The sequence below is a fragment of the Atlantibacter sp. genome (assembly GCF_032062175.1).
GTDB lineage: Bacteria > Pseudomonadota > Gammaproteobacteria > Enterobacterales > Enterobacteriaceae > Atlantibacter.
This window is the reverse complement of sequence record NZ_DAMBQK010000016.1, coordinates 1-108,766: the sequence shown is the minus strand read 5'-3', so window position 1 is coordinate 108,766 and position 108,766 is coordinate 1. Positions and strand designations below refer to the sequence as shown.

Genomic DNA, 108,766 nt, shown 5'->3' with positions numbered 1-108,766 from the left:
AGGATGTAGCATCACGACCGACCTGAAGCGAGGAGATGGAGCCGAGGGCAGCGGCAAAGCCGCCGATTTTGTTGGCCGGGAGCCCGGGGTGTCGGGGACGCGGCGGCGAGCGTCCCCGACTCGTTCGCGTACACCGGTGTCGCATGAATGAACATAGTTTGAGCGAACGAAACATTCCACCCTATAAATAAACCCTTAGAGCGAACGAAACATTCCACCCCAGAGCTAGCCCACTACTGAGGCCACAACCACGCCGCCCCGCGTACCCCACTCGAATCCCCGTGCTTCGCCTTCAATATCGGCGTCTCGCATTCCCCACCAAACACCCACGGCTTAATCAACTGCGGCACCGTCTGATACAGCCGATCCACATTGCTCATCCCGCCGCCAAGCACAATCACATCAGGATCGAGAATATTCACCACGTGGGCCAACGATTTGGCGAGCCGCATCTCGTAACGGCTGAGCGCCAGTTCAGCCACCGGATCCTGCTGTTCAACCAGCCGGATAATCTCGCTGCCTTTATGGGGATGCCCGCTTAACCGACGGTAATCGGTGGCGAAACCGGTGCCGGAAATAAACGTCTCGATACACCCTTGCTTACCGCAATAACACGGCACTTCTTCGCGATAGCGCAACTCGTCCGCGTCCATCCACGGCAGCGGATTATGGCCCCACTCGCCCGCCGTGCCGTTGCCGCCAATATGGCTGCGGCCGCCTAACGCAATCCCGGACCCGCAGCCGGTGCCGATAATCACCGCAAACACCGTTTGTGCTCCTGCCGCCGCGCCGTCCACCGCTTCGGACACCGCCAGGCAGTTAGCGTCATTCGCCAGGCGCACTTCACGCCCCAGTCGGGCGCTGAGATCGCTATCGAACGGCTTACCGTTAAGCCAGGTTGAGTTGGCATTCTTGACCACACCGGTATAGGGCGAAATCGAGCCGGGGATACCCATCCCCACAGTGCCGCGCTCGCCGGTGGCCTCTTCCGCCAGGCGCACCAGTTCAGCTATAGTTTCGATAGTTTGCGCGTAATCGTCACGCGGCGTGGGCAGCCGATGACGGTACAATTGCTGGCCGTCGTCAGACAGCGCGATCACTTCAGTTTTCGTACCACCTAAATCAATCCCAATACGCACAAGAAGCCCCTTATTTATGCAGATCAGCGTGACGGTTGCAGGCCTTTCTCTCAAAGGCCATGAAACTGAGCGGCGGTTTGGTTATCATGCCCGCTGCGTTTAACTACCAGACCGTGGAAAATATCATGCTGTGGTTCAAAAATTTAATGGTTTATCGCGTTAGCCGCGACATCTCGCTGCGAGCCGAAGAAATGGAAAAACAGCTGGCGGCTTTTTCCTTTACTCCCTGTGGCAGCCAGGATATGGCGAAAACCGGTTGGGTGCCACCGATGGGCTCACAGAGTGATGCGCTGACGCATACTGCGAACGGTCAAATTGTTATCTGCGCCCGCAAAGAGGAAAAAATCCTGCCTGCGCCGGTGATCAAACAGGCGCTGGAAGCGAAAATCGCCAAACTGGAAGCAGACCAGGGACGCAAGCTGAAAAAGACCGAAAAAGATTCGCTGAAAGATGAAGTATTGCACTCCTTACTGCCGCGCGCCTTCAGCCGTTTTAACCAGACCATGATGTGGATCGATACCGTTAACGGATTGATTATGGTCGACTGCGCCAGCGCCAAAAAAGCCGAAGATACCCTGGCGCTGCTGCGTAAAAGCCTGGGTTCGCTGCCGGTGGTGCCGCTAACCCTGGAAACGCCGCCGGAACTGACCCTGACCGAATGGGTGCGCAGCGGCAGCGCCGCGCAGGGTTTCCAGTTGATGGACGAAGCCGAGCTGAAAGCCATGCTGGAAGACGGCGGCGTAATCCGCTGTAAGCAGCAGGAGTTGGTAAGCGACGAAATCGCCGTGCATATCGAGGCGGGCAAAGTGGTGACCAAACTGGCGCTCGACTGGCAGCAGCGCATCCAGTTTATGATGTGCGAAGACGGTTCGATCAAGCGCCTGAAGTTTGCCGACGAACTGCGCGATCAGAATGAAGATATCGACCGTGAAGACGTGGCTCAGCGTTTCGATGCCGATTTTATTCTGATGACCGGCGAACTGGCGGCCCTGATTAAGAGCCTGGTGGAAGGGTTGGGCGGCGAAGCCCAACGCTAACAGCATTCACCCTCGCGAGGAGGGTGAATAAATTACAGATAGCGGCATAAATAAGAGGTGGGTTCCGCCACTTGCAGGTGGAACTCGCTGTGGCCAGGCACATGAAAGACGTCGCCCGGTCCGTAAGTTTTCCACTCAACGTCCCCTGGCAGCAGCACGCGTAGTGCGCCACTGACGACCGTCATTTCTTCAGGCTGGGCGGTGCCGAAAGTATATTCCCCTTCCGCCATCACCCCGACACTGGCGCGGCCAGTGCTGCTACTGGTAAAACCGATGGATTTCACTTTACCGGAGAAGTATTCATTACTTTGAAGCATGGACTGGCCCTTATAGAAATGGTCGAAAAACCAATATACCCGAATTCAGGTAACTTGCAGCGTTAACAATGACGGGTATCTCAGGCAAGCCCAGTTCAGCTCACAAAATTGTGTTAAACCAGCAGTTCAGAGGCCAGATGGGCCACCAGCACGTTGGAGAGTAGCACGGGCACATCCAGCTCCTGCTGCAACAGATCGCGGTGAATCTGGTAATAGCCAAGGCAATCCAGCATCAGCACATCCGCGCCCTGCTCGATGAGCGTCCGTCCGGCATCCAGCAGCTCCTGCTCGGTGCCGAATACCGGGCTCGCCAGCGCATAAAGCGGCGGGTTTTCCAGCATCGCCCATTTTTCAGCCTGTAATGGCAGCAGTTCCGGGATTGGCACAATCACGCCGACCTGGTGACCATCGACAATGGAAGCAACCAGCGGCGGAATAATGCGCTGCGGCTCCAGTAAGATCGCGTTACGGGCATGAAGTTTGGTGAAGCGGTAAGTGCTCATGAGCAGAATGACGTCACACCCCTGGTTCTCCAGCACTTCAATAGCGCTTTGCAACGCCAGCTCGGTTTTTTGACGCGACACTTCCACGACTTCTTTATTGCTGAGTAATGTCAGCATGCCCTCATGGCCGGGCTCGACGCCATAGTCTTGCAGCGCCTCCTCTTTGCTGAGCGATCCCATTAAACTCATATGCTTAATTTGTTCTTCCGGGACCTGCTCCGCCAGTAACGGCATAATGGCACTGACGGGTACAACGCCAATCGTGAGTATCGCTAACGTAGGGTTCATGTTCATTCCGCCTGTCTAATCTCTTGCTTTTATACTGCACTGCTTACCGCGCCATGCATTTATTGGAGATAAATTAACCATAAACCCTGGCAGCTTCTGGTAATCTTGCCGCGCATTTTCTCCTCGTCGCGACGGGTCTTAAAGTAAGGTTTTAATAGTAACGGGAATTTAACCGTTCCGGCGATTGAAAATTCAGAATTTGGCGAAGTGAAAGGATGAAGGAAGGGAGAGCCAGCCGCTCCCCCTTGTGAAGGGCATCACGTTTTATCAGGATCTTCATAGCGCCGCTTCGCATCCAGCGCTTCGGCTTCCGTGTCATGCTCGCTAATCAATGCGTCAGGTTTCGGATGATCCGCCCGCAGCTGATACCAGGTCACCGTCTGCCCTGGGGTGCCTTTCTCTATCGTGACAATGCGTGCTTCTCGGGGATACGGGGGTCTGGATGCCATAACACTTCCTTATCAATGGATTCGAAGTATTAAGTATAGACAACCGCTAGCTCGCGCGAGCTAAACGCAACACTTCAAGAATACGCGCAATAATAAGGTCAACCGGCAGACTGGCGTCGATAACATGATGCGCCGCCGCCTGGTACAGCGCTTCTCGTTGAGCCAGCACATCTTCGATTTCTTCGACCATCGGTTTGCCGGTCAGCGTGGGCCGCTGCTCTTCTTCCGGCGATGCCAGCAGGCGCTGTGCCAGGGTGTCAGCCGGAACCTGCAAATAGATCACCGCGCCGTGATTGCGCATAAACAGACGGTTCACCTCCGCCAACACCATGCCGCCACCGGTGGCAACCACCGTGGCGGGCTGCGTCACCGCCTGCAACGCCTGGCTTTCCCTGGCGCGAAACCCCGGCCATCCTTCTTGTTCCACAATTTCCGCCACCGTCGCGCCGCTTTGTTCTAACAGCCAGCGGTCGGTATCGACAAAATGAAACCCCAGCGATGTCGCTAAACGCTGACCCACCGTTGTTTTGCCACATCCGCGCGGCCCGACCAGAAAAAGGGGTTGAGTCATGAAAGGATTGTCCTCAGCATCTCAGCCGTTGAGATGACGTCATTAACGTTTAGAATTGTCATCATACCAGCAAGCTAGTACACAGGAAAGGTGTAAAAATTTAGTTACGAAAATGAAATGTAGCGATTTTTACCGCTGCCAAGCCATGTGGAATAAGGCTGTTGCATGTAAAGAATTTCTACCACTGAAAGGTGCGCACACCTTACTTGAAACTGACTATCAATTACAACCCCTGATGCGCAATCTGGATTCCACTTTTATGAACCAGGCCTGTTTTGCAGATTTATCCCGTAACGCGATCGGAGAGATAAATCAGGATTATAGTTATTACAGATGCATAATGACGGAGAAATGAATCATGCAATCCGAAGAACAACGCCTGATCGATGGGCTGTTTAGCCGTCTGCAACAGGCTGAAAGCCAGAGCGCCCCACGCGACGCTGAAGCCGAGGCGCGTATCGTCAACCATCTCCAGCAACAGCCGCAGGCACCCTATTATATGGCGCAAACCATCCTGATTCAGGAGGCCGCCATCAAACAGTTGAACCAGCGGCTACAGGCGCTGGAAGGCCAGTTGGCGCAGCGCGAGCATGAAGCGGAGCAAAAACAGAGCAGCGGTGGTTTTCTTGCCGGGCTGTTCGGCGGCGGTAATCATACCCCTGCCCGCCCGGTAGACAAGCCCATCCCGGGTGCCGACCAATACGCCCGCGCCGCGCCGGGCCAGTACAACGCGCCGCCAGCCAGTGCGCAGGGCTATGGCGCGCCGAGAGGCCAGGGTTTTATGGGCGGCGCGCTGCAAACGGCTGTGGGCGTGGCCGGCGGCGTGATGATGGCGAATATGCTAACCAGCATGTTCAGCCACAGCCAGCCGGAAGAGATCGTGAATATCATTGACGATCCGACCCAGCCGACGGATACCGGCGCAATCAACGCCGTTGAAGATTATAACGAAGCGGATGACAGCCAGTTTCTCAACCAGGACGCCGGGCTACCCCAGGACAACGTCAACGACTATGCCACTAATGACGATGCGGACTTCGGTAATGATGATGATTTCGGCAACGATTTCGGCGGTGACGACGACAGCTGGACTTAAACGCGACGGGCGCGGGCCAGTAACCACTTATCCAGCTCGGCGGCGAACTGTTGCCTGTCGCGCGGGCTAAGGGTTGACGGCCCGCCAGTCTGGATGCCGCTGGCTCGCAGCGTATCCATAAAATCGCGCATGGTTAAGCGCTCGCGAATGGTGGCCTCGGTGTAGCGTTCGCCACGCGGATTTAACGCATGCGCGCCTTTGGCAATCACTTCCGCCGCCAGCGGGATATCGGCGGTGATCACCAAATCTCCTGGCTGGCAGTGGCGTACAATTTCGTTATCCGCCACGTCAAACCCGGCCTCTACCCGCCAGGCGCGGACAAATTTCGACGGCGGCACACGCAGATTCTGGTTCGCCACCATTGTCACCATCACCTGGCAGCGATCCGCCGCGCGCCACAGCACTTCTTTAATCACGTTCGGACACGCATCGGCATCTACCCATATCGACATTTTGACTCCAGATCCGCCTGCGGCGTGACAATTAAAACGCGGATTCTACCCGCTTTGGGTAAAAGTATGGTGACTTTTAACGACCGGATAAAGCCGCCGCCATAGCGAAAACGGTAAAAGGCGCGTTAAGCTAGAGGCCATGCACAACGTAAAATAACCATGATGGAGGGATAAAATGGATAAGAAGATCGGTTTTATTGGCTGTGGAAATATGGGGAAAGCCATTCTCGGCGGCCTGATCGCCAGCGGCGATGTACCCGCCAGCAATATCTGGGTCTATACCCCTTCAGCCGATAATGTCGCCGCGTTGCAGAGCGAATATGGCATCAACGGCGCGCAAAGCGCACAGGAAGTCGCCCAGGCGGCGGATATCGTATTTGGCGCGGTGAAGCCCAACATCATGTTGAAAGTGATGGGCGATATTGCGTCCAGTCTCAATAAAGACTCGCTGGTGGTGTCTATCGCCGCCGGGATCACGCTCGATCAGCTCGCCGTGGCGCTGGGCCATGACCGCAAAATTATTCGCGCCATGCCTAACACGCCATCGCTGGTGAATGCCGGGATGACGTCGATTACCGCCAACGCGCTGGTGTCACCGGAAGAAACCGACGCGGTGCTGGCCATGTTCCGCAGTTTCGGCCAGGCGGAAAACGTGCCGGAATACATGATCCACTCGGTCGTGGGCGTGAGCGGTTCCGCACCCGCCTATGTCTTTATGTTTATCGAAGCGATGGCGGACGCCGCCGTACTGGGCGGGATGCCGCGCGCCCAGGCCTATAAATTTGCCGCCCAGGCGGTGATGGGTTCGGCCAAAATGGTGCTGGAAACCGGGAAACATCCCGGCGAACTTAAGGATATGGTGTGCTCGCCGGGCGGTACCACGATTGAAGCGGTAAAAGTGCTGGAAGAGAAAGGCCTGCGCGCGGCGGTGATGGAAGCCATGACAACATGCATGGCGAAATCCGAGGCGCTGAGTAAGGGTTAACTTGCCGTGTCACATGAGCGCGGATGCGCGCTCATGTGACCGTATAGACTTCGGTTCGGTTACGTCCCGCCTTCTTGGCCTGATAAAGCGCGGTGTCTGCGGCTTTCAGCCACGCCTGGTAATCTTTCATATGAGTATTGAACGGTGCGATGCCGACACTTATTTGCACCTTCAGCGACGCGGCATTATCAATTCTCAGGTTTTGCAAACGCTCGTGGATGCGATCCATCGCGGCGACGGCGCTTTCCGGGGTCGTCCCGCTCATGATCACCGCGAACTCATCGCCGCCAAACCGCCCAATGACATCGCTAACCCGCAGCGTTAACTGTAAATACTGCGTCACGGCAATGATCGCTTTATCGCCGGCATCGTGCCCGTAAGTATCATTAATTTGCTTAAAATGGTCGATGTCGATCAGCAGCAGCGTTGAGGCGCGGCGATAGCGCAGCGCATTTTCATATTCAATGCTCAACAATTGCTCCCAGTGGCGGCGGTTATACACCCCCGTCATTCCGTCGCGGGTGCTGATCAGTTGTAGCCGCCGCTTATGCTCCGCCAGATTGACCGCCGTGCGATAGCAAACAAAGGCAAACAGCGCCGGATAGATAATCAGCGTCGGTAAACTGAGGAAAAATTGCAGTGGCGTGGTGGTGACGTTAAAAGGCGCGTCGATAAACTGCATAGCCATCAGCGCCGTCATCATTTGCAGCACAAGCCCTGCGGCAAAAAAACGCACGCCGAATGCGCCGATATTGTTCATGTTGACCATCATCGTAAGCAGCAGGCAGGGAAGCGCATTGCCGCCCATGATGGCAATCCCGATGCCCGCCATCAGGGTATCGATAATCAGGTTGCGCCGCTCCGCCGACATCGGGTCCGACGCGCGTTCAGCAATTTGCAATGCCAGGTGCGGCCACACAAAGGCGTACATCACCAGCGCCAGCCACCACCATCCTGGCAGCGCCTGGTCTACCAGCACCCCGGCAAACATGATGAAACTGCAAAAATGGCCTACCGTGCGTGGCAACCAGATACGACGGGCAAAGCGTAAACCGCTGCGGTGTTTATCGTCGTTAAGAGGCTTTTCGCGCGCCGAAATATCCCAGAGACGCCATTTGCTGAAGGTCTGTTCATCATTCATTGGTATAGGAGATTTACTGGATAAATTTCCCAGAGTATAGAAACGGGTCAACGGCGCGGAGTATGAAATTTAGGGTGAGCCCTAAATGAAACTCACCCTAATGGATGATTAACGGGCCTTTTTCAGACACTCACTCATAAAGGTTTTACGCGCATCGCCGCTAAGGGATTTATTTCCCGCTTCGGTATTACAGCTTTTCATTTTTTGCTGCTGAGGCGTCAAACTTTTATCGCCCGGCGCAGACTGGCTGTTCTTCAGGCAATTGCTCATATAGGATTTTCGCGCGTCGCCTTTGAGATCCTGCGATGTCGCCTGCTGGTTGCAGGTGGTCATTCGCTGCTGTTGCGGGGTTAACGCTCTTTCGGCGGCATGGACTGGCGTACTGCTTAACATTCCTGCCAGGATTGTGAAAAGTAATGTTGATTTCATAGCACCATCCCAATTGAAATAAGGCGTTTTAAGCCTGGCCTGGCGCAGGAGAAAAACCACTGGCGCGTTTCAGTATTGCCACCGGGATAACACTAATTTGTGTGTCTTTTTTTACACATTACCAAAAATAAGCAAAGCGAAATAAGCCCGATCGTTCGCTTATTATCCAGGGGCGCAATTTTCAGACCACGCAAAATGCCTTTCAATTACCGAAACAGTAATATCGTTAATTATATTTAAAATAAAAAAATAAGCGCACCATGATGTAGCCGGAAAATAAAAAGGCTTTTTATTTCCCGGCTACATCATGGCATTACGATAACAGAGAGAGGGGTGCAGTGAATAATTTCGCTTAAGGCTCAAAAATAACAGGCATTTGAACATACACCTCAGGATCGTGGATGCTTAAGGAGCTTTTTCAGGTACTGCTGTAGGAGCTCCGAATCCTCTACAGAGACCTCAGACTTTACACGCGCACCATCCATTGCACCGTCGATGCTGTTGATAAGCGCCTCTTGCTCGCTGGGCTCCATGCGACGCAACAGCGCTGTCACCACAATCTCCAACGCTTCAACCTGAGCCACTAACGCTTTTGACTCCTGCTCTTTATCAGCCAGTGTCACTAATAGTTCAGCAATTAAGTTTTTCATGAAGATTATCCCTTTAAAAAGTCAAATAACGTTAACATCCCCTCCCCATTTTTGATAGGGGGGAAAAGTAGTATTTTGCCGATTTTATCGTATTTATGTGAAACCACGAATAATATATTCAGCGAAACGTTTCACTGAATATATAGGATTGCAGAGGACGATTAAACCCTTCGCCAACCATTATTAATCTCTGGCCCTTGCTCTGTTTGCATATGATATATCATCACCTTATCCACGTCTTTTCCCGGCGGTGCGATTAAGTGCAACCGCAAGCTGGACGATATTTATCAGTACAACCACTGCTGTGGCGATAAATACCCACCGAAAGCCCGCAGCGGCGCTGACGCCTGCGCCCATCAACGGCCCGACAACGTTGCCAAGATACATAAACGACTGGTTGTACCCGAAAATACGCCCGGTGATCTGGTCACTGGAATATTTCAGGAGCAGCGTTTGTACCGCTGGCAGCATGGCACCATCCGCAAAACCCAGCAGAAAACGCAGAATGCCGAGTTGCACCGGGTTGGTAACAAACGACATGGCGAAAAACAGCACCACGGCGACAATCAGCGTGGCCATTAAGATGCGCGCGGTGCCGATACGATCGCCCAGTTTGCCAAGACGCGGCGCGCTCATTAGCGCCGAAACACCGGGCACGGCGGCAATCAGGCCGCTTAAAAACGCGATGTTATTGCTGTCCGGGGCTAACGACTGGATAAACAGCGCCAGAATCGGGCCGACTGAGCCGTTACATAATTGGATCACCAGGGTAGTGACAAACAGACTGACGATAAGACCCGGATAAGGTAACGAGGCAAACACCGCTTTGCCGCTCAGGCGCTGATCTTTGGTTACAACCGTCCGTACGCCCTCTTTAATAAAGAACAGCGTGACGACAAAACTGACCATCAATAACCCGGCGGTGATTAAAAATACCCAATGCAAACCGACCCAGTCTGCCAGAAAACCGCCCATTAGCGGCCCGGCGATCACGCCGCTGATTTGGGCGGTGGAAAGCGTACTCAGCGCCCAACCGCTGCGTTCGCGTGGCACCTGGGACGCCACCAGCGCCATCGCGTTAGGAATGTAGCCGGATGTCAGGCCCATCAGGGCGCGTAAAAAGAACAACTGCCAGACGTTGGTGGCAAACGCCTGCAACAGGATCGCCACCGCCATGCCCAGCGACGCGCGCAGCAGCATCAATTTGCGGCCTTTGCGGTCCGCCAGGCTGCCCCACATCGGCGAGACGATAGCGGAAACCAGAAACGTGACGCTAAAGGTCAGCCCTGACCACATCGACAGCGCTTCATGAGAGCTCACGCCAAGCTGCGCCACGTACAGCGGCAAAAAAGGTAAAATCTGGCTGATGGCCAACCCGGTAAAAAAGCAGCCGAACCAGACAGAGATAAGATTAACTTTCCAGGATTCCATAAGGCGCGTTTTCAATAAGATGTGAAGATCTTATGGCAGGGTAGCAAGAGTCGGTCTGCGACTTCTTGCGATCCATGCGGTGCGGTGAAATTTAGTGATTTATCACACAAAAGCCAACAAACGTGACACGCATCACGAAATAACCGTCTGCATGCCGGGGATTATTCTTTAACGACAAATCCCGAATCCGCGCATGCCTAAATGGAAATGATCGGCATGGGCGGCGTTATAGTTTGGCCCGAGGGAATTTCCGTAATACGCGCAGCTGTGGCTGAACAGCTCACGCACCACTTCGCCGTGCGGCCCGCTTTCATTCCATCCTTTGCGTACCGTGATTTGCTGGCCGTTGGCAAAGCGAAACCCGCTGATGTCCAGCGCGTCCGCCGTCGCATGCTCACTGCGCCGCGCCTGTTCGCGATTGTAGATATTGCGGCAGGCAAAGCTGCCAAGATGATCGATGCGCCGCAGCGGGCTGCCCATGATCTGCTGCGCCAATGGCACCGCGCGCTGCTGAACGTACATCGCCGAACTCAGCGCCAGCGGGCAACTGGCGAGAAAGCCGCTGCTAAGCTGCACCTCGCCAAAACGGGTGACGCGTACCGGGGAATCCAGCGGGCAGTTACCGGTCGTGCTGGATTGTTCCCGAAACTGGATCATCCCCTGCTCGCTGGCTTGCCTGAGCACTGCCATACAGGCCGCCGGATCGTTGGCTAACTGACGCAGCTTATAACGGGTTACCACAGTGGGCGGGTCGCTGGGGGAAAGCGGTGCGAAGGGGTTGTACTGTGGCGGCAAATACTCATAAAGGCTCCACCCCGCCAGCGCAGTGAGTAAAAGCCCAGTCACCATTCCGCCCGTCGTCGCCATCCACGCCCTCCATTCCAGTGAATTACCAGTATAGCGGCTGCTGCCCACATCCCTCCTACGATTGAGCATGAATAGCCGGATTGAGCGTGCTATGTTGTGTGTTTTCGTTTTTATGAGATGGACAAAGAAATGGCAAAACTGCGGGTAGGGATTGTGTTCGGCGGCAAATCCTCTGAACACGAGGTATCACTTCAATCAGCGAAAAATATCGTCGACGCCATTGATAAAGAAAAGTTTGATGTGGTGCTGATAGGCATTGATAAGCAGGGCGAATGGCATCTGAATGACGCCAGCGGATACCTGCTCAACGCCGACGATCCCGCGCATATTGCACTTAACCGCTCTGAGAAAACCCTGGCGCTGATCCCCGGCCAGACCGCGCAGCAGCTTATCGAAACCCATAGCCATGAAATGCTGCCGCAGGTGGATGTGATTTTCCCTATCGTTCACGGTCCCCTCGGCGAAGACGGCTGCCTGCAAGGATTATTGCGCGTCGCTAATTTGCCCTTTGTCGGCTCCGGCGTGCTGGGCTCCGCCGTCAGCATGGATAAAGATGTTGCCAAGCGTTTACTGCGCGATGCCGGCCTGTCCGTTGCGCCTTTTATCACCCTGACTCGCGCCAATCGCTCGCAGTATGACTTTGAGTATGTTGTAACTAATCTGGGCGTACCGATGTTTATTAAGCCCGCAAACCAGGGTTCATCGGTCGGTGTGAGCAAAGTGACCAACGAGGCGGAATACCGGGCGGCGGTGGATCTGGCGTTTGAATTCGATCATAAAGTGGTGGTTGAAACCGGGATCGTGGGCCGGGAGATCGAGTGCGCCGTGCTGGGTAACGATCGTCCCGAGGCCAGCACCTGCGGTGAGATCGTCGTCAACAGCGCGTTCTACTCGTACGACACCAAATACATTGACGGCAACGCTGCGCGGGTGCACGTGCCTGCGGCGATCCCTGCCGATATCAACGATAAAATTCGCGCCATTGCGGTCCAGGCGTACCAGACGCTAGAGTGCAGCGGCATGGCGCGGGTAGACGTGTTCCTGACGCCGGATAACCAGGTGATTATTAATGAGATCAACACCCTGCCCGGCTTTACCAATATCAGCATGTACCCGAAGCTGTGGCAGGCCAGCGGTATTAGTTATCAGCAGTTGATTACTCAACTGATTGAGCTGGCGCTGGAGCGCCACGCCCAGGATAGCGCCCTGAAGAGCACCATTACGCTGTAATCGTTACTCTTTCGCCGCGTCCGGCTCTTCCGGGCGACGGCGAATCACCAACCCCGCCAGCCAGAAGCTGATTACCCAGGTCACCAGTCCCACCGCATAGGTTTGCCAGCCTTTGGCTTCAAAGCCCAGCAGGCCGACGACGCCATTCATGATAAAAATCAGGCCAATAGCCACGGCATAGTAGTGCCAGTCGCGGCGAATTTTTGTGGGCAGATTCATGGTCGCTCCAGAGAAGAAAAACGGCATCATCGCATATCGCTTTCAGGCTGTCTGCGGCGTGGCGCGCGCCTTTACACGCCGTGACAAATACGCCAAAAGCATGATGTTAATCGCGATTCACAAAAGTTACAAAAATGTGACTACAGACATACTTCTGACATCCAGGAGTAATCTGGACACGAATTTACCAGAAATCCGATATTGACATTTGCAATCAACTGTCAGACTCGCCTATGAGTCATCAGGCGAAATGCCTGGGTTTTATGCGTTTCCGGGAGGTCATTATGGCAGAGTTTACTTTGTCGAAGTCCACCATCATCGCAGGGAAAAAGCGCGAGCCGTCGACCACGCTCGGCAACATCGCGTACGCGGTTTTTGTCCTGTTCTGCTTCTGGGTCGGATCGCAGATTCTGAACATGTTGGTGAATGCACCCGGTGTGTTTGAGCACTTGATGCAACTTGATGTGAAGGAGAGCGGCCGACCGCACATCGAGATAGGAATGCTGGTCGGCACGATCTTTGGACTGGTGCCCTTTTTAGTGGGCTGCCTGATCGCGGCGGCGATTAGCCTGTGGCTACGCTTTCAACAACGACGCTATTAACCTTACGATTTGTTCATACAGCGAGCCCGACGATCGTCAACCCGCTTTGCAAACCACGCCGTGGTGAGATTGCGGGTGATTTTCGGGCTCTCAAGCTGGATACCCGGCAGCATTTCACGCGCCAGCGGTTTACCGGTTTTCTTCTCCGCCAACTCATACACTTTCTTGTACAACGCCGTCTGCTCGAAATCTAACCCATCGCCTTTCTTCAGTGCGCGATGAATGTCGCTGTCGCTAAGACCGGTTTTCAGTTTGCGCACCGCCAGCTCGGTGTTGCCGGCCTCGTCGCTGTCGTAACGAATTAAGTCGCCGTCCAGCGCCAGCTTCACGCCGCTGGCTTTACTGACTGCATACTGAAATGCCGCGTTCCGGCTGGCGTACCAGCCCGCGTTAAAGTCGGCGTAGCGGTACAGCGGTTGGGTGTAATTGGCCGGATAGTTCAGCAGATGGTAAATCCCAAACCACAAACCGCCGCGTCGGCTAAACACTTCCTGGCGCACCGTGCCGTCCATCTTCCACGGATAACCCCGAGTGTGGGCTTCGGCGAAGGCAATGCTGACCTGCATCGGGCCGCCGGTATGCACCGGGTTTAAATTGCCGAACAGCGTCTGGCCCATGGGAACCATGCCGATAAAGTCATCGAAAATGGCGCTAAGCTGTTTCTCGGTGGTCACTTTATCGAGCCGCTCGCTGTAGCTCTTGCCGTTGGGCGATGTGATCATCAGCGCAGTGCGCACCAGGAACATCGGCACGTGCACCCGGTCGGCGCGGCGTTCAATCTCTTTCCAGGCAATTTTACTTAAGCCTGGCACCATCGGGTCGGCCTGATAGTTGGCCTCCTGCTCGGCCACTGCCAGCACCGAACAGACGTTCTCTTCGGTAGGTGCGATTTTCTGGCTGTCGAATGCCGTGGCGATTTCCTTCGCCCAGCCGTCGCGATCTTTTACGCTGGCAGGCATTTTACGCTTCACCGTTTGCGCCACGTCCACCGTGGGGCCGGAGGGTTTCTCCGGCGTGGGTTCGCTGGCGCAGCCTGCCAGCACCAACAGCGCCAGCAGGCTTAGGTGTTTTCCGTTTTGCAGTCGCATTCGCGCTCCGTGTAGGGGGTTAATTCGCTTCGGCCATCTCCTGCGCTGGCGTATCCAGCTCACGCTCGAAACTGCGCAGACGCTTATAGATAGACATCAATTCTACCAGCGTGGTCCAGGAGCTAATCAAGTACTGGAACGCCCCGCGTACCTGGCCGAATACGTTGGTGATTTGGGTCATCAGGCCGAGGGTAATAGTACCCGCGACAATCGACGGAAACAGCAGGAACAACCCGAATACGTTATCGACCTGCAAATACAAAATGCGGGCGATGTTGAAATACATATAGTGGAAGTACAGACGGAAATAGTTGCGACGCACCGCACCAAACAGTTCCCACACCGTCGGCGGTGTGGCGCGGTTGGCGTCATCTTCGCCGTAAACCAGTTCTTTACGGTACGCGGCTTCTACACGCTGGTTTTTAAATTCCAGCCCCGGCAGTTTGATCCCCACCACCGCCAGCAAACCGGTGCCCATCAGCGACCAGATAATCGCGGCAACCACCAGTCCATAGGGCACATAACCGATAATCGGCAGCTCTTTCACGTGCGGGGACAGGGCCACCAGCACCGGCAGAAAGGCGATTAACGTCATAATGGCGTTAATAAAGCTGACGCCCATGCTTTCAAGCGTAGAGGCAAAGCGCATGGTGTCTTCCTGCACACGCTGCGCGGCCCCTTCGATATGGCGCAGGCGCTGCCAGTGCGTCATATAGTATTCGTTCATCGCGGTACGCCAGCGGAACACGTAGTGGCTGATGAAAAAGTTATTCAGCACGCTCACCACCACCGCGATCAGGGCGATACCTAAAAATACGCCCACTTCGTTGTAGAACTGATTGATAGACACTTTATGCGGCGAGCTGAGCGCGGTCTGGATCAGATCGTAGAACGGCGCATACCAGGCGTTGACCGCCACGCCCACTTCCACCAGAAACCAGGTGACGAAAATAATCAGTGCAGAACCGAGAATCGACCAGTACTGCCAGCGATGCGGGCTGCGGATAAACCAGAACAGGGCGAACAGGCCCACGCAGAGGGCGTAGTAAGCGTAAAAAGTTAGATAGCTGAGCGACCAGAAACGCGCGGCGCTAATCGGCACCTCTTTACTTGCACCCACCAGCCTGCCGGCCCATTCGGCTCCGCCCGCCTGCCAGAAAATCACGGCGATCATCGCCCAAATAAACGCCGACAGAAAAAAGGCGGTCGGCCTGGGAAAGAACGATTTAAACATCACTTCACTCCTGCTCATTCTTGTTGTTATCGCGATTGCTGCGCGTAACGTTTTTACATCCAGTTCAGGGTTGAATCACAACCCAAAAATTTGCCTCAGGGGCAGCGACAATCAGACACAACGCGGCCTGGTTAGTTCCGGGCCTATTGGGTAACAATCTGTTCCGTTGCGTACGCAACGGTAAAAACGTAGCGTATTCCCTGCTTTTTAACAGCTTGCACTGTGAGCCGTGGCAAAAATTGCGCCACTGTAACCCGTGGTTACGTTTTTTCTCGCTACACTTCGTTAATCCGCCCATTGCCGGAGCGGCAACCGTAGTATAAATAGCTTTTACCGCCACTGACTGAATGGATTGCTTCGTTGAAACGTTGTCTGCTTACTTTCGCCGCACTGAGTGCCGTGCTGTTGCCTGCCGCAAGCCAGGCGCAAACTTCCCCCGATCCGGTCTTCGCTTCCGAAATTACTGACCGTTACGCTGAGCATATTTATTATGGCAGCGGTGCGACGGGCATGGCGTTGGTGGTGATTGACGGCAACCAGCGGGTATTTCGCAGCTTTGGCGAAACCCGTCCGGGTAATAATGTGCGCCCGCAGCTTGACTCTGTGGTGCGCGTGGCCTCGCTCACCAAGCTGATGACCAGCGAAATGCTGGTAAAGCTGCTCGATCAGGGCACCGTAAAGCTCGACGATCCGTTGAGTAAATACGCCCCTCCCGGCGCGCGGGTGCCGACGTACCAGGGTAAACCCATTACTCTGGTGAATCTGGCGACTCACACCAGCGCCCTGCCCCGCGAACAACCGGGCGGCGCGGCGCATCGTCCGGTGTTTGTCTGGCCGACCCGTGAGCAGCGCTGGAACTGGCTTGCCACCGCGAATTTAAAAGCCGCGCCCGGCACCGTGGTCGCCTACTCCAATATCGCATTTGATCTGCTGGCGGACGCGCTGTCCCGTGCGGCGGGCAAGCCCTATCCGCAACTGTTTGACGAATACATCGCCCGTCCGCTTGGCATGAAAGACACCACTTTTACGCCATCGCCGGATCAGTGCCGTCGCTTAATGGTGGCGGAAAAAGGCGCCAGCCCGTGTAACAACACCCTGGCGGCCATTGGCAGCGGCGGCATCTATTCCACGCCGGACGATATGATGCGCTGGATGCAGCAATTCCTGGCGTCCGATTTCCATACCCGCACCAGCCAGGCGGACCGGATGCAAACGCTGATTTACCAGCGTAGCCAGTTCACCAAAGTCATTGGTATGGACGTGCCGGGCCGTGCCGACGCGCTGGGCCTGGGTTGGGTATATATGCAGCCGAAAAATGGCCGTCCAGGCATTCTTCAGAAAACTGGCGGCGGCGGCGGGTTCATCACCTATATGGCGATGGTGCCCCAGAGCAATATCGGCGTTTTCGTGGTGGTCACCCGCTCACCGCTCACCCGCTTTGTGAACATGAGCGACGGGGTGAATAACCTGGTCACCGAGCTGACTGGCAATAAGCCAGTGGTTGTCACCGCCTCGGCGCAGGTCCCGGTGAGTGACGAATAAAACGGGCACCTGAAACAGCAAACCCGGCGCTATGCCGGGTTTTGTATATTTAAAGGCTGGGGTTCACACAGACTCAGGTTGATTTGCTTCACCGTCTCTTTCACCAGGGTTTCCCAGTCATCCGGTGGATGCCCTGACGCCAACATTGCGCCGAAAACCTTATACGCATCTCGCTTATGGCCATAAGCTTCCCTGGTTTGCGAATCATTGACCCACGCGAGAATGATGATGCGTTCTCTCAGGCTATAGCGAAAGAACAAACGATACTGACCGAGAAATTTTGCCCGAAACCAGTGCTTATAGCCCGCGCCCAGGGTATCACCCAGGCGGAATTTTTCCTGGGTAGGGTCGGTGGAGATTGCTTTGCGGGTTTTGTTGATCGCCGCTAACAGCTTCGTCGCTGATTTGTTTTGGTAGTCACCGGGACAGTGATTTTTGAGCGCGGCCACTTCATCCCGAAGCGCCTTAACCTGCGCAACAAAGCACGGATGTTCATAGACACGCCATGAGGTCTCTACCCGCATTCCATTCATTACCGTTTCTCGTCATTAAGCGGCGCATCGAGATCGACATCCACACCCTCCGTTAATGCATCCACGTCAGCCCAAAAAGCGGTATCGAGCGCATGAATTTGCGACGGGTTACGCTGAATATCGTTAGCGAGGAAACTCAGGAAACTTTCCATTACCGGATCGTCTTCCGCATTCGCTTCCTTACGCGTCATCAGCACCTGTCCATCAGCGAGCACGGCGTACTCAATCTCTTCGCCAGGTTTTAAATTCATAGCATCTCTAACAGAAGCTGGAATGGTTGTCTGGCTGCGAGCGGTTAATTTCGAGGAAGCTCGCAGTGTTACGCCTGCCATCACTATGTTGTTCATAAATTTCCCCGTGTCACGGTTTACACACGCAATGTAATGCAAATGCATTGCCAATGCAATTGCATTGCTTCTTTTTACGCCGAGATTCGTGAAACAAATTTGTATCACATAAGGTAAAATAACGGCCTCTTTGACTCACATAAGATAGCTACCATGTCTGATTTCTCCCTGATTTCTCGCCCGCGCCGTCTGCGTCAATCGCCCGCGCTGCGCGCTATGTTCGAAGAGACAACCCTGACCTTAAACGATCTGGTGTTGCCCATCTTTGTTGAAGAAGAGATCGATGATTACAAAGCCATTACCGCTATGCCTGGCGTAATGCGTATTCCGGAAAAATATCTGGCGCGCGAGATCGAGCGCTTTGCCAATGCCGGAATTCGCTCGGTGATGACGTTTGGTATTTCCCACCACACCGACGCCACCGGTAGCGATGCCTGGAATGAAAACGGCCTGGTGGCGCGCATGTCGCGCATCTGCAAAGACGCGGTCCCGGAAATGATCGTCATGTCCGACACCTGTTTCTGCGAATACACCTCCCACGGCCACTGTGGTGTGCTGTGCGATCACGGCGTGGATAACGACGCGACCCTGGCGAACCTCGGCAAACAGGCGGTGGTCGCCGCCGCGGCAGGCGCAGATTTTATCGCCCCGTCTGCTGCGATGGACGGCCAGGTGAAAGCCATCCGCCAGGCGCTGGACGCTGCGGGCTTCACCGATACCGCTATCTTTTCGTACTCCACTAAATTCGCCTCGTCATTCTACGGCCCATTCCGCGAAGCCGCGGGCACGGCGCTGAAAGGCGACCGTAAAACCTATCAGATGAACCCGCTGAACCGCCGCGAAGCGATCCGTGAATCGCTGATTGACGAAGCGGAAGGCGCGGACGCGTTGATGGTGAAACCGGCCGGGGCATACCTGGACGTGCTGCGCGATATCCGCGAGCGCACCACTCTGCCGCTGGGCGCATACCAGGTGAGCGGTGAATACGCGATGATCAAATTTGCTGCCCAGGCGGGCGCAATTGATGAAGAGAAAGTGACCCTCGAAAGTCTGGGCGCGATTAAACGCGCAGGCGCGGATCTGATCTTCAGCTATTTCGCTCTCGATCTGGCCGAGAAGAAGATCCTGAAATGATCGGCAAGGGAGCTAAGGCTCCCTTTTTACTGCCATCCTCACGTCACTGCGTTGAAATGCCACGGTCATAAATCTGGTCTACCGTCAGGTCAAAACGACTGGAGAGACGACCATGTTCAGCATCGATAGCGTTCTCGATGATTTATGGCCCACCGCCCCCGCATCACCTTTGCTAAAACGCAGCATCAAACGATTATTGTGCCAACAGGAATTTCAGGAATTCGCCAGCCAGTACCGTCACCTTCGGGGTCTGGATATGGTGGAGCAAGTGCTTGAACACCTTCAAATTGACTGTAATATCCCCGCCCGCGACCTCGAACAAATCCCTGAAACCGGCCCGTTGGTGATTGTCGCCAACCACCCCACCGGCACCCTCGACGGGCTGGCGTTGCTGAATGCCGTTTCCCGGGTACGCCGGGACATTAAAGTGGTGACCAATCCCCTGCCTGGCCATTTGCAGCCGCTCGCATCGCTGTTTATCCGGGTAGATAATCTCAGCAATCGCACCCGCAAGTCGTCGGTGAAAGAGATGGATGAGCATCTGGCTATGGCGGCGTAACGGCGTGGAAGACGCGCCAGTGCTGCGCGAGCTGGGCCGATTGCGGGAAGTGGCGTTTCGCGCCGTGGGGGAAGGCTCCGGCAAACGCCGGGATATCGACCGTTATGACGACGATTACTGGCACCTGATCCTGTGGGATGACGACGCGCTGGAAATCGTTGGTGCCTATCGCTTTATCCCAACCCGCGAGGCTATTCACGCCCGTGGTCATGACGCGCTCTACAGCCACAGCCTGTTCCACTATGACCAGCAGATGAACGGCGTGCTGGACCAGGGCATTGAACTGGGCCGCAGCTTTATTCAGCCGCAGTACTGGGGACGACGCGGGCTGGATTATTTATGGTCCGGGATCGGCGCCTATCTGGCCCGCTATCCGCAGTATCGCTATCTGTTCGGGCCGGTCTCCATTTCTGGTGGTTTACCCCCTGCCGCCAGCGATTTGCTGATTGCCTTTTACCGGCTATGGTTCCCGCCCACTCATCCGCTGGCGGCGTCGCGTCGCCCCTGCCCCGCTTCGCTGCCCGATGTACTGCGGGAATTCACCGGCGAGAATTATCACGACGATCTCACCCGGTTGAAATCGCTGCTCGGCAACCTGGGATGCGGTATTCCGCCGCTGTATAAACAGTATTCGGAACTCTGCGAGCCGGGCGGCGTGCAGTTTATCGACTTCGGCAGCGATCCGGCGTTCAGTCACTGCATTGATGGGCTGGTGCTGGTGGACTTAACGTTTATCAAAGCGTCGCGATATCAACGTTACATTGCCACGCATCTGACGTCAGAAAAATAAAAACCCCGATTCCAGGGGGGAATCAGGGTTCTTTATCGCACCCGGCTCGCCGGGTGTGGCATTATGCCGCTGGCTGAGCAGCCGGTTTTGCTGCAGCTTTGTGCGCCGCTTGTTTGTGGTGTTTTTTAGCGGCCTGGGCCTTTTGCGCAGCCGGTTCAGAGGCCGGTTTCGCGGCGGCTTTTTTGTGGTGCTTTTTCGCTGCCTGGGCTTTCTGCTCTACTTTCGCGTGTTTTTTCTTATGGGTAGTTTGGGTGGTGTGCGCTTTGGCCGGCGCGGCAGTGGCGGTAGCCGGGGCGGTAGCGGTATCAGCAGCGAATGCCGCAGCAGACAGGCCCATAGTGGCAGCAACAACCAGTGCTAATACTTTTTTCATTTTCTAACCCTCAAGTAGTGTGTGATTCAGCCCCTGTGGGCCGTTGAGTTCACTATAGTGATGTGAGAGTTAGCCTTCCGTGAGTGATTGGTATCGGCAGGTAACCAAATGTACAAACAGCAGATCGGGCCGTGATCTGCTGCTTTGCCAGAAGCCGAACGCTCTACAGTATCACCGGCATCCACACCAACCCGGTGGCAATCAGCAGCATTAAAAACAACCCGCCGAAAATTGCACCGTAACGCCAATAGTCGGACGTTGGTAAATACCCACTACCGTAGTAAATCGGACTTGGACCGGTGGCATACGGCGTCAAAATACTGCCCAGGCCGATGGCTGCGCCAACCATCAGGCAGAATACCGGCAGCGGAATGGCAGGCATCGCCACGGCGGCAGCAATCATCATCGGTGCCCGCATCATCATAAGAAAAACCTCTGATTCTGCCGCTTGTCAGCGATATGGCTTCCTGACAAGGTAAGACATCCTCAAAAAACAGGCTTCGAAAATGACCACAATTACCCTCTTTACCGCGCCGCAAATCCGGGCGCAGCGGGATGCCTTAAGCCAGTTACTGATCGACTGCGTCAACGACGGCGCATCGGTGAGCTTTATGTTGCCGATGACAGGCGACAAAGCGCAGACATTCTGGACCCGAGTAGCAGACAGCGCCGCACGTGCGGAACGCCTTGTGCTGATTGCGCTGGATGCTCAACAGCAGATCACCGGCACGGTGCAGTTAATCCTCGATCAGCCCGAAAACCAGCCGCACCGCGCGGATGTCGCAAAGCTGTTGGTCAGCCCCGCCGCGCGGCGCCAGGGTATTGCTCAAAAGTTAATGGCTGAGCTGGAAAAGCAGGCCGCAGATCAGCATAAATCAGTGCTGGTGCTGGATACGGCAACCGGTAGCGGCGCAGAGATTTTTTATCAGCAAACTGGCTGGCAGCGGGTGGGAGACATTCCAGACTACGCATTGATGCCGGACGGCGCATCTTGTTCCACGACCTATTACTACAAGCAGATGAACATCAAATAAGGTGAATCCGGCTATCGTTCAATAAATCGGCAATACTTAACTTTGTGATGAAAATTTGCCGGATAATTTTATTGCTCGCCGCTAGATTATTTCGCCAGCCACACCTGTCAGGGCACTGTCGTTTTTTGATTATGGCGCTCTGAACACGCTATTTTGCCCTTCTCCACAGATCCCTTTGCTAAAACGCAAAATAATTAACATTTTCGCTTTCCTGGCCGATAATACTTTTACGTATTCTTTTACATAAGCCATATTAATGTATTAGCCATCACGGTATGACAGCGGTGTGAATAGTAATGACTAAAAATCAAGAACATACAAAGCTATACCTGTCGGAAGGGGTAAAACTGTTATACAACAATGCATTACCCGGCATCTTAATCACCTTTATCACCTCCTCTACCCTGGCCTTCTCATTTCTTAATTCAAGCAACCTTTTCACCAAATTGACCTGGTGGGGACTGATGATGGTGGTCCTCACTATTCGCATCATAGATACCCAATTGTGGGTAAATGCGCATCCTGAACGAAAAGGCGATATTTCCTGGATTGTACGTTTTTCATCCGGATGTTTGTTGACCGCCGCGATCTGGAGCGCCTATATCCTGTGTTTTTATCGTTCTTTTTCAACCGAGGAATTTACCGCCGCCATTGTTATCCTTTCCGCAATGGCGGGCGGTGCCACCAGCGTATTATCCGGTAATTTAATGTTATCCTCGCTGTATAACATTATCATCCTGCTGCCGATGTCGATCTTATTAATTTTGCAACCCGAGCAATACCGGGTTAATTTAGGTTTCCTGGGCGTTTGCTTTACCCTGACGATGATCATCTCTTCAATGAAAGCCGCCCGCTATATTAAAGAAGCCATTTTATTACGCTACCGCAACCAGACGCTATTAGAACGGATGGAAAAAACCATCAAACGGCGCACCCAGGAAGTTTACGAAATCTCCCACATTGATGCGCTTACCGGGCTGTATAACCGGGTGTCGTTTTTATCTGCCGCGGAAGAGATCTCCAGTCGCTATAAAGACAACAAAGAAAAAGGGTTTTCGATCTTCTTTATTGATTTAGACGGTTTCAAAAATATCAATGATACGCTCGGTCATGATATCGGCGATATGGTGTTAATCTCCCTCAGCGCCCGGCTGAACGATTTTTATCGCCAGGGGAATTTAATCTGCCGCTGGGGCGGCGATGAATTTATCTATCTGACCACCGAAACCGACCGCCATCTGACCTGGCAACTGGCGGAAAATATGGTCAGCAGCCTGTCGCGGCCTATCCTGCTGGACGATCAAACCATCACGCTGGGCGCAACCATCGGCATTGCGGTGTGCCCGGAACACGACACCTCAATTACCCGCCTGATTCAACTGGCGGATATCGCCATGTATTCCCAGAAGGGCAAATACCCGGAGCGCGTTGCCTTTTATAATCATGAACTTGAGGAAAGCCTGCGGCGCAAAATTACCCTGAACGAGGCGCTGCGCTACGCGCTGGATCGCAACGAGTTTCGCGCGGTTTATCAACCCATCGTCGACAGCAACGGCGAAATTGTCAGTTTCGAAGCGCTGCTGCGCTGGCACTTTCAGGGCCGGGATATTTCTCCGGCGGAATTTATTCCGTTAATGGAGCAGAGCGGGCGTATTGTCCAGATCGGTAACTGGATAATGGAAGAAGCCTGCCGGATCCTCTCTGAAATGTTAAAGCTGAAGTCGGGTATTTCGATGTGCGTCAATATCTCCATTATTCAGTTCTACGATAAAGAATTCGTTGATAACGTTAATAACGTGATTGACCGCTATGCCATTCCCCCGCATTTATTACACCTCGAAGTCACCGAATCGATTATTCACTCAGAGCAGCACACCATTTACCAGAAGGTGAGCCAGTTGCAGAAGCGCGGCGTCAAATTTTCGGTCGATGACTTCGGCACCGGTTATTCCAGCCTGTCGGTGATCCATAATATGAACATCGACTTCATAAAAATCGACCGGTCGTTTATTAATAACATTGAAAATAAAGGCCGCACTATTGTTCAGGCGGTGAAAGATATTTCTGACAGCCTGGATTTTGATGTTATTGCCGAAGGCGTTGAAACCGAAACCCAGGCCGCCATCCTGAAACAGTGCGGCGTGCATTTTATGCAGGGTTATTATTTTTCACGTCCGCTGGAACAGGGCGCAGCGCTGCATATTCTCGCCGCCGCCCAGCAGCTTTCCCCGGCGAGCTAAGTTAATAATGCCAGGGTTTCGGTACGTGGGCGACTGATGAGCATGATGCCCTGCCCGATAGACGCGATATTGGTGTAGCTCATCACCAGGCCATAACGTTTTGCGCTCAGACAATACCAGCCGGCGAGTGCGCTGACCTGTAACTGATGGCGCTGCCAGAGCGCCGCTAATTCGATATCGCGCGTGCTGGTGCGCAGAAAGGCGACGATATGCATCCCGCCGTCGGAAAGCGCAACCTCGAACAGCCCCGGATAAACCGTTTGCAGCGCCTCCAGCAGCATTTTCCGCTGCTGCTGGTACAGCGCACGCATTTTCTTGAAATGCTTATAGAAATGGCCTTCTGCGAGAAACGCCGCGAGAATTTTTTGGGTTAATACCGGCTGCCCGGCTTCCATGATTTCGCCAATTTCCCGAAACCGCGCAATGGCCGCTTTCGGCATCACGATATAGCTGATGCGAACGGCAGGCATCACGGTTTTGCTGAAGGTTCCCACGTAAATCACCCGGTCCTGGCTATCCAGGCTCTTCAGCGCAGGCAGCACTTTGCGGGTGTAGTGAAATTCGCCATTGCGCTGATCAACTGCTGGAACCGGCTGCAAATTTTATCGCGCATGACGCCGGGCGCGCTGGATGCCGCTAACGGTCTGGACCGCGCTAATCTGCGCTAGAAAGCAAAACGCCCGCCAGCACAGGCTGACGGGCGTTTTTTAACAGCGGTGTCTTAGTTGTTAACCGGGATAACCGCGCCTTTGTATTTGGTGCGGATCCAGTCCTGAATCTCTTTGGAGTGCAGGACATCCACCAGCGCGACGATATCTTTTTTCTTCTCGTCGCCTTTATGTACGGTGATGATGTTAGCGTACGGGTTGTTTTCGCCGCTCTCAACTGCGATCGGATCTTTCACCGGGTCCAGACCCGCATCGATGGCGTAGTTAGCGTTGATCACCACCGCATCGCCTTCGTCGTTGTTATACATCTGCGGCAGCAGAGACCCTTCTACGTTCGGCAGGAACTGGAGTTTTTTCGGGTTTTCCACCACGTCGCTGATGCGTGCGGAGACTTTATCCACGCCCGGCTTCAGTTTGATCACGCCTTCTTTTTCAAAGATAGACAGGATACGGCCCTCTTCCGCCACCGCGTCACGCATGATCACGCGGCCATTTTCTGGCAGATCTTTCAGGGATTTGTACTTTTTGGAGTAGATGCCGATCGGCTCGATATGGATCGCGCCCGCGCTGACGAAATCATAGGTTTTATCGCCAGCATGGTCTTTCAGCACGCTGTTCAGGTAAGGGATGTGCTGGAAGTAGTTTGCGTCGATATCACGGCTGGCCAGCGCGGTGTTCGGCAGGATGTAATCCTGGAACGGACGGATTTCCAGGTCGATACCCTGCTTCGCCAGAATCGGTTTCGCCTGCTCGAGGATTTCCGCATGCGGCACGTTAGACGCGCCCACGGTCAGGGTGTCGGCCCAGGCGGAGAAACTCAGGGTTGCTGCTGCTATCAGTGTCAGTACTTTTTTCATGATGTGTGTTCTCTATTGTTTTTAACGTTTATCTAAATAAGCGGTCATGGCATCACCAATAAACTGAATGATGAAAACGATGATCAGGATGGTCACCGTCGCCACCAGGGTGACGTCATTGTGGTTACGCTGGAATCCTTCCAGATAAGCAAGATTTCCTAACCCGCCAGCACCAATCACACCGGCCATGGCGCTGTAACTGACCAGGGCAATCAGAGTGACGGTGATGCCTGACACTAACGCGGGTGATGATTCAGGCAGCAAAACACGAAAAATCAGGGTACTCATGCGCGCGCCCATGGAGCGGGTGGCTTCAATGACGCCTTTATCCACTTCACGCAGGGCGATTTCCACCAGCCGCGCGTAGAACGGCGCAGCGCCGACGATCAGTGCAGGCAGCGCCGCGTTGGCCCCGAGGATGGTGCCGACCATCGCTTTGGTAAACGGGATCAACAGCACAATCAGGATGATGAACGGGATCGAGCGGAACACGTTAACCACAATGGAAATCACGCTGTAAATCGCGCGGTTCTGGAATAAGCCGCCTTTCGCGGTCAGGAACAGCGCCAGGCCGAGCACGATGCCGAGGGCGAAGGTCGCCACACCGGACAGCGCGGTCATGTATAAGGTTTCCTGGGTTGCCGCCAGCAGTTGCGGCCACTTCAGGTGCGGAAACAGTGAATCATCCATGTTTGATGACCTCGCAGTGGATCTCATGCTGGCGCAAATCCGCGAGGATGCTTTCCAGTTGTTGATTATTCGCCGTGACGTGCAGCCACAGTTGACCAAATACGCCGTGGGCGGTCTGGCTCATCTTGCCGTGCAGAATATTAAACGGCAGGCCGTAGCGCAGGGTCAGTTCACCGACCACTGGCTGATGGGTGCTGTGGCCGACAAACGTCAGTTTGATAATGGCGCCGTCCAGGTTGTTGACCAACGTTTCATCGAAGGCGTCGCTTTCCTGGCTAATCTGGCGCACAAACTGGCGGGTAATTTCCTGCTGCGGATGGGTAAAGACGCTGAGCACTTCGCCCTCTTCCACCACGCGGCCGTTTTCCATTACCGCCACGCGATCGCAAATTTTACGCACGACGTGCATTTCATGGGTGATCAGCACGATGGTCAGGCCAAAGCGGCGATTGATGTCCGCCAGCAGATCGAGGATCTGATCGGTGGTCTGCGGATCGAGCGCCGAGGTCGCTTCATCGCACAGCAGCACGTCCGGGTTATTCGCCAGCGCACGGGCGATACCTACGCGCTGTTTCTGGCCGCCGCTGAGTTTCGATGGATACGCATTTTCGCGCCCGTTCAGGCCGACCAGGTCAATCAGCTCCGCCACGCGCTTTTTGATTTCCGCTTTCGGGACGCCTGCAATCTGCATTGAGAACGCGATGTTCTCGCTGACGGTACGCGACCACAGCAGGTTAAAGTGCTGGAATACCATGCTGATTTTCAGCCGCGCCCGGCGCAGGGTTTCCCCGCTGGCGGCAGAGATATTCTGCCCGGCAATCGTCACGCTGCCGGAAGTCGGTTTTTCCAGCCCGTTAAGCAGGCGGATCAGGGTACTTTTCCCCGCGCCGCTGTAGCCGATAATGCCGTAAATTTGCCCGCGCTCGATATCGAGGCTGACGTCATCCACCGCAGTCAGCGCATCCTTGCCGTGGTGGAAGATCTTCGAAATATTCCGCAAAACAATCATGATGTGTCAGTGTCCCCAGAGCCCCACAAATACGCGCCTTAGAGGCGCGTAAGGTTTTTCTCTCTCTTTAACTGCGTTTTCAGAGAAATATAACCATCCGGTCTAAGGCTTAGAACGAATAAATAAATATGCGTTATAGCCAATCGTTATATGTGTGGGCGAAGTTGTTACAAGGGGCTGAACCTTGCGGCTTAAATCCCCAGCGCTTTCTTTACCGCCGGTTCTGCCGGTTCGCCGTTACGGGTGGTAACGCCGTTGAGCCAGCCGTTCAGCAATTCCGGGCGTTTGGCTAACTCAGCGCGCGCCGCATCGTTAACGTCCTGTTTGTCATCCAGTACGCGGGTAATCACGGCGTTTTCCAGCGCCACGTCGAATTTAAGCTGCGTAAAGAAACGGTTGAGGTTCGGGCACTGGGTCGCGAAATCCTTGCGCGTGACAGTGTTAACGGTCGCGCTGCCGTAGTTCGGGCCAAACCACGGGTCGCCGCCGCTCAGGTAGGTCAGCTTAAAGCGGGTATTCATGGCGTGCGGTTCCCAGCCGAGGAACACCACCCAGTCTTTACGGCTCACCGCACGCGTCACCTGCGCCAGCATGCCGCTTTCGCTGGATTCCACCAGGTTCCACCCCTTCAGGCCCAGTTCCTTCTGGTCGATCACTTTTTTGATGTTCTGGTTGGCGGGCGCGCCCGGTGCAATACCGTAAATTTTATGGTCGAACTTGTCGGCGAATTTCTGTAAGTCGGCAAAATCTTTGACCCCGGCGGCAGCCACGTAATCCGGTACCGCAAGGGTGAATTTAGCGGACGGCAGGTTCGTGCCCAGCACGTTGATAGCGCCGTCGTCGGTGAATTTGCTGATAACCGGCGTCTGGGCTGGCATCCAGTTGCCGAGGAACACATCCACCTGGCCGGTCTTCAGCCCCTGGAACGCCAGCGCTACCGACAGATTCTGCACTTTTTGCTGATAACCCAGCGCGTTAAGCACCGCGCCGGACAGGGCGTTAGTGGCGGCGATATCGGTCCAGCCCGGATCGGATTGGGTAACGGTGGCGCAGTTTGCGTCATCGGCGGCATAACTGGCGAAAGAGAGCCCTGCTGTGCTTGCCAAAAGCAGTAAGGTGGTTAATTTTTTCATGCTCATCATCATTATTCCCCGACAGGGTGTTTAGTGGGACGCGGAAAGCGGGCAAAAGCCTCCTGCTCATCCAACGTCTGGTGATTGCGGATAAAGCGGTGCGATGCCGCCTGGTGCGGCTGAAAATCCCATTGCGGAATCGCATCGCGCCCGGCAATGGCGGTTAAATACAGGCGTTTTTGCTGGCTGGCGCGTACGTCCTTATTCAGCGTATCGAGATCCCAGCGTGCGGCGACTTCGGCGGCAAACGCCTGTACGGTGTCCTGATGCGCCGGATCGCGGATCAGGTTGCGGCGCTCGTGCGGGTCCTGCTTCAGGTTGTAGAGCTGCGCCGCTTCGCTGAGTGAATGAATGTATTTCCACGGGCCGCGACGGATCATCACCACCGGCTCAATCGCCCCTTCCGCCAGGTATTCACCGCAGGCTTCGTCTGAACCCGGCTGACCGCGCAGATGCGGCACCAGGCTGTGACCGTCCAGCGGCGCAACCGGAGATGTAAGACGCGATGCGCCACCTGCCAGATCGGTAAAGGTCGGCAGTAAATCCACCAGCGAGACGTTTTCACTCACCCGATGTGCGGCAAAGCGCTTCGGGTTATGGACGATCAGCGGCACGCGCACCGCCCCTTCGAAAAAGGTCATCTTGTACCAGAGGCCACGTTCGCCGAGCATTTCGCCGTGGTCGGCAATCACAAATACCACCGTGTCTTCCGCCAGGCCTGTTTCTTCGAGGGTGCGGATCACGTCGCCGAAGCAATCGTCCACGTAGGCCAGTGCGCCGTAATAGGCGTGGCGGGCGCGGCGGATGTCCGCCTCGCTCAGTAACCCCTCTTCCAGCTGGTACATCGCGCGCAGCCGCCCGGAGTGCGGATCGGTTTCTACGTCCCCTGCTCCGGTCACCGGCAAATCAATATCCGCTTCGTTGAACCGGTCCAGATAGCGGCGCGGAATAGCAAACGGATCGTGCGGATGGGTAAGCGACAGCAGCATCAGGAACGGCCTGTCGTCCGGCTGGCGCGCCGCGTCATACAGCCGCTGGCGGGCCATAAACAGCGCCTCGTCATCAAAATCAAGTTGGTTGGTGCGCACGCACTCCCCGGCTTCCAGCACTGAACTCATATTATGGAACCAGTCGAGGCGACGCTCCGGGTGCTGCCAGTCCGGCGTCCAGCCGAAATCCGCCGGGTAAATATCGGTGGTCAGGCGCTCGTCAAAGCCGTGCAGTTGGTCCGGTCCGCAGAAGTGCATTTTCCCGGATAGCCAGGTGCGGTAACCCTGTTCGCGCAGGTAGTGGCAGAAGGTGGGGGAATCGGCGCGGAATTCCGCGGCGTTATCATATACCCCGTTCTTCGATAAAAACTGGCCGGTCATCAGGGCCGCCCGCGACGGCGCACACAGCGGGCTGTTGCAATAGGCGGATTCAAACACCACCCCTTCGCTGGCTAATTTATCAATATTGGGCGTCAGGCTGACGTTATTTCCATAATTACGTAATGCACCCGCCGTTAACTGATCCGCCATCAGAATAACGATATTCGGTTTATTTATAAGCATCTTTAAATCCGGTCAGAAGAAGCGTCATTAATTCGTGTTATTTTTTATCTCACGCCATTTTCATTCTGTGAAGAGGCAACTTCAGGCCGGAACTCAGGCTAAACAGCAAGAACCGCCAGGCATATATACCGTTAAATAAACCAAGTAACCCATTGAATTTTATTGGTTAAAAAATAAAAACCATCATACTTAATGTAAATTTATTAATGATAATTTTAGTATCAATGCCTATTGCTCAATTATTAATAAGCTATTGCAAAATGGAGCTAACCAAATTCAAAAAAGATATCACCGCTTATATCGATTCTGCGATAGCGTATAACCAAATCAGGAAATAAACGGTCCGGCTATGTCACAACCCATCATTGAATTACACCATGTCGAAAAGAATTATTCTTCTGTGCCGCGTAAGGGTTTGTTTGCGCGCAAAGAAAATAAACCGACGGTAAATGCCTTAACCGATATTAATTTACGTATCTGGCCCGGCGAGATTTTTGTAATTGTCGGGCTTTCGGGCTCGGGGAAATCAACGTTATTGCGTACCCTGAACGCATTGATCACCCCAACCTCCGGCGAAGTGCGCTTCCAGGGGCAGGCTCTGGGTTCGCTGAGCGCGGCACAGATGATCGCCCTACGACGTGAGAAAACCGGGATGGTATTCCAGTCCTTCGCATTGTTCGATGAGCGCAATGTGCTGGATAACGTGGCATTCGGTCTGGAAGTGGCGGGCGTGGCGCGTGAGGTTCGCCATCAGCGGGCGCGGGAGATGCTGGCAAAAGTTGGCCTGTCGCACGTTGAAGATAACTACCCGGCGGAGCTGTCCGGCGGGATGCAGCAGCGCGTCGGGCTGGCGCGGGCGCTGGTGGTGGATCCTGCGGTATTGCTGATGGACGAGGCATTCTCGGCACTCGACCCGATTATCCGCCGCGAAATGCAGACGCTGTTGCTCAGTTTGCAGGAAGCGGAGCAGCGCACCATCGTGTTTGTTACCCATGATATGGAAGAGGCGCTGCGCCTCGGCAACCGCATCGCGATTATGGAAGCCGGCAAGCTGATCCAGGTTGGTCCGCCGGAAAAGATTATCAACGCCCCGGCAACGCCCTATGTGCGGCATCTGTTTTCCGGCGTGGATACGTCGCGCTGGCAGCTGGCGGACAGCTATGCCGACGTTTGGCAACCCCAGGCATAATCATCGATAGTTGAGCAGGTACTTATGGCGTATCCCTTAGATTTTAGCCGCGAAATAGACCGCGCGATCCACACCCTGCTGGCCCACGCGGGCGGCATTTTTGACGGCATTGCAGGGATGATTGACAGCTTCGCGGGTGGGCTGGAAACCTTTATCGGCTGGCTGACGCCCTGGGGGCTGGTGATCCTCGCGGTGGGCATTGGCGTATGGCGCATCGGCAAAGCGTTCGCCCTGTTCGCCCTGCTCGCGACGCTGTACATCATCTACAGCGGCTATAGCGAGCACGCCTCAATTACCCTGGCGCTAACGCTGTCATCCACCTTCTTCAGTTTGCTGATCGGCATTCCGCTGGGGATCTGGAGCGCGCGCCGGGCAACGGTGGGCAGCGTGGTGCGTACCCTGCTGGATTTTATGCAAACCATGCCCGCGTTTGTGTATTTAATCCCGGCGACGATATTGTTCGGCCTGGGCCGTCCGCCGGGGATTTTCGCCACTATTTTATTCTCGATGCCGCCGGTGGTCAGACTCACGGACCTGGGTATCCGCCAGGTGAACACAGCGCGCATTGAGGCGGGCCTCGCCTTCGGCTGTACGCCGTGGCAACTGCTGTGGAAGGTACAGCTTCCCGCCGCGCAGCCGTCGATTATGGCGGGGGTTAACCAGACCATCATGATGGCGATGTCGATGGTGATTATCGCCTCAATGGTCGGCGCGGGTGGCCTCGGCAACGACATTTTAAGCAGCATTCAACAACTGGATATCGGCCTCGGCCTGCAAAGCGGCGTGGTGGTAGTGCTGATGGCAATCCTGCTGGATCGCCTGTCGGCCAGCTTTGCCCGCAAACGGCACGCCTGAGCAACGTGCTGCTATATTTTCTCTATCATCCGTAAAAAGAGAACGGCGGCAGATGCTAAAAATCTTAGGAAAAAGCACCTCGATTAACGTGCGCAAAGTGCTCTGGACCTGTGAAGAGCTGGGCCTTGATTATCATCAGGAAGATTACGGCAGCGGCTTTGCGCCCACCGATACGGCAGAGTTCCTGGCGCTCAATCCCAACGGGCTGGTGCCGGTGTTGATTGACGAAGGCTTTGTGCTGTGGGAATCCAATACCATTTGCCGCTACCTGGTGGGGAAAGCGGGCCGCGACGATTTGCTGTCGAGTACGCCGCGCGGTCGGGCGCGGGTGGAAAAATGGATGGACTGGCAGGCCACCGAATTAAACAGCGCCTGGCGTTATGCCTTTAACGCGCTGGTGCGCAAAAACCCGGCTTACAGCCTGCAAAGCGAGATTGACGCCAGCATTGCCGACTGGAACCGCTGCATCATCCTTCTGGATAACAAACTCCAGCAAAGCGGGATGTGGGTGACCGGCCAGACTTTCACCCTGGCGGATATCGTGCTCGGCCTGTCGGTGAATCGCTGGAAAATGACGCCAATCGATCGTCCTGCCGTCCCTGCCGTTGACGCCTGGTTTGCGCGGCTTGGACAACGCCCGGCGTTCCGCCGTCATGGCGACAACGGAACGCCGTAACGGTTAGCCGTTAAGTTTATCGCGCAGGGCTTCGCCAACGCCGGTGGCAGACTGCGGGTTCTGCCCGGTGATCAGGTTGCCGTCGACGAGGGTCAGCGGCTGCCACTCCCCCACCGACTGGTGCTGTGCGCCACGGTTCTTCAGGGTGGTTTCCAGTAAGAACGGCACCACTTCAGCCAGTTTTACCGCGCGTTCTTCTGCATCGGTAAAAGCCGCGACCCGCTTACCGTCCACCAGATAACGCCCGTCGCTGAGCGTGGCGTTAACCAGCGCCGCCGGGCCATGACAAACGGCAGCGACCGGTTTATCCGCTTCATACAGATCGCGGATGAGACGCTGAACGTCCGGGCACTCCGGGAAATCCCACATGGCACCGTGTCCGCCGACAAACAGTACCGCGCTGTAATCGTCGCTGTGGGTTTCCGACAGCTTCAGGGTGTGGCTGAGCCGTTGCTGGAACGCATCGTCATTCCAGTAGCGGGCATTAACGTCGTCGTCTAAATCCACGCCATATACCGGCGGCAAGCCGCCCTGGATCGAAGCAATAACGGTGGGTATGCCCGCCTGTTCCAGCACGTGCAAGGGGTGAACGAGTTCAGAAAAATAAAAACCGGAAATGTTGTGCGCCACATCGCTGTAGCTGGTGAGCACAAACAGAACCGGTTTACGGGTTGGCTGGGTCATCGTCGTGTGTCTCCCTGGTGTGATTTCCTGTCACCCAAGTATAGACACACGACACGCCCAGCCGCCGTTGAGGTTAGATTTTAAAGCCTGCCACCACCAGCTCCAGCTGGTTGGACTGCTCTTCCATAGACTGGGCGGCGGCGGAGACCTGCTCCACCAGCGCGGCGTTCTGCTGGGTGGTGCTGTCGAGCTGGTTGATCGCCAGGTTGATCTGGTCGATACCGCGGCTCTGTTCGCTGCTGGCGGAGCTGATTTCCGAGATCAGCACGGTGACGCCTTCCACCCGCTCCATCAGGCCATCCATCGTAGTACCCGCCTGGCGCACCAGTGCGCTGCCCTGTTCGATATTGCTGACCGACTCTTCGATCAGCTTTTTGATCTCCTGGGCAGCCTGTGCGCTACGGCTTGCCAGATTACGCACTTCTCCAGCCACCACCGCGAAGCCACGCCCCTGTTCGCCAGCGCGAGCCGCTTCCACCGCCGCGTTGAGCGCCAGGATATTGGTCTGGAAGGCGATCCCGTCGATCACGCCGATGATATCCACCACTTTGCTGGACGAAGTGTTGATTTTATCCATGGTGGTGACCACTTTGCTGACGACTGCCGTGCCCTCCCGGGCCACGTCAGATGCCTGAGACGCCAGTTGGTTAGCCTGCACGGCGTTGTCGGCGTTCTGGCGCACCGTACTGGTGAGTTGCTCCATTGAGGCCGCCGTTTCAACAATCGACGCAGACTGCTGTTCCGTGCGTGAAGAGAGATCGAGGTTGCCGCCGGCAATCTGACGTGACGCCGAAGAGATCGCCATCGCGCTCTGCCCCACCTGCCCCATCAAATCCTGTAAATAGGCGATAAAGCTGTTGAAGCTGTTGATAACCGCGTTGAACTCCGGGCTTTTGCTTTGCGGCAAACGCTGGGTTAAATCTGCGCCGCCGCTGGACAGCGACACAATATTTTTATTCAGCGCATCCAGGTTTTTGAACAGGGTGCGCACGAAGCCTAACAGCGCCAGGATCAGCAGCAAGCCAAGCCCAATCTGCACCAGAGAAATCTGGGTAATGATGCTGGATGACTGGCGGGACAACAGGCTGGAGGGAATATCCACCACCAGATACCACGGGCTGCCGCTGATGGACTGCACCATCAGGGTCTGCTCGCCGTTCTCGCCTTTATACACACCGCTGACGTGCTCTGCGCCTGCCTGTTTCAGCAGTTGCATTACGGTGGCTTCCGCCGGGATTTTCAGATCGCGCAGGTATTGCAGATCCGCTTTGCCCTGCTCTGGCGAGCCATTGCCGACCACTTTGCCGTCTTGCTCGACGATCAGCACGCGTCCCTGGCTGGCTTCGCTCATTTGCTTCGCCAGATTGTTGAAGAAGCCGAGGGTCACGTCGATGGTGGCGACGCCCCAGACTTTACCGTCGCGCCAGATTGCCATAGCGCAGTTAGTGCGCGGCTGCGGGCTGGCGGCGTCCTGATAGGCTTTGGCCCAGGCACATTCGCCTTTCGGGGCGTTCATGCCGTCTTTGTACCAGGGCTGCTCCCAGTATTTATCGGACTCCGGCTGGTTCCAGACGGTGTTGACCTGCAAATTGCCGCCATTATCGCGCGCGAAAAAGGTGCTAAAGCGGTCGCGGTCCGGCGCACGGTTGCCCGGCAGCGGCCATATCCCGCCGCCAAACACGTTGAGATCGTTGTACTGATTCACAAGCGTCGGCAGCAACCGATCGATTTGGTCGCTCTCGAGGCCGCTGACCACTTCCGTGATGGTACGCTGCTGGGCCTTAACGCGGTTCATCTGCTCGGTAATGGCATCACTTTGGGCATCAACCGTGTAGCGGATCAGTTCGCTTTCCGTCGCGATAAGCTGTGGCGCCACAAACTGGCGAATGACCAAAAACGTCACGCCCAGTAAAACCACAAAAAAGCCGATAAGCATAAGGGTGAAGCGAGAGTGCGTTGTTTTCCACATGATGTATAAGCTTATGCAAGGAGAGATACATCATTTAACGACCCGGCAGGTCATTACTTTAGACAGGTCCGGCCTGAAAGCGTGAAGTTACGCCAGTAAAATGATAACGTCATGAAAAGATTAGAATTTTAATAAAGGCAAACAAAATTGAGCTTATCTCTTTGTTTTTTAAATGATTAGACTGAACAGCCCCGCCCTTTGGCTAAGAAATAACAGCATCGCTTGTCTGCCAGGGTTATCACCTTCAGCCAACAGCGCTGCCACCCGGCAGGGGTTCTGCTATCATCCCCTTTAACAGAATGGAAAGATGAATTTGTTTACGGGAGTTTCTGGAATGAGCACCACGCCACACGCTGCAAAGGTTCTGTCAGTTTTTGATTTCGACGGCACCCTGACGCACCACGACAGCTTTATTCCCTTTCTCCGCTTCGCCTTCGGCAAGCGCGTGTTCGCGGCGCGCATGGTGCGCCTGGCCTTGCCGACGCTGCGCTGCATGCGCAAAAAGCTCACCCGGGACGAACTGAAAGAAGTGTTGATCCAAACCTTCCTGACCGGTGTGGACGAACGCTGGCTACGCCAGAAAGCCGAGGCGTTCTGCGAGATCTACTGGAACCGTCTGATGCGCCCTACCGGCCTGCTGGCGGTGGCGGCGGAAGTCAATTCCGGTGCGGAAGTGACCATCTGTTCCGCTTCACCGGCCCTGGTGCTGCAACCCTTTGCCGATCGCCTGGGGATTAAGCTTATCGGCACCCAACTGGAAGTGAACGAGGGTATGTTGACGGGCCGCATCACCGGCCACAACTGCCGGTGTGAGCAAAAGGTAAAACGGCTGGAGAACGTGTACGGGCATTTGGGTGAATACCATCTGCGCGCCTGGGGCGATACGCGTGGGGATTATGAACTGCTGGCGGCAGCGCAGGATGCCCACTGGCGGCACTTCCATCCCGCCTGGTCGAAGCGCCGCTCGCCGGTACAGCGGGTTAGGGTGACGGAGTTGCCGGAGTAAGTTCCGTTCGGTGGAATTGTTCCGTTCGCCAGGCGTTTGTGGCTCGACGATTTTGATGCCGGACTCAACACCCCCAACTTCAAGTTTTTTATTTTTTACAAAGCTGTCTTTGTCGCTGTGAGTTTTTTTCATAATTTCAGCGACGCACTGGTTGCATTAAAAGCCTGAACGTATCGCGGGGGAGCCGGGGTCGCCAGGGGGGCGGCGGCGAGCCGCACTGGCCCGTTCGCGTACACTGGCGCCAGAGACTGACTCGAAAGCCCAGGCGAACGGAACAATTCCACCGAATGGAACAATTCCACTGAACCCAGGCGAACAAAACAATTCCCCCTCAAACACCAGCCATAAAAAACCCCGGCGAACCGAGGTTTTGTATAACCACAGCGTCAAACGTTAAACGTTAACACCATGCTGCGAAGCCAGCGCAGACAACCCGCCTGCAAAGCCCTGTCCTACCGCTTTGAATTTCCACTCTGCGCCGTGGCGGTACAGTTCGCCAAACACCATCGCCGTTTCCGTGGACGCATCTTCAGACAGATCGAAACGGGCAATTTCAGAACCGTTGTCATTGTTAAAGATACGCATGTAGCTGTTGCTCACCATACCGAAGTTCTGCTTACGGGCTTCTGCGTCATAGATGGTGACCGCGAAAACCAGCTTTTTCACCTCAGCAGGGACTTTGGCCAGATCGATTTTGATCTGCTCGTCGTCACCGTCGCCTTCGCCGGTACGGTTGTCGCCCTGGTGCTCAACGGAGCCGCAGGCGCTGAGTTTGTTGTTGAAGAAGATGAAGCTGCTGTCGCTCAGCACTTTGCCATCTTCACCAACCATAAACACGGAGGCGTCCAGGTCGAAGCCCTGTCCATCGGTGACACGCGCATCCCAGCCCAGGCCAGCCATGGCGATGTTCATGGTCGGTGCTTCTTTAGTGAGGGATACGTTACCGCCTTTTACGAGAGAAACTGCCATTTTAAAGCTCCTGCTTTTAGGGAGAGAGACGGGCAGCGTTCACTGCCCGTTGTGTATTCAAATTAAGAGGCATTGATGCCGTACTGGGCGCAAACAGAGCTCAGTCCACCTGCATAGCCCTGGCCTACCGCGCGGAATTTCCACTCGGTGTTGTGGCGGTACAGCTCGCCAAACAGCATCGCGGTTTCCGTGGAGGCATCTTCAGTCAGATCGTAGCGCGCCACTTCGGTCTGGTTATCGTCATTCACCAGGCGGATAAACGCGCCGGAGACCTGACCGAAGCTTTGACGGCGCACCTGCGCGTCGTGAATGGTGACCACGAAGACAATCTTGTCGACGTCGGCCGGGATCAGATCCAGTTTGATTTTCAGGGTTTCATCATCGCCGTCGCCTTCACCGGTACGGTTATCGCCGGTATGGGTCACGGAGCCGTCAGCGGATTTCAGGTTGTTGTAGAAAATGAAATCTGCATCGCTGCGTACTTTTCCACTGGCAGACAGCAGAAAGGCGGAGGCGTCGAGGTCGAAGTCCTGGCCATCGGTAGCGCGCACATCCCAGCCCAGACCAATCAGCACGTTCTTCATGGTCGGCGCTTCTTTACTCAGTGATACGTTCCCGCCTTTTGAAAGAGAAACACTCATTGTTCAATCCTCTCTGGTTGATGTTGTTATTTGCCGGGGATAAGGAGGTTAGCCCTCCTTTTTCTCCTCAGAATCGGGTTTACCGGGGAACATGATGCTCGCCACGATACCCAACGCAAGCACACCCAGAACGACTAACAGGCTGGTCGTTGCCGAAATATTAAAACCGTGGTGCCAGATATGGTCGGTTGCGTTCAGGCCAAGTTTAGCGGCGATAAAGAACAGCAACACGATAACGGCTTTTTCCAGGTGCACCAGATACTGCTTAAGGGCTTCCAGAACAAAGTACAGGGTACGCAGGCCGAGGATCGCGAACATCATGGCGCTATACACAATCAGCGGCTCGCGGCTGACCGCGATGATGGCCGGTACGGAGTCAAAGGCGAACATCACGTCCGACAGTTCCACCACCGCCACACACAGCATCAGCGGGGTCGCGTACAGCGCGGCTTTCTGGCCACGGCCAATGGTAATGTCTTTGTTTTCCGGCTTCGCCAGCTCTTCGTCCACTTCTTTCTGGTTCAACAGGAAGGCATGCCCTCTCAGTTTCGGCCAGATTGGGAAGAAGCGCTTAACCATTCGGTAGGCGAGATGCTGGGAGTAATCCTCAATCTCGTCATCGTCGTCGCCGCTTTTCAGCATCATCACCGCCGTCCAGGCGACGATCAGCGCAAAGACGATTTCAACGTACGGACCCAGGCTAAGCAGGCCGGTACCAATCGCAACGAAAATCCCCCTGAACACGATGGCGCCGATAATGCCCCAGTACAGCACGCGGTGGCGGTAGCGGTCCGGCACGGCGAACCACGAGAAAATCGCCATCATCACGAACAGGTTATCGACCGACAGCACTTTCTCCAGCGCGTAACCGGTCACAAACAGGCTGGCGACTTCCGCGCCGTGGTGAACATACAGGAACCCCGCGAACGCCATCGCCACCACGACCCAGAAGACGGACCACAGCGCCGCGCTTTTCAGCGAGATCGGTTTGTCATGCCGGTGCATGAACAGGTCGATAAAAATGGCTCCCACTGCCAACGCAACGAATACCACGACCGTTTCTGTTGGAAAGCCAATATGCGTAGATACCATACGAAACCCTTAAGAAATGCTATCAAAGACCGAATTCGGCCGGTTCAAAGCCCAGTGCCAGGGCGATTTCACGCGCCGCTTTCTGCTCGTCCGGGTCGAAATTGCCGTCGCTTTTCGCCACCGCAATCCCCACACGCACCGCCAGCTGAGCGGCTTCAGGCTGATCTTTCAGCGCCAGAATGTACTTCATGGTTTCGCCCTTGCCGATTTCCATATCGAAATCGAAGCTGCTCACCAGTTTGTTAAAGAAGTCGATAACCTCAGAGGTATCGAAGACTTTCAACTCGTCAGAGGCACGCAGAAAACCGATCATCTTCTGCTTCTCTTCGGAACTGACGCCATCGCTGGATACCGCGATGCGCGCGCAGACCGCCACCGTCCCCTGCATAAATTTTTTGTTCTTAAAACGGCCAACCTGTTTGGTTAACTCGTCGCGGCTGGCGTTAAACGCCCCTTTTACCTTGTTGAAAAAACTCATTCTGTCACCCTCTGCCAAAGAAATTACTTGGAACCCGCTTTCCAGCTAAAGCCCCAGCCGAACGCCTTGTCCATATCGCTATGTCCATTAAAGAACTGATTAATTCGTTCTACTTTTATATTGCCGTTTTCGTTAACCAGACGGGCGATGGCGCACATGTTGCGGTTGTTCTGCCCTTCGGTCATTCGCGTCTCGATTGGCGGCTGGTCCGGGATGAACAGCGACACCACGCCGTCGGTCTTATCCCAGCTCGGTACGCCTTCGTAGATAAAGGCGAAAATCAGCACTTCGCGAATATGCTTCCACTCGCGGCCATTCACGTGCAGCCACTCGCCGGTAGAAAACTCGCCGGTGCGATCGTCGCCCTGCAATTGAACATACGGCTCGCTGTCCATGGAACCGAAGCGGTTGCCCAATGCCTGAATCACGGTTTTGTAGCCGTCGCTCAGTTCAACAAACGCGCCTAAATCCAGGTCGATGCCTTTGCTGCCGCCAAACACCGCGCGTAATCCGGTCGCCGGGTTGCCGCGATGCCAGTTCAGGTTGATGCGGATCTCGCCGAAGTTATCGCGCTTGGTCAGGCTGATTGCCGGTTTCTCTTTGGTCAGGGAAACCTTGCTGAGATTAATTTTAGACGCTGCGGGCGCTGGCGCTGGCGCGGGGGCCGCCGTCGGTGCCGGGCTGTCTGCCACATCCACGCCAAAATGCTCTGCCAGCGGTTTCAGCCCGCCGTTAAAGCCCTGGGCGATAAAACGGAATTTCCACTCGCTGTTGCGGCGATACAGTTCGCCTAAAATCAGCGCCGCTTCCTGGCGGCCATTGAGATCGACCACGCCGTTCAGCAGCACCGTGCCCGCCGCCTCGACCTGAATCGCCAGGCGTTGCAGGCCCGCCACGGTCTGGTTGCCGTCGCACGTCACGGTAAAGGCCACTTTTTGCACATCGGCCTGAAGACGGTTGAGATCCACGGTAAACGCGGCGTTATTACCGTCATTGGTCAGCGCAATGGTCGCGTCATCATTCTTAGGCTGGCCGTAAAACACCATATCGGCATCGCCCTTCACTTTGCCGGTGGCGTACAACCGGAACGCGGAGGCGTCAACCGCTGCGCCGGACAGCACGCGCACCGTCAAGGTTTGAGAAGGAACGGAGGCATTGCCTCCCGCCGTCATGTTCATGAGCGCACCACCGCCGCGACGATGTCGCTGTGCATATCGTCAATGGTGCGGCCGCTACAGGCTTTGCCCAGCGCGGTGAAATCCCACTCGCCGTTGTTGCGGCGCAGGGAGGCGATCACGATGCCGGTGTGAGAGCCCTGCTCGTTCAGCTGATAGCGCGCCAGCTCTTTGTTGTTCTGATCGACCACGCGGCAGAACGCGTTTTCCACGTCGTTAAAGCTCTGGCCACGGAAACTGTTGACGGTGAACGCCAGGTATTCCACCTGGGCTGGCAGACGCGTCAGATCCACGCGGATCACTTCGTCATCGCCGTCGCCTTCGCCGGTCAGGTTATCGCCGCTGTGCACCACGGAGTTACAGGATGATTTCAGTTTGCGGAACCAGACGGTGTCGATTTTGCCGCCGGATTTATCGAGCAGTACGCAGCCCGCGTCGAGATCGATGGAATCATTACCGCCAAACAGTTTGCCTAACATCCCTTTCTTTTTAATAGGGTCCCAGCCGAGGCCGAAATGCAGCTGGTTGAGCGCCGACGATTGCTTGCTGAGTGAAACAGTTTGGTTTTTAGTTAATGAAACCATGGTCAGATCTCCATAAAGTTGCTCGTGAAAAAGGGTGATTTTTTACGCCAAAATCCTTCAGATGAAAATCATATCATGATGCTGTTAATGAACAAGATCATTTTACCCACCAATTTTTAAAGAAAGGTAAATTGTTTATTTTTCATAAAATTAAAAACATATAACGCAAAATGATTTACGGAAAAACCTTAACAAAACGCGAAGTAAAACGCAGAAGTAAACCTCGCTAAAATCAGATCATATTATGATTGACAACTTTTTTACCGCTTCCTAGACTTGTAAACTAACTGTAGCCATTCAACTCCGTCCCATCGGTAATAAAAAAAATGACCAATAAAATCTGGCTAATGGAAGGCTTGTCTTCCCAGCGCGACCTGATTCAGGGCATCCGCGCGTTCGCTCATCTTAAGCAGACCGATGTGACGGTAGTTGCGTCGCACCGTAACGATCGCCATGAGATCTTGTCCCTGGCGGATATCGCCCTGATTGAACCGAAAGACGCCGACCAGCGGCTGGCGTTTATCCTTTCCACAGTGAAAAAACTGGGCGTAAAGGCGATTCATACTGGCCGCCACGCCGCCTGGTTTGAAGCCCACCGCCCGGCAATTACCGCTAGCGGCGTAACGCTCACCACCGGTTCTCTCCAGCCCACCATGTTTGCGCTGGCCGACGACAAAGTCGAATACGCGCACGCTATGGAAAAAGCCGGTTTGCCGGTGGTGCCTTCCCTGCGTGTGGAATCGGTGGACGCGCTGCGTGCGCTGATTGCCCGCTCGCCGTTCGCCAGCAAATCGCTGTGCGTCAAACCGGTGAAAGGCATTTATGGCATGGGATTCTGGCGGTTTGATGAAAGCGTCTCGCCGATGGCGCAGTTTATTAACCCGGACAGCCGCAAAGTCAACGCGCGCTTTTATCTCAGCGCCCTGGAACAGGCCGGCGAATTCGAACCGCTGGTGCTGATGCCCTACCTGCCCGGCCCGGAATATTCAGTCGATATGCTGGTAGAAGACGGCAACGTGCTGGCGGCGGTGGGCCGTCGCAAAGAGGGCTCGTTACAGTATCTGGAAAACCACGGCGACGCCTTTGAGCTGGCAAAAGCCTGCGCGCGCCTGATGAAAGCCGATGGGCTGGTCAACGTGCAAACCCGCAACACCACCAGCGGCAAACCCCTGCTGCTGGAAATCAATATGCGTCCTTCCGGCGGCATCGGTTACACGCAGTTTAGCGGCGTAAACCTGCCCGGCCTGTTCGCCTTCCGCCAGCTTGGGCTGATAAGCCAGCAGGATGTGCTGGATGAAGCGGAACGCGCCTTTGCGCCCGCCATCGTCAGGCCCGTGACCGAAGCGGTCAGCTACCCGCCGGTGCTTGCCAATCAGTTAAGCGAAGAGAATAACCATGAGTGAATTTAGCCGCACGCTTTCCAGCGGCACATTACGCGTGACGCCCACTGGCGGCATGCGACAAGTAGACGAGCTGTTTGAGCTGGCCGAGCGCCGCAATCCGAAGCGCGCCTTTTTGTTCGTCAGCAAAGTGCTGGGCCGCCATATTCCGGTTGCGCCTGGCGTTATGCGATCGGTGTATCGACAGCTGGCGGAGCAGTTTCCCGAACCTGATGCGGGCCCGGTGCTGTTTATCGGCATGGCGGAAACCGCCGTCGGGCTTGGCGCAGGCGTATTTGATGAACTGCGTAATCGGGTGGCGGACCCGGTGTATCTGACTTCGACGCGCCATCCGGTTCCCGGTGAGTTGCTGTGCGAGTTTAAAGAGAACCACAGCCACGCCACGGATCACCTGATCTATCTGCCAGACGACGCCGAACTGCGCCGTCGGGTGGTAAACGCCCGTACGCTGGTGCTAATCGACGACGAAGCCACCACCGGCAACACGTTTATTAATTTGCTGGACGCGCTGCAAAACGCCGGGCTGTCTCAGTTAACCCAGGTGGTTGCGGTCACCCTCACCGACTGGAGCGGCGATGCGCTGGCGCGGCGTTGCACACTGCCCGTGACTACCGTCTCGCTGGTGCAGGGCGACTGGCACTGGGAGCCGAATCCTGATGCGCCGGTTCCGGTGATGCCTGCGGTAAACGTCACGGCGGCGGGCAGCGTACCGATTACCGGCCCGCAACGCTGGGGGCGGCTGGGTATGGATACGCCAGCGGCGGATCTGGGCGCGCATATCCTTCCCCGGGCCGGTGAAAAGATCCTGGTACTGGGCACCAGCGAATTTGTCTGGGAACCGTTTTTGCTGGCGGAACGGCTGGAAAAAGCCGGGGCTGAGGTCAAATACAGTTCCACCACCCGCTCGCCGATCGCGACCGGGTTCGCCATCCAGTCCGCCATTGCCTTTACCGACAATTACGGCCTTGGCATCCCCAATTTTGTTTATAACGTCGCGCACCAGCAGTTCGACCGCATTTTGCTGTGCGTAGAAACCCCCGCCACCAGCATCGATACGGTGTTGCTGGATGCGCTACGCCAGGTTGCGCCCCGCGTAGAGGTGATTAGCTATGAATAGACCGGTGATTTTTTCCGATCTCGACGACACGTTATTCCAGACCCGCCGCAAAATGGTGGATGAGCTGGATCTGGCCCCGTTTCGCACCGGCGCGCTGGATCGCAGCCTTGAGCCGCGCAGCTTTATGACTGAAGAGCAGGCGATGCTGGTGGACTGGATGCTGGAGCACGCCGAGCTGATCCCGGTGACCGCGCGCGGCACCGAAGAGATCGCCCGCGTCACTATCCCGTTCCGCTCGTGGGCGGTAACCACCCACGGCGCGGTGATCCTCGACCCGCAAGGCCAGCCCGACGACACCTGGAAGGCGTTGATGCTGGCGAAATTACAGCCTTATGCGGAAAAATTACTCGCCATGCAAAGCGCGATTACCGAGCTGATGGCGGCGCGCAATATCAACGGCTGGGCGCGGATTAATTACGAATACGGCGACGTGCCGGTGTATCTGGTCATGAAACACCGCGACAGCACCCGACTGGACGAACTCAACGCCATCGCCGACGAAATCGAACAGATCTTCCCCACCGAAGGTTACTACATCCATCGCAACAGCAATAACGTTGCCTGGCTGCCAACAGTGGTGGAAAAAGGGCTGGCGGTCACTTATCTGCTGGAAAAACTGCGCCAGCAGCGCGGGGTTTTCCCGGTGATTGGCCTCGGGGACAGCTTAAGCGACCACCGCTTTATGCGGCTCTGCACCTGGTTTGGCCTGCCGCGCCAGAGCCAGTTTGCCCAGCGCATCACGCAAACGCTGTTTGGAGAACTGTATGACTGATTTCACGCCGTTTTCCGGCTCTTACGCTGCGCAGGACGTCCACTTTTTACTCAACCCGGTCGAGCTGGAAATGACGCCGGTTGACCAGAAAGAGCAGTTGATCCAGTCCGGCGCGCGCCACTATTCGGAAATGCTCAGCCAGGAGCCGGAGCCCACCGCCTGGCATCTGGATATTTTCTCCCAGGCGCTGGATCGCGGCGCGGAGCGTTTAGCCAAAGAGGTGGTTATGCTGGCGCAGGCGCTGGCGGAACGCTTCAGCGATACGCCGATTGTGCTGGCAAGCCTGGTGCGCGCGGGCGTGCCGCTGGGCGTAATGCTGCATCAAACCCTGCGCGAGATGGGCAAAGAATCCCATCATTACGGCATTAGCATCATCCGCGACCGGGGCATTGATGAAACCGCGCTGGCGTGGATTGAAGCGCGCCACGGCAGCGACGGCATTGTATTTGTGGACGGCTGGACCGGGAAAGGCGCGATTTCCGGCGAGCTGCGGCGCAGTTTGCAACATCGTGCTGGCTACCCGCAACAGCCGCGCCTCGCGGTGCTGGCCGATCCGTGCGGCAAAGCGTGGCTTACCGCCAGCGATGACGACTGGCTGATCCCGTTCGGCATTATGGGCGCGCCGGTGTCCGGCATGATTTCCCGCTCCATCTGGTCCGCCGAAGGTTTACATGGCTGTGTGATTTGCGATCACCTGGCGCAATTTGAATGCAGCCGGATGCTGGTGGACACCGTGGCGCAATACCGCCAGCGCCTGGATTTCAGTGCGCTGCCGCGCGGCGACCTGTCGGCGGCGAGAAAAACGCAGCTTCAGCAGCAAAGCGAACACGTCATCCAGACGCTGGCAGAAACCTACCAGATTTCCAGTATCAACCGCATCAAGCCCGGCATCGCCGAAGCCACCCGCGCGGTATTGCGCCGGGTGCCGGACCATGTGCTGGTACGCTCCGTGGACGATCCTGACGTGGCGCTGCTGGTCTATCTGGCGCGGGAAAAAGGCATCGCCATTACCGAAGTGGGCGACGCCATCGGCCAGTATCGGGCAGTCACAATCATTAAAAAGGTGCTCTGATGGATAAACGGCTTTCACCCTGGCGTCTGGGCGCGACGTTGTATATGCCCGCGACCCGCACCGATATTGCTGACGCCATCCTGAACAATAAAATCAGCGGCCTGCGCTCGCTGGTGATCTGCCTGGAAGACGCGGTCAGCGAAGGCGATATTCCGCAAGCGCTGGAAAATTTACGCGCGTTGCTGATTCAACTCACGCAAGCGAAAGCCGCCCAGGGCAACGCGAGTTGGCCGCTGGTGTTTATCAGGCCGCGCGATACCGTGATGGGCGAGCGGCTGGTGCAGGAGATGGACCTCAGCGCCATTGACGGCTTCGTGCTGCCGAAATTCACGCTGGCCTCGCTGCCCGCCTGGTGGCGCATCCTTGAACCCACCGACTTATGTATGATGCCGACGCTGGAAACCGAAGAGGTGTTCGATGTGGTGCAGATGCGCGAGCTGGCCACTACCCTGGTGGATCACCCGTGTCATTCACGGATCATCGCCCTGCGTATCGGCGGTAACGATCTGATGAACGTGATTTCCCTGCGTCGTTCGCGCCATCAGACGCTGTACGACGGCCCGATGGGCTATGCGATCAAAATGCTGGTGGCGGTTTTCGCCTCGCGGGATTTTGCCCTGACCGCGCCGGTATGCGAGCACATCGACGATCACCAGATCATGGACCGCGAGCTGGCGCTGGATATGGCCCACGGGCTGGTAGGCAAAACCGCGATCCATCCGAATCAAATCAGCAAGATCGAAGCGGCGCTGATGGTGTCGCCCACCGATCACGCCGATGCGCTGCGTATTTTGAACTCCACCCAGGCGGTGTTTAAATCCCAGGGCGCGATGTGCGAACCGGCGACCCATCGCCGCTGGGCATCGGGTATTCTTGCCCGCGCGCAGGTTTACGGCATCGCCAGCGAGCAGGCACAGGACAGCGTTCGACTGCTCACCGCCACGGTGAAAAATTAGCCAATATGCAATCAATGGACAACGAGACGCATTTTTTTACCGGGAACACGTTGCCAGTAATCGGACGTTTGGCGATGATTTTGCGCCGCGTCGTCTGGCATGCGGAACTTAAACTTTGAACGCAGGCTGTTTTTCATTATGCAACTGAGTACGCGACAAGCTCGAGTCTATATGCTGGCCACCCTGCTGGGGCCGGGCAAGCCTGTCTCTGCCGCCAAAATCATCGCGACGCTGGCCTGCTCTGAACCCACCCTGACCCGGGTGCTCAAAGAGCTCAGAGAGTTTTACTCCGCTGAAATCAAGTACAGCAAAGCGCACCACACTTACCAGCTCACCAGCCCTGGACTGCTGGATAAAAAACAACTGCGCCGCATGGGCGAAGCGCTGAACGTTAACGCCGAGCGTAAATCCAGCGAACCCGTCAGCTATGTCTCTCTGGATAAAGAGAAGAAAAAAGCGGTTTCACTGTCGCTGAAAATGTCGATCCTGCAAAAAATCGAGCTGCTGGCGCTGCTCAGCAATATCACCCGCAGTGAAGCCGTGGAGATGATCGTCGGGGAATATGCCGATCGGTTGATCCGCGAAATCAAAGCCGAGCAAAAAGCGGGCGAGTAATCCCCGCGCCAAAAACCCAACCCACTTCACATAACCTGGTATGAAAGGTTGCAGCCCTCCCGCACGCTCTTTATCTTCATTTGGAGTGTAATTTCATATTTAGGCAATAATTGGAGTGATCATGTCATTGCTCATGCAGTTGGAAAATCGCATTTCTCACCTCGGCGGGCTCATCGTCTCCTGCCAGCCAGTACCGGGCAGCCCGCTTGATAAGCCGGAGATTGTCGCGGCCATGGCGCTGGCGGCGGAACAGGCGGGCGCGGCGGGGTTGCGCATTGAAGGTATCGATAATCTTAAAGCTACGCGCGCCGTGGTGAGTGCGCCGATTATCGGCATTATCAAACGCGACCTGCCGGACTTCCCGGTACGCATCACCCCGTGGCTGGAGGATGTCGACGCCCTTGCTGCTGCCGGGGCCGATATCATCGCCTTTGACGGCACCGCGCGACCGCGCCCGGCAAGCGTTGAGGATCTGCTGGCGCGTATTCATCAGCACGGCCTGCTGGCGATGGCGGACTGCTCTACGCTGGAGGACGGCCTGCATTGTCACCAGTTGGGCACGGAGCTGATCGGCACCACGCTGTCCGGCTATACCACCGACGTCACGCCCAAAGAGCCGGATCTGGCGCTGGTCTCGGCGCTGGCGGCCAAAGGCTGCCGGGTGATGGCGGAAGGCCGCTACAACTCGCCGGAACTGGCGGCACAGGCGCTGCGCCACGGTGCATTCGCCGTCACCGTCGGCTCGGCAATCACCCGGCTGGAGCACGTTTGCCAGTGGTTCCGGGACGCCATACAGGACGTGAAAAAATGACCACCCTGGCGATAGACATTGGCGGCACCAAACTGGCAGCCGCGCTGATCGACAATGGCTTAACCCTGCTCACGCGCCGTGAACGGCCGACACCCGCCAGCAAAACTCCCGAGGCGCTGGAGACGGCGCTACGCGAGCTGGTCACCCCGCTTGCCGCACAGGCCACGCGCTTCGCCATCGCCTCCACCGGGATTATTCAGGATGGCGTATTGACGTCGATTAACCCCGCTAACCTCGGCGGGCTGGAAAACTTCCCCCTCACCCAAACTCTGACGCAAATCACCGGCCTGCCGGGCATCGCCCTGAACGACGCCCAGGCCGCCGCGTGGGCGGAATACCAGGCGCTGGCGGCTTCTGTCGAACACATGGTGTTTTTAACCGTCTCTACCGGCGTCGGCGGCGGCGTTATCAGCCACAGCAAACTGTTACAAGGGCCTGGCGGGCTGGCCGGGCATCTGGGCCACACTCTCGCCGATCCAAACGGACCGCGCTGCGGCTGTGGGCGGATTGGCTGTGTGGAAGCCATCGCCTCCGGGCGAGGGATTGCCGCCGCCGCGCGCGATGATTTAGCCGGGCTGGATGCAAAAACCATTTTTGCCCACGCGCAGCAGGGCCACCCCCAGGCGCTGGCGCTTGTCGAACGGTCTGCCCGCACCCTGGCACGCTTAATCGCCGATATCAAAGCCGCTTTTGACTGCCAGTGCGTGGTGATTGGCGGCAGCGTCGGCCTCGCGCCGGGCTATCTGGATCGCGTCAAAACCGCGCTGGCGCAGGAGCCGGCGGTTTATCACGTCGAACTGCTGCCCGCCCACTGCCGCCAGGACGCCGGGTTACTGGGTGCAGCTTTATTCGCAAAGGAGTAACGGATGATTACAGGCCATATCGACCATTTAACGGCGGCAGGCTTAGCCCAACCGCTGTACGACGCTATCGTTCAGGCGCTGGCGGAAAACCCGGCGCAAAAGCAGCCGGACAGCTACACCCTGGACGGCGAACGGCTGTTTATGAACGTGATGACGCTGACCACCCAGCCGCCGCAGGAGAAAAAAGCCGAGCTGCACCGCGCGTATATTGATATTCAACTGCTGCTGGAAGGCTGCGAAACCGTGCATTACGGCATCGCAGAGAGTGCGCGCGAGCTGGAGGAGTGGCATCCGGAGCAGGATTACCAGCTATGCAACGCCATCCACAATGCCCAGGCCCTCACGCTGGAACCGGGCATGTTCGCCATCTTTATGCCCGGCGAACCGCACAAGCCCGGCTGCCACGACCGGCTTCGCGCACCGCTGAAAAAAGTGGTGATCAAACTGCACCGGGATGCGCTGTTCCCGGGTTGACTGGTATATACTGACATGCATACGACAAGTATGCATGTGGAGTATGTACTATGAAGCAGCGAATCACGGTTACCATTGATAGCGATAACTATCAGTTGCTTAAAGCCGCAGACGTTAATATTTCGGGCCTGGTTAATAGCGCCATGCAGAATGAAGCCCGTCGTCTTCGTGCCGAACGCTGGCAGACTGAAAATCAGGAAGGCATGGCTGAAGTCGCCCGCTTTATCGACGCAAACGGATCTTTTGCAGACGAAAACAGGGACTGGTGATATGCAATTCCGGGTATATAGCTACAAGCGGGAGAGCCGCTACAGTCTGTTTGTTGATGTCCAGAGTGACATTATTGATACGCCAGGACGGCGTATGGTGATCCCATTAGCCAGCGCCCGTTTACTGTCCGATAAAGTTTCCCTCGAACTTTACCCGGTTGTGCCTATCGGAGATGAGCACTACCGGGTAATGACCACCGATATGGCCAGTGTCCCGGCCGCGGTCATCGGCGAGGAAGTTGCCGATCTGAGCAAATGGGAAAATGACATTAAAAACGCGATTAACCTGATGTTCTGGGGCATCTGACGTAAACCCGTTCAGGATAGCGATGAATCACACACCCGACACCTTCACTATGCCGCCACTGCAACCCGGTAAAATCCTCGCCACCCTCGGGGCGATGCAAAGCAGCCTGAGCCGCACCAGCCAGCGCATCGCCCAGTTTATTTTGCAAAACCCGCAGCGGGTCACCCTGTTGACCGTCGCCGGGCTGGCGCAGGATACCCAGGCGGGCGAAGCGTCCATCGTGCGGTTTTGCCGCCTGCTGGGGTTTCGCGGCTTTCAGGATTTTAAACGCGACCTCACCATCGAACTGGCTCGCAGCGATGCGATGCTGGATGCCGATATCACGCCGGATGATGACGTGGACGCCATCAGCGCCAAACTTCAGGAAACGGTGAGCAGCGTGCTGGCGCAAACCCGCACCCTGCTGGATGCGCACCAGGTGCGGCGGGCGGTGGATGCGCTGCTGAACGCCGGGACGGTGTACCTGTTCGGCGTGGGTTCGTCAGGGATCTGCGCCCAGGAGATGAAGCACAAGCTGATGCGGGTGGGCTTGCGGGCGGTGGCGTTGCAGGATAATCACGAGATGGCGATGCAGGCGGCGTTGCTGCGGCCCGACGATGTGGCTATCGCTATCAGCCATTCCGGCGCGTCACCGGAAACGGTAAAGGCGTTACGGCTGGCGAAAGCCGCCGGCGCAACCACCGTGGCGTTGACGCATAATCTCGCCACGCCGCTGCTGGAACACGCCGATATCACGCTCATTAATGGCCATCATCAGGGAGAATTACAGGGCGACTCGCTGGCTACCCGCGTGGCGCAGGCATTTGTGCTGGATATGCTGTACAGCCTGCTGGTGCAGGCTCGCCCGGAACAGGCCCGGGCGAATAAGTTAAAGACAATGGCGGCGCTTAAGCCTTAGCTTTTGCTTTTCACCAGTTCACGCGGCTTTACGCTTTTTACCACCGCGCCGCTAAAGGGTTTGCCGTCGATGGCATCGTGGGTGCGCAGGGCTTCAGGACGCACCCAGCGCTGAACGCGGGACGGCATATCCAGGCCAATCAGCAGGATCACCACAAACGTCAGGCTGAAGGAGAGCGAACCGAGCGCCGTCCCCAAATCAAGGCGTTGGGCAATCAGCGCGCCAATAATCGGCGCTAACGCCCCGCCCAGCGCGCCAACGTTGTAGGTAAAGCCCAGCCCGGCAGCGCGCTGATCGGTATCGAAGTAGCCGCCGATCAGCTTCGGCAGAATTCCCGAGATCCCCTGCCCGAGCATCTGCTGGAAAAACAGCAGCAGGCCCAGCACCCAGACGTTGGCGCCGCCGATGGCAAACACCGGGATAATCAATAGCTGAGACGCCAGCAGGCTACAGACGTAGGCTTTACGAGTACCGAGCCAGTCGCCCAGGAAACCGCCCACGCAACAGCCCACTGCCGCGCCGAACCCGCTAAAGAACAGTACCCGCGCTACCGTGGCCGGATCGTAGGCCAGTTCGGTTTTCAGATAAGTCGGCAGCAGCGCCTGAATCGGCCACGAGTAGAGGAACGCGAACAGCACTACTACCATCAACGTTACGCCGGTCGGCCAGCGCTTGCCGCTGCCCTGCACCATAAAGCTGATAAAAATCGCCGCACATAGCAAACCGAGCACCGCCACAATCGCCGCGTTGTTCAACTGGCCCGCGAAGCAGAACCACAAGGCGGTTGCCGCTGCAATCGTCAGCAGTACGTTAAGGACGCGATGCTCGCCGCGATAGAGAATATCCACCATAGTGCGCACCGGCGCTTTGCCTGCGTGTTTTTGCTTCCAGTCTTCGGCTTCAGGGATATTTTTACGCAGCCACAGGGCGAAGATAATCGGCAGAATGCCGATGAAAAACAGCGCGCGCCAGCCCCAGACCGGGACTACCAGGCTGTACACCTGCGCCGCGACCACCGCGCCGACCGAGAACCCGGAAATCAAAAAGCCGCTGGCTTTGTTACGCAGATGCTTTGGCCAGCTTTCAATGACATACGTCGCGCTGGAGCCGTATTCGCCCGCCATTCCCATGCCGATCACCAGCCGGGCGATAAACATGGTGGTGTAACCGGGCGCGAGGCCGCAGGCCAGCGTCCCCACCGAGAACAGCACAATACTCGACACCATCGCCAGTCGGCGGCCATAGCGGTCGCCCATTGCGCCCAGCATCAGGCCGCCGAACCAGCGGGAAATAAATGCGGCGGAGATCAGGGTGGCGGCCTGCACCGTCGTTAAACCGAATTCTCCCTGAATTTCGGTCAGTACCAGGGCAATCAGGACAAAATCAAAACCATCAAGCAAATACCCCAACCAGGCGGCGGAAAATGCCCGCCACTGACTCCGGTTGAGGTGGCGATACCACGGGATATTTTGGGTAGTGATACTCATATGAGTCTCCCGAAACGCGTCTTGTAGGGTAGGTGCCGGATGGCTCCGGCATCCGGTTTTTTATTTCAGTTGTTGTTTTTCTTGTTGGAGCTTTTGCGCTAACGCTTTCAGTTCAGGCAGATATTTTTCATCCACCGGCGCGAACGGTTTACGGCACAGCGGCGAGGCCACCACGTCCATATAGTGCAGCACGGTTTTCAGGCCGCGGAACACGCCGGTTTTAATCAGCAGGTCGATGACGTCGTTACACTGGGTCTGCAAGCGCTGCGCCTGGGCGATGTCCCCTTCCTTCAGCGCGTTCACAATGCCCTGGTAGCGCCAGCCCATAATGTTATAGGTACTGCCGATACCGCCGTCAGCCCCCGCCAGCAGGCCAGATGCGAAAATTTCGTCATAGCCGTTGTAAAGCACCAAATCCGGATGCGCGCGGCGGATTTGCTCCATCTGGTACAAATCGCCGGAGGTCTGCTTCAGCGCGCCAACGCCAGGCAGCGTCACCAGCGTATTGATCTGATCCAGGCTGAGCTTCACGCCGCTGAGCGCCGGAATGTTATACACCACCATCGGCAATCCATTTGCAGAATCAATAATCGCGCGATAGTGATCGCAATGCTCCTCAAAACTGAACGGATAGTAAAACGGCGTGACCGCTGAGACGGCATCGAAGCCGTAACGGCTGGCGGCATCGGCCAGTTGCTGGCTTTCCCCGGTGCTGACGGTGCCGACGTGGGCAATCAGCGTAATTTTCCCTTTGGCTTCTTCAGCAACAATTTCAAGCACTTCTTCGCGCTCAGCGATGTTCTGGACAAAGGCTTCGCCGGTTGAACCGCCGACATACAGCCCGTCGATCCCCTGGTCAATATTGAACCGCACCAGACGGCGCAGGCTCTCGGTATCCAGTCTCTGGTGTTGATCAAACGGCGTAAGCAGTGCGGGCATTACCCCTTTTAATGTGGCGGACATAGCAACCTCATGAATGATGAATGTGACGTAACTATATACCTTTATACCTGTTATACCAGAACGAAAAAGCGCCACTTTCGGGGGAAAGATTCAGAATGGGATCTACTTCACTAAACGATCGTTACGTTTTCTTGCGGGATTTTTTGCTTTGCTCGAAGGCGTGACGTGCAGCGAAAACGCTGTTGAGATGGTCATGCAACGCCCGATCCGCCGCATCGGGATCGCGATTGCGGATCGCGTCGACGATAACGATATGCTGCTGATAGCTTACGTTATTATGCTGATAAAGCTCATCATCCGGCACCGTGGGGCGCGCGGCGATCAGCCAGTCAAGCAGGGCGACATGGATCGCCATAAAGATCGGGTTGCCGGGGATTTCCGCCAGTACCCGGTGGAATTCAACGTCTGAACGGATAAACGCGGCGTTGTCATCCAGCGACTGGCTGTTAAGCTCCAGCGCCTTCGCCAGCCGTTCGACTTGCCGATCGGTGGCGTGCCCGGCGGCATGGCGCACCAGGCTGGATTCAAAGAACAGGCGCAACTGCTCGAAATGACCGATGCCTTCGGGATGCGCCAGGAAATCTTTCGCCATGCCGGACAGTTCGCTGATGATGGTATCGGCGGAGGGCCGGGATACGCGGGCGCGCTCGCCGTTATTAATCTGCACCAGCCCTTTGCGCTTCAGCGCCGCCAGCGCTTCACGCACCGATGGGCGGCCAACGTTGAAAAAGGTCATTAATTCGCGTTCTGACGGGAGCTGCTCGCCTTCGGAAAACTCGCGGCGGCGGATCATCTGCTCCAGTTCTTCTTCCACCATTTCAGACAATTTCACGCGCGCCAGCGGGCGACGGCGCAATGCGCTGCCGATGGTATGGGAGGTGTCTTTTGGGGATTGATCGCCAGTATCTTTCATAAACGTCGTATTAATGAACAGTGACAGGGAGTTATGGATAAAAACGCATCATAGCACGGATTTAAAAGGGTGGCGAAAGCGCCAGCGCATCTCTGCGCAGGGATTGCCGCTATCACGATAAGCAGCGCAATTGTCATTATTCAGATAACAATAAATGAAGCGATAAACCGCGTTGTAAAGTTAGCTATCAATTATTGTTATTATTTTAATAACGCACGGATAAAATGCGTAAACCTCATTATTTATTTGCGGTTATTCGTATTAATCCGATGGGTTATTTCCACCTTAAAAAACTATCTTAGTTTCACACCTGAATTATCAGGATAATTATTTATAAGGTTGGATGATGAAAAAGTTAATTATGATGGCGGGTTGTATCGCATTTGTTGGTCTGGTCGCGGGCTGCTCCAGCGCGGCGCAGCGCCAGTCTGACTGCGAGGCTAAAGGCATTAGCCGTGATACCTGCTATTTAGCGGAACAGCAGCGCCAGTCAGCGATCCTGTCCGCATCAGAAAAACAGGCAATGGAAAATGCCCAGCAGGCCGTAAAATAATCCCTGCTATTATTAAGCCCGCCCGGTGAATAGCCGTGGCGGGTTTTATCGTGAATACCCCCCAAACTTTGCAGTGCATTTCCGGCACTACGGTTGAAGCATCGGTTATTAATACTATGTTATGCTTTAGCGGCTTATTAACATGACTGCCGGGAAACAAATGAGTTACGCAAAAAAAGGGATGCTGTACGTTCTGCTGGCCGCCATATTTTGGGGAAGTTCCGGCGTGGCCGCGCAGTACATTATGGAGCAAAGCCAGATATCCGCGCCGTTTCTGACCATGATCCGCCTGCTGTTTAGCGGTTTCATCCTGCTGACGCTCTCCTTTATGCAGGGTGATAAAATCTTCGCGATGTTCAAAGTCCGCCGCGACGCCATCAGCCTGATTATTTTCTCCCTGTTCGGCGCGCTGCTGGTCCAGTTCACATTTCTGGTCGCCATTGAGAAATCTAACGCCGCCACGGCCACGATCTTGCAGTTCCTGTCGCCGACCATCATTGTGATGTGGTTTGCCGCTATCCTGAAAAAACGCCCGTCGCGCTACGTGATGATGGCGGTGGTGACATCGCTTATCGGCACGTTTCTGCTGGTCACCCACGGCAACCCGACCTCGCTGTCAATATCCGGCGCCGCGCTGTTCTGGGGCATCGCCTCGGCGTTTGCCGCCGCGTTTTACACTACCTATCCGTCAAAGCTTATCGGCCAGTACGGCACGCTGCCGATCGTCGGCTGGAGTATGCTGATTGGCGGCGCGGCGCTGCTGCCGTTCTATTCCGGCCAGCACAACGGCGTGACCGTTAACAGCCACGTGCTGATGGCGTTTTTCTATCTGGTCGTCGTGGGTACTGCCCTCACCTTCAGCATTTACCTGAAAGGTGCGCAGATGATCGGCGGCCCGAAAGCCAGCATCTTGAGCTGCGCGGAACCGCTAAGTAGCGCGCTGCTGTCGCTGGCGCTGCTGGGGATTTCGTTTACGTTGCCAGACTGGCTGGGCACGCTGATGATTTTGTCATCCGTGGCGTTGATTTCACTGGATTCGCGCAGGAAGGTGCGCCCGGCGTAAAAAATTCAGCCCGCATTACGCGGGCTGGTTTTTGTGGAATTAAATTAAGGCCTTCTGAACAGCGCCATACTGCGCCCTTCCAGTTCAAAATCCTTCTCTTTGGTGATCACCAGACCCGGTTCTACCGACTCCGACGTGCTCAATTCCAGCACCCAGCCGCCTTCGCCAAACTGCGGGATGCGGAACGGTACGTTGCCTTCAAACGGGTTGAACAGCATCAGGATGTCATGCCAGATGCCCTCTTCGGTCTGGAAGTCGGTGCGGCCAATGTACACGCCCAGGGTTGAGCCTTCGTCCCACTGCTCCGGCTGCTGCGGGCCGCCGCCGGCGTTAAACCATTCGATCACCATGCCGTCGCGCCAGTTATCGCGGCGCAGCAGCGGCTGCTCGGCGCGCAGTTTGATGAGATGGCGCGTGAACTCGCGCAGCGCCTCACTGGATTCTGGCAGGTTGTCCCAGTGCACCCAGGAGATCTCGCTGTCCTGACAGTAGCCGTTGTTATTGCCCATCTGGCTACGGCCAAACTCGTCCCCCGCCAGCAGCATCGGCGTACCGTGGGAGAAGAACAGCGTGGCGAGGAAGTTGCGTTTCTGGCGCTCGCGCACCGCGTTGATGCCTTCGTCGTCGGTCGGGCCTTCCGCGCCGTAGTTGTAGGAGCGGTTATCGTTATGGCCGTCGTTGTTATCTTCGCCGTTGGCCTCGTTGTGCTTCTCGTTGTACGACACCAGGTCGTTCAGGGTGAAGCCGTCATGGGCGGTGATAAAGTTGACGCTGGCCCACGGGCGGCGGCCACGCTGATCGTAGAGATCGCCGGACCCCAGCAGGCGCGCGGCGAAATCAGTCGAGACATTGTCGCCCTTCCAGTATTCACGCACCGTGTCGCGGTATTTATCGTTCCACTCCGCCCAGCCTGGCGGGAAGCCGCCCACCTGATAGCCGCCGGGGCCGATATCCCAGGGCTCGCCAATCAGCTTCAGGCGGGACAATTTCGGGTCCTGCATGATGGCGTCGAAGAAACCGCCGCGCTGGTCAAAGCCTTCCGGCTCGCGCCCAAGAATGGTACCCAAATCGAAGCGGAAACCGTCGATATGCATCGAATCGGCCCAGTAACGCAGGGAATCCATCACCATCTGCAATACGCGCGGATGGGAGGTATTCACGGTGTTGCCGGTGCCGGTATCGTTGATGTAATAACGGTGCTGGCCGGGCATGGTGCGGTAATAGGAGAAGTTGTCGATGCCCTTGAATGACAGCGTCGGGCCCAGTTCGTTGCCCTCGGCGGTGTGGTTGTACACCACGTCGAGGATCACTTCGATACCTTCATCATGGAAAGCGCGCACCATATCACGGAAGCCCTGGATGCCGCGTGGCCCAAAGTAGCGCGAGGCAGGCGCGAAGAAGCCCAGCGAATTGTAGCCCCAGAAGTTTTTCAGCCCGCGATCCAACAGGTGCTGATCGTCCGGGAACCAGTGTACCGGCAGCAGTTCTACTGAAGTAATGCCGAGGCTTTTGATGTACTGAACGGTAGATTTATGGCTCATGCCGTCGTAGGTGCCGCGCATCTCTTCCGGCAGCGCGGAATTAAGCTGGGTAAACCCTTTGACGTGGGTTTCGTAGATCACGGTTTTCGGCCACGGAACGGTCGGGCGGTTCTGATCGTGCCAGTTAAATTCATTGGGATCGATAACCCGGCATTTCGGGGTAAATGGCGCGCTGTCGCGCTCGTCGAAGGTCAGATCTTTATCGTCGTGATACAGATCGTAGGCGAAATGGGCTTCGTTCCACTCAAGGTCGCCCACCAGATCCCGGGCGTAGGGGTCGATCAGCAGTTTATTAGGGTTAAAGCGGTGGCCATTCTCAGGGTCGAAAGGGCCGTGGACGCGAAAGCCGTACAGTGCGCCAGGCTTCAGGCCCGGCACGTAGCCATGCCACACCTCGTGGGTACATTCCGGCAGATCGCGCCGGGCAATTTCAACGTTGCCGGTGGGATCGTAGAGACACAGCTCGATACGTTCCGCATGGGCCGAGAAAATCGCGAAGTTCACGCCCTCGCCATCGTAGTTGGCGCCGAGTTGATGGCCGTGCCCCGCCAGGATTTCAAACGGTTTACCTTTAGACATGAATCCCTCTCTTGAAACCAGAAATTTCAGCAAATGCAGCGGTTAACGTTTTATCTGTCTGTGGAGTTAACCCGTTGCAACAACACGGATGAACAGGAATCGACTGAATTAAGGTCGATACGATCCGTCAGTAAGATCTCTTTTCCGCTAAGAATGTCGCGGTAGCGGCAGTGAGCCAGCTGTTCCGGCAACGGGATTTCCGTCTCCGTCCAGAGTTCCGTATGGGGCAATTCCAGGCCACCGTGCAGCGCGCCAAACACCAGGCGCGGGGCGATAATGATCAGCGCGTCGTCGTCCTGTATCCGGGCAAACGTGATGACGTTATCCGCCCGCTTGCCGGATGCCGCGAGCGGCAAATAGTCGCCACGTCGGAACAGCATCGGTTTTTGCTGGCGCAAATGCAGCACCCGGGCGATAACCCGCTGCTTCACCTGGCCGCTGAACCAGTTCTCTTCAGCGCTGAAGTTGGGCCGTTCATCCTCCAGCATCCGTTCGAGGGCCGCGAAATCCGGGTCACGGCGGTTATCCGGGTCAACCAGGCTAAAATTCAGCGCCTCGCTGCCCTGATAGATATCCGGTACGCCCGGCGCGGTCAGCTTAATCACCGTCTGGGTCAGGCTGTTGACCAGGCCCGCACGGATAAACGGCTGCAAACCGTCGCAAAAATCCTGCAAGAATGCCTGGTTCGCCGGGTCCAGCATATGGCGGGCGTAGTCGAGCACTGCGTTTTCGTAGGCTTCGTTGCTGTCGACCCAGTCGGTGCGCAGCTTGGCTTCGCGCAGCGCTTTTTCGACAAACGCCAGGAAACGTTCTTTCAGCGCGTTGATACCCGCTGCATCCTGCGGATGCAGCATGGCAGGCCACACGCCCGCCAGCGCCTGGTACAGCATCCAGGTATCCACGCCGCGCGGCGCGGTGCCGTCGTTCAGGAACACCACTTTGGTCTGGTTCATCTGCCGCCAGCGGGCAAAGCATTCGTCCCACAGTTGCGGCGCTTCGGTGAGCGTATACAGCCGGGCGCGGGCGTCTTCGCCGCGTTTGGTATCGTGGGTCGAGGTACTGGAAATCGCATCCGGCTGGCGCGCCAGCCGGGTTTTCATCTCTTTATGAAAGCGGTCGAGCGAAAACGCGCGCTGCACCGGCTCGGCCCCGACTTCGTTGAGCGCCAGGCCCATGTTCTGGCGGAAGAACAGCGTATCTTCTACCGATTTCGCCATCAGCGGGCCGGTTAGCTGCTGGAAGCGGGTGCGGAAGTGCCCGGCGGTCGCCGACGCGCCAGCGGACACCTCGCCATGAAGAATACGGGTCAGGAAATCGAGCGCCGCCGGATCGGGCGCAAACTCGCTGGTTTTCACCTTATCGACGATTTTCGCTAACAGTTCCTGCCCTTCGTCCGGCATCCCCTGGAGCGTGCCGTAGGTGCGATACACCGGGAAAGCAATCAGCAATTCGCGCAGCGCCGCCCGGAGGGTCGGTTCGTCCAGCGCCACGCTATCGGCTTCGGCAATGTTGACCGCCAGGTTAAGCAGCCGGGTGAACTCCCCTTCGAAGTTGCGATCCACCATCAGCAGTTTGGCGGCGCGCAGCTCGGCTTTAATATCTACCGGCTGGCCCGCCACGCTGTCATAGACGCTGCGCAGCGCGGCGATTTGCTCGTCGTCCACCAGCACTTCCGATAGTGACGAAATAAACTCATACCCGGTGGTGCCGGAAATCGGCCAGTCCTGAGGCAGATGCTCGCCTTTACCAAGGATTTTCTCCACGGTGATATAGCAGTCCGGCCCGGCCTGCTGGCGCAGTTTTTCCACATAGGCTTTGGGATCGGCCAGCCCGTCGACGTGGTCGATACGCAGCCCGTCCACCGCCCCGGAATGCACCAGTTCAAGGATCAGGCGGTGGGTGTCGTCAAACACCGCGTCGTCTTCCACCCGCATCCCCACCAGCCCGGTGACTTCAAAGAAGCGGCGGAATGACAGCTCGCGCGGCGCATCCCGCCAGGACATCAGGCGGTACGGCTGGCGCTCGTGCATTTCAGCAATAGCCGCTTTATCGGTCAGGTTCAGCACGTCCTGCTCGCGGCCCTGCCAGCTCTCCGGCGTCAGCGGATAGAGGTTCTCAAAATACGCCAGCGCGGGTTTGCCGGTTTGCGGATCGGCCTGGATGCGGATATCGCCGCTTTCCAGCACCGCTTCGAAAGTATCGCCGAGGAACGGTAGCGTCAGGCGGCGCGTCCAGTCGATATCGAAATGACGGGCATAGCGGCTGTTTTCGCCATGCTCGATCACATCACGCCACCAGGCGTTTTCCAGCGATGTCGCCATATGGTTCGGCACGATATCCAGGATCAGCCCCAGCCCGGCATCCTTCAGGGCTTTCGCCATGCGGTCGAACCCTTCGCGCCCGCCGATAGACGGGTCGATTTCATTGGCGTCGGTAACGTCATAGCCGTGGGTCGACCCCGAAGTCGCGGTAAATATCGGCGAGGCATATAAATGGCTGATACCCAGCCGCTTAAGATAAGGAACCCGCGCAGCGGCGCGGTCGAAGGTCATGCCGTTGCGAAACTGAATACGATATGTCGCGGTTGGGATCATCAGTTAGCCTCTCCCGAAGCAAGGCGGACAATAATGGAATTTTGCGGCAGGTCATTTGCCACGTTCGGCCAGGCGAAAATCGTCTCGCCAGGCAAATCAGGCAGCGGTTGCGTGTTTTCACCGATATTCAGCGCCACCGACAGCGTGCCCTGCTGGAACGGCCAGCACACGGCGACAAAGCCCGGCGCGGTTTTCACCACCTCGCCAGCCCCTTGCGCGGTTGCCAGCAGCGGCACGATATATTGCTGACGCAGTTGTAGCAGTTGCCGGGTCAGCGCCAGCCACTGTTTGCCCTGCTCGCTGCAACGGCGGTGCCAGTCCAGTTTCGAGCGGGTAAAGGTTTGCTCGGCGTTAGGATCGGGCACGTCTTCGCCATCGTGGCCGTGATGGCCCTTAAACTCTTTGGCGCGCCCTTCGCGCACCGCTTTGGCAAGCTCGCCGTGGAAATCGGTAAAGAACAGGAACGGGTTGGTTTCGCCATACTCTTCGCCCATAAACAGCAGCGGGATATGCGGCGACAGCAGCAGCGTGGCGAGCAGCACTTTGGTGCGATCCGCGCCCGCCAGTTCAATTAACCGGTCGCCATGAGCGCGGTTGCCGGTTTGGTCGTGGTTCTGGATAAAATCAACAAAGGCAATGGGCGGCTGGCCGGTGCTGTCCACGCCGCGCGTTTTACCCGCATGCCTGGAGTGCTCGCCCTGATACGCGAACCCTTCCGCCAGGGTGCGGGCGACGTGTTGTTCCGGCTGTTCGGCAAAGTCTTCGTAGTAGGCGTGGGTTTCGCCGGTGGCGAACACGTGAACGGCATTATGGAAATCGTCGTTCCATTCCGCAGTAAACAGCGGCGCAGCGCCCTTTTCATCACGCGGGTGCAAATCGATGATATTGCGGCTGTCTTCGGTGGTGAGATGGATCGGACGGTCGGTGATTTCCGCGCGAATGCGTTCGGCGATCTCGTTCAACACGTGTTTTTCCGGGACGTCATGGATATGGTCGATGGCGTCAAAGCGCAGGCCGTCGAGGTGATACTCCTTCAGCCAGTAGAGCGGCGCTTCGACGATATATCGGCGCACTGCGTCCACGTCATAGGCGATGCCAGGCCCCCAGGGGGTCATGCGTTCTTTATGGAAGAAATCCGGGGCCAGCAGCGGCAAATAGTTGCCTTCCGGGCCGAAGTGGTTGAGTACGATATCCAGCACCACCGACAGGCCGTAACCGTGGGCGGCATCGACAAACGCTTTGAAATCATCCGGCGTGCCGTAGGCGGAATGCGGCGCGTACAGCAGCACGCCATCGTAGCCCCAGCCGCGATTGCCGCCGAACTGCGAAACGGGCAGCACTTCAATCATGGTGATGCCGAGTTCGGCAAGATACGGCAGCTTTTCGATTGCCGCGCGGTAAGTGCCTTCCGGGGTAAACGTACCGAAGTGCATCTCGTACACCACGGTCTCTTCCCAGGGGCGCCCCTGCCAGCCGGTATTTTGCCAGGCGTACTGGTCAGGGTCGACAACCAGCGAAGGCCCGTTCACATCGGCTTTTTGCGCGCGGGAGGCCGGGTCAGGGACCGTCATCCCGTCGGCGAGCACAAACTGGTATTCTGCGCCGGGTGATACGCCGGTCGCCTCACGTTCAAACCAGCCGTCATCGGCGGCCATCATTGGCAGCTCTTCGCCGTTGAGTCTCAGCGTCATGCTGCCCTGCCCCGGTGCCCACAGGCGAAAGCGCACGGTGCTATCCGTTACAAACTCACTGCCCCAGCTTTTTACAAACGTTTTCGATCCCATATCAATGCCTCGTTTAACCCGAAAGTGAGCAATGCACGCCATCGCGCGTTGGTCGCCGAGGCGAGCTCCAGTAGCTTAAACGCGAAAATAGACCTGAATGCCACCACGGGCCGGTCGTCTCCAGGTTGTCCTGAAGAGGTCGGCACCGCAAAGAGAGGGGGATTGAAACGGTCTCCAGATACCGTGACACCAGGTTCCATACGAAAATCAATCATAGACTATGGGATGAAAAGTGAAGGGCGAGGGTCACAAAGCAGCGCAGGGGCGATGGCGCTGACATCGGCCGGGAAGTGAGAAAGATGAAAGAGTTAATCAACAGAATATATTTTGCTAAAAAAATGAAAGAGTTCCTTTCATGGCCTGCTTTTAGGTTCCGATCGGCAGGAAATGCGGCCATGACGCCGCATTTTGTTATTTACCGTTCCTGTGCCGCCAGCTCGCTGCGGCTCATGCAGTATGACGGGAAGGCTTACGGTTGCTGGAATAGATAAAGAACAGTGCGATACCCAGGCAAATCACCGCACCCAGGCGGCTGAAAGAGAATGGTATGGCGTCATTGCCCAGCCATCCGAAATGATCAATCAGCATACTCATCGCCAGTTGCCCGAAAATCACCGCCACCGTCGCAACCGCCGTGCCGATACGCTGCACGGCCACTACCATAATCACGATATAGGGCACACCGCACAGCGCGCCAAGCAACTGCCATTTCGGAACATCCAGTAAGCTTATTGCCTGCTTCGGTTCGAAGAAGAAAATCAGCAATGCGGTGATCAGCGCGCCCACCGAGAAGGTGAGAAACGCACTGCGGAAAACCCCGACTTTACTTCCCAACTGACCATTGATCGCCGCTTGTAAACTCAGCATCGCGCCGCCGATAAATGTCAGAATAATCATCATAATAACCATCGTGTTACCTCACCCTTTTGCCATTAATGCCAGCGCCGCGATAATAAATAACAGGGCGATGAGGCGTTTTGCGTCGATCTGCCGGCGGGCCGTGCCCAGTAGCGCGAAGTGATCGATGATCAGGCTTTTAAATACCTGCCCGGCAAGAATGCCAATCATGGTCATGGCAATGCCGATCGCCGGAGTAGCGACCGTCAGGATAATCACATAAACCGGGCCGAGGACGCCGCCCAGCAGTTGCCATGCCGGTTGGGCGAAAAATGAAGGGCTGCTACGCGGGCTAAAAAACAGCATCAGGAGAAAAGTCAGCGCCGCACCGACGCTAAAAATGCTGAAAGTCGCCCATAAGTCGCCCACTTCATTTCCCAACGGCCCGAGCAGCCCCGCTTCTATCGAGAGCCCCATCCCTCCCGCAATCACAAATAAAATCAGTAAAAAATGCATAGCAAACCGCCTTCTGGAATCAAGGCGGAGAAGCATATAGCGGTTGATGGATGAGAAAAACCGTATAATCAATCAAACACCTTTGCAGGATATGCATCAATGAATGAGCCAGGCTCCATTACCCTTCGCGCGCTGAAAATATTTATCGACGTCTACGAGGCACAGAATTTCTCAGTGGTTGCCAGGCGGGAAGGCATCTCCGCTTCGCAAGTGTCGCGAGTGATTCAGCAGTTAGAGGATGCTCTGGGTCAACAGCTTTTCTATCGCAATACCCGGGCGATTATCCCCACTGAAAACGCGCATCTGTTTATCGATCATGCCCGGATGACGCTTGGGCAGATTGAAGAGGCGCGGAGTAAAATGCGGGAGCGAACCCTGCAACCCTCCGGACAGGTGCGTATTAATGCGCCGGTGTTTTTCGGCCAGCGGCATATTGCACCCTGGCTGGCGGGGCTGTCTGAACGCTACCCGAAGTTGCTGATCGATCTGACGCAGACGGATGACTATATCGATCCGCATCGCGATGCCGCAGACGTGCTTTTCCGTATCGGACCGCTGACGGATTCTTCTTTTCAGGCGCGCGTTTTCGGTTTGCAGCACTATCATCTCGCCGCGTCACCCGCCTATCTCGCCCGCTACGGCGCACCGAAAATACCTGCCGATATTCACCAGCATCATTGCCTGGTGTATCGGGGGTCGTCCGGCCCGAATCGCTGGTTGCTTAAAGCGCCTGGTGGGGAATGGGTACACTACCCGATCTCGCCCCTGCTCACGTCGAACAACGCGGAAACATTACTGATCGCCGCACTCAATGGTATGGGCATGGTGCTGTTCCCGGACTGGCTTATTGGCGATCGGTTAAAGACGGGGGAACTGGTCAGGCTGCTGCCGGATGTGGAGGCGTCTATCAGGATCGAGCCGCTGCATATCGCGGCGATTTATCCCAACACGCGCCATCAGCCGCTCAACGTTCGGGCGGTTATTGATTATTTTGTTGAGGTGTTTGGCGAGCCGCTCTACTGGCAGGTTTAATGCGTCTGGCAACCCGTTGCTGCGGGTTAAGTTGCCAAAATGTTAATCAGATCACGATTTAGTTTGTTACACTGCGCAACTTTCACGATAAACACCAAACCAGGTAACAAGAATGATCGATGTGCAGCAGGCGCCGCCTTTTACTACTGAGATAGCTCGCCCCAACTGGTCGGCAGTATTTGCCGTCGCGTTTTGCGTGGCCTGCCTGATTACGGTGGAATTTCTGCCGGTGAGCCTGTTGACGCCGATGGCGCAGGATCTCGGCGTCTCGGAAGGCGTCGCCGGGCAGTCCGTTACGGTAACGGCGTTTATCGCTATGTTCGCCAGCCTGTTTATTACCCAGATCATCGGCAAAACCGATCGCCGGCGGGTGGTTATCGCCTTTTCCGTGCTGCTGACGCTCTCCTGTTTGCTGGTTTCGTTTGCTGATAATTTCACGCTGCTGCTGGTTGGCCGCGCTTGTCTGGGGCTGGCGCTGGGCGGTTTCTGGGCGATGTCGGCGTCATTGACCATGCGTCTGGTGCCTGCCCGCAGTATCCCCAAAGCGCTGTCGGTGATTTTCGGCGCGGTGTCGATCGCGCTGGTGATTGCCGCGCCGCTGGGCAGTTTCCTCGGCGGGATCATCGGCTGGCGGCACGTATTTAACGCGGCGGCGCTGATGGGCGTAGCCTGCATAATCTGGGTCTGGAAGGCGTTACCGGCAATGCCAGGGCAGACCGAGCATCACCAGAATATGTTTGGTCTGCTGAAGCGTCCGGGCGTGCTGGCCGGGATGATCGCGATTTTTATGGCCTTCGCCGGGCAATTTTCTTTCTTTACCTATATTCGCCCCATCTATATGAACCTGGCGGGATTTGACGTTGATGGGCTGACGCTGGTGCTGTTGAGCTTTGGTATCGCCAGCTTTGTCGGCACGTCGTTCTCTTCCCATATTCTGAAACGTTCCGTGAAGCTGGCGCTGGCCTGCGCGCCGCTGATCCTGGCGATAAGCGCCTTAGTGCTGATTCTGTGGGGCACCCATCAGGTGGTCGCGGCAGGGATCGCGGTTGTCTGGGGGCTGTCGTTCGCGCTGGTGCCGGTGGGTTGGTCAACGTGGATCACCCGCTCGCTGGCCGATCAGGCAGAAAAAGCAGGATCAATCCAGGTCGCGGTGATCCAGTTGGCGAATACCTGCGGGGCGGCCGCGGGCGGTTACGCGCTGGATACGCTGGGGCTGCTTTCGCCGCTGGCGATCTCCGGCGCGCTGATGCTGTTAACGGCGCTACTGGTGGCGAGCAAGGTGAAAGTGAAGTGATTCGCTACCGCGATAGCGCAGTGTGATACAGCCTGTCGCGGGCGAGGTTTTTCATTTTCACTTCACACATGATGTCGAAGCCGTCAAACGACAGCGCCCAGTCGTTAAGCGTTGGGTTAAAGTAAAAATCCGAATGCGCCCTGAGTTTTGTTTTCGCCACGCTCAGGGCGTTTTGATCCGGGAACCCCTGTTCAGGAATGATGCCCTCCTGGGAGATGGAGTAATGCATCACCGGCGTGACCCCGCGCCAGGACTCGGTAATCAGCGCGATACGCGGATCGTCCGGCTGGAGAAATTCATTCTCTTTCACCCAGTGATGGTGGATATCCACCACAATCGGGCATAACGCTTTCGCCTGTAATACGTCATCCAGCGAGCAGGAAATCTCATCATTTTCCACCGTCAGCATGCGCCGCGCCTCCGGGCTGAGCTTGCCGAACGCGCGTTTAAAGCCGTCGAAACCCGCTTTGCCGTTCATATGAATATTGATTTTGAAATCCTGAAAGGCCTGGCCGTAGCCCATCAGCCTGGCGCACAGCGTGTGGTATTCGACATCTTCCAGCGCTCTTTCCACCACCAGCACATTGTCTGAGGCCAGCACCGAATACTGCCCCGGATGAAATGACAGGCGGATAGCGCTTGCCCGGGCAAATTCCCCGCATTTCGTGAACAGCGGGCGCAGATCCGGCAAAATTTCGTTATACAGCGCCGTGGCTTCGGGCACGGTATAGAGCGGCAGCAGATCGCTGCCAATACGCATCATCCGCAGCGCGGGCGGCTGCCGGGCCATCTGTTCGAAAATCAGAGACAAGTTGGTGAGGTTGGTGGTGGCGAGCGTATGGAGCAGCGTTGCTCGTGCATCATTGTCCAGGCTCAAAAATCGGGTGCGCGTCGTGGATTTGAAGGGAAACGGTTGTTTGAAGTCCGCATCCAGATATTTACACGCAAAGCCTAATTTCATGCGTCCTCCGGGAGATGGCCTCGGCTGAGTGTAGCAGGTCATCGGCGTCAGCCATTGCCGCCAAAACGGTGCGTGGCGAAATAGTGCCCCGGGGTACGGCCTGTCATGGTCCGGAAAAAGTACACGAATGCGCTGTCGCTGGAGAAACCTAACGCCTGCGCAGTATCCGTAATGCGCTGCCCGGTAGAGAGAAGCTCAACCGCCTTCATCAGCCGCCACTGTTGCCGCCACTGCTGGAAAGACATGCCGGTATCACGCCGGAAAATACGGCTAACGGTTTTTTCACTGGCACCGGAGCGCGCTGCCGTTGCCTGGAGCGTCGGTGGGAGTTCGTTGCCGGAAAGATGCCGAAGCCGTTTGTCCCTGGGCATCGCCAGCATCATAGGCTCATGCGCCGCCGCGCAAATTTCTGCCGCACACAGCGCGGCGAGATGGCATAGCGGCACGCCGTCCCAGCGCGCCTCCCACGGCTGTTCAGAAATACGCTCCAGCAGTTCATGGAGTAAAGGCGACACATTTAGTATGGCTGGGGAGCAAGGAAGTGAAGGAAACGCAGAGGGCTGAAACCAGACGGAACGGTAGTCCACCGTATTTTTCATTTCTGCGCGATGGCTGACGCCAGCGGGGATCCAGGCGGCTCTGGTGGGAGGCAGAAGACATAATAACGCGCCCTCATTGAGCGTCAGTCTTATGCAGCCTTGCCGGGTAAACAGGATCTGCGCCATCGCATGTTGATGTAGGCCCGAGTCGTGATGACCTAACTCGGACTGAATACCGATCACTGCGTTGTTCAGCATGTCGGGATTGAACGCGTCATGCGCATTAAGCCAGGCCATTATGTCCTATTTCCGATATAAAAAGTCATTATGTTTATAATGTGGAAAAAATGACTTATCTACAATAGCGCCTCTTTAATTCAGGAGGCGAATATGTTCAGCCGCTTATCACTGGTCATGATGACCGCATTGCTTATGTTCCCGCAGATTGCGGAAACCCTGTACAGCCCGGCGCTTACGCATATCAGCGACCATTTTTTGGTCACCGCAGATGACGCCGCGCAAACCCTGTCCGTTTATTTTATCGGCTTCGCTTTCGGCGTGCTTTTCTGGGGGCGTCTCTGTGATGCCCTGGGACGAAAGCCCGCGATTATTGCGGGCCTGTGCGTGTATGCCCTGGGAACAGCGATCGCGTTAGTTGCCAACGACTTTACCCTGTTGCTCACGGCTCGCGTGATAAGTGCCTTTGGCGCGGCCACAGGATCGGTGGTGACGCAAACGATGTTGCGCGACAGGTTTAGCGGCCATCAGCTTGCCAGTATTTTCTCATTTATTGGCATCGCGCTGGCCATCAGTCCCGCTATAGGCGTTTATGCAGGCGGTGTACTGGCATCCCGTTGGGGTTTCTATGGCGTTTTTATCGCGCTGGCGAGCCTGGCCGTGCTGCTCCTTGCTGGCTGCCTGACGCTCCCGGAAACACGCCCGGCGCAACGCACCCACATCCCGATTATAGCCGTTGTCTCTTGTATGGCGGGCGATAGCAAAATCTGGCTGGCGACCCTGCTTGTCGCCTCTTTTAATGTCAGCCTGTTTAGCTATTACAGCCTGGCCCCGTTTCTTTTCGAACGGCTGCATTATGACGCGCAGGTATTCGGTTACAGCGGTATCGCTCTCGCGGCGGGGTCGGTTATCGGTTCGTCGATAAATCGCGGGTTACTGAAGCAAGGCAAGCGCCTGGAGTGGCTATTGGCTTTCGCCTGCACGGTTAATCTTATTGGCAGCATCGGCGTTTTCTGGCTCAGCCATTCGGTGATGTTCCTGATACCCATGACGCTGGTTACCGCCGCGTTTTCAATGGCGATACCGGTAGTGCTGGGTTCGGCGCTAAGCGCCTATGGAGACTGTCGGGGAACCGCAGGGGCGCTGTTCGGCCTCTGTTATTATCTGTTGATTGGCTGTGGTCTGGCGCTTTCCGGGTGGGGGCAATCCTTAGGTGCGTCTCTGGTAATCAGCGCGCTTTTCTGCGGCATTGCCGCATGGCGTTATTTACCGAAACTCTCTGAAAGGCAATCTTAACCGAGGCGGTGCCGGTGGACGGCTATCACGGCTTACTTTATAAACGTCTCTGTCTCCGTTGATCAAAACCGTGCCGAACGTGGCATTTAAGGACAAATCATGAAACGTATCATTGGCGCGGCCGCTTTTATTGTGCTGGCTCTGATCCCGCCTGCGAGGGCAATCACGTCCCCGGCAATGACAGATTTTCTACAGCAACAGGAAAAGCGGCTTAACGCCAGGATAGGGATGGCGGTAGTGAATGCGCAGGGGGAGCCGGTGTTCGGCTATCGGCAGGATGAGCGGTTCCCGCTGACCAGCACCTTTAAAACGCTGGCCTGTGCCGCGCTGCTTGAGCAGTTGCAGAAAAACGGCGGATCGCTGGATGAACAGGTCACGATCCAACCCGATGAACTGCTGGACTACGCGCCGATCGCCAAAAACTATCTGGCTCCCGCGACGATCTCGCTGGGCACGCTGTGCATGGCGGCGGTGAGTTACAGCGACAATACCGCGGGCAACCGCATTCTGGCGTATCTTGGCGGGCCGGGGTCAGTGACCCGGTTTATGCGTGGCATTGGCGATAACGTGACCCGGCTGGATCGCACCGAGCCGACGCTGAATGTAGCCACGCCTGGCGATGCGCGCGATACCTCCTCGCCGAAAAACATGGCGGCGGGACTGCAAAAAATTCTCACCTCAACGGTACTCACGCCGGCAAACCAGGCAACACTGGATAACTGGATGCGGGAAGATAAAGTCGGTGATGCGCTGTTGCGCGCCGCGCTGCCCAAAGGCTGGGCGATTGCCGATAAAACCGGGGCGGGCGGTTACGGTTCACGGGCGATAATTGCCGCGGTTTACCCGCCGAAGCAGGCACCGTTTTATGTGGCGATTTATCTCACCCAAACGGAGGCGACAATGCAAATGGCCAATGTGGCGATTGCACAGATCGGTGAGCGGCTTTTTGCTGAGTACCGATAGCCATCATGTAGCACTCTGTGGCGTGGCGGGATAACGTTTCCCGCAACGGATCACACTTTTCAGGATCGGTGATATCCCTGTAAAAACCGTGTGTTATTATTCACCCCGTAAATACCTTTCAACTCAACCCGAGGCTTTGATGCTGGAGAATGTCATCATCCGATAATCAGCGCCCCGACCTGTTCAGGCCGGACTGATTATCAATGCGCCGAAATTATATGCGGGCACCGCTGTGTGTTTGCACGTTTTGCACATGATGATGACACAGGTTTTCCAGTATGAATTTATCCCGTCAGGAACAACGTACCTTACACGTTCTCGCCAAAGGTGGACGTATTGCCTACGTCCGCGATGCTTCAGGCCGCGTCACTGCCGTTGAATGCTACAGCCGCGAAGGGCTGCTGGCCGACTGCACGCTCGCCGTGTTTAAAAAACTCAAAACCAAAAAACTGATCAAATCCGTCAATGGCCAGCCCTACCGCATCAATACCGCGGGTCTCAACAATGTTCGGGCTGAGCTTGATAACCGTTAAGGAGAACACAATGGATATCCCACGTATTTTTACTATTAGTGAAAGCGAGCACCGCATCCACAATCCGTTCACGCCACAGAAATACGCCACGCTTGGCCGGGTGCTACGTCTGAAGCCGGGTGCGCGGATCCTCGACCTGGGTTGCGGATCGGGGGAGATGCTCTGCACCTGGGCGCGCGATTATGGTATCACCGGCCTCGGCATCGACATCAGCCCGCTATTCAGCAAACAGGCCACCCTGCGTGCTAAAGAACTCGGTGTATCCGGGCAGGTTAATTTCATCCATAGCGACGCCGCCGGTTTTGTGGCTGAGGAGAAATGCGACGTGGCAGCCTGTGTGGGTGCCACCTGGATTGCGGGTGGCGTCCCCGGCACGATTGCGCTGCTGGAAAAGAGCCTCAGGCCTGGCGGCATCATCCTTATCGGCGAGCCGTACTGGCGTCTGCATCCCGCTGATGATGAGACGGCCAGAGCATGTGGCGTCACGTCTGCCAGCGATTTTCTTACGCTTCCTGAGCTTGTCGCCTCATTCGACCCGCTCGGCTACGACGTGGTGGAAATGGTGCTGGCAGACCAGGAAGGCTGGGACAGATATGAAGCCGCTAAGTGGCTAACGATGCGCCGCTGGCTGGAGGAGAACCCTGACGATACGTTCGCTGGAGAAGTCCGGCAGACGCTAACCCAGGCACCTGTACGTCATGTGACCTGGACGCGGGAATATGTCGGCTGGGGCGTGTTTGCCCTGATGGCGCGCTAAAGAGAAGCGGCCGGTATAGCCTGGCGGGCTATACCGGCTTTTAGGCTCCTTCCATCGCACGTTGCACCGCCTCGCCAATCTGCTTAAGCGCATTGCGGTTGCGCTCGTTCGGCGGCAGCGCACAGTTGATGCGCAGACAGTTGCGGTATTTCCCTGACGCCGAGAATAGCGAGCCGGCAGCAACCTGAATGTTCTGAAGCCGTAGTTGCTTACTAACAGAAACCATATCCACCTCTTCAGGCAACTCAAGCCACAGCAAAAAGCCGCCCTGCGGGCGCGTCATGCAAATTCCACACGGGAAATATTGCCGCACCAGGCAGGTGTACGTTTCCATATTTTGTTGGTAAATCTGGCGCATACGCCGCACGTGGCGATGATAGTGGCCGTCGCGGATAAAGGCGGCGACCGCCATCTGGGTCGCCGGTACGCCAAAACTGCTGGCGGCATATTTCATATGCACCACCCTGTCGTAGTAACGCCCCGGCGCGATCCAGCCCACGCGCAGGCCCGGCGCGACGCTCTTGGTAATGGAACTGCACAACAATACGCGACCATCGACATCATACGATTTTAGGGTGGAAGGACGCGGGTAAGCCGCCGCCAGCTCACCGTAAATATCATCCTCAAAAATCACGATATCGTGACGCTGGGCTAATGTCAGGATTTGCCGCTTGCGGTTATCGGGCATGATAAAACCGAGCGGATTATTGCAGTTTGGCACCAGAATCACGCCTTTGATCGGCCACTGCTCAAGCGCCAGTTCCAGCGCTTCAATACTGATACCCGTTTGCGAATCGGTGGGGATTTCGATGGCTTTGATATCGAACCCGCGCAGCATCTGCATGGTGCCGTGATAAGACGGCGACTCGACCGCTACGATATCTCCGGCTTTGCACACCGACAGCAGGGCTATCGCCAGCGCGCCGTGGCAACCGCTGGTCACGACAATTTCATCCGGCGAGACCACTGCCCCGCCGTCCAGCATCAGACGGGCGATTTGCTCGCGCAACTCCGGGCGCCCGGTGAGCATGTCATAACTCAATACCGCTTCCGGCTGATGCTGAGCCACCCGGCTGATTTCGCGCCACAGAGGCTTGAGCCCAGGCTGGTCGAGATCTGGCGACCCGCTGCCAAAAGGGACAATATCTTTATCCCCGCGCGCATCAAGCAGCGTCATGACTTCATCCCACTGGGATACTTCCACCGGGCGCTGAACCGGACGCGTCATGGCCGGGACCGGCGGCTGCGCCTTACGGGGCGAAACAAAATAACCGGAGCGCGGCAGCGGCGTAATAAGCTGAAGGTTTTCGAGCAGCCGGTAAGCCTGCTGTATGGTGCTGATGCTCACGCCGTGTTGCTGGCTCAGCGAACGCACCGAGGGCAAACGCTCGCCGCTGCGATACAGACCCTGTTCAATACGCTCGGCCAGCAGATTGGCCAGATGTTGGTAACGCGTCATGCTGTATCCTTGAGTGGCATCATACAGATTAATAAACCGGTACAGTTTGCCGCTAAAAACGGCATTCAGATAACGTTTTAACCAATCTGTATGTTAAATAAAAGTAGTTTTTGGCTCTGTATTGCCTGGCTGGAATTGCATGATGATAAAGCCTCTAACCAGTGAGGAAAACATCATGGAATTCAATGAAAATCGTTCAAAACGTCCGTTTATCGTGTTTATCTGGCTATGGGAAGCGCTAAAAAAAGGGTATCGCCTTCACCGGACGCGCCGGATTTTGCAGGGCATGAGTGATGAGCAGTTAAAGGATGTAGGGCTTTCGCGCCATGATTTTTAATTTTTCTGGGGGGTTATAGGGCAAATCTTCCGTATAACCCTACCGGGATTAAAACAGGCGTCACAGCAGACAGAAACTAAAGAATTCCCCCATCGCGCCGATCATGATACGTGTGTATTATTTGCGCTGCACTGAGCGACAACTAACCTTAACTCAAATACTTAAGCGCTGAAGCGAAAAGCATCATGAGCACACCGATCAAACGGCTGGAAATCATTAAAAATGCCATTGAGCTGGAAGATGACGACATCATTCAGAACCAACTGGTACGGCTGAGAAACGAAGCGTTTGGCGATGAGCTACAGGCCATCATCACGGCGCTCGAAGCGAAAAACTACACCACCGCGATGGCAGCGATTACTGCCTGGCTGCAAAGCCAGCGTGCCATGACGCAGTGGCGCGATCCGCAAATGGCGGCCAGTAAGCTGGAACTGAAAGCGCTGGAGGAGCGCCTGCGCGATCTCATTGACCGCCGCAATGCGCGGGTACAGCAGTTGGATGAGTTTAACGATCTCTATTTCTCGCGCCTTGGGCCGTTAATGCAGCAGATCCTTTCTCTGCGCAAAACGCTGGCGGAGCTGAACCTGCGCCGCCAGCAGGCTGAAGCGCGTCGCCGTGAAGAAGATTATCGCCGCTGCCAGCACTATATGGCCCAGGCGGTGGAGGTGTTGGCAACGCTCACTCAACGCTGGCGCGAACTGCCGGCGGATTCCGTACAGGCTGCCGATGCGCGTAAGCATCTGCAACAGCAAAGCGATCTGATTGCCAATCTACTCGCCGAAGCGCTGGAACTGGAAACGGGGTTAACCCGCGAAGAAGAGCCTGCGCGGAAGGCCCGGGACCGGGCAAACGAAGAGTTCGAGAAATACCGCGAACAGCACCACGATGCGGAGATTCGGTTGCGTAAAGGCAAGGCGCTGTCGGAAGAGGACCGCAACGAGCTGAAACGGCTGTGGCGCCAGGCAAGCAAGCTCTGCCACCCAGATTTAGTCGCCGAGGATCGAAAAGAAGAAGCGAATGCCATTATGGTACAGCTTAATCAGGCGAAGCAGCGCGGCGATGTGAAGGCCATTCGCTCACTGGTTGCCCGCCTGCAACACGGCTTTGAGCCGCTGATGGCCAGCGACAGACTGAACGATCTGGAACGGATCCGTAAAAGAATGTCGCAGGTTCGCGAGCAAATCGATACCCTGGTGAACGAACTGGCGGAGCTGGAAAAAGAAGAATCCTGGCTGTTGGTCTCGTCGCTGAACAATATGGAAGCGTATTTTGCCCAACAGGAGAAAGCCCTGCACGACGTGCGCGCCTCGCTCGAACACCAGGTTAACGAAGCGCAGAGTGATGTTGCAGCGTAGTAGCGGGCCGTAACGCCTTCAGTCAATTCTATTCCGTTACGACGCCCTTGCGTTTACGGGGTGGCACTAACAGGTTTTCCTGCCGGAACCCCGGTTTTATCTACTGACAGTTGTTCCAGAACGTGGATTAGCGAATCCAGGTGTCGTGCGGCCTGCTCAATACTGGCTCCGGGGGAATTTACTTCTCCCGTTTCGGAAACCAACTGCCGGAGCTGTTCTTCCACCGGGACGGTACCGGCAAACGTGCTGGTAATACGCCAGACAATCGTCTTCAGCTCGCTGCCTGTCAGATATTTACCCTTCTGCCTGTCCAGCGCATCCAACTGTGCCGACAGGGCATGAAGCTGCATCATGCCGTCATGCCAGCCGTTCAGTTCACTGGCAGGCAGCGTTCTGGCTGCCTGATACTGCGCCCACTGCTGCACCAGTGCCCGGGTTGCAGGATCATCCGGCCACAGAGCCTGCGCCTGCGAGACCAGTCCCTGAGCGTAGCGAAGACGCCAGCCTGGCGCCTGGCGGGTGATCCAGTTGACCTGGTTCGTGATATGCGCAATCCACGGTTGGGAATGCGATGGGCTGTTATTCGTTGCGCGGAAGGCGTCTATCTGCGAGGGGGTCATGGGTTCCGGTACACGGGCTACGGATGCGGCCATCGCCTGTGTTGCCTCATCCGGACGTTGGAGCGCCTGCCCGCTAAAAACGGTGGCAGCACTGAGTACCAGTGCAGTCGCCATGCCGGCCATAAAAGCGGGCCAGCGTTTCGGTGTTGCCGGGACGTTCTCTGTTACCTGAACGCCAACTTCAGGCTCTTTCCGGATGACATAGACCAGACGACTGGCCGGAGCCGCTTCTTGCGTTAGGCTCAACGCCTGGTGAGGAATCATGCTGTCAGCAGGGACATCCTCAGGATGAGGGCTGTTTTCGAGTCGGCTTAACGCGCTCTGGATCAGTTGCATCATCGGTTTCATCGGGCAGACGTGACTCAACTCCTGGCGCCTGAGAATACCCTTCATCTCCTGGAGCTGCTTTTCCGCCAGCGCCAGGGCAGGAACATCTGCGGGGCTCAGCGAAAAGGTACGAAAGAGCTTCTGTAACCGCTGTAGCAGACCATTGAGTATCTCTGCCCTGGCATGCGCCGGCTGCGGCCAGAGTTGCGTCCACTGGTGGCTCAGCAGCGCATTCAGGATGTTCAACCCCTCGTTCATCCCGCTGATCCGCGCCAGATGGCTGCGCGCAAGGGTGTACCAGGCGCAGGTCTGCAACTCCACACCGTTTATTTCAAACAGGGAGAGCGAGAGGGCTTCCACCTGTTTCCAGTCGACGTCCGGGCGTGCCGGATGCGTCAGCTTACTCATCTCATCGCGCAACGCCATAAATTCTGACAATGGGCGCGGATCGCCGCCGGTTCTCACCGGGCGGGGGTGTTCGTTATACATATTAAGGTCATCCGTGGGGATTAAGGAAAATCAGGTTCAGAGGCAGTGGCTACCCAGGAAGCAGGGAGGCAATCAGGGTAAAGAACGCGTCTTCATCAAACCGGGCAGGTTTCCCGCTGAGCGTTCCGGCCGGGCGCCATGTCCAGTCATCCTGCATTCCGCTGCGCATAAACAGGCGGTACAAAGGCCGGATATCACCCGCTGTACACAGACTGGCTTCGATACACCCGGTCACACCCTGCCCGTAAAGAAAAATGGGCGTAAACCGGATACTCCGTTGCGGGTAGTGCAGAGCAATGCCCGGGACGGAAAACGCGCTACTGCTTACCAGTAATTCAACCAGGGAGGTGTTTGTGGTTTCAGTGCGGATTTCTGTCCCGGCGAGCCATGTCTCCATGGTCTCCTGCAACTGGCCTATCCGCTGGCGGAACGCCGCGATATCGGCCTCTGCCCGGGTGTTAAAGCTGGCGCTGCGGGGTTGCTGGTCCAGTAGCTTCTTCAAAAAACGTGCTTTAGCCGTCATGCTTTCTCGGTCTGGTGTGAGGTTAGAGGCGGGTCCGGGCATCAAGATACTGCTGCTGTCTGAGGTGGCGTATCAGCACACGGCCTTCGGGCATAAATTCAGTGCCGTAGCGCACCAGGCCAATCCCCCTGAGTTCGGCATCAATCGCATAACGCAGCTCGCCCGGCATGTCCTGCTCAAGCAGCACCACGTTAATTTTCTTCAGCCGCGGTTCGTATTTGAGTAACACGGCCGACAGGGTGCCCATGAGTTGATGGGCTGTACCCGGCATTCCCTGCAAGATTTTGGTCATATCCGGCAGACCGTAGTCCGGCAGATGCGCCAGCGTACCGGCGCGGCAGTTAAGCACACGCTGCATGTTATCGAGTACGGATAAAATCACCTGGTTCTGCTCACTAACCTGACTGAGGGCGAGGCCGCCGGTGAAGTTACCGCTCAGCATTTCATACAGCGATGGCGTGTTGTGTCCCTCTGGCATCAGTCATCCTTTAGCGGCTGTAACGTGAGTTGATTATTCCCGGCTTCCAGAATGCGCGGCTTGTCCGGATCCAAATCGTTGCGTTTGATAACCCGCTTCCAGGTGTTGTTCACCATATCCGGATGACGGAACAGGCCTACCACGGCCACAAACTGTGCGTCCTCTTCCATCGGCATATCGAGGCTTGCATCACCACCCGGTTTCACCACCACATCACGGCTGGCCAGCAGTTCGTCTTTCAGCACAGTTTCGCCATCCAGGAGCAACTGCTGATAGACCGTTTTATCAAAGGCCTTACGGTCTTTTAGCTGGTAGACCCGTACCACGACAGGTTCGGACAGGGAGTTGCTTTCCCGTGCATCGGTGTTGAGCGCTTCACGCGCCGTGAAATCCAGATGCAGGACCTTAATTTTCTTGTAAAACAGAGAGGTATAGACTGATTTTGTGCCATCTGCGACGCCCTGCGTCACACCGCAGCCCGTCAGGCTCAAAGCCAGCACTGGCAACAGCCAGCGTGTAGATTTAGTCAAATTTGTACGTAACACGTCGGTTTCCTTGTTGTGGTGTTGCGGGCTGAAGTCCTGTGTAATAGCCCAGTTCCGTCGTAAAGGTGTGTGGAATATCGTCTGAGAGTTCTGCGCTGTCTGCGCCCAGCACGCCGTTCATGCCAAGCCAGAAAGGGCCATCACCGAGAGGCGGGGCGCTCAGAAGACGGGTACTGACCGTGAGCATGATTTTGGCTTTGAATCGCCAGCCCAGATAGACCCGCAGCATGACCAGAAAATCCTGATACAGCAGGCCATCAGGCTTCCATCCCTGCGCCTCCTGCTCATTATCTGTCGCCAGCGACACCAGCAACTGGCTACTGACATCCATAGCTTCTTCACCGAGCGGCGTGTTGCCATCCATCAGAAAGTCTTCATCGCCGTAAAACCCCAGTGGATAACTGACCTCAACCGGCCGCAGGCAGTATGGACTGACCTTCACCGTGGTATGCGGTGCCAGCAGGCTCACCAGTGACTGCATCCCCTCCTGCGTTTTTCCGGGTTGCTGCAGTACGCCAAGCAGTGACAAAAAGCGCGAAACCGGGGTGGCGATATGCTCTGCGGTCCCCGGAATGCCCAACCCCACCAGCCCCAGCAGTGATTGTGAAGTGCTGTCAGTACCGCCAGGCTCAAACGTGGCCGGGTAAGAGTGTTTACGCCAGATGCGGTAAAACTGCGTCAGGATGCGATGGCTGAAGATATCCAGAAACCCCTGTAGCGCCTCATGCCCTTCCCGCCGCTGGGTGATGTCGTCGAGATAGGCCGTCGGCAACGGTGAATCAACCCCATACATCCCCATAAACGTGGTGCGGATAACCGGCGGCTTGCTGTCATCGTCCTCGTCGTACTCGACGGCTTTCAGTTCACTGGCCGGAAACCCCATCCCGGGATGGGGGGCAAAGCGCACCGGGTCATCGGCGGGATGGCTGGTTGAGCCCATCAGCGGTCTGCCCGGGTTACGCTTCTCCAGTAGCTGGCAGAAACGGTAAAAGTTAATCCGGTGAAGGTCGGCTTCCAGCCGCGGGGTCAGCCGGGAATGCGGCGGTTGTGCTTCTCTTCCCATTCCAGGCGTTCTCCGGTGGGTTGCAGGATGATAATCAAACGATTAAACAGGTAAATATCGGTGTAGAGGGCAAAGAAGCGGCTCAGCATCTCACCGAACAGGCAGATATCGCCGCGACCGGCAAAGCCGTGGCTGTTCAGTGTCACTTCAATTTGCACACCGCGCACCAGATAGCCCTGTTCGAAGCGCTCAGTTTCACTGTGCTTCACCTCGATGATGGCTTCCAGACGACGGCGGTTCATCTCGCTATCTGTCCACTCATACAGTGCCAGGGTGCCGCGCAGCACGTCGGCGTTATCCATCATCGAAAGAAAACCGCTGCCGAGGTGGCTCAGCACGCGCCAGTGAAAGCGGTCCTGCGCCGGTGGATAGCAGGGCAACGTCGGGGCGCAGAGATTGCGCACCACAATGCTGACCGAGGTGGTTTTCATCACCGTATCGAGCACCGTGCTCTGTAGCGCCCGCCGCGGCAACTGACCATTGGTACCGGTGAGCGTCAGCGACAGGCTTTCATCTTCCGGCACGGTGTGATTATCAAAGGCTTCGCCGCCAAGAATCAGCCAGGTGTTATGCAGCCCGGACGGGCCGCGGCGCACGCGGGTGTGGTAGTAATATTCCGGGGCGTCATGGCGCATCATCCCACCTTTATGGCGGAAACTGGAGAACGGTACGTAGGTATGCTGGCTGGATGATATGACCGAGTCCACGGCGTAAATCTCGGTATGGCCGTCCTGCACACGCATCGGACGCAGCATGTACTCTGTCTGTAGGGAGTTTAACGTCAGCGGGTCGGATTCCAGCGGGAACAGGTTAATCACCGGCACGCAATTCAGGCGCAGATGCTTCCCGGTAAAGCTGAAGTCATGCTCCCAGCGTTCAGCCAGCACCACGTCGATTTCAAACCAGCGGAGTTCAGCCGGGAAAGCCACGGTTTCCAGCCCACGCAGGCCGGTAAACATAAATTTCTCACGGAAGGTGAAGTACTCCAGCAACAGCTGGTAACCGCTGAAACTACTGTTGCCCTTCGGCCACAGGTCATCGTCATCACCAAACCCAACTGCGGTGAAATGACCGCCAAGCGGCCTTCTGTCCACATCACCGGGAAGGCGCAACCACATCCTGGCCACATTCATGGTGAAGGCTTCGTGCATGGCACAGGCCAGCGGCGCATCAGCATTGAAGTAGAACGGAATATAACTGAGATCGACACGGCTCCAGTCCGCCAGTTGGCTACAGTTGAAGCGCAGCGTGATAACCGACCGACCATCAGGATCGGTCGCCAGGCTGGCCTGCTCCAGCGACAGCGGTTGAAGTGTAATTTCTTTGGTGGTGGTGTACCGGCAGCGCGTGCCTTTTTCGCCAATGGGCCGGGAATTAATTTCAAAGCCTTTGCCAATGCGCATCGGCTCTTTCATTTCCCGCCACTGCGGTGTGAACTCCACCACGGACATCGACGGAATGGTGCGCAGGTAATGTGGCCACAGCAGGCTGACCAGCCCTTCGGTCAGTTCGGGTAAATCATCATCAAGCTTCTCGCGCAGGCGTCCCATCAGGAAGGCAAAGCCTTCAAACAGACGCTCCACATACGGGTCGCGCGCGCCCGCTTTGTCGAGGTTAAGCATTGCCGCCTGCTCCGGGTGAGCACGGGCGAATTCTTCGCCGGCTTCCAGCAGGTAGCGCATTTCAGCGTCGTAATAACGCAGGGTTAAGTCGTCCATAGATAACCTGAGTATTGTGTGACCATCCGGCTAAGCGTGCCGGTCAAGAGTGAAGGTTTTAAACTTCGTAGGTGCGTTCCTGATGGGAAGGAATTAACGTTGCCGCACACGGACAGCCACTTTTACTGTGTAACGTGCCCGCATATTTCCGGCCATTCACCCTGTTTTGTGGAATGGCCCCGATAATTTTGTAAGTGCCGGCATGTTTCCCGCACGTCACGCTGTCCTGTTCGCGTGAAACAGAGATCCCCGCGATCGTGTTATCTGGGTCGCCTTCAAGGATCTTTCCACCGCAGGTAGTCTTATCTCCCCGCACCAGATAGTAACCTTTCGCCATTTGTCATCCTCCTTGTAAATTTCAGTTCACGCTATCCGCACAGCACTGCAGCACTGGCAGGATCGAGTGCGATCAGTGCGCCAAGCAGCCTGTCCATCTCTGGCTGCAAACGGGCTTTATCCGTCTCGCCACGAGTGGCTTTCATGCGCAGCAGTCTGAGGCGTCGTGATTTGACTTCAAACAACAGCGCGGGTGTCCACTGCGTGAGGGTGATGGATTGTGCAGTGCTGTCGAGCTCGCCCAACAAATGCAGGGCAAGCTCATTCTTGCCTTTCTGTTCCGCCACACGGGCCATCAGCAGGCGCAGCAGCCATTTATCTTTTGTTGAGTCCGTGCCAGGTCGTGTCTGTAGCCAGAGGAGTGTGGCATCCAGACCGTCAGCGTCAGCTTTCTCCAGCGCTTCCGGTTCAAGGGCCAGAATATCACTTTCAATTGCGCTGACGACGCTGACCGGTTCATTGCGCCAACCGGACATATCGTCCAGCACACTCTGGTTTATCCAGTTCAGCGTGACTTCATCGGCAAACGGCGTCCCGTCGTTAAACGCCAGCGTTTCCAGCCCGGTGAGGCGACGAAGCAAACCTTTCAGGTCCGCAACGATAATCTCCGCAAGGATATCCTGCCCTGACTTCACCAGAGCCTGATGGATATACCACTGCAAATCGAGCCAAAGATGATTCGCGCCACGAGAAAAGGTACTGTCCGCCTGCTCCAGAATTTCCGACCAGCTCTTTTGCAGGTACAGACGTTTGAGCATGGCCCGCTGATCCGCCCGTGGAGGTTCAATACGTGTTTTTCCCTCCGCATCGGGGGCTGGAATGGCTCTCAGGGTGTCATGACGCAGACTCTTCATCAGCCGGTGTGATGCCAGCCAGCCATCTGGCTGCTCACGCAGATACTCCGTCAGGATCCGGGCCTGAGCCAGCAAATCCTGACCGGACGTGATGCGAGTCAGTGCTGGCGCAGCACTGCCCGTTGCGTCAGACATATGCATGTTCTGAGTGATATTACTGGCGTTCTGAGGCACCACGGCATCCACGCCACCCGCCTTTATCAGGCGGGATTCAAGTGCGCTGTACAGGGCATTCAGCTCCGGCCGGGACGCTTCCGGTTCTGCCTCAAGGCAGCTCTGGATGAGCAACAGCGCCCCGGTGGTGCGCTGTGCCTCTTCCTGTACGACTTCCGGCCAGAGTGACAGGCTGTCGAGTACACGGGAGCCTGTTAGCCATTCCAGTGCGGCTTTTCGGCTGCGATCGCGTTGTGGATACAGCTGTGTGCCGAAGCATTGCAACATTCCCGCCAGCAGTTCCAGCCCTTCGGCAAAACCGGTCTCGCCGTTCTGATGCAGGCGGGCCCAGCAGTAATAGGTGGCAACCCGAATATCCTGAGCGGTGGTCGTCAGTAATTTTTCCGCCAGTTGGCAAATCAGAGCGGTATCAATGCCGGAGAGTTTGTTGACCTCTTCACGGATACGCTGAAAATCATCGTCGTAACCGGGATCTTCGCCAGTCGGGCTGGCGTCGCTTATCGGTGCATACCAGCGACGCCAGTTTTCGGTTCGTCCCTGCGCCTGCTGTCGCAGCAGCGCGTCGTCCGCCTGACAGGCGGCAACCAGATTCTGTAGATTGCTCATTATTCTATTCCGTCCATGTCACTGTTTTCCGTGTTGACCATCAGCGCCTGAGCCGTGGCCGCACTGTCGACGTTGAAAATGCGGTCCGGCAGCGTGAAGCCGCGCAGGGCCAGCAATGCCAGAGGTCCCTTGCCAAGTTGTGAGCGCAGCACCCACTGCAGCGTGCTGCCATCCGGGGTGGTAAAACTCATCATCCACTGACTGTGGTCAAGCTGCTGGCGCTTGCCCTGATCCAGCCAGCGAATAAAGCCCCAGGTCCCACTGTAATCACCAAACAGACGCGCCCCGGCGTTGACCGTGGTCCAGGTCAACATGGTCCCTGGTTTGTAATTGTCTCCCGGCCAGCGGAAGCTCTGCCAGTCGGCCATTTGGTTGAAGTAATGCAGTTTTTGTCCATCGATGGTGAGTTGGGTTTCCACCACCTGTGGTACTGGACGCCCCTGCAGTTCGAAGCTGATACCCTGGCTGCCGTCGGTAAACAAAATATCCGACAACTGGCTCAGTTGATTAATGGCCTGCAGGAAGGCCGGGTTAAAGCTCAACCCCTGGCTGTTGACCTTATCCGGCACCCACTGGCTGCCCTCCTTGTGCAGCACACCGCTGAGCTCCGTCGACAGGAAGCGCTCTATACGTCCGCTGTCCTTGCGTACAAATTCAGCCAGCATCGGCAGGGAGGCATCACTTTTGCTGACGGCAAACGGGAAGCGTCCGTCAAATGCCGTTTGCCAGTTCGCCACTACGGAGCGACTCCATTTGTCATTAAGACTCGCCGCCGACGGTTGAAGCACCGTTTCCCACGCCTGGGTCAGTGGCTGCACAAACATCGTGCTGCCAAAACCGCTCCACTCTTCACCAAGGCTCGCCGAAATCAGACTGCCGTACTGCTGGGTGTCGGTCAGATCCACGCTTTTGCCCTGGAACACGGTCTGTGCCAGGGTCTGCATCATCTCCTGCGGGTCAGAAGCGCTGGCAACCTGTTGCAGGCGCAGACGCACGCGGGTGATACGGGTCAGATACGTCTGCAGGCTCAGTGAATTATCAGCCGACATAACGTTGTTGCCTTTGTTTTTGCCCAGAAGCTGAAGCAGCGGACCAAAGGTGTCATCCAGCGGCCCCTGCGGGCCTGATGCAGACTGGTCAATCACGGGTTTTTCTTTTCCCCCCACCAGGTCTTTCGCCGATTTGATGATGGAGTCCGAAAGGCCTTCGCTTTGCTGACCGGTCTGCCCCTGCCAGGCGAGGGTATTCATCAGGGCAATCAGTGGCGACTGACGCACGTCGCTCATCAGCGTCAGCTGGTCGGTCACATCTGCAATGTTATTCGCCGGGTTAAGTCGCAGACTATTAAGGAAGCTCAACCAACTGCCTGCAAAGTCAGTAAAGTAACGTTGCGTCAGACGCGCTTTCAGTGCTTCCGGCGACAGGTCCGGGGATACGGCTTTTCGGCTGTCGCTCAGCACCCAGTCGATTTCATCCCGGCGGGAACTGGCGGCTTTTTCGATGGCCTGCTGAACTCCCCCCTCCCATGCCTGGCGGGTGAACATGCCCGGCACCACTTCCTCGGTGGTAAACAGACGGCGGGCATCTGTACCGCTGGTCATGTCTTCCAGAGACACATCCGCAAAGTTACGACGTACGGATTTAAGCATGTTCTCATACAACGTACTTTCCGCGTTGCGCCGTCCAATTTGCTGCAACAGCACCTGACGGCTCTGGCTGACCAGAGATGCATCCGGGGTAATTTTCCACTGCGGCTGTTGCGGCATTTCGTCCATGTAAAATGCCCACAGGTCCGGCGACAGGCTCTGCCACAGGCTGGTGGAAATACCCGCCCGGGTCGGCTGGACCGCCTTCATGGTTTGGGCGTAGAACTCCCCATCCGCTTTGTCCGGGCGCGCCATCATCAGCCAGGCTTTCAGTTGGTCGTAGCCGGGTTTTGCCAGCTGCGCACGCTGGTCGCTGTTCGGCGCTGAGTTCGCCAGCGCGGTGAGCGCCTGGCTCAGCGCGGCACTGGCCGGATCGCGGAGCAGGCGATTGTTCGCCACGCCATACCACGGAAGCATGGCGCTCAGCAGTTGCGGGTTATGATCAAGACCGAAACGCTGATACCAGGGTGTACCGTCCTGAACATGATGTTGCAGGCGACCGGCATCGTTACGCAGCGCATGTAAGGCCGTGAGCTGGTGATCTGAAACCGAGGGATGCTCAACCAGAGGATGGGCTTTGTCCGCCACAGAGGAAATCTGGGTATAGTTGAGTGCGAATGAGAGTAACAGCCCGGCCCCCCAAAACCCCAAAAAGGCCATCACGCTACAGGCCAGCGTTCGCTCCCAGGCCATGCCGACGCGGCGGCCACGTACGCGGGTGCAGTCAGCAATGATGCCCTGCCATGTTGCCGGAAGCGTGAGGGCATGCTGATGTGAAGGCAAAACGGCGTTTTCGCCTGCCTCTTCAGCGGAGGTGACAGATTTAACAACCTGGCTAAACATTAGCCCGCGCAGCGGGATACGCTGCTGCGAAGCGTACAACCAGGGCGTCAGACTCGACATCCAGAGTTTACGCCCTTCTTGCTCAAGCTGTTGAGCAAGACGCAGCAAGAAATCGTAATGGCTTTTTTCAGCAATTTGCGCCAGTCCCTGCTCACGCAGTTGCGACGGCAACTTACCAAGCTGTGTTTCCACACCTTCAGGTAGTGCCCTCAACGGTAACGTAATACCCACTGCCTGCGATTTACGCCCGGCTTGAGACCATTGACTTCCGCATAGCTGCCATAAATACACCGGCGGCTGGTAACGCAACAATTCGCCGATTTTCTCAAGCCCGCGCAGAGCGTTGTCGCTCATTTGCGGCGTGAGATTTTGATGTTCCCCTAACACGTGGACAATGCCATCCAGCGGACGTCCACGGCGCAATTTACGCAGCTCGGTATATTTTTCGCTATTGACTTCACTGGTCAGGTTGCCGCCGTATATAAGAACCGTGCGATTGCCTTCCAGCCAGTGCTTTTCCTGCAGACCAGGAACCAACTGATTGATAGCTTTTTCGTCACCGGAGACTAGTAACAAACGGACTTTACGACGCCAGAAAAAGTTGTAGCGGCGGCGTAAATAGGTTTTGATGGCCACCAATTCGGCCTGCGGTGCATTTACTGATTTGGCTTCTTTTGATACAGCTTGATCATCGTCACCCAGCGCTTGCAGCACATCGTTATCAAAACTTTTTTTGCCCGCTGTGTTGGTGTTAAAAAATGTAACTAATAGACACAATGCCAGGAGCCCTGTTCCCAGGCATAGACTTATGAGCCAATTTTTCCGCTCCAGGCTACCCGACTGTAACCCAACTCGTTCCGGGTCCAGCCAGACTAGCCCGCACATCACCAGACACCCCAGCAAAATACTTATAGTTATGGCCCAGAACCAGAACTCTGATTTTTTCATCAGCAAAAAAATACGCTTCACAAATTACTCTCCTTGTGGGAAGCATAAGGGGATACCACGGTGCTCCAGACAATATCGCTGCCCTGTTCACCACTGATAATCATATGTGGTAACGGATCATCACTAATAATTTGTGCCGCAACGGCAATCGCAAGCCAGGGAGCCGCGCAACCGGGATTACCCAGATAACTGCTAAAATCGTGCAGGCCCGCATCCTGTTTTATGCTGGTCAGCGGAGGCTTGCCCTGGACGATGATCGTACCGGACCTGATATCGCTCGTGTCATCCAGGCCAGTCAGCCAAAGATGCGCAGCCCCATTCGGCGTCAGAGGTACCCAGCCAGCAGCCTGCAGCACGCCTTCCTGTAATGCGGCAGCGTTCATCCCAGACGCTTCGGGGCGGTGTAGTAGCGCTTGCGGCATCAACCTTTTCTGAGTCAACCTGTTGCCTAATAACAACCCCACGACTACCTCAGCGGTCATCTCAGGCAATTCGGGGGCAATTTGTAGGGCGACAACCAGCAATAGCGTGTTTTCATGTATGCGGTGATCCAGCCAGTGATCGATAGCCATCAGCCCTTGCCCGCTAACAAAATCGGTAGGCTGACTCATACCGCTCTTCTGCCAGGCCTGCAGCCAGAGAGCTTTGATTTCATCCTCAGGAAGCGAAGAGGATGACTCCAGTAAAACCGCGACCGGGTTTTCTGGCAGTGCGGCAAGCTGCACGGCGATTTTTTTTAATAATGCGTTAAATGCAGTGGTAACGTCTGACGCCACCGCTTTCCCTTCAGTTATAGGTAAATGACTATGGCGAATATTGTCGCCGCCCTCCCTGGTGGTCTGCGGAAACAACACATTGATGTTACGCAGTAATGGCTCCGCTATCGTAGTGAATTGCAAATCTAAAGCATGAGCTGTCGCACATTCAGCCGCCAGAATTTGTAGCGCACGTCGCCCCCGACGAATTTGCTTTAAAATATATTGCTCGCGACGTCTGTCGTACGCATTGGCTCGCATATGCCGAAGACCGAATAAAGACATACGCAAAACGAAAAATATCCCCCATCCTCCCATTGGGATACCTATGGCAAACCACCAGAAATTATCATTTTCAATATATTTATCCAGAAAGCGGATCAATAATATTCCGCATGCCACCATGTAAGCCAAAGCAGCAAGCCAACGTGAAAGTTTTGGCGGAGCCGGGCGTAGTGCTGGGCCGGGAATATTTTTTATTTTCACTGGCATAATAAACTCAGATTAATAAAACGTTGAAAATAACAAAGAGAACTGAATGAAATTAATATCATTGGGCTTCATATTTTCTGAAGTTCAAAAATATCCTTTCCTTTTTCCTTGCAACAATAGAATGGCAGGCTCATCTCTCCTATTCTTACGAGCCCGTATTCCTCGTCAATTGCTCTGTTCTCAATTCACAATAATATTCATTAATTTTTTTGTAGGATCAGTCACCCCTGGCGCTTTACTCCGGCGCGGTTCTGGATTCCTGGTCCAGCGCTTGCGGCCAGAGCATGCTTTTCCGGGGGTGCCAGTTATCCGGCCGGCCGGGGTAGAGCGGGTCCATAACCACCGGCTGATGCTGCATGTACTGACAGCAGTGGCTCCATAACTGACGCTGGGGCTCGATGTAATACACGGCGTGAGTGAATATAAAACGTTCCGTAACGCTGCGGGTGCCGGGCTGGCAGACGGCACCATACAAACGAAACCCCTGATCGTAGCGATCGGACTCGCGACTGATCTCACCGTGGACATCTGCCCAGTCAAACACCTTAACGGTGGTCGGCCATTTCACCCAGGGGTTCCAGGCTTTGCGGTGATGCTCAAAGATATAGATTTTTTGCCGCTTACGATTAAAAAGGATGGGTTGATCCCGCGGGACAAATAAAGCCATCCTTAAATTTAGTAAAATCATAGAAAATAAATAAAAGAAAAGAAAAGAAAAGAAAAAGTTAACAATGTCTCAAAATCTAAACTATGAGGTTCTGACTCTACGTACAACCAAACTATCACTAAAAAAGGAACTATTGATGAAAAGATCCCTAACCATGCTCCCCCCACATAATATTTTCATAGCGGGGAATTTCCATCCAGATATCGTTAATCTCATTCACCTGTATCAGTTTGCCAGGTACAGTTTGTCTGGCATGGTTTTCAGGCAAATCCTCTTCCCAGTTTTTTAACCGGGGAGTGAGGCGGGGTTCACGATAAAAATATTGATCAACTGCAGTTTTTATCTCTTCTGGCCCAGCCCGCAGTGAATCTTTAGGCCTTCGTTTATTTTTATTCATCCCTGGCATCCTACTCCCTGATTTTCAAAGTCAAGGTCATCAAACTTTGCGGATCGGTTTTATCCGGCCAATAACGTATATCAAGTACTGCTTGCTGGTATCGTGTGCTGTTTACCCATACCAGCCCCTCAAGTACCAGTGCATTACTTTCCCAGTGCTGCGTTAAAGTATTATTCAGCGGAAGGTCAGGATGGCGGGGGTTACGTAAAATGTGGGAACCATCCTCTTTTATTGTCGAAAAACTATTTTCAACGTCTTTTAGACCGAACTGACTCGCAAGCAAATGCTTAGTCGCGCCATTGCCATGTGCCACAAGCTTTAGTTGCCATGCCGACTCGGTACTGTTGCAACCCGGCAATCTGACGCGCATTTTTATAGCATCCTCAGAATTACCCCGCTTGCCAATGAGATCCTGGTAGTCCACTTCCGCTGTCATTCCACTAATAATCACTTTATACGCCATTAGGGCATCATATAAATCTTCAGCTTTATGGATATCCCAAACAGGATCGTTGGCGCCACGCTTATTCAACACGCCAAAACAGCTATCGCTAAGCCAAACTTCAAAAGGTGATCTGGTGGCATTCTCAGCCTGTATTACCATTGCGGCTCCGGCCATTATCAAAATGGCTGCCGGTCCTGCAGGGCCTAATAACGCAAATTGACAATAATAGGCAGCATAGATGAGTAACCCGTCGTATCAGCGCCTGTACTGTCGGGTATTGCGCATTTTCTGTTGCGGGGCAAGAACTCTGCCTGACGGACTTTATTCCGGGGCGGTTCTGGATTCCTGGTCCAGCGCTTGCGGCCAGCGGATAGTGTTCAGCGGTGTCCAGCTCAGGGGCTTTCTGGTCAGCAGCGGCGTTTCCTGCACCGGCTTATACTGCATATACAGGCAGCAGTGGTTCCACAGGCCCCGGATCATCCGGTTATCTCCCACTGTCCAGCTCAGGATAAAACGGTCGACAACTTCAAGGGTGCCGCGTTTACATACCGCGCAGGAGAGGCGGTGACCATAATCGTAGCGGCCAGACTGCTGAAGCATTTCGCCATGAATGTCGGTCCAGTCGAAAACCTTAATGACCACAGGCCAGCGTTTCCAGGGCCAGATACTGCGCTGGTGTTCATAGACATAGACTTTCTGGCGCTTACGGTTGAAGCGGACAGGAGTGCCACGGGGGACAAATAGAGCCATCCTGAAACTAAAAAAAGAGGAAGAAATAGAAATAAAAGCACTAATGACATTAAAAAATAAATCATTTGCAATTCCAGTTTCTAAAGCAAAAATCATCAAAATGGCAACTGGAAATAAAAATAAAATTATAGAAAGCCATATTCCAATCCAAATAATATTTTCGTACCGAGGAATTTCCATCCATGTATCATTAATTTCATTGACACGAATAAGTTTTGGTGGTGTTGGCTGCTGGAGATCGTATTTTTCCGGGAGATCTTCCTCCCATTTCTCTGCCTGAGGTGTCAGTTTTGAATATTTCCTTTCCTGTACCGGACGATTCTGCATCCTGTACCCCATATCTGTCGGGACATCATCTTTTTTTCTCACAGTGCTATTCCTTTATCGCTCTGTAATTCCGGGGCGGTTCTGGATTCCTTATCCAGCTCTTCCGGCCAGCGGATAGTGTTCAGCGGTGTCCAGCTCAGGGGCTTTCTGGTCAGCAGCGGCGTTTCCTGCACCGGCTTATACTGCATATACAGGCAGCAGTGGTTCCACAGGCCCCGGATCATCCGGTTATCTCCCACTGTCCAGCTCAGGATAAAACGGTCGACAACTTCAAGGGTGCCGCGTTTACATACCGCGCAGGAGAGGCGGTGACCATAATCGTAGCGGCCAGACTGCTGAAGCATTTCGCCATGAATGTCGGTCCAGTCGAAAACCTTAATGACCACAGGCCAGCGTTTCCAGGGCCAGATACTGCGCTGGTGTTCATAGACATAGACTTTCTGGCGCTTACGGTTGAAGCGGACAGGAGTGCCACGGGGAACAAACAAAGCCATCCGAAAAAAAAACATAAACAAGGATATAAAGCTAAAATTAAGTAATAACACTTCAGCTTTATCATCACATGACATCTCCGAAAAAAAATCTGGCAACATAAAGAAAAAATAATTCAAACTGATAAAAATAGCGCTACCAATACAAATCGCCCACATTCCTGACCAAATAATATTTTCGTACCGAGGAATTTCCATCCATGTCTCATTAATTTCATTCACACGAATAAGTTTTGGTGGTGTTGGCTGCTGGAGATCGTATTTTTCCGGGAGATCTTCCTCCCATTTCTCTGCCTGAGGTGTCAGTTTTGAAAATTTCCTTTCCTGTCCCGGACGACTCTGCATCCTGTATCCCATATCTACTGGGACATCATCTTTTTTTCTCACAGTGCTATTCCTTTATCGCTCTGTATTAACTGTCAGTCCTAACTTGTAATTCAGATCGGTTTTATCCGGCCAGTAAGTGGCCTGCAATGTTGCAGTGTTATACCGACTTTCTCCCACCCAGATTTCAGCCCTGATTTCCATTCCATTATCGGTGGTAAAACGCTTATACCCACCAGAACAGTAATTTGAGGCCGGAAGAGCCCGCCTGCCGTCTATTTTGCCTTCCACATTATGCGTTTCTGCAAGCAGCATTTCATTGCTCCCTCCGCCGGTGAGACTGAGTTCCCAGGCTGAGGTCGCCTCTTTGCATCCCGGTAAATTCAGGTGCAACTCAAGCTTAGTAAATCGTTGCCCCTGTATTTCCGACAATCCCTCAAAACCAACTTCGGCCACCATGCCATTCACAACAGCATTAAACGCCGCCAGCGAGGCCTTCATATCATCCATGCTTTCAGCATGCCAGACAACATCCTGGGATTTTGGGATACCAAAACAGCAGCGACGAAGCCAGACTTCAAATGGTGTGCTCCTAAGCTGCTGTGCCTCAAAAGTATATATAGCACCAGTTATTATCAATAATGCCCCTATACCAGCAGGACCTAAGAGGCTGAATAATCCCAAATATGCACCACCTGCACTTATAAATCCCCCAAGAGCTGTGAAAATAGCCCCTTTGTAATATGCTTCACCAGCTTTTTTGTCGCCTTCCTTATTGGCATTTCTCGCATTTACCCCCATCCTCACCCCATCCACTATCGCCGCCACACCCGCAATCACACCCCCGGCGCGAATTAAAGGATGAACATAATTTTTGGGTAATACTTCCCAGCTGTTTTTAATCGTCAGCATGTGACCAAAACCAGCGATTTCAGTCGCGGCACTCAGCACCATCAGACGGTTAATGGAATAAGTCAGCCGGGCATCCTTGTCATTTCCTGTGGCATCGTTCACGCTTTCAGCGTTTTTATTCCAGTCAGATATCTGCAGGGCAAGCATAATAGCCGACAGTGCAATCCCCACACCATTTCCACTGGCGTAACGCAGGGTACGCTCATTATAAACAGCCTGAAGCTGTTCCTCGCTTACCGTCGAAATCAGGTTACCTGCTTCCGCCTGAAGGGACACTTGCGAAACCCTGAGAGGCGATGCTGCCAGGGTATCGGCGCTGAATTTTCCATTCTTATTGAGCATGTTTTTTACGGTATTCAACGGCTCCGGGATGCTGACTCTGACCGTTATCACTTTCGCCTGCAGGAGTGGGTCGCTAATAAACATGGCCTGTCCGGCTGCACCCGTGCCACCGCGTTGCACCATTCCACCAAAGGTATTGCTGTTTTCAGCCATCACGGGTTGCAGCCAGGCGCCTTTACGCACCATCTCCTGAAACCTGCCAAGGGTGGTGGTGAATTCCACAAACGTGACTTCCTGATCCGCGGCGGTAATAAGCGCCTGCTGCATGATGCGGCGGAATCCCTGCTGAGCAGTATCATCGGCTTTCAGCGCCAGCCGGTTTAACGAGCCGCTGAGCGATATTACCCGACTGGCCCACGCCTCCTGCAAAGCAGGCGTTTTAAGATAATCAGCAAATTCGTCTGAACCAAACATGGTTTTTACATAAGCATATCCGCTGCTGCCGGCAAAGACGGTTCCCAGCAGCGAGGGAGTCGGCCCCATGAATCCGATATATACAGGAGAGTCTGCCGTTTTTACCCAGGAAGCATAGATTTTATCCAGTTCGGTGTCCTGAGCGCCCCCCTGAAGGCAGGACGTCACCGTGGCAAACTGCGCTGCCCAGCTAGCCGCGCTGGATTCAGGGGAATAGTCGTGATTTATTAGCTTCAGCCAGCGCTGAGACTGATAGCAGGCTGCGAGATCTTTACCGGTTGCCTCAATTCTTTGCTGCCATTTTTTCAGCCGCCCTTCATAGTCAGCGGCAAAGGCGGCACGATCGGTTTCACTATAGCTTTTAAGCAGACGGGCGTACTGGCTGGCCCAGGTTTCACGCGCCACCTGCTCCTTCGCAATAACTTCACCGCCCCAGACAGTGGGCATATCCGCTGCGGGCTCGTAGCGTGGCTGGTTGTTTTCCTCTGTTGTTTTTTTCAGGCTTTCCATATAACCACTAATTGCCCGTGAAACCAGCGACTTGTGTAATATTCCCGGTGAATTAATATAGGCCTGCCGCGCCTCCACAATCTGCAGCCGGCTGTTGTTCAGCTCCTGTATCACGCCCACGCTGTCATCCAGCGCCAGGGCCGCTATCCGGCATCCGTACTGCGCCCCCAGCCGGGCTACCTTCAGCCCCAGGGCATCCGCACTCTCTAGCCGCGGATAAAAACCGTGCGCGCCCCCGGACGGCTCCCCTGCCACTTTCTCCGTGCGGGGGAACACCTGCGTCGCAAACTCCGCCACATTTGCTTTCAGTGAGGCCAGCGACGGGTCCAGCACCAGCGCCCCCGGCACGCTGCCCGGGCTTTCTTTCAGCGTGGACAGGGATATTTTCCTAAACCGGCTGTCCGGGCGCTTCCCCGATTTGTAGTCTGCCAGCACTTCCCGGCTCCACGGGTCGCTGCTGAAAGCCAGCCAGGCCTCCCTGTATTTTTTCTCATCCAGGTTTATAAAACTGGCGCTGATGCAGTGTCCCTGCTCCCGGCACGCTTCGCTCACCGGCTCCACCGTGTCGCCTTCCGGCACCGACAACGCATCAAACTGCCGCAGGTATCCCTCTGCTGTCACCTGATAACCCTGCCAGACTCTCTTATCCAGCAGCACGTACAGATACCCCATGCGCAGGGTCCGCAGCGCGTACTTAAATTCACCGCCCGTCAGCCCTGCATCCTGCTCCGGCACGGCCGGCTTCCAGCCTGAGCTGACCAGGGCTTTTGGCACCGCCGCCACCCGCAGGGGAAAAACGGGCAAACCGGTTCGCTGGCAGACCTTACACCCCGACGGGGTTGCGGCGGCCTGTTCACTCGCAGCGGCATACTGGTCAATCTGTTCGTCTGATGTCATGGCGGGACACTCCTTTGTTTTTGTCATGCCGGGTTCCGGCCCGGAGTTCCTGCTTTACCGTCTCCGGCAGGGCCTGCAAACACCGGGATAAACGCAGGGAGGGGGCGGCAGTGGCCTGCTGTATCAGGGCCTGCACTGCCGGATGCTGTTCAGTATCGGTTCCGGGGCAAGAACTCTGCCTCACGGACTTTATTCCGGGGCGGTTCTGGATTCCTGGTCCAGCGCTTGCGGCCAGTGAATGTTTTTAAACGGCGTCCAGCTCAGGGGAACATCTGTCTTCAGTGGCTTATCCGACACAGCCTTACCCTGCATATACTGGCAGCAGTGGCTCCACAGGCCGTAAATCATATTGATGTCGCCCACTGTCCAGCTCAGGATAAAGCGGTCCAGCACTTCATACGTGCCCGGTTTACAGACCGCGCAGTAAAGCCGGTGGCCGTAATCGGCACGTCCGGCCATAAACACCCGCTCGCCGTGAATATCTGCCCAGTTGAACACTTTGATGGTCGTCGGCCAGCGCTTCCACGGCCAGACGCCACGCTGATGCTCGTAGACGTAGACTTTCTGACGCTTGCGGTTGAAGCGAACGGGAGTGCCGCGGGGAACAAATAACACCATTCGGAAGAGAAACAGGAAAAAGGAAATGATAAAAAATGATAATGTATAAAAGAATAGATCAAAATGAATAACACTCCTACTGATTGACTGAAATACAATAATTAGCGGAAGAATTGAAATTATTAAAAAAAACCACAACCCTCCCCATCCGTGATTTTCATAGCGTGGAATTTCCATCCAGATATCATTGATTTCATTAACCCGTATCAGCCGGGGATAGACACGCTGTTCTTCCGTCGGTTCGGGTAAATCTTCATCCCAGTTACTGGCCTGCGGAATTAAGCGGGATTTTTTCATCGCCATATCACCATAACCCTGTTAATTATTTTCTGACGCTTTATTACCAGCTTAATCAGAGGCTGTTGTTGACTCACGGTCGATATCTTCCGGCCAGTGAATATTTTTAAACGGCGTCCAGCTCAGGGGAACATCTGTCTTCAGCGGCTTATCCGACACAGCCTTACCCTGCATATACTGGCAGCAGTGGCTCCACAGGCCGTAAATCATATTGATGTCGCCCACTGTCCAGCTCAGGATAAAGCGGTCCAGCACTTCATACGTGCCCGGTTTACAGACCGCGCAGTAAAGCCGGTGGCCGTAATCGGCACGTCCGGCCATAAACACCCGCTCGCCGTGAATATCTGCCCAGTTGAACACTTTGATGGTCGTCGGCCAGCGCTTCCACGGCCAGACGCCACGCTGATGCTCGTAGACGTAGACTTTCTGCCGCTTGCGGTTGAAGCGGACAGGAGTACCACGAGGGACAAATAATATTGTTCGAAAACAAAAAAGAGACACTGAAATAGAAATAAAAATAAATATCACATTTAAAAATGAATTATAAGAAAATCCGAGATCATGTATAGATATAAAAACGATACAAAGAGGGATGAATGAGATAATGGCAAAGAACCATAACCCTCCCCATGTGATATTTTCGTAACGTGGAATTTCCATCCAGATATCATTAATTTTATTCACCCGTATCAGCCGGGGATAGACACGCTGTTCTTCCGTCGGTTCGGGTAAATCTTCATCCCAGTTACTGGCCTGCGGGATTAAGCGAGATTCTTTCATCGCCATTTTTCCATCATTCTGTTAATTATTTTCTGACTTTTCATTGCCAGCCATACCCGTTGCCAACCAACTTCACTCAGCAGTTACCGTCAGCGCCAGCTTATTATGCGCATCCAATTTATCTGGCCAGTAGCTGGCCACAAGCGCGACGACAGGATTACGATTCTGTTTCACCCAGATGGTAATCTGTATAATCAGATTGTCGTTCTCAACGGCCTGCTGATAACTGTCGGAATACTGACTTGTTCTGTTAATTGCCGGTTGATCCACCTTGTCCGGCAGGTTATACGCTTTCGAAAATAATACGCGATTATCCGTACCGCCAGTCAGGCACAGTTCCCAGGATGAAGCGAAATCGTGATAACCCGGCAGGCACAGCTTAATGTCTACCCGATTATAATCAACAGACTGAATGGGCGCGGTGCCAGTAATCGCCACCTCAGCCACCATGCCGCTGGTAATAGCGTTATAGGCCGCTAGCGCGGTATTCAGATCCGCAAGGCTGCTTGCCTGCCACACAATATCGCTGTCGTGGGGAATGCCAAAACAGCAACTTCTCAGCCAGATTTCAAATGGGGTACTGCGCTCCTGATTTGCCTCATACGCCCATATCATACCCGCCAGGATTAATGCGGCTCCCCATCCGGCAGGCCCCAAAAACCATGTTTCGCTAAATAGAGTAAATACACCTAAATATGCTCCGACACCACTGATTAGCCCCCCTGCCAATGTAGCAAGAGCTGCTTTTTTATATAAAAATGCAGCATCTTCATCGCCAGCTTTCTCAGCGTCCTCTGCGTGAATCCACATCCTCACCCCATCAACCACCGACGCCACACCCGCCAGCACGCCGCCAAATTTAACCAGCGGATGCACAAAGTCTTCCCCCAGCACCAGCCAGTTCTTTTTGATGGTCAGCATATGCCCAAAGCCCGTTGTTTCAGCAATCGCGCCGAATACCAGAAGGCGATTAATGGCATAATCGGCAGTCGCGTCGGGATCGTTACCCATCGCATCCTGCAAGCCTTTTGCTTTCGCCCCCCAGTCCGCTATCTGTAGTCCCAGCATTCCCATCGCCAGCACCACACCAAAGCCGTTGCCGCTGATATACCGCCGCATTCGCTCATTAAACGCCTCTATTTGCGGGCGGCTCACCATCACATTGACGCCCGCCTTATTCTGCAATGAAATATCGGAGATATGCATGTCGTGGAAGTGGTTCAGCAGTGCCGGATTATTGAGGGGCAGATCGGTTTGCCCGATCTCCTTCAGGGTTTTCTCTATCTCTTCCAGCGTTCCCAGGAAACTCTTTTGCACCCGGATCCTCTGTGAAAGCAGCGCCTTATCTTTAATCCCCACAACCCAGTCTGTTGCCGAGGTACTGCCACGCTTTCCGATACCGCCAAAAGGAGTGTCATTTTTAGCCATTATCGCCGAGTACCAGGAGCCCGCTTTAATATCTTTCTGTAGCTGACCGATGGTCGTGTTGTACTCGAACACCACAACGGATTCCCCGGTCGCCGTCAGCATCCCGGCCTGCATCATCCGGTGAAATCCTCTATAAGCCGCTTCATCCAGTTGTTGATTCAGTCGTGCGACCGATCCGCTGAGCGCGGCCATCCGGCTGGCCCAGCTTCGCTTTATTGCCACACTCTTCAGATAATTGCCGAATTCATCCGACAGTAACCCCGTTTTACTGTTGCTGTAGACATTGCCGCCACTCAGAATAGTATCCAGCAATGATGACTGCATTCCTGCAAACCCGATATATGCAGGCGAACTGGCGGTTTTCACCCACTCAAGCCAGACTTTATCGGTTTCGGCATCCATTCCGCCTCCCTGAATACAGGCAGAGACTGTCTGAAACTGCTTATCCCAGCCTCGCGCGCAACTATCCGGCGCATAATCATTTATAATGGTTTTCAGCCAGGAGTCTGCCCGATACCAGGCGGCAAGTTCTTTCCCGATTGCTTTATTTTTCTCTTCCCAACCCTGCATCCAGTTCCCGTAATCAGTGGCGAACGCTGCTCGCGCGGGTTCGTCATAACTTTTTTGCAAACGGGCGTATTGTTCAGCAAACGTTTCTTCGGCAACCTGTTCCGCAGGAATACTCTTACCCCCCCAGACTGTCGGCATATTTTCAGGAAACTGATATGCCGGCTGACTACGCTTATCAATCGCCTTTTTCATCGCATCAAGATACTGGCAGATACCCTGAGAAATGAAATGCTTATGTAAAATCTCCGGCTTTGAGGTGTACGCCTGACAGGCGTCGGCCACCTGTATCCGGGCATTATTCAGCTCCTGCACTACGCCCACTTCATCATTTAGCGCCAGTGCGGCTATCTGACACCCATACTGCTGACTCATCTGAGCCACACGCATCCCCAGGGCAGACGCGCTGTCAAGCCGCGGGTAAAATCCATGCGCACTTCCCGATACTTCACCTGCTACTCTCTCAGTGTACGGGAAGAAATTAGTCGCAAACTCCGCCACATTCGCTTTCAGGACCGACAGTGACGCATCCAGCGCAAGCGCTTCTGGAATTGATGACGGTGTTTTTTTCAGCGACGGCAGGCTTACCTGTGTAAACCGCTCCGATGGACGGATCCCACTCTGGTAAGCTTTTAGTACTTCAGTGCTCCATGGATCGCTACTGAACGCCAGCCACGCCTGTGAATATTTCTTGTCATCAATATTGATAAAACTCGCGGCAATATCATGCCCCTTTGTCAGGCAAGACTGACTCAATGGCTCCACCATATCCCCTTCTGGCATCGCCATAGGATCAAACTGCCGCAGATACCCCTCTGCCGTTACCTGGTAGCCCTGCCAGACTTTTTTATCCAGCAACACGTATAAATATCCCATACGCAGAGTCCGCAAGGCGTATTTAAATTCGCCTCCTGTCAACGCGACATCCTGCTCTGGAACAACCGGTTTCCAGCCAGAGTTCACCAGAGCTTTTGGCACCGCCGCCACCCGTAGTGGAAAAATCGGTAAGCCGGTTCGCTGACAGGCTTTGCACCCTGATGGGGTTGATGCAGCCTGCTCGCTGGCGTCAGCATACTGGCCAATTTGATCGTCAGATGTCATGTTGGTGCATTCCTTTATTTTCGTCCTGCTGGACTGCTGGAGCTTTATTCCAAAGTTCCTGCTTTATTGACGCCGGCAGAGCCTCCAGGCATTGAGATAAACGCAGGGAAGGATCGGCAATAACTTGCTGCATCCGTTCTTTTACTGCCGGATGTTCTGCAATATCAACACCGAGCCCAAGGCTGTAGGCAGCCAGAAAATAGCTATCCCTGATATCATTCAGACCCGTTCCTTCCGTTTTTTTCCACATCATCGCAGCCTGTATTGCCGAATCAGAAGGCATGGTCGTGCAGACAGAACCCCAGGCTTTCAGAATTTGTCCAATAGCTCGTACGTTTTGTTGTGCCCATTCGCCTCCCCAATTCAACCGCCATTTATCAGTTGTTTCTTTACCGATCTGGCAGGCTAGTTCGCCCGCTACAGTCATATACCACCAGTGACTAACGGGCCAGATACTCCCGGCCAGGCCATCTTCCGGGCTCATGGCCTGTAGCAGTTCAAAGCGTAAGGGTTCAAAAAACGGCAAAAATGTGTTACTCACCCTGCCACATTGCTCTGCCAGTGAAATGGCAAGCGATTCTGGCTCCTCTTCGCTGGAAAGCCATCCACAGATGTACCGTTTCTCCTGGAGAACTTCACTTTGTGCATAATTTTCAGCATGAGTTATCCATGGCGGTTGACATGATTCGCCTGGCCGGGCAAGCAAAACCAGATGCGGGCAGTGTGTTGGTGAATAAGCAAGATCAGCGCGCAGAACCGGAAAAATAGTTTCTCTCCCCGGTTGTTGTAACTTAGGCAAGCTCAGTAAGTTAGCGCTGGCAATCTTTTTAAGGGGATCCACTAAAAGATAACGATATTCATCCGTATGCTGGTTGAGCCAGGCAGTCATCTTGTTGTTATTTTCCATCATGATACCTGTTCCACGCATTTAGCTTCTGGCGGCAGCGTTGGCTGTGCGGGACTGAAGCTCTGCGCAGCCTGCTGATTAAAGCTGGCACATTTAGCGTTCACATCGCCTGGCGTGTAAATATTCACACCGGAAGGCTCAATAACCACGGCCGTTTTGCCACAGCACAGCGTCAGCTTTTTGCTGGCCTGGATAAACACTTCATCATCTTTACTGATAATGGTCATGGCCTTCAGGGACGTCAGCGCCATCGCATCTCCCTGCGCCTGAATATCCACTTTCCCTTTGTTGGCATAGATTTTGATGCCCAGCGTTTTGGCAAACAGGCTGATTATCTCACCTGCCGCTACCGTGAATTTTTTGAAGACACTAAAATCTGTGTTTTCTCCTGAGGTCTGAATAAAGTTCTGCCCGCTGCTGATTTGAATGCTTTGCGGCGACACCTGGGCGATACCGTCCGGGGCGCTCATCAGCAAGGCAGACTGCTGCAGGTTTTTGAGCGAGGACTCCAACAGGGTCTTCTGCGCCTGAATCTGTGCCAGTTCGGCCTGTGCAGTGGCTACGGCCTCACTCAGCGATTTTGCCAACCCCTGCGCCTGGTTTAGCGTACCCAGTGCCGCAGCCATATCCTGAACCTGGCCCAGTGCTTTAATCTGCGCATCCGCAGTGATAAATATCCCCTTCTGCGCCCGTATCGCCCCCCACGCGTCTGTTCGCAGCTCAAACCCCTCGCCGCGCGGCTGCCTTTCACCGTCCACCAGGTGCCCCAGGTTCAGCTGGCTCTTGCCCCCGTACTCCGTGCTGACCTTGATGTGCTCCCGGCCACGGCTGTCGTCCAGACGGATTTTGTTGTTCGCAGGCGTCCGCAGTACGTTGCGTTTATAGTTGCGGATGGTGACGTGGTCGCCGTGCGCCGAGTCGTGCAGCACGCCCGCGATATACGGCCGGTCCGGGTTACCGTCCTCAAAGCCAATCCCCACCTCGGTGCCCGCCAGCAGCGGCAGGTGCAGGCCGTACGTGTCCCCGGCATAAGGGCGGGACTGGCGCACCCACAGGCTCTCAAAGCCGGTCTCCCAGTTATCCCGGTCAAACAGCATCCTGACGCGGTAACGCCCGTCTTTGTCGATATGTCCGTAGATGTCGTTTTCCGTGGTGCTGGTCACCCGCGCCGGCAGCGTGCCGGCCATCACCGGGCGCCTGCCCGGCTCCGGGCGGAAGCCCACATCCGCGCTGTCCGGGATACCGCTGAAATGCACCTCAAAATCCCGGTCGCGGCGGGCTGAACTGGTCATGCCCGTGATAAGCACACCCCGGGCAAACGCCTCCGCCACTTCATACCCGCCGGTGACCTTCAGCACCTGGCCGGGGAACAGCACCGGGCAACTGGTCACGGCGGCGGTCTGCGTCTGCCCGTTCAGGTAACGCTCATGGCGCACGCGGGCATAAAACGCCCCGGACTCCGGCGCCGGGTGGCGGTCATACGCGCTGCCCGGCGTCAGGTAGTTGTCGGCATAATGGTAGGCTTCCCCGTAGGTGGTCGCATCCCCGCGGGTCACGTCGGCCTGCGCGTTCATGTCATCCGTAGCCTGCCGGTAGTTGTAATCCCGGGTGCTGACCTGCTTGTGCACCACGTGATACCGGCTCTCCATTCCCCACACCGAGTCCACGCCCTGCGCGTGCTGCCCGGACGGCGGCACCGACGGCAGCGCCAGGCCCTTCTCATACCCCTGGCGGCTGTCGTAAAACTCCACCACGTCGATGTTCAGCCGCGTGTCGGTGGTGAAACGGAACCAGATACCCACCTCACCCAGCAGCCGGGTGATGAAGTGCAGGTCGTCCTCGCCGTACTGCAACACCTGCTCGCGGCGCGGGTAGTCGTTACCCAGCGAGAACAGGAAGTCCTGGCCGCGCAGGGCGTGGCGCTCCCGGAGGATTTTTTCCACAATCTGCGGCACCGACATGTCCTGGTAAACCGCGTTCTGGTGCGAGCGGTCCAGCAGCGCCAGGCGCGGCTGCAGCGTCACGGCGTAATGCGTTTCATCCCGCGAGGTGGCCAGCCGCTCAAACCCCGTGACCACACCCTGTATCACCCGCACCGGCTGCTGCTCCCTAATCCCGGCGCCCGGGTCCACCGGGGCCTGCAGCGTCAGGGATGCCGCCTTCATCAGCATCCTCTCCCTGCTGATGGCATGCTCCGGGCTGGTGAACTCCACCCGGTAGCGGAAGGGCCTGCTCAGGGCTTCATCACCCTCAAACGCCAGCACGTCCGTTTCGCAGGCGCAGCCCTTCACCGCCAGCAGATGATGGTTATGACTGAATCTTGTCGGGGGATTACTGCTCATGTGTTCACTCCCTGTGTACGGTCAAACGTCAGCCCGATACCCTCTTCCTCACTCCAGCTAAGGCTAAGTGACTGTGGTTTCTGTTTCGCAGCCATCCGGGTCAGCAGTTGCTGGCTCAGCACCGGCAATATCTGTTGATTGAGCAGACTGTCGACGTTACGCGCCCCGGTGTCCGGCAGCAGGCAGGCGGCAGTCAGCGCGTCATACAGGCTTTCGTCGGTGTGCGTGGTCAGGCCGTAATGACGGTGTAAGCGCTGGCTGACCTGGGCGAGTTTCATCTGCACGATGGTGCGCATCGCGGCCTCATTCAGCGGGCGGTAAATCACGGTCTGGAAACGGGCCAGCAGCGCGGGCTGGAAGTGGTCGCGCAGGATGGGGCGCATCAGCTCGTGCAGTTCCACATCTGTCGCTTCCGGCTGTTCATCCAGCAGTTGCATAATGTGGTCGCTGCCGAGGTTGGAGGTCATCAGAATGACGGTGTTACGGAAGTCGATTTCACGCCCTTCGCCGTCACGCATAAAGCCGCGGTCAAACACCTGATAAAACAGGTTCATTACGTCGCGGTGTGCCTTTTCCACTTCATCGAGCAGTACCACGCTGTACGGGCGTTTGCGCACGGCTTCGGTGAGGATGCCACCCTGGCCGTAACCGACGTAGCCCGGCGGGGACCCCTTGAGCTGGGACACCGTGTGTGGCTCCTGGTATTCGGACAGGTTGATGGTGATAAGCGACTTTTCGCCACCGTACAGCACGTCCGCCAGGGTCAGCGCCGTTTCGGTTTTGCCGGTGCCGCTCGGGCCAACCAGCAGGAACACCCCCTGCGGGCCGTTCTCCGGGGTAAGTCCGGTTTTGCTGGCGCGCAGACGCTGAGCGATGGCGTTGAGCGCCACGTCCTGGCCCACCACGCGCCGGCTGATTTCCCCTTCCAGGTTCAGCAGTCCGGTCTGTTCGTCCTTCATCAGCGAGGAGAGCGGTACCCCGGTCCAGTCGGCAATCACACTGGCGACGGTACGGGCATCCACATCCACCGAGAGCAGCGGGTTGCTGTGCTGTATGCCGTTCAGTTCCTGTTGCAGGTCGCGGGTTTCATTCTGACGGGAGATATCCTGGCGGCTTTCCAGCAGCTGCGCCGTGAGAGCCAGCTCCTGACCGTACCGGGTTTCCAGTTCGTCGCGTTCAGTGATGCAGTTATTCTCTTCGAGCTCAATCGCCGCCAGACGCTCGCCGTGGCGCTGACTGCCGACCGCGATATCCTCCAGCAGCGCCTGCTTTTCCATGCCCAGCGCGGTAATTTGCGCACGGATGCGGGTCAGCGGCTCCGGCACGGTATCCAGACTCATGCGCACACGGGCCGCTGCGGTGTCGAGCAGGTCGACCGCTTTATCCGGCAACTGACGGCCGGTCAGATAACGGCGCGACAGGGTGACGGCAGCACGCACGGCTTCGTCGGTGATATGCACGCCGTGGTGCTGCGCGTAACGGGATTTGAGGCCCCTGAGCATCAGGCACGCCGTATCGTCGTCCGGCTCATCCACCTTCACCATCTGGAAACGGCGCTCCAGCGCGGCGTCACGTTCAAAATACTGTTTGTATTCGCTCCAGGTGGTGGCGGCGATGGTTCTGAGTTCGCCGCGGGCGAGAGCGGGCTTCAGCAGGTTGGCCGCATCCGCGCCGCCCGCCTGGTTACCCGCGCCAATAATGGTGTGCGCTTCGTCGATAAACAGCAGCACCGGATCCGGCGACTGCTGTACGGCGCTGATGACATTTTTCAGCCGCTGCTCAAACTCGCCTTTCACGCCCGCACCTGCCTGCAGCAGGCCCAGGTCGAGGGTGCGCAGGCTGACGGTTTTCAGCGATTCAGGAACATTGCCCTCAGCGATGCGCAACGCCAGGCCTTCCACCAGGGCCGTTTTACCGACGCCCGGCTCGCCCACCAGAATCGGGTTGTTCTTACGGCGACGGGAGAGGATATCCACCATCTGGCGGATTTCGGTATCGCGGCCAAATACCGGGTCGATTTTGCCCTCACGCGCCCTGGCGGTCACGTCGAGGGTGAATTTATCCAGCGCATTTTGCAGCGCCGGGTTGAGCTCACCCTCTTTTACCTCTGCCCCGACCGCACCACTTACAAACTCCACGTCGCCGCTGTGACTCTGCGCCAGCTCTGCGTCCTGCTGGGCTTCCGGGCGTTCGTCGGATTGCGCATCAAGCAGCGGGCGTAAACGCTCAAGCTGGCTCCGTCCCAGGGTCAGCAGCGGCCACAAACCGTCACAGCGTACCAGTTTCGGTTTATCCACCAGGGCCATCAGCAGATGGACACTGCGGATTTGCGCTTCTCCGTTGAGAGAAGCCGTCAGCCAGGCCTGCTGCATCAGCGTCTGAATGTTGTCAGACAGTTGGGGCCGGTGGCGCACAGAGCGTGGCTGTTTATCCAGCCAGCCGAGCAAATCCTGCCACAGGGTATCCATATCCCATTCATAGCGACGCGCCAGGACCGTCAGGTCGCCCTCGCCCTGCTCCAGCAGCTTCAGCAGCCAGTGCTCCGGCAGGATTTCCGCGTGGGCGCGGGTCTGGCAAAGCGACGCTGCCCCTTCCATCGCACGGGCACTGAAGGGATTAAGACGTCGAAGGAGGATTGCCGGGTTTTCCATGAGATTCTCTCTTTATTGTTTCCTGGGCATGCTACCGCCCCTCGCTGTTTCCCGTGAAGGGGACCAAAGCGCACAAGGTCGGGCTGGCAGTTTGTGGTTTTCTTTGCTGAAGGCCCGCGGGCTGCGGACGCTCAGCAAAAAAAGCGGACAGAGAAACTCTGTCCGCTTGCGGCTTACGCGGTGGCGCGTTCGTTCCAGGAATCGGAATGAATGATGTTGCCGTCTTTGTAGGTCCAGGTGATTTTTTCGTAACGCAGTTCAATCTGCTCGAGGTGGTTATGCTTTTCGAAAGAAGGATCCTTGATGTCGTGCATTTTTGGCGCGACTTTCACCAGCTTGACGTTTTCCAGTTTGGTGTTGAAATACTCCACTTCCTGGCCCGCGTCGTTGATTTTGTACCATTTGAACTCCGCCGTTTTCAGGGTCTGACCGGTGGTCACCGCCTTGTACAGGTACGGGCTGGAGGAGTCGATTTCCTTGGTGAACAGGAACGGGGTGTGAATGCGGGTGCCGGTCAGCTTGCCGGTGTTGTTGTCGGTCGGGATGTACAGGTTGTGCTCCTGCGCCACCACTTCGATGCTGCCTTCACGGTCTTTAACGTCCACGGAACCTTTAATGTCCGCACCGCCGTCGTCTTTCAGCCAAAGATAAACAGGAATTGCCATGAAATTACTCTCCATTGTGTTGTGAAGCGTCATCATCCTGCGATGACGCCGGGGGGTTGCCCGGCAGCTGACAGGCATTCGCCTGCGGTACCAGACTGATTTCGACACGGCGGTTGAGCGCGCGGCCTTCCGGCGTGTCATTGGTGGTGACAGGGCGGCCTGCGCCGTATCCCTGCACCGCAAAACAGCTTTCCGGCACGTCGCCGGAGTCACGCATCCAGTCGCGTACCGCTTCGGCACGCTTCAGGGACAACGGCTGGTTTATCTGCTGGCTGCCGGTGTTATCAGTGTGACCCGCCACCACAATCAGCCAGCCCGGTCTGGCTTTGATGCCCACCAGGGCGTTCACCAGCACGCGGGTGGAGCCCGCCTTAAGGTCCGCGCTGCCGGAGTCGAATAGCGACATGCTGTTGAGGCGGACAATTTTCGGTGCCTGTTTCGCCTGCGGTTTGGGTGGTGGGGGTGGCGGAATATACGAGCGGATGGCCTCCAGCACCCTAAGGCGCAGACGTTCACCCTGATACAGGCCGAGCCCCATCCGGACCGGGGCACCATTACGCGCGTGATCATCCAGCAGTGCCGCATCCTCTCGCAGGACCGCGACGGCATCAGCTTTTGGATCGTAATCATTCATCGGGATACGGTAATAACGCGTAATATCGAAGCTCACGCGGTGCAGCAACTGGCGGTTGTTCCAGCCACTGCTGAGCAGCGCTGCAATGGCCGCCAACGTGAAGAGTCCCAGCGCACAGCGCCAGGCGCGGCCACGAGGGGTGAGTCCCCGGCCTTCCGGCAACAGCGGCAGGGCAAAATCCGGCAGCGGTGATATCACCGTGCTGTCAGTCCCTACCGGCTGCCAGCCTGCTACCTGCTGCATGGCCGTGTGACGGGACAACCACGCCGTCCAGGCCGAAGACGCCAGGCTCCCGGCCAGAATGGGTCCCATTCCCCAAAGCACCGCTGCGGGTTCAATAGCCGGCACATCGGGGTTCTCATCCATAAATACGGCGGTGACGTGGCTGTGAAACCAGCCCATCAGGCTGTTCATCAACACCTGCTGCTGCATTGCAGGCGCACCGCCGCTGGTGACCCACGCAGCAATCGAACAGGGCGCGGTGGATTCTCGCCAGACCCTCACGCCTTCACCCGGGAGCGCCGCCTGCCAGAGCATGTCATTTGTCATCGCACTGCCGACCTGACCATTCAGAACCAGCGGCACGGAATGCCCGGTCTCCTTACGCAGTTGGCTGATTTGCCAGCGCAGTGTCAGCAGACGGCTGGTCAACGCTTCGCTGTCAGCGTGCTTCTGCGGGCAGACACAGACCATGACCGACAGCTGGCGCTCCCAGTCCGGGCGCTGCCATAGTATTTGGCGGGCCACCTGCTCCAGGTCCTGAAAATCCTCTACCCGGATCCAACAACCCTGCGTGACAGTCAGCACCTGTGACTGCTGTGGCCAGGCCATCGGCAGATCGCCACAAACCAGCACCACCGGCTGGCGGTACGTCGCTTCCGGGAGATCATCCAGACGCAGAGTGACGTCGTGCTGATCACGACGGCGGGCGATGTACCAGGACGCCGTAATCAGCCCCAGAAAAACCAGAAAAATAACAATGGCCGCCTGCCGGGATGCTGGCAGAAAAAACAGGCAGACAGCGGCACTCAGCAGGGCTGCCCACAGCGCAAGGCCTCGCTGTTGTGCATGATTCATTTCACGACTCCCGGCAGCAGGGTCAGCAGCATCTGATCAAGCCAGTTGTTCAACCCCCACCACAGGGCGGCGACCACCGTCACGCTCAGAGCAATACGCACGGGCCATGACGCCAGCCAGCCGCCCATACCCCGTCCGCCGCGGCTTTCCGCCAGGATCGGATGGGTTTGTGGATAGCTGAAGGGTGGAACATGTTCACTGAGAGCGTTGACAAGTTTTTGGCGCTCCGGGTCGTTCAGGGAGCGAAAGCTGCCGAGGAATCCCAGCATCATCACGCGCTGAAAGCAGGTAATAACGTCACGATCGGGGGCCGGTTCGCGCAGCACATCACGCATCCGGTCACACAGCGTATCCCCGGCATCCATGGTGCCGAGGAAATGCCCCTGCAGGGGAATGTCATACCACTGCACGCTGGCGTCGTCGTCCACGCCGCGGCCTTTAACCGCCTCATCGAGCAGTGCGCACTGCGCGGTGAGAATATGCCGACAACTGGCCTCATCGAGCTCTCTCGCTTTCAATTCACACTGCACCCGCTCCACGTCGGCGATACAACGCTCCCACAGCGTTCGCCCTTCCCCGTCCTGGAATGTCGGACCGTGGTGCAGACTGATCACCTGCAACCAGGTGTCCTGCAGTAACGCATCAATATCAATGGGCGCGGCGGTGCCGCGTTTACGCTCACTCATGTTCTCAGTACCGCAAAGAGTTCAAGTTCAGGCTCTCCGAGCATCCCCGGAACGTAAAACATGCAGGTGCCACCCTGCAGCATTTCCGTGGCCAGAGGATGAGAGACATCGAGGCTGAAATATTGGTTTTCCAGGCGCAATGGAATGGCGGCGGGCACATGGCGCAACGGCATCAGGGGAACTCCCACCCGGGATGAATTAACAATACTTCGGACGTGATCCGGACTGCCTACCTTGCACTGACGCGGGAACTGCTCCTGGAGTTGCGCCACCGGCATCGGTGAACGCACTGAAAGGTAGTAATCAGCCCCTTCCCGCAGGCGTGGATCATGCAGACGAGCCTGCCAGAAGTGGAGACGGGGATCATAGTCAAGTGCAAGTGTCACCACCCGTGACGGCAGACTGGCTTCCAGCAAATCACCCAGTAAGTCAAACAGCGGAGGGAAGACATGATTCAATTGCTCATGCTGCCAGACCGGAATGGCGCTCACCTGATGCTCCAGCGAGAAGGTCAGCAGGCTGCCGGCCAGACGGGCAAGTTCCGGGAACAGGCGTTCCGGCGGGCTTTGCAGGTTACGCTGAAACTGCCCGAGCACGGGCTCGGCGCTGTTCAGGGCGTTCAGCAGCCAGAACAGAGACACATCGGCCACGGCAAAATCGGCCATACGCTCATTGCTTTCACGACGCATGGCCATCAGACGGCTCAGGCGGACACGCAACTGCGTCATCAGTTGTTCCAACTGAGTGACCAGCCAGCGACTACCCTGAATGGTCAGCAGTGGGGGGAGAAACGTCTCATCAATCAGCCAGGTCCCCTGCGAATCCTGCTCCAGGCGGGCTACCGGACAGGTCAGATAATCGCTGTTGTTCTGATGAGCAAACCGCAGCGTCAGTTCCGGCTGCATCACTGCAATCTGGCGGGTGTCATCCCCAAAGGTATTGCGGACATCCCGCCAGCGCTGACGATATCGCACCGGACGCTCGGCAACCTCATCGGATTTCAGGCAGTTGCCGCCGTTCGCGCGCAGCAGTGGAAGTGCCAGCACCACCACCACGTCCTGCGTTTCACTCTCAAGCAATAACACCGGTGGCAGGGCGTCAGCATTATCAGTATCAATCAGCGTCCCGTCCGGGAAACGAATGTGCAGATGACGAGCCTGCAGGCGGCCCAGCTTCAGTACATCTGGTTCGAAAGTGGCCTCAATCATTCCCCACGGGTGGGAAAGCCCCAGCCGGGCGATGCATTCCCCAGACCAGGCCGCATACGCGGCCTGTTGCTGGAAGTGCTGGGGAGAGACCATCTGGCCCCTTCCCCATAACGGTTGTTCCGTTTTCATCGGCTTCCTTGCCTCAGGTTATGATTTTGCCTTCGGCATCTGAGAAACCAGTGACAGACTGACGTCCATGCCTTCCACCTGGAAATGCGGTACGGCAAACAGTCTGACGCGGAAAAAGCCCGGGTTGT

General features: G+C 55.8%; 102 protein-coding genes and 3 pseudogenes. 36 read left to right on the top strand and 69 right to left on the bottom strand.

Translation table 11 applies throughout. From position 1 onward, the window contains the following. Positions 1 to 233: 233 nt before the first annotated feature. Positions 234 to 1,139, bottom strand: coding sequence for a fructokinase (mak, locus tag RT120_RS14910; RefSeq protein WP_312983739.1), 906 nt, complete (start codon positions 1,137 to 1,139; stop codon positions 234 to 236). A 125-nt stretch (positions 1,140 to 1,264) separates the two neighbouring features. Between mak and rdgC the strand changes: the two genes are divergently transcribed. Further along, positions 1,265 to 2,176, top strand: a complete 912-nt coding sequence (gene rdgC, locus RT120_RS14905; protein ID WP_312983742.1) for a recombination-associated protein RdgC — start codon at positions 1,265 to 1,267, stop codon at positions 2,174 to 2,176. A gap of 32 nt (positions 2,177 to 2,208) precedes the next feature. On the opposite strand, the gene ppnP is transcribed toward rdgC, so the two are convergent. From ppnP to aroL, 4 genes are all read right to left on the bottom strand, one after another. Continuing rightward, positions 2,209 to 2,493, bottom strand: a complete 285-nt coding sequence (ppnP, locus tag RT120_RS14900) for a pyrimidine/purine nucleoside phosphorylase (RefSeq protein WP_312983738.1) — start codon at positions 2,491 to 2,493, stop codon at positions 2,209 to 2,211. Between the two features lie 113 nt (positions 2,494 to 2,606). Continuing rightward, positions 2,607 to 3,284: an AroM family protein gene (locus RT120_RS14895; protein ID WP_312983737.1), complete on the bottom strand. Its 678-nt coding sequence runs from the start codon at positions 3,282 to 3,284 to the stop codon at positions 2,607 to 2,609. A gap of 257 nt (positions 3,285 to 3,541) precedes the next feature. After that, positions 3,542 to 3,733, bottom strand: a complete 192-nt coding sequence (gene yaiA, locus RT120_RS14890; RefSeq protein WP_312983736.1) for a protein YaiA — start codon at positions 3,731 to 3,733, stop codon at positions 3,542 to 3,544. 46 nt (positions 3,734 to 3,779) lie between these two features. Beyond that, positions 3,780 to 4,304 carry a shikimate kinase AroL gene (aroL, locus tag RT120_RS14885; RefSeq protein ID WP_312983734.1) on the bottom strand — a complete coding sequence of 175 codons (525 nt, stop codon included), beginning with the start codon at positions 4,302 to 4,304 and terminating at the stop codon, positions 3,780 to 3,782. Positions 4,305 to 4,662: 358 nt separating this feature from the next. On the opposite strand from aroL, the gene RT120_RS14880 reads away from it, so the two are divergent. Beyond that, positions 4,663 to 5,400, top strand: a complete 738-nt coding sequence (locus tag RT120_RS14880; protein ID WP_312983733.1) for a DUF2076 domain-containing protein — start codon at positions 4,663 to 4,665, stop codon at positions 5,398 to 5,400. Here RT120_RS14880 and RT120_RS14875 read toward each other — a convergent pair. Then, positions 5,397 to 5,852 (bottom strand): YaiI/YqxD family protein, encoded by a 456-nt coding sequence (locus RT120_RS14875; RefSeq protein ID WP_312983731.1) that lies wholly within the window; start codon positions 5,850 to 5,852, stop codon positions 5,397 to 5,399. The genes RT120_RS14880 and RT120_RS14875 overlap by 4 nt on opposite strands. Positions 5,853 to 6,027: 175 nt before the next feature. Between RT120_RS14875 and proC the strand changes: the two genes are divergently transcribed. Beyond that, positions 6,028 to 6,837, top strand: coding sequence for a pyrroline-5-carboxylate reductase (proC, locus tag RT120_RS14870; RefSeq protein ID WP_312983729.1), 810 nt, complete (start codon positions 6,028 to 6,030; stop codon positions 6,835 to 6,837). 31 nt (positions 6,838 to 6,868) lie between these two features. On the opposite strand, the gene adrA is transcribed toward proC, so the two are convergent. From adrA to RT120_RS14845, 5 genes are all read right to left on the bottom strand, one after another. After that, positions 6,869 to 7,978, bottom strand: a complete 1,110-nt coding sequence (gene adrA, locus RT120_RS14865) for a diguanylate cyclase AdrA (RefSeq protein WP_312983727.1) — start codon at positions 7,976 to 7,978, stop codon at positions 6,869 to 6,871. Positions 7,979 to 8,086: 108 nt separating this feature from the next. Beyond that, complete coding sequence (gene psiF / locus RT120_RS14860; protein ID WP_312983724.1) at positions 8,087 to 8,407, bottom strand: phosphate starvation-inducible protein PsiF; 321 nt, start codon at positions 8,405 to 8,407, stop codon at positions 8,087 to 8,089. A gap of 389 nt (positions 8,408 to 8,796) precedes the next feature. Continuing rightward, positions 8,797 to 9,057 (bottom strand): anti-adapter protein IraP, encoded by a 261-nt coding sequence (gene iraP / locus RT120_RS14855; RefSeq protein ID WP_312983722.1) that lies wholly within the window; start codon positions 9,055 to 9,057, stop codon positions 8,797 to 8,799. 228 nt (positions 9,058 to 9,285) lie between these two features. Then, positions 9,286 to 10,488: a multidrug efflux MFS transporter gene (locus RT120_RS14850; RefSeq protein WP_312983720.1), complete on the bottom strand. Its 1,203-nt coding sequence runs from the start codon at positions 10,486 to 10,488 to the stop codon at positions 9,286 to 9,288. A gap of 168 nt (positions 10,489 to 10,656) precedes the next feature. Further along, positions 10,657 to 11,355: an extensin family protein gene (locus RT120_RS14845; protein WP_312983718.1), complete on the bottom strand. Its 699-nt coding sequence runs from the start codon at positions 11,353 to 11,355 to the stop codon at positions 10,657 to 10,659. A 129-nt stretch (positions 11,356 to 11,484) separates the two neighbouring features. On the opposite strand from RT120_RS14845, the gene ddlA reads away from it, so the two are divergent. Further along, on the top strand, positions 11,485 to 12,585 hold the full coding sequence (gene ddlA, locus RT120_RS14840) for a D-alanine--D-alanine ligase (RefSeq protein WP_312983716.1): 1,101 nt from the start codon (positions 11,485 to 11,487) through the stop codon (positions 12,583 to 12,585). Positions 12,586 to 12,588: 3 nt separating this feature from the next. Here ddlA and RT120_RS14835 read toward each other — a convergent pair whose 3' ends face one another. Continuing rightward, positions 12,589 to 12,804 (bottom strand): DUF2754 domain-containing protein, encoded by a 216-nt coding sequence (locus RT120_RS14835; RefSeq protein ID WP_312983713.1) that lies wholly within the window; start codon positions 12,802 to 12,804, stop codon positions 12,589 to 12,591. 284 nt (positions 12,805 to 13,088) lie between these two features. On the opposite strand from RT120_RS14835, the gene RT120_RS14830 reads away from it, so the two are divergent. Continuing rightward, entirely contained in the window at positions 13,089 to 13,406 is a 318-nt protein-coding gene (locus RT120_RS14830; RefSeq protein WP_312983711.1) for a DUF2755 family protein, read from the top strand. Positions 13,407 to 13,408: 2 nt separating this feature from the next. On the opposite strand, the gene RT120_RS14825 is transcribed toward RT120_RS14830, so the two are convergent. Together RT120_RS14825 and sbmA are read right to left on the bottom strand one after the other, a co-directional pair. Next, positions 13,409 to 14,494, bottom strand: a complete 1,086-nt coding sequence (locus RT120_RS14825) for a DUF1615 domain-containing protein (protein ID WP_312983707.1) — start codon at positions 14,492 to 14,494, stop codon at positions 13,409 to 13,411. A 19-nt stretch (positions 14,495 to 14,513) separates the two neighbouring features. Further along, on the bottom strand, positions 14,514 to 15,728 hold the full coding sequence (gene sbmA / locus RT120_RS14820) for a peptide antibiotic transporter SbmA (protein WP_312983705.1): 1,215 nt from the start codon (positions 15,726 to 15,728) through the stop codon (positions 14,514 to 14,516). Positions 15,729 to 16,088: 360 nt separating this feature from the next. Between sbmA and ampH the strand changes: the two genes are divergently transcribed. Then, entirely contained in the window at positions 16,089 to 17,270 is a 1,182-nt protein-coding gene (gene ampH / locus RT120_RS14815; RefSeq protein WP_312983703.1) for a D-alanyl-D-alanine-carboxypeptidase/endopeptidase AmpH, read from the top strand. A 29-nt stretch (positions 17,271 to 17,299) separates the two neighbouring features. Here the strand turns inward: ampH and RT120_RS14810 are convergent, their stop codons facing one another. Continuing rightward, on the bottom strand, positions 17,300 to 17,803 hold the full coding sequence (locus tag RT120_RS14810; protein ID WP_312983701.1) for a type II toxin-antitoxin system YhaV family toxin: 504 nt from the start codon (positions 17,801 to 17,803) through the stop codon (positions 17,300 to 17,302). Then, positions 17,803 to 18,135: a type II toxin-antitoxin system PrlF family antitoxin gene (locus RT120_RS14805; protein WP_312983740.1), complete on the bottom strand. Its 333-nt coding sequence runs from the start codon at positions 18,133 to 18,135 to the stop codon at positions 17,803 to 17,805. The genes RT120_RS14810 and RT120_RS14805 overlap by 1 nt, the downstream gene beginning before the upstream one ends. Positions 18,136 to 18,303: 168 nt before the next feature. On the opposite strand from RT120_RS14805, the gene hemB reads away from it, so the two are divergent. Both hemB and RT120_RS14795 read left to right on the top strand, forming a co-directional pair. Next, the gene (hemB, locus tag RT120_RS14800; RefSeq protein ID WP_312983699.1) at positions 18,304 to 19,284 is read left to right on the top strand and encodes a porphobilinogen synthase; all 981 of its coding nucleotides are present in this window, start codon (positions 18,304 to 18,306) and stop codon (positions 19,282 to 19,284) included. Positions 19,285 to 19,396: 112 nt separating this feature from the next. Further along, positions 19,397 to 20,633: pseudogene (locus tag RT120_RS14795) on the top strand (GNAT family N-acyltransferase). 61 nt (positions 20,634 to 20,694) lie between these two features. Here the strand turns inward: RT120_RS14795 and asr are convergent. After that, on the bottom strand, positions 20,695 to 21,006 hold the full coding sequence (gene asr, locus RT120_RS14790) for an acid resistance repetitive basic protein Asr (protein ID WP_312983697.1): 312 nt from the start codon (positions 21,004 to 21,006) through the stop codon (positions 20,695 to 20,697). Between the two features lie 163 nt (positions 21,007 to 21,169). After that, a pseudogene (locus RT120_RS14785) lies at positions 21,170 to 21,418 on the bottom strand (anion permease); the annotation flags it as partial. A 94-nt stretch (positions 21,419 to 21,512) separates the two neighbouring features. Between RT120_RS14785 and RT120_RS14780 the strand changes: the two are divergent. Beyond that, the gene (locus RT120_RS14780) at positions 21,513 to 22,040 is read left to right on the top strand and encodes a GNAT family N-acetyltransferase (RefSeq protein WP_312983695.1); all 528 of its coding nucleotides are present in this window, start codon (positions 21,513 to 21,515) and stop codon (positions 22,038 to 22,040) included. 296 nt (positions 22,041 to 22,336) lie between these two features. After that, complete coding sequence (locus tag RT120_RS14775) at positions 22,337 to 24,280, top strand: bifunctional diguanylate cyclase/phosphodiesterase (protein ID WP_312983693.1); 1,944 nt, start codon at positions 22,337 to 22,339, stop codon at positions 24,278 to 24,280. Here RT120_RS14775 and RT120_RS14770 read toward each other — a convergent pair. The 6 genes from RT120_RS14770 to betC all read right to left on the bottom strand — a co-directional run bounded on the left by RT120_RS14770 (position 24,277) and on the right by betC (position 30,190). After that, on the bottom strand, positions 24,277 to 24,879 hold the full coding sequence (locus tag RT120_RS14770; RefSeq protein WP_409515056.1) for an aminotransferase class I/II-fold pyridoxal phosphate-dependent enzyme: 603 nt from the start codon (positions 24,877 to 24,879) through the stop codon (positions 24,277 to 24,279). The two genes, RT120_RS14775 and RT120_RS14770, sit on opposite strands and share 4 nt — an antisense overlap. A gap of 122 nt (positions 24,880 to 25,001) precedes the next feature. Then, a complete protein-coding gene (locus RT120_RS14760) occupies positions 25,002 to 25,805 on the bottom strand; it encodes a MetQ/NlpA family ABC transporter substrate-binding protein (RefSeq protein WP_161662031.1) in 804 nt (267 codons plus the stop codon). A 21-nt stretch (positions 25,806 to 25,826) separates the two neighbouring features. Next, on the bottom strand, positions 25,827 to 26,495 hold the full coding sequence (locus RT120_RS14755) for a methionine ABC transporter permease (protein ID WP_312983690.1): 669 nt from the start codon (positions 26,493 to 26,495) through the stop codon (positions 25,827 to 25,829). After that, positions 26,488 to 27,504, bottom strand: a complete 1,017-nt coding sequence (locus RT120_RS14750; RefSeq protein WP_312983688.1) for an ATP-binding cassette domain-containing protein — start codon at positions 27,502 to 27,504, stop codon at positions 26,488 to 26,490. The genes RT120_RS14755 and RT120_RS14750 overlap by 8 nt, the downstream gene beginning before the upstream one ends. Before the next feature lie 191 nt (positions 27,505 to 27,695). Next, positions 27,696 to 28,637 carry a choline ABC transporter substrate-binding protein gene (gene choX / locus RT120_RS14745; protein WP_312983686.1) on the bottom strand — a complete coding sequence of 314 codons (942 nt, stop codon included), beginning with the start codon at positions 28,635 to 28,637 and terminating at the stop codon, positions 27,696 to 27,698. Between the two features lie 11 nt (positions 28,638 to 28,648). After that, positions 28,649 to 30,190, bottom strand: coding sequence for a choline-sulfatase (gene betC, locus RT120_RS14740; protein WP_312983684.1), 1,542 nt, complete (start codon positions 30,188 to 30,190; stop codon positions 28,649 to 28,651). Between the two features lie 349 nt (positions 30,191 to 30,539). Here betC and RT120_RS14735 point away from each other — a divergent pair, with 349 nt between their 5' ends. Genes RT120_RS14735 through RT120_RS14725 form a run of 3 tightly spaced genes read left to right on the top strand, consistent with a single transcriptional unit; the run spans position 30,540 to position 32,910 of the window. Then, positions 30,540 to 31,379 carry an ATP-binding cassette domain-containing protein gene (locus tag RT120_RS14735; protein WP_312983681.1) on the top strand — a complete coding sequence of 280 codons (840 nt, stop codon included), beginning with the start codon at positions 30,540 to 30,542 and terminating at the stop codon, positions 31,377 to 31,379. A 24-nt stretch (positions 31,380 to 31,403) separates the two neighbouring features. Then, on the top strand, positions 31,404 to 32,234 hold the full coding sequence (locus RT120_RS14730; RefSeq protein ID WP_312983679.1) for an ABC transporter permease subunit: 831 nt from the start codon (positions 31,404 to 31,406) through the stop codon (positions 32,232 to 32,234). Between the two features lie 52 nt (positions 32,235 to 32,286). After that, positions 32,287 to 32,910: a glutathione S-transferase gene (locus RT120_RS14725; protein WP_312983677.1), complete on the top strand. Its 624-nt coding sequence runs from the start codon at positions 32,287 to 32,289 to the stop codon at positions 32,908 to 32,910. 3 nt (positions 32,911 to 32,913) lie between these two features. On the opposite strand, the gene RT120_RS14720 is transcribed toward RT120_RS14725, so the two are convergent. Both RT120_RS14720 and RT120_RS14715 read right to left on the bottom strand, forming a co-directional pair. After that, positions 32,914 to 33,594 carry a type 1 glutamine amidotransferase domain-containing protein gene (locus tag RT120_RS14720; protein ID WP_312983675.1) on the bottom strand — a complete coding sequence of 227 codons (681 nt, stop codon included), beginning with the start codon at positions 33,592 to 33,594 and terminating at the stop codon, positions 32,914 to 32,916. A gap of 73 nt (positions 33,595 to 33,667) precedes the next feature. Then, a complete protein-coding gene (locus tag RT120_RS14715) occupies positions 33,668 to 35,563 on the bottom strand; it encodes a methyl-accepting chemotaxis protein (protein WP_312983673.1) in 1,896 nt (631 codons plus the stop codon). Positions 35,564 to 35,897: 334 nt separating this feature from the next. On the opposite strand from RT120_RS14715, the gene RT120_RS14710 reads away from it, so the two are divergent. Further along, positions 35,898 to 36,569 carry an HAD family hydrolase gene (locus RT120_RS14710; RefSeq protein ID WP_312983671.1) on the top strand — a complete coding sequence of 224 codons (672 nt, stop codon included), beginning with the start codon at positions 35,898 to 35,900 and terminating at the stop codon, positions 36,567 to 36,569. Positions 36,570 to 36,962: 393 nt separating this feature from the next. Here RT120_RS14710 and RT120_RS14705 read toward each other — a convergent pair whose 3' ends face one another. From RT120_RS14705 to RT120_RS14680, 6 genes are all read right to left on the bottom strand, one after another. Beyond that, the gene (locus tag RT120_RS14705; RefSeq protein ID WP_312983669.1) at positions 36,963 to 37,538 is read right to left on the bottom strand and encodes a TerD family protein; all 576 of its coding nucleotides are present in this window, start codon (positions 37,536 to 37,538) and stop codon (positions 36,963 to 36,965) included. 62 nt (positions 37,539 to 37,600) lie between these two features. Beyond that, positions 37,601 to 38,179, bottom strand: a complete 579-nt coding sequence (locus tag RT120_RS14700) for a TerD family protein (protein WP_312983667.1) — start codon at positions 38,177 to 38,179, stop codon at positions 37,601 to 37,603. A gap of 48 nt (positions 38,180 to 38,227) precedes the next feature. Further along, positions 38,228 to 39,271, bottom strand: coding sequence for a tellurium resistance membrane protein TerC (gene terC, locus RT120_RS14695; protein ID WP_312983665.1), 1,044 nt, complete (start codon positions 39,269 to 39,271; stop codon positions 38,228 to 38,230). A gap of 22 nt (positions 39,272 to 39,293) precedes the next feature. Continuing rightward, on the bottom strand, positions 39,294 to 39,749 hold the full coding sequence (locus RT120_RS14690; protein ID WP_144130008.1) for a tellurite resistance TerB family protein: 456 nt from the start codon (positions 39,747 to 39,749) through the stop codon (positions 39,294 to 39,296). A gap of 23 nt (positions 39,750 to 39,772) precedes the next feature. Further along, complete coding sequence (locus RT120_RS14685; RefSeq protein WP_312983663.1) at positions 39,773 to 40,927, bottom strand: TerD family protein; 1,155 nt, start codon at positions 40,925 to 40,927, stop codon at positions 39,773 to 39,775. Further along, the gene (locus RT120_RS14680) at positions 40,924 to 41,508 is read right to left on the bottom strand and encodes a TerD family protein (RefSeq protein WP_125295067.1); all 585 of its coding nucleotides are present in this window, start codon (positions 41,506 to 41,508) and stop codon (positions 40,924 to 40,926) included. Before RT120_RS14680 ends, RT120_RS14685 begins: the two co-directional genes overlap by 4 nt. Positions 41,509 to 41,834: 326 nt before the next feature. Between RT120_RS14680 and RT120_RS14675 the strand changes: the two genes are divergently transcribed. The 12 genes from RT120_RS14675 (at position 41,835) to RT120_RS14620 (ending at position 51,062) form a co-directional block, all read left to right on the top strand. Beyond that, on the top strand, positions 41,835 to 42,911 hold the full coding sequence (locus RT120_RS14675) for an ATP-grasp domain-containing protein (RefSeq protein ID WP_312983660.1): 1,077 nt from the start codon (positions 41,835 to 41,837) through the stop codon (positions 42,909 to 42,911). Further along, positions 42,904 to 44,025: a phosphoribosyltransferase domain-containing protein gene (locus RT120_RS14670; RefSeq protein WP_312983658.1), complete on the top strand. Its 1,122-nt coding sequence runs from the start codon at positions 42,904 to 42,906 to the stop codon at positions 44,023 to 44,025. The genes RT120_RS14675 and RT120_RS14670 overlap by 8 nt, the downstream gene beginning before the upstream one ends. After that, positions 44,018 to 44,797, top strand: coding sequence for a hypothetical protein (locus RT120_RS14665; protein ID WP_312983656.1), 780 nt, complete (start codon positions 44,018 to 44,020; stop codon positions 44,795 to 44,797). The genes RT120_RS14670 and RT120_RS14665 overlap by 8 nt, the downstream gene beginning before the upstream one ends. Continuing rightward, on the top strand, positions 44,790 to 45,869 hold the full coding sequence (locus RT120_RS14660; RefSeq protein ID WP_312983654.1) for a cysteine protease StiP family protein: 1,080 nt from the start codon (positions 44,790 to 44,792) through the stop codon (positions 45,867 to 45,869). The genes RT120_RS14665 and RT120_RS14660 overlap by 8 nt, the downstream gene beginning before the upstream one ends. Then, positions 45,869 to 46,825, top strand: coding sequence for an HpcH/HpaI aldolase/citrate lyase family protein (locus RT120_RS14655; RefSeq protein ID WP_312983651.1), 957 nt, complete (start codon positions 45,869 to 45,871; stop codon positions 46,823 to 46,825). The genes RT120_RS14660 and RT120_RS14655 overlap by 1 nt, the downstream gene beginning before the upstream one ends. Before the next feature lie 138 nt (positions 46,826 to 46,963). Further along, a complete protein-coding gene (locus RT120_RS14650) occupies positions 46,964 to 47,440 on the top strand; it encodes a tellurium resistance protein TerW (RefSeq protein ID WP_312983650.1) in 477 nt (158 codons plus the stop codon). Positions 47,441 to 47,561: 121 nt separating this feature from the next. Further along, complete coding sequence (locus tag RT120_RS14645) at positions 47,562 to 48,251, top strand: N-acetylmannosamine-6-phosphate 2-epimerase (protein ID WP_312983647.1); 690 nt, start codon at positions 47,562 to 47,564, stop codon at positions 48,249 to 48,251. Beyond that, positions 48,248 to 49,114, top strand: coding sequence for an N-acetylmannosamine kinase (nanK, locus tag RT120_RS14640; protein WP_312983645.1), 867 nt, complete (start codon positions 48,248 to 48,250; stop codon positions 49,112 to 49,114). The genes RT120_RS14645 and nanK overlap by 4 nt, the downstream gene beginning before the upstream one ends. Positions 49,115 to 49,117: 3 nt before the next feature. Then, positions 49,118 to 49,588 carry an N-acetylneuraminate anomerase gene (nanQ, locus tag RT120_RS14635; protein ID WP_312983643.1) on the top strand — a complete coding sequence of 157 codons (471 nt, stop codon included), beginning with the start codon at positions 49,118 to 49,120 and terminating at the stop codon, positions 49,586 to 49,588. Between the two features lie 50 nt (positions 49,589 to 49,638). Continuing rightward, the gene (gene ccdA, locus RT120_RS14630) at positions 49,639 to 49,857 is read left to right on the top strand and encodes a type II toxin-antitoxin system antitoxin CcdA (RefSeq protein WP_312983641.1); all 219 of its coding nucleotides are present in this window, start codon (positions 49,639 to 49,641) and stop codon (positions 49,855 to 49,857) included. A 1-nt stretch (position 49,858) separates the two neighbouring features. Continuing rightward, positions 49,859 to 50,164, top strand: coding sequence for a type II toxin-antitoxin system toxin CcdB (gene ccdB, locus RT120_RS14625; RefSeq protein WP_312983639.1), 306 nt, complete (start codon positions 49,859 to 49,861; stop codon positions 50,162 to 50,164). 22 nt (positions 50,165 to 50,186) lie between these two features. After that, on the top strand, positions 50,187 to 51,062 hold the full coding sequence (locus tag RT120_RS14620; RefSeq protein ID WP_312983637.1) for a MurR/RpiR family transcriptional regulator: 876 nt from the start codon (positions 50,187 to 50,189) through the stop codon (positions 51,060 to 51,062). On the opposite strand, the gene RT120_RS14615 is transcribed toward RT120_RS14620, so the two are convergent. The 3 genes from RT120_RS14615 to nanR all read right to left on the bottom strand — a co-directional run bounded on the left by RT120_RS14615 (position 51,059) and on the right by nanR (position 54,425). After that, positions 51,059 to 52,549, bottom strand: coding sequence for an MFS transporter (locus RT120_RS14615; RefSeq protein WP_312983636.1), 1,491 nt, complete (start codon positions 52,547 to 52,549; stop codon positions 51,059 to 51,061). The genes RT120_RS14620 and RT120_RS14615 overlap by 4 nt on opposite strands. A 60-nt stretch (positions 52,550 to 52,609) precedes the next feature. After that, a complete protein-coding gene (nanA, locus tag RT120_RS14610) occupies positions 52,610 to 53,512 on the bottom strand; it encodes an N-acetylneuraminate lyase (protein WP_312983634.1) in 903 nt (300 codons plus the stop codon). Positions 53,513 to 53,633: 121 nt separating this feature from the next. After that, positions 53,634 to 54,425: a transcriptional regulator NanR gene (gene nanR, locus RT120_RS14605; protein WP_312983632.1), complete on the bottom strand. Its 792-nt coding sequence runs from the start codon at positions 54,423 to 54,425 to the stop codon at positions 53,634 to 53,636. A gap of 346 nt (positions 54,426 to 54,771) precedes the next feature. Here nanR and RT120_RS14600 point away from each other — a divergent pair, with 346 nt between their 5' ends. Together RT120_RS14600 and RT120_RS14595 are read left to right on the top strand one after the other, a co-directional pair. Continuing rightward, a complete protein-coding gene (locus RT120_RS14600; RefSeq protein WP_409515055.1) occupies positions 54,772 to 54,978 on the top strand; it encodes a hypothetical protein in 207 nt (68 codons plus the stop codon). Positions 54,979 to 55,138: 160 nt separating this feature from the next. Next, on the top strand, positions 55,139 to 56,041 hold the full coding sequence (locus tag RT120_RS14595; RefSeq protein WP_312983630.1) for an EamA family transporter: 903 nt from the start codon (positions 55,139 to 55,141) through the stop codon (positions 56,039 to 56,041). Between the two features lie 44 nt (positions 56,042 to 56,085). Here RT120_RS14595 and glgX read toward each other — a convergent pair whose 3' ends face one another. From glgX to RT120_RS14570, 5 genes are all read right to left on the bottom strand, one after another. Next, positions 56,086 to 58,161 (bottom strand): glycogen debranching protein GlgX, encoded by a 2,076-nt coding sequence (gene glgX / locus RT120_RS14590; RefSeq protein ID WP_312983628.1) that lies wholly within the window; start codon positions 58,159 to 58,161, stop codon positions 56,086 to 56,088. A gap of 50 nt (positions 58,162 to 58,211) precedes the next feature. Beyond that, on the bottom strand, positions 58,212 to 60,755 hold the full coding sequence (treY, locus tag RT120_RS14585; protein ID WP_312983627.1) for a malto-oligosyltrehalose synthase: 2,544 nt from the start codon (positions 60,753 to 60,755) through the stop codon (positions 58,212 to 58,214). Beyond that, complete coding sequence (gene treZ / locus RT120_RS14580; RefSeq protein ID WP_312983625.1) at positions 60,755 to 62,539, bottom strand: malto-oligosyltrehalose trehalohydrolase; 1,785 nt, start codon at positions 62,537 to 62,539, stop codon at positions 60,755 to 60,757. The genes treY and treZ overlap by 1 nt, the downstream gene beginning before the upstream one ends. Positions 62,540 to 62,986: 447 nt before the next feature. Continuing rightward, positions 62,987 to 63,448: a DMT family transporter gene (locus RT120_RS14575; protein WP_312983623.1), complete on the bottom strand. Its 462-nt coding sequence runs from the start codon at positions 63,446 to 63,448 to the stop codon at positions 62,987 to 62,989. Between the two features lie 9 nt (positions 63,449 to 63,457). Then, on the bottom strand, positions 63,458 to 63,892 hold the full coding sequence (locus tag RT120_RS14570; RefSeq protein ID WP_312983621.1) for a DMT family transporter: 435 nt from the start codon (positions 63,890 to 63,892) through the stop codon (positions 63,458 to 63,460). 99 nt (positions 63,893 to 63,991) lie between these two features. Between RT120_RS14570 and RT120_RS14565 the strand changes: the two genes are divergently transcribed. Together RT120_RS14565 and nepI are read left to right on the top strand one after the other, a co-directional pair. After that, entirely contained in the window at positions 63,992 to 64,924 is a 933-nt protein-coding gene (locus tag RT120_RS14565; protein ID WP_312983619.1) for a LysR family transcriptional regulator, read from the top strand. A gap of 112 nt (positions 64,925 to 65,036) precedes the next feature. Further along, the gene (nepI, locus tag RT120_RS14560; RefSeq protein ID WP_312983617.1) at positions 65,037 to 66,218 is read left to right on the top strand and encodes a purine ribonucleoside efflux pump NepI; all 1,182 of its coding nucleotides are present in this window, start codon (positions 65,037 to 65,039) and stop codon (positions 66,216 to 66,218) included. 4 nt (positions 66,219 to 66,222) lie between these two features. Here nepI and RT120_RS14555 read toward each other — a convergent pair whose 3' ends face one another. After that, the gene (locus RT120_RS14555) at positions 66,223 to 67,179 is read right to left on the bottom strand and encodes a UV damage endonuclease UvsE (RefSeq protein WP_312983615.1); all 957 of its coding nucleotides are present in this window, start codon (positions 67,177 to 67,179) and stop codon (positions 66,223 to 66,225) included. A gap of 47 nt (positions 67,180 to 67,226) precedes the next feature. Beyond that, entirely contained in the window at positions 67,227 to 68,015 is a 789-nt protein-coding gene (locus RT120_RS14550) for a helix-turn-helix transcriptional regulator (RefSeq protein WP_312983613.1), read from the bottom strand. 93 nt (positions 68,016 to 68,108) lie between these two features. Between RT120_RS14550 and RT120_RS14545 the strand changes: the two genes are divergently transcribed. The 4 genes and pseudogenes from RT120_RS14545 to RT120_RS14530 form a co-directional block, all read left to right on the top strand. Then, complete coding sequence (locus tag RT120_RS14545) at positions 68,109 to 69,251, top strand: MFS transporter (RefSeq protein ID WP_312983611.1); 1,143 nt, start codon at positions 68,109 to 68,111, stop codon at positions 69,249 to 69,251. A 99-nt stretch (positions 69,252 to 69,350) separates the two neighbouring features. Then, complete coding sequence (bla, locus tag RT120_RS14540; RefSeq protein ID WP_312983609.1) at positions 69,351 to 70,214, top strand: class A beta-lactamase; 864 nt, start codon at positions 69,351 to 69,353, stop codon at positions 70,212 to 70,214. Positions 70,215 to 70,492: 278 nt separating this feature from the next. Next, positions 70,493 to 70,747 carry a YjhX family toxin gene (locus tag RT120_RS14535; RefSeq protein WP_312983607.1) on the top strand — a complete coding sequence of 85 codons (255 nt, stop codon included), beginning with the start codon at positions 70,493 to 70,495 and terminating at the stop codon, positions 70,745 to 70,747. Beyond that, positions 70,701 to 71,504: pseudogene (locus RT120_RS14530) on the top strand (SAM-dependent methyltransferase); the annotation flags it as partial. The gene RT120_RS14535 and the pseudogene RT120_RS14530, both read left to right, overlap by 47 nt. Positions 71,505 to 71,544: 40 nt before the next feature. On the opposite strand, the gene RT120_RS14525 reads toward RT120_RS14530, so the two are convergent. Then, positions 71,545 to 72,963 carry a PLP-dependent aminotransferase family protein gene (locus RT120_RS14525; RefSeq protein WP_312983605.1) on the bottom strand — a complete coding sequence of 473 codons (1,419 nt, stop codon included), beginning with the start codon at positions 72,961 to 72,963 and terminating at the stop codon, positions 71,545 to 71,547. A 175-nt stretch (positions 72,964 to 73,138) separates the two neighbouring features. Between RT120_RS14525 and RT120_RS14520 the strand changes: the two genes are divergently transcribed. After that, entirely contained in the window at positions 73,139 to 73,300 is a 162-nt protein-coding gene (locus RT120_RS14520; protein ID WP_312983603.1) for a DUF1127 domain-containing protein, read from the top strand. Between the two features lie 185 nt (positions 73,301 to 73,485). Continuing rightward, positions 73,486 to 74,655 (top strand): DNA repair protein, encoded by a 1,170-nt coding sequence (locus RT120_RS14515; RefSeq protein WP_312983601.1) that lies wholly within the window; start codon positions 73,486 to 73,488, stop codon positions 74,653 to 74,655. Between the two features lie 53 nt (positions 74,656 to 74,708). Here RT120_RS14515 and RT120_RS14510 read toward each other — a convergent pair whose 3' ends face one another. The 26 genes from RT120_RS14510 to tssK form a co-directional block, all read right to left on the bottom strand. Beyond that, positions 74,709 to 76,091 carry a VasL domain-containing protein gene (locus tag RT120_RS14510; RefSeq protein WP_312983599.1) on the bottom strand — a complete coding sequence of 461 codons (1,383 nt, stop codon included), beginning with the start codon at positions 76,089 to 76,091 and terminating at the stop codon, positions 74,709 to 74,711. A 49-nt stretch (positions 76,092 to 76,140) separates the two neighbouring features. Further along, the gene (locus tag RT120_RS14505; protein ID WP_312983596.1) at positions 76,141 to 76,614 is read right to left on the bottom strand and encodes a hypothetical protein; all 474 of its coding nucleotides are present in this window, start codon (positions 76,612 to 76,614) and stop codon (positions 76,141 to 76,143) included. 22 nt (positions 76,615 to 76,636) lie between these two features. Continuing rightward, complete coding sequence (tssE, locus tag RT120_RS14500) at positions 76,637 to 77,092, bottom strand: type VI secretion system baseplate subunit TssE (protein ID WP_312983594.1); 456 nt, start codon at positions 77,090 to 77,092, stop codon at positions 76,637 to 76,639. Further along, entirely contained in the window at positions 77,092 to 77,637 is a 546-nt protein-coding gene (gene tssJ / locus RT120_RS14495) for a type VI secretion system lipoprotein TssJ (RefSeq protein WP_312983592.1), read from the bottom strand. The genes tssE and tssJ overlap by 1 nt, the downstream gene beginning before the upstream one ends. Further along, positions 77,615 to 78,700 carry a type VI secretion system baseplate subunit TssG gene (tssG, locus tag RT120_RS14490; protein ID WP_312983590.1) on the bottom strand — a complete coding sequence of 362 codons (1,086 nt, stop codon included), beginning with the start codon at positions 78,698 to 78,700 and terminating at the stop codon, positions 77,615 to 77,617. Before tssG ends, tssJ begins: the two co-directional genes overlap by 23 nt. Next, positions 78,664 to 80,418: a type VI secretion system baseplate subunit TssF gene (gene tssF, locus RT120_RS14485; RefSeq protein WP_312983588.1), complete on the bottom strand. Its 1,755-nt coding sequence runs from the start codon at positions 80,416 to 80,418 to the stop codon at positions 78,664 to 78,666. The genes tssG and tssF overlap by 37 nt, the downstream gene beginning before the upstream one ends. Before the next feature lie 58 nt (positions 80,419 to 80,476). Next, entirely contained in the window at positions 80,477 to 80,755 is a 279-nt protein-coding gene (locus tag RT120_RS14480) for a PAAR domain-containing protein (RefSeq protein ID WP_409515054.1), read from the bottom strand. A 31-nt stretch (positions 80,756 to 80,786) separates the two neighbouring features. Then, positions 80,787 to 82,388: a type VI secretion system protein TssA gene (gene tssA, locus RT120_RS14475; RefSeq protein WP_312983587.1), complete on the bottom strand. Its 1,602-nt coding sequence runs from the start codon at positions 82,386 to 82,388 to the stop codon at positions 80,787 to 80,789. After that, positions 82,388 to 85,846: an ImcF-related family protein gene (locus tag RT120_RS14470; RefSeq protein WP_312983585.1), complete on the bottom strand. Its 3,459-nt coding sequence runs from the start codon at positions 85,844 to 85,846 to the stop codon at positions 82,388 to 82,390. The genes tssA and RT120_RS14470 overlap by 1 nt, the downstream gene beginning before the upstream one ends. Then, positions 85,843 to 87,072 carry a hypothetical protein gene (locus tag RT120_RS14465; RefSeq protein WP_312983584.1) on the bottom strand — a complete coding sequence of 410 codons (1,230 nt, stop codon included), beginning with the start codon at positions 87,070 to 87,072 and terminating at the stop codon, positions 85,843 to 85,845. The genes RT120_RS14470 and RT120_RS14465 overlap by 4 nt, the downstream gene beginning before the upstream one ends. Positions 87,073 to 87,307: 235 nt before the next feature. Continuing rightward, the gene (locus RT120_RS14460; protein WP_409515053.1) at positions 87,308 to 87,760 is read right to left on the bottom strand and encodes a DUF6708 domain-containing protein; all 453 of its coding nucleotides are present in this window, start codon (positions 87,758 to 87,760) and stop codon (positions 87,308 to 87,310) included. Positions 87,761 to 87,887: 127 nt separating this feature from the next. Next, positions 87,888 to 88,136, bottom strand: coding sequence for a hypothetical protein (locus RT120_RS14455; RefSeq protein ID WP_312983581.1), 249 nt, complete (start codon positions 88,134 to 88,136; stop codon positions 87,888 to 87,890). A gap of 10 nt (positions 88,137 to 88,146) precedes the next feature. Continuing rightward, complete coding sequence (locus RT120_RS14450) at positions 88,147 to 88,740, bottom strand: hypothetical protein (RefSeq protein ID WP_312983579.1); 594 nt, start codon at positions 88,738 to 88,740, stop codon at positions 88,147 to 88,149. Between the two features lie 162 nt (positions 88,741 to 88,902). Further along, positions 88,903 to 89,700 carry a DUF6708 domain-containing protein gene (locus RT120_RS14445; protein WP_312983577.1) on the bottom strand — a complete coding sequence of 266 codons (798 nt, stop codon included), beginning with the start codon at positions 89,698 to 89,700 and terminating at the stop codon, positions 88,903 to 88,905. After that, positions 89,697 to 90,536, bottom strand: coding sequence for a DUF6708 domain-containing protein (locus RT120_RS14440; RefSeq protein WP_312983575.1), 840 nt, complete (start codon positions 90,534 to 90,536; stop codon positions 89,697 to 89,699). The genes RT120_RS14445 and RT120_RS14440 overlap by 4 nt, the downstream gene beginning before the upstream one ends. A gap of 12 nt (positions 90,537 to 90,548) precedes the next feature. Next, positions 90,549 to 93,548 (bottom strand): T6SS effector BTH_I2691 family protein, encoded by a 3,000-nt coding sequence (locus RT120_RS14435; RefSeq protein ID WP_312983573.1) that lies wholly within the window; start codon positions 93,546 to 93,548, stop codon positions 90,549 to 90,551. Between the two features lie 189 nt (positions 93,549 to 93,737). Next, positions 93,738 to 94,469 (bottom strand): DUF6708 domain-containing protein, encoded by a 732-nt coding sequence (locus RT120_RS14430; RefSeq protein WP_312983572.1) that lies wholly within the window; start codon positions 94,467 to 94,469, stop codon positions 93,738 to 93,740. A 45-nt stretch (positions 94,470 to 94,514) separates the two neighbouring features. Then, positions 94,515 to 95,249 carry a DUF6708 domain-containing protein gene (locus RT120_RS14425; RefSeq protein WP_312983570.1) on the bottom strand — a complete coding sequence of 245 codons (735 nt, stop codon included), beginning with the start codon at positions 95,247 to 95,249 and terminating at the stop codon, positions 94,515 to 94,517. Between the two features lie 66 nt (positions 95,250 to 95,315). Beyond that, positions 95,316 to 98,339 (bottom strand): T6SS effector BTH_I2691 family protein, encoded by a 3,024-nt coding sequence (locus RT120_RS14420; RefSeq protein ID WP_312983568.1) that lies wholly within the window; start codon positions 98,337 to 98,339, stop codon positions 95,316 to 95,318. After that, entirely contained in the window at positions 98,329 to 99,249 is a 921-nt protein-coding gene (locus tag RT120_RS14415) for a hypothetical protein (protein ID WP_312983566.1), read from the bottom strand. Before RT120_RS14415 ends, RT120_RS14420 begins: the two co-directional genes overlap by 11 nt. After that, complete coding sequence (locus RT120_RS14410; RefSeq protein ID WP_312983564.1) at positions 99,246 to 101,588, bottom strand: type VI secretion system tip protein VgrG; 2,343 nt, start codon at positions 101,586 to 101,588, stop codon at positions 99,246 to 99,248. Before RT120_RS14410 ends, RT120_RS14415 begins: the two co-directional genes overlap by 4 nt. Continuing rightward, complete coding sequence (gene tssH, locus RT120_RS14405; protein WP_312983562.1) at positions 101,585 to 104,239, bottom strand: type VI secretion system ATPase TssH; 2,655 nt, start codon at positions 104,237 to 104,239, stop codon at positions 101,585 to 101,587. The genes RT120_RS14410 and tssH overlap by 4 nt, the downstream gene beginning before the upstream one ends. 173 nt (positions 104,240 to 104,412) lie before the next feature. Continuing rightward, positions 104,413 to 104,904 (bottom strand): type VI secretion system effector Hcp, encoded by a 492-nt coding sequence (hcp, locus tag RT120_RS14400; RefSeq protein WP_312983560.1) that lies wholly within the window; start codon positions 104,902 to 104,904, stop codon positions 104,413 to 104,415. Positions 104,905 to 104,908: 4 nt separating this feature from the next. Further along, positions 104,909 to 106,615 carry an OmpA family protein gene (locus RT120_RS14395; protein WP_312983558.1) on the bottom strand — a complete coding sequence of 569 codons (1,707 nt, stop codon included), beginning with the start codon at positions 106,613 to 106,615 and terminating at the stop codon, positions 104,909 to 104,911. Beyond that, a complete protein-coding gene (tssL, locus tag RT120_RS14390; RefSeq protein ID WP_312983556.1) occupies positions 106,612 to 107,301 on the bottom strand; it encodes a type VI secretion system protein TssL, short form in 690 nt (229 codons plus the stop codon). The genes RT120_RS14395 and tssL overlap by 4 nt, the downstream gene beginning before the upstream one ends. After that, the gene (tssK, locus tag RT120_RS14385; RefSeq protein ID WP_312983554.1) at positions 107,298 to 108,638 is read right to left on the bottom strand and encodes a type VI secretion system baseplate subunit TssK; all 1,341 of its coding nucleotides are present in this window, start codon (positions 108,636 to 108,638) and stop codon (positions 107,298 to 107,300) included. Before tssK ends, tssL begins: the two co-directional genes overlap by 4 nt. Positions 108,639 to 108,766 lie beyond the last annotated feature (128 nt).

Bases quoted from the DNA above. Each gene is read 5' to 3' on its own strand.
- RT120_RS14845 (WP_312983718.1), bottom strand. From the start codon at position 11,355: ATGGCGACGACGGGCGGAATGGTGACTGGGCTTTTACTCACTGCGCTG.
- RT120_RS14690 (WP_144130008.1), bottom strand. From the start codon at position 39,749: ATGAGTTTTTTCAACAAGGTAAAAGGGGCGTTTAACGCCAGCCGCGAC.
- rdgC (WP_312983742.1), top strand. From the start codon at position 1,265: ATGCTGTGGTTCAAAAATTTAATGGTTTATCGCGTTAGCCGCGACATC.
- RT120_RS14665 (WP_312983656.1), top strand. From the start codon at position 44,018: ATGAATAGACCGGTGATTTTTTCCGATCTCGACGACACGTTATTCCAG.
- RT120_RS14705 (WP_312983669.1), bottom strand. From the start codon at position 37,538: ATGGCAGTTTCTCTCGTAAAAGGCGGTAACGTATCCCTCACTAAAGAA.
- RT120_RS14510 (WP_312983599.1), bottom strand. From the start codon at position 76,091: ATGTATAACGAACACCCCCGCCCGGTGAGAACCGGCGGCGATCCGCGC.
- tssF (WP_312983588.1), bottom strand. From the start codon at position 80,418: ATGGACGACTTAACCCTGCGTTATTACGACGCTGAAATGCGCTACCTG.
- RT120_RS14685 (WP_312983663.1), bottom strand. From the start codon at position 40,927: ATGAACATGACGGCGGGAGGCAATGCCTCCGTTCCTTCTCAAACCTTG.
- RT120_RS14720 (WP_312983675.1), bottom strand. From the start codon at position 33,594: ATGACCCAGCCAACCCGTAAACCGGTTCTGTTTGTGCTCACCAGCTAC.
- asr (WP_312983697.1), bottom strand. From the start codon at position 21,006: ATGAAAAAAGTATTAGCACTGGTTGTTGCTGCCACTATGGGCCTGTCT.
- RT120_RS14535 (WP_312983607.1), top strand. From the start codon at position 70,493: ATGAATTTATCCCGTCAGGAACAACGTACCTTACACGTTCTCGCCAAA.
- RT120_RS14550 (WP_312983613.1), bottom strand. From the start codon at position 68,015: ATGGCCTGGCTTAATGCGCATGACGCGTTCAATCCCGACATGCTGAAC.
- RT120_RS14420 (WP_312983568.1), bottom strand. From the start codon at position 98,339: ATGACATCTGACGATCAAATTGGCCAGTATGCTGACGCCAGCGAGCAG.
- RT120_RS14810 (WP_312983701.1), bottom strand. From the start codon at position 17,803: ATGAATGGAATGCGGGTAGAGACCTCATGGCGTGTCTATGAACATCCG.
- ccdA (WP_312983641.1), top strand. From the start codon at position 49,639: ATGAAGCAGCGAATCACGGTTACCATTGATAGCGATAACTATCAGTTG.
- treZ (WP_312983625.1), bottom strand. From the start codon at position 62,539: ATGGGATCGAAAACGTTTGTAAAAAGCTGGGGCAGTGAGTTTGTAACG.
- RT120_RS14715 (WP_312983673.1), bottom strand. From the start codon at position 35,563: ATGTGGAAAACAACGCACTCTCGCTTCACCCTTATGCTTATCGGCTTT.
- tssK (WP_312983554.1), bottom strand. From the start codon at position 108,638: ATGAAAACGGAACAACCGTTATGGGGAAGGGGCCAGATGGTCTCTCCC.
- adrA (WP_312983727.1), bottom strand. From the start codon at position 7,978: ATGAATGATGAACAGACCTTCAGCAAATGGCGTCTCTGGGATATTTCG.
- nanQ (WP_312983643.1), top strand. From the start codon at position 49,118: ATGATTACAGGCCATATCGACCATTTAACGGCGGCAGGCTTAGCCCAA.
- RT120_RS14620 (WP_312983637.1), top strand. From the start codon at position 50,187: ATGAATCACACACCCGACACCTTCACTATGCCGCCACTGCAACCCGGT.
- RT120_RS14575 (WP_312983623.1), bottom strand. From the start codon at position 63,448: ATGGTTATTATGATGATTATTCTGACATTTATCGGCGGCGCGATGCTG.
- RT120_RS14565 (WP_312983619.1), top strand. From the start codon at position 63,992: ATGAATGAGCCAGGCTCCATTACCCTTCGCGCGCTGAAAATATTTATC.
- tssH (WP_312983562.1), bottom strand. From the start codon at position 104,239: ATGGAAAACCCGGCAATCCTCCTTCGACGTCTTAATCCCTTCAGTGCC.
- RT120_RS14725 (WP_312983677.1), top strand. From the start codon at position 32,287: ATGCTAAAAATCTTAGGAAAAAGCACCTCGATTAACGTGCGCAAAGTG.
- nepI (WP_312983617.1), top strand. From the start codon at position 65,037: ATGATCGATGTGCAGCAGGCGCCGCCTTTTACTACTGAGATAGCTCGC.
- RT120_RS14850 (WP_312983720.1), bottom strand. From the start codon at position 10,488: ATGGAATCCTGGAAAGTTAATCTTATCTCTGTCTGGTTCGGCTGCTTT.
- tssA (WP_312983587.1), bottom strand. From the start codon at position 82,388: ATGAGCAATCTACAGAATCTGGTTGCCGCCTGTCAGGCGGACGACGCG.
- ccdB (WP_312983639.1), top strand. From the start codon at position 49,859: ATGCAATTCCGGGTATATAGCTACAAGCGGGAGAGCCGCTACAGTCTG.
- choX (WP_312983686.1), bottom strand. From the start codon at position 28,637: ATGAAAAAATTAACCACCTTACTGCTTTTGGCAAGCACAGCAGGGCTC.
- RT120_RS14480 (WP_409515054.1), bottom strand. From the start codon at position 80,755: ATGGCGAAAGGTTACTATCTGGTGCGGGGAGATAAGACTACCTGCGGT.
- glgX (WP_312983628.1), bottom strand. From the start codon at position 58,161: ATGTCTAAAGGTAAACCGTTTGAAATCCTGGCGGGGCACGGCCATCAA.
- ppnP (WP_312983738.1), bottom strand. From the start codon at position 2,493: ATGCTTCAAAGTAATGAATACTTCTCCGGTAAAGTGAAATCCATCGGT.
- RT120_RS14830 (WP_312983711.1), top strand. From the start codon at position 13,089: ATGGCAGAGTTTACTTTGTCGAAGTCCACCATCATCGCAGGGAAAAAG.
- RT120_RS14880 (WP_312983733.1), top strand. From the start codon at position 4,663: ATGCAATCCGAAGAACAACGCCTGATCGATGGGCTGTTTAGCCGTCTG.
- RT120_RS14675 (WP_312983660.1), top strand. From the start codon at position 41,835: ATGACCAATAAAATCTGGCTAATGGAAGGCTTGTCTTCCCAGCGCGAC.
- hemB (WP_312983699.1), top strand. From the start codon at position 18,304: ATGTCTGATTTCTCCCTGATTTCTCGCCCGCGCCGTCTGCGTCAATCG.
- RT120_RS14570 (WP_312983621.1), bottom strand. From the start codon at position 63,892: ATGCATTTTTTACTGATTTTATTTGTGATTGCGGGAGGGATGGGGCTC.
- tssG (WP_312983590.1), bottom strand. From the start codon at position 78,700: ATGGGAAGAGAAGCACAACCGCCGCATTCCCGGCTGACCCCGCGGCTG.
- RT120_RS14680 (WP_125295067.1), bottom strand. From the start codon at position 41,508: ATGGTTTCATTAACTAAAAACCAAACTGTTTCACTCAGCAAGCAATCG.
- RT120_RS14700 (WP_312983667.1), bottom strand. From the start codon at position 38,179: ATGAGTGTTTCTCTTTCAAAAGGCGGGAACGTATCACTGAGTAAAGAA.
- RT120_RS14710 (WP_312983671.1), top strand. From the start codon at position 35,898: ATGAGCACCACGCCACACGCTGCAAAGGTTCTGTCAGTTTTTGATTTC.
- RT120_RS14615 (WP_312983636.1), bottom strand. From the start codon at position 52,549: ATGAGTATCACTACCCAAAATATCCCGTGGTATCGCCACCTCAACCGG.
- RT120_RS14425 (WP_312983570.1), bottom strand. From the start codon at position 95,249: ATGGCGATGAAAGAATCTCGCTTAATCCCGCAGGCCAGTAACTGGGAT.
- RT120_RS14660 (WP_312983654.1), top strand. From the start codon at position 44,790: ATGACTGATTTCACGCCGTTTTCCGGCTCTTACGCTGCGCAGGACGTC.
- betC (WP_312983684.1), bottom strand. From the start codon at position 30,190: ATGCTTATAAATAAACCGAATATCGTTATTCTGATGGCGGATCAGTTA.
- tssE (WP_312983594.1), bottom strand. From the start codon at position 77,092: ATGCCAGAGGGACACAACACGCCATCGCTGTATGAAATGCTGAGCGGT.
- bla (WP_312983609.1), top strand. From the start codon at position 69,351: ATGAAACGTATCATTGGCGCGGCCGCTTTTATTGTGCTGGCTCTGATC.
- RT120_RS14835 (WP_312983713.1), bottom strand. From the start codon at position 12,804: ATGAATCTGCCCACAAAAATTCGCCGCGACTGGCACTACTATGCCGTG.
- RT120_RS14750 (WP_312983688.1), bottom strand. From the start codon at position 27,504: ATGATTGTTTTGCGGAATATTTCGAAGATCTTCCACCACGGCAAGGAT.
- RT120_RS14600 (WP_409515055.1), top strand. From the start codon at position 54,772: ATGAAAAAGTTAATTATGATGGCGGGTTGTATCGCATTTGTTGGTCTG.
- RT120_RS14410 (WP_312983564.1), bottom strand. From the start codon at position 101,588: ATGAGCAGTAATCCCCCGACAAGATTCAGTCATAACCATCATCTGCTG.
- RT120_RS14780 (WP_312983695.1), top strand. From the start codon at position 21,513: ATGACCACAATTACCCTCTTTACCGCGCCGCAAATCCGGGCGCAGCGG.
- tssL (WP_312983556.1), bottom strand. From the start codon at position 107,301: ATGAGTGAGCGTAAACGCGGCACCGCCGCGCCCATTGATATTGATGCG.
- nanR (WP_312983632.1), bottom strand. From the start codon at position 54,425: ATGAAAGATACTGGCGATCAATCCCCAAAAGACACCTCCCATACCATC.
- RT120_RS14760 (WP_161662031.1), bottom strand. From the start codon at position 25,805: ATGAAAAAAGTACTGACACTGATAGCAGCAGCAACCCTGAGTTTCTCC.
- RT120_RS14775 (WP_312983693.1), top strand. From the start codon at position 22,337: ATGACTAAAAATCAAGAACATACAAAGCTATACCTGTCGGAAGGGGTA.
- RT120_RS14435 (WP_312983573.1), bottom strand. From the start codon at position 93,548: ATGACATCAGACGAACAGATTGACCAGTATGCCGCTGCGAGTGAACAG.
- RT120_RS14805 (WP_312983740.1), bottom strand. From the start codon at position 18,135: ATGGCAGGCGTAACACTGCGAGCTTCCTCGAAATTAACCGCTCGCAGC.
- RT120_RS14395 (WP_312983558.1), bottom strand. From the start codon at position 106,615: ATGAATCATGCACAACAGCGAGGCCTTGCGCTGTGGGCAGCCCTGCTG.
- ddlA (WP_312983716.1), top strand. From the start codon at position 11,485: ATGGCAAAACTGCGGGTAGGGATTGTGTTCGGCGGCAAATCCTCTGAA.
- RT120_RS14525 (WP_312983605.1), bottom strand. From the start codon at position 72,963: ATGACGCGTTACCAACATCTGGCCAATCTGCTGGCCGAGCGTATTGAA.
- hcp (WP_312983560.1), bottom strand. From the start codon at position 104,904: ATGGCAATTCCTGTTTATCTTTGGCTGAAAGACGACGGCGGTGCGGAC.
- RT120_RS14650 (WP_312983650.1), top strand. From the start codon at position 46,964: ATGCAACTGAGTACGCGACAAGCTCGAGTCTATATGCTGGCCACCCTG.
- RT120_RS14460 (WP_409515053.1), bottom strand. From the start codon at position 87,760: ATGATTTTACTAAATTTAAGGATGGCTTTATTTGTCCCGCGGGATCAA.
- RT120_RS14825 (WP_312983707.1), bottom strand. From the start codon at position 14,494: ATGCGACTGCAAAACGGAAAACACCTAAGCCTGCTGGCGCTGTTGGTG.
- RT120_RS14450 (WP_312983579.1), bottom strand. From the start codon at position 88,740: ATGGTAATACAGGCTGAGAATGCCACCAGATCACCTTTTGAAGTTTGG.
- RT120_RS14755 (WP_312983690.1), bottom strand. From the start codon at position 26,495: ATGGATGATTCACTGTTTCCGCACCTGAAGTGGCCGCAACTGCTGGCG.
- RT120_RS14520 (WP_312983603.1), top strand. From the start codon at position 73,139: ATGGAATTCAATGAAAATCGTTCAAAACGTCCGTTTATCGTGTTTATC.
- RT120_RS14895 (WP_312983737.1), bottom strand. From the start codon at position 3,284: ATGAACCCTACGTTAGCGATACTCACGATTGGCGTTGTACCCGTCAGT.
- proC (WP_312983729.1), top strand. From the start codon at position 6,028: ATGGATAAGAAGATCGGTTTTATTGGCTGTGGAAATATGGGGAAAGCC.
- iraP (WP_312983722.1), bottom strand. From the start codon at position 9,057: ATGAAAAACTTAATTGCTGAACTATTAGTGACACTGGCTGATAAAGAG.
- RT120_RS14555 (WP_312983615.1), bottom strand. From the start codon at position 67,179: ATGAAATTAGGCTTTGCGTGTAAATATCTGGATGCGGACTTCAAACAA.
- RT120_RS14430 (WP_312983572.1), bottom strand. From the start codon at position 94,469: ATGGCGATGAAAAAATCCCGCTTAATTCCGCAGGCCAGTAACTGGGAT.
- nanK (WP_312983645.1), top strand. From the start codon at position 48,248: ATGACCACCCTGGCGATAGACATTGGCGGCACCAAACTGGCAGCCGCG.
- RT120_RS14670 (WP_312983658.1), top strand. From the start codon at position 42,904: ATGAGTGAATTTAGCCGCACGCTTTCCAGCGGCACATTACGCGTGACG.
- RT120_RS14730 (WP_312983679.1), top strand. From the start codon at position 31,404: ATGGCGTATCCCTTAGATTTTAGCCGCGAAATAGACCGCGCGATCCAC.
- RT120_RS14595 (WP_312983630.1), top strand. From the start codon at position 55,139: ATGAGTTACGCAAAAAAAGGGATGCTGTACGTTCTGCTGGCCGCCATA.
- yaiA (WP_312983736.1), bottom strand. From the start codon at position 3,733: ATGGCATCCAGACCCCCGTATCCCCGAGAAGCACGCATTGTCACGATA.
- RT120_RS14645 (WP_312983647.1), top strand. From the start codon at position 47,562: ATGTCATTGCTCATGCAGTTGGAAAATCGCATTTCTCACCTCGGCGGG.
- RT120_RS14465 (WP_312983584.1), bottom strand. From the start codon at position 87,072: ATGCCAGTGAAAATAAAAAATATTCCCGGCCCAGCACTACGCCCGGCT.
- terC (WP_312983665.1), bottom strand. From the start codon at position 39,271: ATGGTATCTACGCATATTGGCTTTCCAACAGAAACGGTCGTGGTATTC.
- RT120_RS14455 (WP_312983581.1), bottom strand. From the start codon at position 88,136: ATGAATAAAAATAAACGAAGGCCTAAAGATTCACTGCGGGCTGGGCCA.
- nanA (WP_312983634.1), bottom strand. From the start codon at position 53,512: ATGTCCGCCACATTAAAAGGGGTAATGCCCGCACTGCTTACGCCGTTT.
- RT120_RS14515 (WP_312983601.1), top strand. From the start codon at position 73,486: ATGAGCACACCGATCAAACGGCTGGAAATCATTAAAAATGCCATTGAG.
- RT120_RS14415 (WP_312983566.1), bottom strand. From the start codon at position 99,249: ATGATGGAAAATAACAACAAGATGACTGCCTGGCTCAACCAGCATACG.
- treY (WP_312983627.1), bottom strand. From the start codon at position 60,755: ATGATCCCAACCGCGACATATCGTATTCAGTTTCGCAACGGCATGACC.
- aroL (WP_312983734.1), bottom strand. From the start codon at position 4,304: ATGACTCAACCCCTTTTTCTGGTCGGGCCGCGCGGATGTGGCAAAACA.
- RT120_RS14735 (WP_312983681.1), top strand. From the start codon at position 30,540: ATGTCACAACCCATCATTGAATTACACCATGTCGAAAAGAATTATTCT.
- RT120_RS14875 (WP_312983731.1), bottom strand. From the start codon at position 5,852: ATGTCGATATGGGTAGATGCCGATGCGTGTCCGAACGTGATTAAAGAA.
- sbmA (WP_312983705.1), bottom strand. From the start codon at position 15,728: ATGTTTAAATCGTTCTTTCCCAGGCCGACCGCCTTTTTTCTGTCGGCG.
- RT120_RS14505 (WP_312983596.1), bottom strand. From the start codon at position 76,614: ATGACGGCTAAAGCACGTTTTTTGAAGAAGCTACTGGACCAGCAACCC.
- psiF (WP_312983724.1), bottom strand. From the start codon at position 8,407: ATGAAATCAACATTACTTTTCACAATCCTGGCAGGAATGTTAAGCAGT.
- RT120_RS14545 (WP_312983611.1), top strand. From the start codon at position 68,109: ATGTTCAGCCGCTTATCACTGGTCATGATGACCGCATTGCTTATGTTC.
- RT120_RS14655 (WP_312983651.1), top strand. From the start codon at position 45,869: ATGGATAAACGGCTTTCACCCTGGCGTCTGGGCGCGACGTTGTATATG.